The sequence below is a fragment of the Pseudomonas sp. GW821-FHT04D07 genome, assembly GCF_059420225.1.
In genome coordinates this window covers 15,056-130,398 of record NZ_JBWKTH010000013.1, presented here as the reverse complement: position 1 = coordinate 130,398, position 115,343 = coordinate 15,056, and the positions used below count along the sequence as shown (strand labels likewise).

At 61.0% G+C, this 115,343-nt stretch carries 103 protein-coding genes and 1 pseudogene (1 of these 104 cut by a window edge); 55 read left to right on the top strand and 49 right to left on the bottom strand.

The genetic code is table 11. The annotated features are described in order from the left end of the window. Positions 1–67, top strand: partial view of a LysR family transcriptional regulator gene (locus AC07T0_RS17300; protein WP_495002349.1) — the end only. 812 nt of this gene lie to the left of the window's left edge; the window shows 67 of its 879 coding nt (coding positions 813–879); the start codon falls outside the window, past its left edge; its stop codon occupies positions 65–67. 188 nt (positions 68–255) lie between these two features. Here the strand turns inward: AC07T0_RS17300 and AC07T0_RS17295 are convergent, their stop codons facing one another. Then, positions 256–1,068 carry a glycosyltransferase family 2 protein gene (locus AC07T0_RS17295; RefSeq protein WP_495002348.1) on the bottom strand — a complete coding sequence of 271 codons (813 nt, stop codon included), beginning with the start codon at positions 1,066–1,068 and terminating at the stop codon, positions 256–258. Positions 1,069–1,287: 219 nt separating this feature from the next. On the opposite strand from AC07T0_RS17295, the gene AC07T0_RS17290 reads away from it, so the two are divergent. Beyond that, the gene (locus AC07T0_RS17290; RefSeq protein WP_495002347.1) at positions 1,288–2,322 is read left to right on the top strand and encodes a hypothetical protein; all 1,035 of its coding nucleotides are present in this window, start codon (positions 1,288–1,290) and stop codon (positions 2,320–2,322) included. An 87-nt stretch (positions 2,323–2,409) separates the two neighbouring features. After that, on the top strand, positions 2,410–3,765 hold the full coding sequence (locus AC07T0_RS17285; protein WP_495002346.1) for an MATE family efflux transporter: 1,356 nt from the start codon (positions 2,410–2,412) through the stop codon (positions 3,763–3,765). A 70-nt stretch (positions 3,766–3,835) separates the two neighbouring features. On the opposite strand, the gene AC07T0_RS17280 is transcribed toward AC07T0_RS17285, so the two are convergent. After that, positions 3,836–5,344, bottom strand: a complete 1,509-nt coding sequence (locus tag AC07T0_RS17280; protein WP_495002345.1) for an amino acid permease — start codon at positions 5,342–5,344, stop codon at positions 3,836–3,838. Continuing rightward, a complete protein-coding gene (locus AC07T0_RS17275) occupies positions 5,341–6,636 on the bottom strand; it encodes a class-III pyridoxal-phosphate-dependent aminotransferase (RefSeq protein ID WP_495002344.1) in 1,296 nt (431 codons plus the stop codon). Before AC07T0_RS17275 ends, AC07T0_RS17280 begins: the two co-directional genes overlap by 4 nt. 198 nt (positions 6,637–6,834) lie before the next feature. Here AC07T0_RS17275 and AC07T0_RS17270 point away from each other — a divergent pair, with 198 nt between their 5' ends. Next, entirely contained in the window at positions 6,835–7,728 is an 894-nt protein-coding gene (locus tag AC07T0_RS17270; RefSeq protein ID WP_495002343.1) for a LysR family transcriptional regulator, read from the top strand. A gap of 231 nt (positions 7,729–7,959) precedes the next feature. Then, a complete protein-coding gene (ggt, locus tag AC07T0_RS17265; RefSeq protein WP_495002342.1) occupies positions 7,960–9,687 on the top strand; it encodes a gamma-glutamyltransferase in 1,728 nt (575 codons plus the stop codon). A 238-nt stretch (positions 9,688–9,925) separates the two neighbouring features. Here ggt and AC07T0_RS17260 read toward each other — a convergent pair whose 3' ends face one another. The 5 genes from AC07T0_RS17260 to AC07T0_RS17240 all read right to left on the bottom strand — a co-directional run bounded on the left by AC07T0_RS17260 (position 9,926) and on the right by AC07T0_RS17240 (position 15,897). Then, on the bottom strand, positions 9,926–11,467 hold the full coding sequence (locus tag AC07T0_RS17260; RefSeq protein WP_495002341.1) for an ArnT family glycosyltransferase: 1,542 nt from the start codon (positions 11,465–11,467) through the stop codon (positions 9,926–9,928). Further along, complete coding sequence (arnT, locus tag AC07T0_RS17255; RefSeq protein ID WP_495002340.1) at positions 11,464–13,155, bottom strand: lipid IV(A) 4-amino-4-deoxy-L-arabinosyltransferase; 1,692 nt, start codon at positions 13,153–13,155, stop codon at positions 11,464–11,466. Before arnT ends, AC07T0_RS17260 begins: the two co-directional genes overlap by 4 nt. Positions 13,156–13,476: 321 nt before the next feature. Further along, positions 13,477–13,917, bottom strand: a complete 441-nt coding sequence (locus AC07T0_RS17250; protein WP_495002339.1) for a CBS domain-containing protein — start codon at positions 13,915–13,917, stop codon at positions 13,477–13,479. Between the two features lie 173 nt (positions 13,918–14,090). After that, complete coding sequence (locus AC07T0_RS17245; RefSeq protein ID WP_495002379.1) at positions 14,091–14,846, bottom strand: YkgJ family cysteine cluster protein; 756 nt, start codon at positions 14,844–14,846, stop codon at positions 14,091–14,093. A gap of 136 nt (positions 14,847–14,982) precedes the next feature. Next, entirely contained in the window at positions 14,983–15,897 is a 915-nt protein-coding gene (locus tag AC07T0_RS17240) for a helix-turn-helix transcriptional regulator (RefSeq protein ID WP_495002338.1), read from the bottom strand. A 307-nt stretch (positions 15,898–16,204) separates the two neighbouring features. Between AC07T0_RS17240 and AC07T0_RS17235 the strand changes: the two genes are divergently transcribed. The 4 genes from AC07T0_RS17235 to AC07T0_RS17220 all read left to right on the top strand — a co-directional run bounded on the left by AC07T0_RS17235 (position 16,205) and on the right by AC07T0_RS17220 (position 27,997). Beyond that, positions 16,205–17,914 (top strand): ShlB/FhaC/HecB family hemolysin secretion/activation protein, encoded by a 1,710-nt coding sequence (locus AC07T0_RS17235; RefSeq protein ID WP_495002337.1) that lies wholly within the window; start codon positions 16,205–16,207, stop codon positions 17,912–17,914. An 11-nt stretch (positions 17,915–17,925) separates the two neighbouring features. Then, on the top strand, positions 17,926–18,435 hold the full coding sequence (locus AC07T0_RS17230) for a toxin-activating lysine-acyltransferase (protein WP_495002336.1): 510 nt from the start codon (positions 17,926–17,928) through the stop codon (positions 18,433–18,435). Between the two features lie 74 nt (positions 18,436–18,509). After that, on the top strand, positions 18,510–27,401 hold the full coding sequence (locus tag AC07T0_RS17225; protein ID WP_495002378.1) for a two-partner secretion domain-containing protein: 8,892 nt from the start codon (positions 18,510–18,512) through the stop codon (positions 27,399–27,401). After that, positions 27,401–27,997, top strand: coding sequence for a hypothetical protein (locus AC07T0_RS17220; protein WP_495002335.1), 597 nt, complete (start codon positions 27,401–27,403; stop codon positions 27,995–27,997). Before AC07T0_RS17225 ends, AC07T0_RS17220 begins: the two co-directional genes overlap by 1 nt. A 264-nt stretch (positions 27,998–28,261) precedes the next feature. Here the strand turns inward: AC07T0_RS17220 and AC07T0_RS17215 are convergent, their stop codons facing one another. Then, positions 28,262–28,852, bottom strand: a complete 591-nt coding sequence (locus AC07T0_RS17215; protein WP_495002334.1) for a DUF4291 domain-containing protein — start codon at positions 28,850–28,852, stop codon at positions 28,262–28,264. A 156-nt stretch (positions 28,853–29,008) separates the two neighbouring features. Next, positions 29,009–29,356, bottom strand: a complete 348-nt coding sequence (locus AC07T0_RS17210; protein ID WP_495002333.1) for a DUF6124 family protein — start codon at positions 29,354–29,356, stop codon at positions 29,009–29,011. Between the two features lie 391 nt (positions 29,357–29,747). On the opposite strand from AC07T0_RS17210, the gene AC07T0_RS17205 reads away from it, so the two are divergent. The 5 genes from AC07T0_RS17205 to AC07T0_RS17185 all read left to right on the top strand — a co-directional run bounded on the left by AC07T0_RS17205 (position 29,748) and on the right by AC07T0_RS17185 (position 33,017). Continuing rightward, positions 29,748–30,464, top strand: a complete 717-nt coding sequence (locus tag AC07T0_RS17205) for a hypothetical protein (protein WP_495002332.1) — start codon at positions 29,748–29,750, stop codon at positions 30,462–30,464. Beyond that, the gene (locus AC07T0_RS17200) at positions 30,409–30,834 is read left to right on the top strand and encodes a NucA/NucB deoxyribonuclease domain-containing protein (RefSeq protein ID WP_495002331.1); all 426 of its coding nucleotides are present in this window, start codon (positions 30,409–30,411) and stop codon (positions 30,832–30,834) included. Before AC07T0_RS17205 ends, AC07T0_RS17200 begins: the two co-directional genes overlap by 56 nt. A gap of 3 nt (positions 30,835–30,837) precedes the next feature. Then, entirely contained in the window at positions 30,838–31,473 is a 636-nt protein-coding gene (locus AC07T0_RS17195; RefSeq protein WP_495002330.1) for an SMI1/KNR4 family protein, read from the top strand. 248 nt (positions 31,474–31,721) lie between these two features. Further along, complete coding sequence (locus AC07T0_RS17190; RefSeq protein ID WP_495002329.1) at positions 31,722–32,378, top strand: hypothetical protein; 657 nt, start codon at positions 31,722–31,724, stop codon at positions 32,376–32,378. After that, positions 32,379–33,017, top strand: coding sequence for a T6SS immunity protein Tdi1 domain-containing protein (locus AC07T0_RS17185; RefSeq protein WP_495002328.1), 639 nt, complete (start codon positions 32,379–32,381; stop codon positions 33,015–33,017). It begins immediately after the preceding gene. A gap of 281 nt (positions 33,018–33,298) precedes the next feature. On the opposite strand, the gene AC07T0_RS17180 is transcribed toward AC07T0_RS17185, so the two are convergent. Next, positions 33,299–33,505, bottom strand: coding sequence for a DUF6124 family protein (locus AC07T0_RS17180; protein ID WP_495002377.1), 207 nt, complete (start codon positions 33,503–33,505; stop codon positions 33,299–33,301). A gap of 127 nt (positions 33,506–33,632) precedes the next feature. Between AC07T0_RS17180 and AC07T0_RS17175 the strand changes: the two genes are divergently transcribed. The 8 genes from AC07T0_RS17175 to AC07T0_RS17140 all read left to right on the top strand — a co-directional run bounded on the left by AC07T0_RS17175 (position 33,633) and on the right by AC07T0_RS17140 (position 39,515). Continuing rightward, entirely contained in the window at positions 33,633–34,040 is a 408-nt protein-coding gene (locus AC07T0_RS17175; RefSeq protein ID WP_495002327.1) for an RDD family protein, read from the top strand. A 151-nt stretch (positions 34,041–34,191) separates the two neighbouring features. Further along, positions 34,192–34,752 carry a hypothetical protein gene (locus tag AC07T0_RS17170; protein WP_495002326.1) on the top strand — a complete coding sequence of 187 codons (561 nt, stop codon included), beginning with the start codon at positions 34,192–34,194 and terminating at the stop codon, positions 34,750–34,752. A 65-nt stretch (positions 34,753–34,817) separates the two neighbouring features. Further along, positions 34,818–35,240: a hypothetical protein gene (locus AC07T0_RS17165; RefSeq protein WP_495002325.1), complete on the top strand. Its 423-nt coding sequence runs from the start codon at positions 34,818–34,820 to the stop codon at positions 35,238–35,240. Continuing rightward, on the top strand, positions 35,230–36,858 hold the full coding sequence (locus AC07T0_RS17160) for a hypothetical protein (RefSeq protein ID WP_495002324.1): 1,629 nt from the start codon (positions 35,230–35,232) through the stop codon (positions 36,856–36,858). Before AC07T0_RS17165 ends, AC07T0_RS17160 begins: the two co-directional genes overlap by 11 nt. Before the next feature lie 14 nt (positions 36,859–36,872). After that, positions 36,873–37,433: a hypothetical protein gene (locus tag AC07T0_RS17155; protein WP_495002323.1), complete on the top strand. Its 561-nt coding sequence runs from the start codon at positions 36,873–36,875 to the stop codon at positions 37,431–37,433. 213 nt (positions 37,434–37,646) lie between these two features. Further along, a complete protein-coding gene (locus AC07T0_RS17150) occupies positions 37,647–38,207 on the top strand; it encodes a hypothetical protein (RefSeq protein ID WP_495002322.1) in 561 nt (186 codons plus the stop codon). A gap of 65 nt (positions 38,208–38,272) precedes the next feature. Continuing rightward, positions 38,273–38,683: a hypothetical protein gene (locus tag AC07T0_RS17145; protein WP_495002321.1), complete on the top strand. Its 411-nt coding sequence runs from the start codon at positions 38,273–38,275 to the stop codon at positions 38,681–38,683. Between the two features lie 241 nt (positions 38,684–38,924). Beyond that, on the top strand, positions 38,925–39,515 hold the full coding sequence (locus AC07T0_RS17140; RefSeq protein ID WP_495002320.1) for a hypothetical protein: 591 nt from the start codon (positions 38,925–38,927) through the stop codon (positions 39,513–39,515). Here AC07T0_RS17140 and AC07T0_RS17135 read toward each other — a convergent pair. The 3 genes from AC07T0_RS17135 to AC07T0_RS17125 form a co-directional block, all read right to left on the bottom strand. Further along, positions 39,472–39,912 (bottom strand): DUF6124 family protein, encoded by a 441-nt coding sequence (locus tag AC07T0_RS17135; RefSeq protein ID WP_495002319.1) that lies wholly within the window; start codon positions 39,910–39,912, stop codon positions 39,472–39,474. The two genes, AC07T0_RS17140 and AC07T0_RS17135, sit on opposite strands and share 44 nt — an antisense overlap. A gap of 384 nt (positions 39,913–40,296) precedes the next feature. Next, positions 40,297–40,986 carry a fumarylacetoacetate hydrolase family protein gene (locus tag AC07T0_RS17130; RefSeq protein ID WP_495002318.1) on the bottom strand — a complete coding sequence of 230 codons (690 nt, stop codon included), beginning with the start codon at positions 40,984–40,986 and terminating at the stop codon, positions 40,297–40,299. Between the two features lie 247 nt (positions 40,987–41,233). After that, positions 41,234–41,545, bottom strand: a complete 312-nt coding sequence (locus AC07T0_RS17125; RefSeq protein WP_495002317.1) for a hypothetical protein — start codon at positions 41,543–41,545, stop codon at positions 41,234–41,236. A 681-nt stretch (positions 41,546–42,226) separates the two neighbouring features. Between AC07T0_RS17125 and hemB the strand changes: the two genes are divergently transcribed. Further along, positions 42,227–43,201 carry a porphobilinogen synthase gene (gene hemB / locus AC07T0_RS17120; RefSeq protein WP_495002316.1) on the top strand — a complete coding sequence of 325 codons (975 nt, stop codon included), beginning with the start codon at positions 42,227–42,229 and terminating at the stop codon, positions 43,199–43,201. Positions 43,202–43,274: 73 nt separating this feature from the next. Here hemB and AC07T0_RS17115 read toward each other — a convergent pair whose 3' ends face one another. The 4 genes from AC07T0_RS17115 to AC07T0_RS17100 all read right to left on the bottom strand — a co-directional run bounded on the left by AC07T0_RS17115 (position 43,275) and on the right by AC07T0_RS17100 (position 45,913). Further along, on the bottom strand, positions 43,275–43,811 hold the full coding sequence (locus tag AC07T0_RS17115; RefSeq protein ID WP_248747907.1) for a phage infection protein: 537 nt from the start codon (positions 43,809–43,811) through the stop codon (positions 43,275–43,277). Positions 43,812–44,125: 314 nt separating this feature from the next. Further along, positions 44,126–44,641 (bottom strand): NUDIX hydrolase, encoded by a 516-nt coding sequence (locus AC07T0_RS17110; RefSeq protein ID WP_495002315.1) that lies wholly within the window; start codon positions 44,639–44,641, stop codon positions 44,126–44,128. A gap of 8 nt (positions 44,642–44,649) precedes the next feature. Further along, positions 44,650–45,366 carry an NUDIX hydrolase gene (locus AC07T0_RS17105; RefSeq protein ID WP_495002314.1) on the bottom strand — a complete coding sequence of 239 codons (717 nt, stop codon included), beginning with the start codon at positions 45,364–45,366 and terminating at the stop codon, positions 44,650–44,652. Between the two features lies 1 nt (position 45,367). Then, positions 45,368–45,913, bottom strand: coding sequence for an adenylyltransferase/cytidyltransferase family protein (locus AC07T0_RS17100; protein ID WP_495002313.1), 546 nt, complete (start codon positions 45,911–45,913; stop codon positions 45,368–45,370). Between the two features lie 167 nt (positions 45,914–46,080). Here AC07T0_RS17100 and AC07T0_RS17095 point away from each other — a divergent pair, with 167 nt between their 5' ends. From AC07T0_RS17095 to nadE, 3 genes are read left to right on the top strand one after another with little or no spacing between them, the layout of a single operon-like run. Then, positions 46,081–46,734 (top strand): isochorismatase family protein, encoded by a 654-nt coding sequence (locus AC07T0_RS17095; RefSeq protein ID WP_495002312.1) that lies wholly within the window; start codon positions 46,081–46,083, stop codon positions 46,732–46,734. Between the two features lie 3 nt (positions 46,735–46,737). Continuing rightward, positions 46,738–47,967, top strand: a complete 1,230-nt coding sequence (gene pncB / locus AC07T0_RS17090) for a nicotinate phosphoribosyltransferase (RefSeq protein WP_495002311.1) — start codon at positions 46,738–46,740, stop codon at positions 47,965–47,967. A gap of 1 nt (position 47,968) precedes the next feature. Next, positions 47,969–48,796, top strand: a complete 828-nt coding sequence (nadE, locus tag AC07T0_RS17085) for an NAD(+) synthase (protein WP_495002310.1) — start codon at positions 47,969–47,971, stop codon at positions 48,794–48,796. Between the two features lie 7 nt (positions 48,797–48,803). Here the strand turns inward: nadE and AC07T0_RS17080 are convergent, their stop codons facing one another. The 5 genes from AC07T0_RS17080 to AC07T0_RS17060 form a co-directional block, all read right to left on the bottom strand. Further along, complete coding sequence (locus AC07T0_RS17080; RefSeq protein ID WP_495002309.1) at positions 48,804–49,400, bottom strand: NUDIX domain-containing protein; 597 nt, start codon at positions 49,398–49,400, stop codon at positions 48,804–48,806. A gap of 368 nt (positions 49,401–49,768) precedes the next feature. Continuing rightward, positions 49,769–50,971, bottom strand: coding sequence for an MFS transporter (locus AC07T0_RS17075; RefSeq protein ID WP_495002308.1), 1,203 nt, complete (start codon positions 50,969–50,971; stop codon positions 49,769–49,771). Between the two features lie 306 nt (positions 50,972–51,277). Beyond that, positions 51,278–56,908: a dermonecrotic toxin domain-containing protein gene (locus tag AC07T0_RS17070; RefSeq protein ID WP_495002307.1), complete on the bottom strand. Its 5,631-nt coding sequence runs from the start codon at positions 56,906–56,908 to the stop codon at positions 51,278–51,280. Between the two features lie 145 nt (positions 56,909–57,053). Further along, positions 57,054–58,202 (bottom strand): aKG-HExxH-type peptide beta-hydroxylase, encoded by a 1,149-nt coding sequence (locus AC07T0_RS17065; RefSeq protein WP_495002306.1) that lies wholly within the window; start codon positions 58,200–58,202, stop codon positions 57,054–57,056. A gap of 206 nt (positions 58,203–58,408) precedes the next feature. Beyond that, complete coding sequence (locus AC07T0_RS17060) at positions 58,409–58,666, bottom strand: Os1348 family NHLP clan protein (RefSeq protein ID WP_495002305.1); 258 nt, start codon at positions 58,664–58,666, stop codon at positions 58,409–58,411. A gap of 354 nt (positions 58,667–59,020) precedes the next feature. On the opposite strand from AC07T0_RS17060, the gene lexA reads away from it, so the two are divergent. From lexA to AC07T0_RS17040, 4 genes are read left to right on the top strand one after another with little or no spacing between them, the layout of a single operon-like run. Further along, entirely contained in the window at positions 59,021–59,641 is a 621-nt protein-coding gene (lexA, locus tag AC07T0_RS17055) for a transcriptional repressor LexA (protein ID WP_495002304.1), read from the top strand. Then, positions 59,638–60,270: a translesion DNA synthesis-associated protein ImuA gene (gene imuA / locus AC07T0_RS17050; protein ID WP_495002303.1), complete on the top strand. Its 633-nt coding sequence runs from the start codon at positions 59,638–59,640 to the stop codon at positions 60,268–60,270. Before lexA ends, imuA begins: the two co-directional genes overlap by 4 nt. 7 nt (positions 60,271–60,277) lie before the next feature. After that, a complete protein-coding gene (locus AC07T0_RS17045; protein ID WP_495002302.1) occupies positions 60,278–61,696 on the top strand; it encodes a Y-family DNA polymerase in 1,419 nt (472 codons plus the stop codon). Next, positions 61,693–64,773 (top strand): error-prone DNA polymerase, encoded by a 3,081-nt coding sequence (locus tag AC07T0_RS17040; RefSeq protein WP_495002301.1) that lies wholly within the window; start codon positions 61,693–61,695, stop codon positions 64,771–64,773. The genes AC07T0_RS17045 and AC07T0_RS17040 overlap by 4 nt, the downstream gene beginning before the upstream one ends. 189 nt (positions 64,774–64,962) lie before the next feature. On the opposite strand, the gene AC07T0_RS17035 is transcribed toward AC07T0_RS17040, so the two are convergent. After that, a complete protein-coding gene (locus tag AC07T0_RS17035) occupies positions 64,963–65,187 on the bottom strand; it encodes a YgdI/YgdR family lipoprotein (protein WP_495002300.1) in 225 nt (74 codons plus the stop codon). A 158-nt stretch (positions 65,188–65,345) separates the two neighbouring features. Here AC07T0_RS17035 and AC07T0_RS17030 point away from each other — a divergent pair, with 158 nt between their 5' ends. Then, positions 65,346–66,044, top strand: coding sequence for a glutathione S-transferase N-terminal domain-containing protein (locus AC07T0_RS17030; protein ID WP_495002299.1), 699 nt, complete (start codon positions 65,346–65,348; stop codon positions 66,042–66,044). A gap of 99 nt (positions 66,045–66,143) precedes the next feature. Here AC07T0_RS17030 and AC07T0_RS17025 read toward each other — a convergent pair whose 3' ends face one another. Further along, positions 66,144–66,488, bottom strand: coding sequence for an FKBP-type peptidyl-prolyl cis-trans isomerase (locus tag AC07T0_RS17025; protein ID WP_495002298.1), 345 nt, complete (start codon positions 66,486–66,488; stop codon positions 66,144–66,146). A 226-nt stretch (positions 66,489–66,714) separates the two neighbouring features. On the opposite strand from AC07T0_RS17025, the gene AC07T0_RS17020 reads away from it, so the two are divergent. From AC07T0_RS17020 to AC07T0_RS17010, 3 genes are all read left to right on the top strand, one after another. Continuing rightward, the gene (locus AC07T0_RS17020; protein WP_495002297.1) at positions 66,715–67,794 is read left to right on the top strand and encodes a diguanylate cyclase domain-containing protein; all 1,080 of its coding nucleotides are present in this window, start codon (positions 66,715–66,717) and stop codon (positions 67,792–67,794) included. A 171-nt stretch (positions 67,795–67,965) separates the two neighbouring features. After that, positions 67,966–68,985 (top strand): branched-chain amino acid aminotransferase, encoded by a 1,020-nt coding sequence (locus AC07T0_RS17015; RefSeq protein WP_495002376.1) that lies wholly within the window; start codon positions 67,966–67,968, stop codon positions 68,983–68,985. A gap of 147 nt (positions 68,986–69,132) precedes the next feature. After that, the gene (locus AC07T0_RS17010; RefSeq protein WP_495002296.1) at positions 69,133–70,047 is read left to right on the top strand and encodes a LysR family transcriptional regulator; all 915 of its coding nucleotides are present in this window, start codon (positions 69,133–69,135) and stop codon (positions 70,045–70,047) included. A 110-nt stretch (positions 70,048–70,157) separates the two neighbouring features. Here AC07T0_RS17010 and AC07T0_RS17005 read toward each other — a convergent pair whose 3' ends face one another. The 3 genes from AC07T0_RS17005 to AC07T0_RS16995 form a co-directional block, all read right to left on the bottom strand. Next, positions 70,158–70,931, bottom strand: a complete 774-nt coding sequence (locus AC07T0_RS17005) for a substrate-binding domain-containing protein (RefSeq protein WP_495002295.1) — start codon at positions 70,929–70,931, stop codon at positions 70,158–70,160. Between the two features lie 188 nt (positions 70,932–71,119). Then, entirely contained in the window at positions 71,120–72,418 is a 1,299-nt protein-coding gene (locus AC07T0_RS17000) for an MFS transporter (RefSeq protein WP_495002294.1), read from the bottom strand. A 279-nt stretch (positions 72,419–72,697) separates the two neighbouring features. Next, complete coding sequence (locus AC07T0_RS16995; RefSeq protein WP_495002293.1) at positions 72,698–73,576, bottom strand: LysR family transcriptional regulator; 879 nt, start codon at positions 73,574–73,576, stop codon at positions 72,698–72,700. 245 nt (positions 73,577–73,821) lie between these two features. Here AC07T0_RS16995 and AC07T0_RS16990 point away from each other — a divergent pair, with 245 nt between their 5' ends. The 3 genes from AC07T0_RS16990 (at position 73,822) to AC07T0_RS16980 (ending at position 76,832) form a co-directional block, all read left to right on the top strand. Next, positions 73,822–75,135, top strand: coding sequence for an MFS transporter (locus AC07T0_RS16990; protein WP_495002292.1), 1,314 nt, complete (start codon positions 73,822–73,824; stop codon positions 75,133–75,135). A 156-nt stretch (positions 75,136–75,291) separates the two neighbouring features. After that, positions 75,292–75,846 (top strand): phosphonate metabolism protein/1,5-bisphosphokinase (PRPP-forming) PhnN, encoded by a 555-nt coding sequence (gene phnN, locus AC07T0_RS16985; RefSeq protein ID WP_495002291.1) that lies wholly within the window; start codon positions 75,292–75,294, stop codon positions 75,844–75,846. A 218-nt stretch (positions 75,847–76,064) separates the two neighbouring features. Then, positions 76,065–76,832, top strand: coding sequence for a hypothetical protein (locus AC07T0_RS16980; protein ID WP_495002290.1), 768 nt, complete (start codon positions 76,065–76,067; stop codon positions 76,830–76,832). Here AC07T0_RS16980 and AC07T0_RS16975 read toward each other — a convergent pair. Further along, on the bottom strand, positions 76,829–77,746 hold the full coding sequence (locus AC07T0_RS16975) for a LysR substrate-binding domain-containing protein (protein ID WP_495002289.1): 918 nt from the start codon (positions 77,744–77,746) through the stop codon (positions 76,829–76,831). The genes AC07T0_RS16980 and AC07T0_RS16975 overlap by 4 nt on opposite strands. A 145-nt stretch (positions 77,747–77,891) precedes the next feature. Here AC07T0_RS16975 and AC07T0_RS16970 point away from each other — a divergent pair, with 145 nt between their 5' ends. After that, entirely contained in the window at positions 77,892–78,902 is a 1,011-nt protein-coding gene (locus tag AC07T0_RS16970; RefSeq protein ID WP_495002288.1) for an aldo/keto reductase, read from the top strand. 108 nt (positions 78,903–79,010) lie between these two features. Continuing rightward, positions 79,011–79,427 carry an SRPBCC family protein gene (locus tag AC07T0_RS16965; protein ID WP_495002287.1) on the top strand — a complete coding sequence of 139 codons (417 nt, stop codon included), beginning with the start codon at positions 79,011–79,013 and terminating at the stop codon, positions 79,425–79,427. A gap of 22 nt (positions 79,428–79,449) precedes the next feature. Here AC07T0_RS16965 and AC07T0_RS16960 read toward each other — a convergent pair whose 3' ends face one another. Next, complete coding sequence (locus AC07T0_RS16960) at positions 79,450–80,844, bottom strand: sensor histidine kinase (RefSeq protein WP_495002286.1); 1,395 nt, start codon at positions 80,842–80,844, stop codon at positions 79,450–79,452. Further along, complete coding sequence (locus AC07T0_RS16955) at positions 80,822–81,505, bottom strand: response regulator transcription factor (RefSeq protein ID WP_248806525.1); 684 nt, start codon at positions 81,503–81,505, stop codon at positions 80,822–80,824. The genes AC07T0_RS16960 and AC07T0_RS16955 overlap by 23 nt, the downstream gene beginning before the upstream one ends. A 316-nt stretch (positions 81,506–81,821) precedes the next feature. On the opposite strand from AC07T0_RS16955, the gene AC07T0_RS16950 reads away from it, so the two are divergent. Further along, a complete protein-coding gene (locus AC07T0_RS16950) occupies positions 81,822–83,441 on the top strand; it encodes a glucan biosynthesis protein D (protein WP_495002285.1) in 1,620 nt (539 codons plus the stop codon). A gap of 178 nt (positions 83,442–83,619) precedes the next feature. On the opposite strand, the gene msrA is transcribed toward AC07T0_RS16950, so the two are convergent. From msrA to msrB, 3 genes are read right to left on the bottom strand one after another with little or no spacing between them, the layout of a single operon-like run. Next, on the bottom strand, positions 83,620–84,348 hold the full coding sequence (gene msrA / locus AC07T0_RS16945; RefSeq protein WP_495002284.1) for a peptide-methionine (S)-S-oxide reductase MsrA: 729 nt from the start codon (positions 84,346–84,348) through the stop codon (positions 83,620–83,622). Between the two features lie 20 nt (positions 84,349–84,368). Continuing rightward, complete coding sequence (locus AC07T0_RS16940) at positions 84,369–86,174, bottom strand: cytochrome c biogenesis protein DipZ (RefSeq protein WP_495002283.1); 1,806 nt, start codon at positions 86,172–86,174, stop codon at positions 84,369–84,371. 27 nt (positions 86,175–86,201) lie between these two features. Further along, positions 86,202–86,720, bottom strand: a complete 519-nt coding sequence (gene msrB / locus AC07T0_RS16935; protein ID WP_495002282.1) for a peptide-methionine (R)-S-oxide reductase MsrB — start codon at positions 86,718–86,720, stop codon at positions 86,202–86,204. A gap of 159 nt (positions 86,721–86,879) precedes the next feature. On the opposite strand from msrB, the gene AC07T0_RS16930 reads away from it, so the two are divergent. After that, positions 86,880–87,596, top strand: coding sequence for a response regulator transcription factor (locus AC07T0_RS16930; RefSeq protein WP_495002281.1), 717 nt, complete (start codon positions 86,880–86,882; stop codon positions 87,594–87,596). Next, positions 87,593–89,053, top strand: a complete 1,461-nt coding sequence (locus AC07T0_RS16925; protein ID WP_495002280.1) for a sensor histidine kinase — start codon at positions 87,593–87,595, stop codon at positions 89,051–89,053. The genes AC07T0_RS16930 and AC07T0_RS16925 overlap by 4 nt, the downstream gene beginning before the upstream one ends. Before the next feature lie 2 nt (positions 89,054–89,055). On the opposite strand, the gene AC07T0_RS16920 is transcribed toward AC07T0_RS16925, so the two are convergent. Next, positions 89,056–89,961, bottom strand: a complete 906-nt coding sequence (locus tag AC07T0_RS16920) for a LysR substrate-binding domain-containing protein (protein WP_495002279.1) — start codon at positions 89,959–89,961, stop codon at positions 89,056–89,058. A 94-nt stretch (positions 89,962–90,055) separates the two neighbouring features. On the opposite strand from AC07T0_RS16920, the gene AC07T0_RS16915 reads away from it, so the two are divergent. Then, a complete protein-coding gene (locus AC07T0_RS16915; RefSeq protein WP_495002278.1) occupies positions 90,056–90,937 on the top strand; it encodes an EamA family transporter in 882 nt (293 codons plus the stop codon). 11 nt (positions 90,938–90,948) lie between these two features. On the opposite strand, the gene AC07T0_RS16910 is transcribed toward AC07T0_RS16915, so the two are convergent. Both AC07T0_RS16910 and AC07T0_RS16905 read right to left on the bottom strand, forming a co-directional pair. Then, the gene (locus tag AC07T0_RS16910; protein ID WP_495002277.1) at positions 90,949–92,076 is read right to left on the bottom strand and encodes a patatin-like phospholipase family protein; all 1,128 of its coding nucleotides are present in this window, start codon (positions 92,074–92,076) and stop codon (positions 90,949–90,951) included. A gap of 170 nt (positions 92,077–92,246) precedes the next feature. After that, entirely contained in the window at positions 92,247–93,002 is a 756-nt protein-coding gene (locus AC07T0_RS16905) for a DUF899 domain-containing protein (protein WP_495002276.1), read from the bottom strand. A 254-nt stretch (positions 93,003–93,256) separates the two neighbouring features. On the opposite strand from AC07T0_RS16905, the gene AC07T0_RS16900 reads away from it, so the two are divergent. The 3 genes from AC07T0_RS16900 (at position 93,257) to AC07T0_RS16890 (ending at position 94,966) form a co-directional block, all read left to right on the top strand. Continuing rightward, positions 93,257–93,682 carry a YciI family protein gene (locus AC07T0_RS16900; RefSeq protein WP_495002275.1) on the top strand — a complete coding sequence of 142 codons (426 nt, stop codon included), beginning with the start codon at positions 93,257–93,259 and terminating at the stop codon, positions 93,680–93,682. Positions 93,683–93,713: 31 nt separating this feature from the next. Continuing rightward, entirely contained in the window at positions 93,714–94,130 is a 417-nt protein-coding gene (locus AC07T0_RS16895) for a VOC family protein (protein WP_495002375.1), read from the top strand. A gap of 167 nt (positions 94,131–94,297) precedes the next feature. Then, positions 94,298–94,966 carry an HAD family hydrolase gene (locus AC07T0_RS16890; protein ID WP_495002274.1) on the top strand — a complete coding sequence of 223 codons (669 nt, stop codon included), beginning with the start codon at positions 94,298–94,300 and terminating at the stop codon, positions 94,964–94,966. On the opposite strand, the gene AC07T0_RS16885 is transcribed toward AC07T0_RS16890, so the two are convergent. From AC07T0_RS16885 to AC07T0_RS16865, 5 genes are all read right to left on the bottom strand, one after another. Continuing rightward, positions 94,928–95,122 carry a hypothetical protein gene (locus tag AC07T0_RS16885; RefSeq protein ID WP_495002273.1) on the bottom strand — a complete coding sequence of 65 codons (195 nt, stop codon included), beginning with the start codon at positions 95,120–95,122 and terminating at the stop codon, positions 94,928–94,930. The genes AC07T0_RS16890 and AC07T0_RS16885 overlap by 39 nt on opposite strands. A 142-nt stretch (positions 95,123–95,264) precedes the next feature. After that, on the bottom strand, positions 95,265–96,338 hold the full coding sequence (locus AC07T0_RS16880; protein WP_495002272.1) for an ABC transporter ATP-binding protein: 1,074 nt from the start codon (positions 96,336–96,338) through the stop codon (positions 95,265–95,267). Then, complete coding sequence (locus AC07T0_RS16875) at positions 96,335–97,933, bottom strand: ABC transporter permease (RefSeq protein WP_495002374.1); 1,599 nt, start codon at positions 97,931–97,933, stop codon at positions 96,335–96,337. The genes AC07T0_RS16880 and AC07T0_RS16875 overlap by 4 nt, the downstream gene beginning before the upstream one ends. Positions 97,934–97,948: 15 nt before the next feature. Beyond that, entirely contained in the window at positions 97,949–98,965 is a 1,017-nt protein-coding gene (locus tag AC07T0_RS16870; RefSeq protein ID WP_495002271.1) for an iron ABC transporter substrate-binding protein, read from the bottom strand. Positions 98,966–99,206: 241 nt separating this feature from the next. Then, positions 99,207–100,316, bottom strand: a complete 1,110-nt coding sequence (locus AC07T0_RS16865) for an AbrB family transcriptional regulator (RefSeq protein ID WP_495002270.1) — start codon at positions 100,314–100,316, stop codon at positions 99,207–99,209. A gap of 131 nt (positions 100,317–100,447) precedes the next feature. Between AC07T0_RS16865 and AC07T0_RS16860 the strand changes: the two genes are divergently transcribed. The 4 genes from AC07T0_RS16860 to AC07T0_RS16845 all read left to right on the top strand — a co-directional run bounded on the left by AC07T0_RS16860 (position 100,448) and on the right by AC07T0_RS16845 (position 103,507). After that, the gene (locus AC07T0_RS16860; protein ID WP_495002269.1) at positions 100,448–101,350 is read left to right on the top strand and encodes a LysR family transcriptional regulator; all 903 of its coding nucleotides are present in this window, start codon (positions 100,448–100,450) and stop codon (positions 101,348–101,350) included. Between the two features lie 383 nt (positions 101,351–101,733). Next, complete coding sequence (locus AC07T0_RS16855) at positions 101,734–102,933, top strand: colicin E3/pyocin S6 family cytotoxin (protein ID WP_495002268.1); 1,200 nt, start codon at positions 101,734–101,736, stop codon at positions 102,931–102,933. A gap of 8 nt (positions 102,934–102,941) precedes the next feature. Then, a complete protein-coding gene (locus AC07T0_RS16850; protein WP_495002267.1) occupies positions 102,942–103,181 on the top strand; it encodes a pyocin S6 family toxin immunity protein in 240 nt (79 codons plus the stop codon). Positions 103,182–103,264: 83 nt separating this feature from the next. Continuing rightward, positions 103,265–103,507 (top strand): pyocin S6 family toxin immunity protein, encoded by a 243-nt coding sequence (locus AC07T0_RS16845; protein ID WP_495002266.1) that lies wholly within the window; start codon positions 103,265–103,267, stop codon positions 103,505–103,507. A gap of 20 nt (positions 103,508–103,527) precedes the next feature. On the opposite strand, the gene AC07T0_RS16840 is transcribed toward AC07T0_RS16845, so the two are convergent. The 7 genes and pseudogenes from AC07T0_RS16840 to AC07T0_RS16810 form a co-directional block, all read right to left on the bottom strand. Then, a complete protein-coding gene (locus tag AC07T0_RS16840; protein ID WP_495002265.1) occupies positions 103,528–103,887 on the bottom strand; it encodes a Na+/H+ antiporter subunit G in 360 nt (119 codons plus the stop codon). Further along, on the bottom strand, positions 103,884–104,162 hold the full coding sequence (locus tag AC07T0_RS16835) for a K+/H+ antiporter subunit F (protein ID WP_100943305.1): 279 nt from the start codon (positions 104,160–104,162) through the stop codon (positions 103,884–103,886). The genes AC07T0_RS16840 and AC07T0_RS16835 overlap by 4 nt, the downstream gene beginning before the upstream one ends. Continuing rightward, positions 104,159–104,647, bottom strand: coding sequence for a Na+/H+ antiporter subunit E (locus AC07T0_RS16830; protein ID WP_495002264.1), 489 nt, complete (start codon positions 104,645–104,647; stop codon positions 104,159–104,161). Before AC07T0_RS16830 ends, AC07T0_RS16835 begins: the two co-directional genes overlap by 4 nt. Then, positions 104,644–106,311 (bottom strand): monovalent cation/H+ antiporter subunit D, encoded by a 1,668-nt coding sequence (locus AC07T0_RS16825; protein WP_495002263.1) that lies wholly within the window; start codon positions 106,309–106,311, stop codon positions 104,644–104,646. Before AC07T0_RS16825 ends, AC07T0_RS16830 begins: the two co-directional genes overlap by 4 nt. Beyond that, a complete protein-coding gene (locus tag AC07T0_RS16820; RefSeq protein ID WP_495002262.1) occupies positions 106,308–106,652 on the bottom strand; it encodes a Na+/H+ antiporter subunit C in 345 nt (114 codons plus the stop codon). The genes AC07T0_RS16825 and AC07T0_RS16820 overlap by 4 nt, the downstream gene beginning before the upstream one ends. Continuing rightward, positions 106,652–109,570: a monovalent cation/H+ antiporter subunit A gene (locus AC07T0_RS16815; RefSeq protein ID WP_495002261.1), complete on the bottom strand. Its 2,919-nt coding sequence runs from the start codon at positions 109,568–109,570 to the stop codon at positions 106,652–106,654. Before AC07T0_RS16815 ends, AC07T0_RS16820 begins: the two co-directional genes overlap by 1 nt. 279 nt (positions 109,571–109,849) lie before the next feature. Further along, positions 109,850–110,928, bottom strand: a pseudogene (locus tag AC07T0_RS16810) (DMT family transporter). Between AC07T0_RS16810 and AC07T0_RS16805 the strand changes: the two are divergent. The 5 genes from AC07T0_RS16805 to AC07T0_RS16785 all read left to right on the top strand — a co-directional run. Then, the gene (locus tag AC07T0_RS16805; RefSeq protein ID WP_495002260.1) at positions 110,887–111,450 is read left to right on the top strand and encodes a helix-turn-helix domain-containing protein; all 564 of its coding nucleotides are present in this window, start codon (positions 110,887–110,889) and stop codon (positions 111,448–111,450) included. The pseudogene AC07T0_RS16810 and the gene AC07T0_RS16805 sit on opposite strands and share 42 nt — an antisense overlap. A gap of 427 nt (positions 111,451–111,877) precedes the next feature. Continuing rightward, entirely contained in the window at positions 111,878–113,080 is a 1,203-nt protein-coding gene (locus AC07T0_RS16800) for an SfnB family sulfur acquisition oxidoreductase (protein WP_495002259.1), read from the top strand. 9 nt (positions 113,081–113,089) lie between these two features. Then, the gene (locus tag AC07T0_RS16795) at positions 113,090–113,545 is read left to right on the top strand and encodes a hypothetical protein (protein ID WP_495002258.1); all 456 of its coding nucleotides are present in this window, start codon (positions 113,090–113,092) and stop codon (positions 113,543–113,545) included. Beyond that, the gene (locus AC07T0_RS16790; RefSeq protein WP_495002257.1) at positions 113,535–114,932 is read left to right on the top strand and encodes an LLM class flavin-dependent oxidoreductase; all 1,398 of its coding nucleotides are present in this window, start codon (positions 113,535–113,537) and stop codon (positions 114,930–114,932) included. Before AC07T0_RS16795 ends, AC07T0_RS16790 begins: the two co-directional genes overlap by 11 nt. Before the next feature lie 88 nt (positions 114,933–115,020). Next, positions 115,021–115,343 (top strand): hypothetical protein (locus AC07T0_RS16785; protein ID WP_495002256.1); only part of this gene is annotated, 323 nt, incomplete at its 3' end.

Genomic DNA, 115,343 nt, shown 5'->3' with positions numbered 1-115,343 from the left:
GCGTCCTGAAACCTCGGCGATGGCGGCGTTCAGGCGTTGGTTGGTCGAGGCCGTGGCCAGGACTTGAGCGCGCTCAGGTGTGCAGCAAGGCAATGGCGAAGGACACGACAACGGCGCAGGCAATGGCAAAGTTGAGATTCATGGGAGTGCGTCCGGGACAGTAAGGGCGGGCCTATGGTGGACGGATCGCGGGGAAATAAAAAATTCTGTTTTACGATTTGAATGATCAATCGAAATGATGATTCAAACGTCGGGTTATAGGTACGGCGCAGCGGGCATGGCCGCAACGGGCTTCCGGCTCAGTTGGTGGTACATTTTGAGCCGCCGGTGGTTCTTGGCAAAGCCGCCGGTGGCCGCCACCGTCCCGCTTTGGATATGGTCCAGATAACGAAACAACTGACGCGGCGCAATACACTCGACCCGGTAGCCCAGTTCGGTCATCCGGTCTTGCAACTCGTAGCCGGGGTTGCCGCCGTTCATGTGAAAGTGCAGCCCGTGGTGCTTGATCAGGCGTGCATTCCACAGCGTGCAGAAGCTCTTCAGGTGCTTTTCCCGGAACGGCCTCGGCGCCCTGGCTTCCATACCCAGGGCGCGCAGGCCGCGTCGGGTGTAATGCTTGGCAAAGCGTGAGGTCAGGCGCCAGACCGAGCGGACTAAGCCCCGGTGCAACTGTTCCAGGCAGCCGACGGCGACGATGCCCTCCGGGGTCGAGCACTGTCGGATCATCAGGCTGAACACTTCCGGGTCATGGATAAAGGTATCGGTGTGCAGCAGAAACAGGTATTCGGTTTCGACTTCTGCCAGTGCCAGGTCCAGGGCCCGGCCATGCGCCGCGCTGCCAACTTCAGGTGCGACGCTTTGGCGTTCGATCAGCTTGATCCAGTCCAGGCTGCGCAAGTAGTCGAGGCTCGCGTCGTGCGAATCGTTATCCACCACGAACACCGGGGCATCGGTTCCGCGCAAGGCGGTTTGCAGCAATTCCAGGCAGGTCCGGGTCAGTTCATGGGTCTTATAGTTGACCAATACGATGCTGTAGTTCGCTTGCAGGGGAAGCGTGCGCGCCATCATGGAAAGCCTCGATCATGGGCTGATAGGAGTGCCTGGACGTTCAGGCGTGGGCGCATTCTGTAAGGGCTCAGGTTTCAGGCGTTTCTCCGTTGGGTAACTTTTTTGATACCGGGCGGTACTTGCGTGCCCGGTCAAGTCCGGTGGCGCGCAGGCCTATACTCAAAGCAGGTGATGCCGGCAGCACGCTCGTGCTGGAGCCGGTTTTAGGGAGTCGCGACCTTGAGCCTGCGTGTGCTGGTCCTTGCCTGGATGCTGCTGCTGGCCGGATGTGCCGGCTATGAGCGTGCCCACGAGGCCGCGGCAGCGACCGTGGTTTCGCCACAGGTTTGGCAGCAAGTCGATGTCGATCTCCTCCAGGCTTCCGAGCAGGCCACGCTGCAAGCTGACGCCTGGGCGCGTAGCGCCATGGAGTATTGGCGCACGCGGATCTATCAGCAGACTGACGAAAAATTCATCCCCTGGTTCAACGATTACTGGACCCAGGAGTGGTTGTCGATCAAGGTCGGTTGGTATCGGCTCAATGACCAGGGCGAGCAGGACCCGTCGGCCAAGCGCCTGGCCAGCTACCTGCAAGAGCAATATCGCGCGCGGGTGCTGGCGCCGGTGGCTTTGGAGATCGATCCCGACTCGATCATGGACCAGGCGGCGCAGTTTTATCTGGAACAGATGGGCAAGCAGTTGGCAGTGATCGCCCAGCGTTATGGCATACCGGCGGACTCACTCGACCGGCACATCAATCAGATTCCGGCGATCTCGCTGGCCCCGCCCGCCAACCACAGCGTGTCGCTTTATCAAGCGCTGCATGCCGTGCCGTTGAGCCAGTTACCGGCTTATGTCGCCTTGAACGCGCGTATTCACCTGGCTGGAGGCGCGAACGACGGAACATCGAGCACGGGGATCAATTCGGTCGCGCGGCAGACCAGCGCGAAGCTTGAGTCCGAGTTCACCAGTCGTGGGGTGGCCGGCGCGGTCGCGACGGCGGTCGGGCGGGTCGCCGGGGCGATGATCTCCCTGGGCGTGGCGGGGGTTCGCGCGATCGTCCATGAGCATGAGCAACCGGATACCCGGGTGCGGGTTCGCAAGAGCCTGGGGGAGGCGTTCGACAAGGCCTGGCTGAAGATGGTGTCGGACCCGAACGCTGGGGTGATGGCCACGACTCATTACCTGTCGGCCCAGATCGAAGGGTACCTGGCGACAGCCGTGGAGCAACGGGTGCTGGTCGAGCCGCCGGGGAAAGTGACACCGCGTCCTTGATCAAGGTGATGAATGCTCAACACGGGGGTCTCTATAAGGTAGAGTCGGCCAGTTAGCAGAGGCCATCATTCGGAATCCGACCCCTTCATGCAAAAAAATGCTCAGCGCCCGCTTTGGCAGCTCTATCTGGTTTTTCTGGCACCCATGGTGCTTTCCAATTTCCTCCAGTCGCTCTCCGGCACCCTCAACAGCATTTATATCGGCCAGATGCTCGGTACTCAGGCGTTGGCCTCGGTGTCGGGGATGTTTCCGATCGTCTTCTTCTTTATCGCCCTGATCATCGGGCTGGGAGCGGGGGCCTCGGTGTTGATCGGGCAAGCCTGGGGCGCTCGCGAGCCGGACTTGGTCAAGGCGGTTGCTGGCACAACATTGGCCCTGGGCGTCTTGATCGGCCTGGTCGCGGCGGTGCTGGGCAGCGTGTTTGCGCGTCCGGCGCTGATCGGCCTGGGCACGCCCGCCGATGTGCTCGACGAAGCGGTCGGTTATGCCCAGGTGATGATGTTGATCATGCCGCTGTTGCTGGTTTTCGTGCTCTTCACCCAGTTGTTGCGCGGCATCAGCGATACGCTGTCGCCCCTGCTGGCCTTGGCGGTCTCCACCACTACCGGCTTGCTCCTGACCCCGGCGTTGATTCGTGGCTGGCTCGGCTTGCCGCAGATGGGTATCAAGAGCGCGGCCGTGGCGGGGCTGGTTGGCACGGCGTTGGCGATGCTGTTGCTGGCTTTGCGCCTGCGCCATAAGGCCAGTGTCATGGCCCCGGATCGGATGTTGCTGATGGCGATGCGCCTGGATTGGCACATCTTGAGCAAAGTCCTGAAAATTGGCCTGCCCACGGGCTTGCAGATGGTGGTGTTGTCGCTGTCCGAACTGGTGATCCTGTCTCTGGTCAACCATCACGGCTCCCAGGCGACAGCGGCGTATGGCGCGGTGACCCAGATCGTCAACTATGTGCAGTTCCCGGCGCTGTCGATTGCCATTGCCGCCTCGATTCTCGGTGCCCAGGCTATTGGCGCCGGGCGTCTGGAGCGCATGGGGCCGATTCTGCGCACGGGCCTGATGATCAACGTCTGCCTGACCGGTGCCCTGATTGTCCTGGGGTATGGCTTGTCCCACTGGTTGCTGGGTCTGTTCATCACCGACCCGGTTACCCGCGCCCAGGCCGAGCGTCTGTTGCATATCATGCTCTGGAGTATCCTGGTGTTCGGTTTCCAGGCGGTAATTGGCGGCATCATGCGCGCCAGCGGCACGGTACTGGCCCCTGTGTTCATCTCGATCTTCTGCATCGTCGGTGTGGAGTTGTCGGTGGCTTACCTGCTCGATGCGCGTTTCGGGTTGGAAGGGGTGTGGATGGCCTTTCCGGTGGCCTACCTGTGCATGCTGCTGTTGCAGACCGCGTATTACCGGTTGGTGTGGCGACACAAGCGGATCGAGCGGTTGATCTGATAGCGCCGCCGAGCGTGTTCAACCCATGAAAAAGGCCCCTCGCGGGGCCTTCTCACGCATCGATCCGAGACTACTTGTCCAACCGCCTGGTACTCGGTCCGGCTGTTCCCGCATTCAATTTCCGGCGTAATGAAACCAACCACCACAGTGCGCCCACTCCCAGGGTAATCCCGGTGGTGATCGCCCCGGTATGGCTTTCCTCCGGCACGCTCAGGGTCAGGATCACCACCAGCGCCCACAATCCGCCCAGCACGATCATCGGCAGCAACCAGCGTCCGAGGCTGAACACCCCCAGCGGTGCAACCGGCATCCGGCCGTTCCGGTACGCCAGGTAGGCGGCGATCAAGGTCAGCAGGTAGGTGCAGTAGTAGGTCAGTCCGACCATCGAGTAGATCGCCGTGACAAACCCACCGCTGGCCAGGTTCAACAGCACGGCAATGGCGGTGATCAGCACGATGGACGCCACCGGGGTGCCGAAGTGCGGGTTGATCCGCGCCAACACCGTGGAACCCGGCAACATATTGTCTCGCGACAGGGCGAAGGTCATGCGCGTGGCCACCGCCATATTGGCAATCAGGCAGGCCAGGATCGAGGCGAAGGCAATCACGATCATCACGGTGCCGGCGGCGTTGCCCAGTTGCAGGCGCACGATGTTGATCACCGGGTTTTCCGACTGCTTGAGCAGGTCGCCCACCGAGCCGGGTATCGCGATGCTCAGCAGCGCAAAGACCGCGAAGCCCAGTACGCTGGACACCAGCACCGCGCGGATCATCGCCCGTGGCGCGGCCCGACGCGGGTCCTTGGTTTCTTCCGAGAGGTCCGCCGCGCCTTCCCAGCCCAGCAGCACCGAGACCGGCAACAAGGTGGCCAGAGCCAGGGTGGTAAAGCTGACCTCGCCACCGCTGACCGGCGCCGCCGACGTCAGGATCGCCACGCCCTGGGTGTGTTCGAAGAAGAAAAACACCCCGAGGAACAAGGCCACCGCCAGCAGCACCGTGCCGACAATCTCGATCATCGCGCCGATATCGTTGATCCGCGTTGCCAGGCGGATACCGCAGATATTCAGCAAACCCACCACCAGCGTTGCCCCGATGCTCAGGCCCTGGATCTGCCCTTGCGTTGGGTTGGCCCAGATCTCCGGCGCGAACACCGTACCGATGGCCGCCGCAGTGGCCGCCGTACCCGCGACAAAGGAGATGAACGCCACCCAGCCGGTAAACCAGCCGAAGTGATTGCCGGCCAGGCGGCTGGACCACTGGTACGCATAGCCGGTCAGCGGAATGCGCCCGGCCAGATGGCAGTAGACCATGACGATGCAGCACACCAGCGGAATCACCAGCAACCAGAGCAGGATGCCGATGCCGCCGACCCGGTTGAAGGGATCGGCGAACAACGTGACCACGCCGGTGTTGATCGAAACCATGGAAAAGGCCAGGGCAAAGGAGGTAAACGCACTCATGGTGCGGTGCATCTTCTGCTCGTAGCCGAGGTTGGCGAGGTCGGCGTCGTCGCTGGATAGCCCGCTCCCGGCGGGTTCGGCGCCGGCCAACGGACGCTTGCTTTCAAGGACTGTGCTCATGCCCGTTGCTCCTCAATGATGCCCAGGACTTCGTCCAGTACGTCGAGGGCTTTGGCCAGCAACGGGCGCTCGATGTCCAGCGGCGGCTTGACCTTGATCAGGTTGCCGAGCCCGGCGTAACGACTTTCCCCGAACAATACGCCACGCTCCACGCCCAGGCGATAGACCTCATGGGATTCGCGGCAGGCCGGCTCCTTGGTGGCGCGGTCCTTGACCAATTCGATCGAGGCCATCAGCCCCGGGCAACGGACGTCACCGATTAACGGGTGGCGCTGTTGCATCTCCAGCAAGCGAGCAGTGGTGTATTCACCGGCCAGTCGGGCCTTCTCGCACAGGCCGTCGGCGACAATCGCTTCCACCGCCGCGTAACCGGCGGCCAGCGATACCGGGAAGTGGCCGAAGGTCAGGGCTTCCTCGCCTTCGTCGAACCACTGCAACTGGTCGTTGGCCAGGATCCCCGCCAACGGGAAACCACCGCCCACGCCTTTGCCGAAGACGATGATGTCCGGCACCACATCGTAGTAATCCGCCGCCCACATAGTGCCCATGCGGCCGAAACCGGTCTGAACTTCATCGAAGATCAGCAGCACCCCCAGGCGGTCGCAGAGCTCACGCACGCCCTGGTAGTAGGACCGCGGGAATTCGATATGCCCGCCGTTGCCCTGGATCGGCTCCATCATCACCGCCGCCACGCCGCCGTCGACGCCCTTGAGGATCGTTTCTTCCAACAGCCCGAGGCACAGTTGCGACTCCATTTCCGGGTCCATGCCCAGGCGCGTGCGATAGGGGTTGGGATGCGGCACGCGGGTAAAGCGCGGCTGGATCGGCAGGAACGGGTTATTCGGGTGCGGCCAGCTGGCGCCGAGGGTGGCCAGGGAGCGGCCATGGTAGCCGTCCTGCAGGACGATCAGGTTCTGCGCGCCGGGACGGTTCTTGAACGCCAGTTTCATCGCCATCTCGCCGGCTAGGCTGCCATGCAGGGCAAAGCCCATCTGGTTCAGTTGGGCGGGGGAGACTTCGCGCAGCTTGGACACCAGCCGGGTATGGGCCAGCGAGCCGAAGTTGGGGCGGATATGGGTCATGTCGCGCAGTTGCGCAATCGCCGCTTCCACCACCCGCGGGTCATTGGCGCCCAGGTTGTTGGACCAGGCCTGGGCGGTGCAGTCGATGTATTCCCGGCCCTGGTCGTCCCATACCAGGGAGCCGCGCGCCTTGACCAGGTTGATCTTGTCGGCGGGATGCGCCGCGGCGGTCGGGGAAAGGTTTTCGGGGGATTTCATCACGTCATTCATCTGCTTATCTCTTTTGTTCGGGGCAGTGTTCGTGGTTTTGCAGTGACTGGTTTTGTGGCTCGCCTGCATCGAGCTGGATCGATACTAGCGCCGGGGCCGTGGGCTTTAGAAAGACCGATGGACCGTTGATTATTTGGCCTGGCTTATAAGTCGTGGCATGATCGACGCAGATTTCGTCGAAGAACGGGAGGGCGGCAGATGCTGATCAACGGGGTGGATATCCGCCAGTTACGGGCTTTTGTGATGGTCGGCGAGGAGCTGAGTTTTGTCCGCGCGGCGACCCGACTGCATGTGTCCCAGCCGGCGTTGTCGCAGACGATTCGGCAGTTCGAGGCCCTGCTGGATGTGCCGCTGTTCGAGCGCAACACCCGCAAGGTCGCCCTGACCGACGCCGGGTTGGCGCTGTTGCCGCAGGCGCTGGAGATTCTCGCGAAACTGGCGCAGCTGGCCCAGACGGCCAGCGATCATGCGGTGGGGCTGCGCGGCTCGCTCAAGGTCGGCTTCCTGATTGGTGCCGGGGTCGACCTGATGCCGCGCATTCTCAGCTCGTTCGCCAAGCGCTTTCCCCAGGTCAAGGTGCTGGTCAAGGAGTTCGATTTTTCCGAGCCCCATGCCGGCATTGCCGAGGGGATGGACGTGTCCATCCTGCGTCCGCCCCTGGGCTTGCCGGGTGTCGAGCTGATCACCCTGGTGGAAGAGGATTGCGTCGCCTGCCTGCCCAGCACCCATCGTTTGGCCGAACAGGCGACGGTCAGTATCTACGACATTCTCGATGATCCGATCGTGGCCGCGCCGGGCAGCAATGTCTGGCGCAGTTACTGGACCGCGGATGCGTATCGCGATGGCCGCAGCGCGCCGGTCATACATGAAGCTTCCACGGTGGAGAGCGAGTTGCAGGCGGTGGCTTCGGAGCGCGGGATCAGCATCACCGCCTCTTCGACGGCGCGGTTTTATGCGCGTCCCGGGTTATCGTTCCCGGTTATCCGCGATATGCCGCCGTGCACGGTGTGCGTGGCACTGCCGGCCCAGGCCAGTGTGGCGGCGCGCAATTTTGCCGAATTGGCGCTGGAGGTTGCCGGGCGATCGGGGTGAGTCCTGCGCCCCAAGCTGGAAGCATTCGTTGGTTTCGTCGCCCGATGGGGCCGTCAGGGCTGACGGTTCCCGGTTACATCAAGTGTTTGCCCTGTCCCCCTGGCTGAACGTGGCACCCATAAAAAGTTGCGCATTGGTACTAGGTAAATACCGCGGGAGCGCCTACCTTGGTAAAGGCCTGCGCAGGCAGGAGCCTGCGTTCCCAGCAAATAAAAACAAGAGAATCGGCTTATGAAGTTTGAACCCCTTGCGCGTTCGCTCCTGGCGACAGCGCTGATTCTGGCTATTTCCCCTGTTCATGCGGCTTCCCAGGCCCCGGTCGCGGGTGAGAATGGCATGGTGGTCACAGCGCAGCACCTGGCCACCCATGTCGGTGTCGATGTGCTCAAGTCCGGCGGCAACGCGGTGGATGCGGCGGTTGCTGTCGGATATGCGTTGGCGGTGGTTTATCCGGCCGCCGGCAATCTCGGTGGTGGCGGTTTCATGACCGTGCAGTTGGCCGACGGTCGCAAGACCTTCCTCGATTTCCGCGAAAAGGCCCCTATGGCCGCCACGGCCAACATGTACCTGGACAAGGACGGCAATGTCGTCCCCAACCTGAGTTCGAAAGGCCATCTGGCGGTCGGCGTACCGGGCACCGTCTCGGGCATGGAACTGGCGCTGGAAAAGTACGGCACGAAAAAACGCGCGCAGATCATGGCTCCGGCCATCAAGCTGGCTGACGAAGGCTTTGTGCTGGAGCAGGGCGATATCGACCTGTTGCACACCGCCACCGATGAGTTCAAGAAAGACCTTCACGACTCGGGCTCGATCTTCCTGAACAAGGGCGAGCCGATGCAGGTCGGCCAGAAGCTGGTCCAGAAAGACCTGGCCAAGACCCTCAAGGAAATCTCCGCCAAGGGCACCGACGGTTTCTACAAGGGCTGGGTCGGCAAGGCCATTGTCGATTCGAGCCAGGCCGGCAAGGGCATCATCACCCAGGCCGACCTCGACAAGTACAAGCCCCGCGAGCTGGCGCCTGTAGAGTGCGATTACCGTGGCTACCACGTCGTTTCGGCACCGCCGCCGAGCTCGGGTGGCGTGGTGATCTGCGAGATCATGAACATCCTCGAAGGTTATCCGATGGCGGACCTGGGCTATCACTCGGCCCAGGGACTGCACTATCAGATCGAAGCCATGCGCCACGCCTATGTCGATCGCAACAGCTACCTGGGTGACCCCGATTTCGTCAAGAACCCGGTGGCGCACCTGCTGGACAAGGGCTATGCCGAGAAACTGCGGGCAGCCATCGATCCGCAGAAAGCCGGGATCTCCCAGGACATCAAGCCCGGTGTAGCGCCCCATGAAGGCAACAACACCACCCATTACTCCATCGTCGACAAATGGGGCAACGCGGTATCGGTGACCTACACCCTCAACGACTGGTTCGGTGCCGGTGTCATGGCGAGCAAGACCGGGGTCATCCTCAATGACGAGATGGACGACTTCACCTCCAAGGTCGGCGTGCCGAACATGTACGGCTTGGTGCAGGGCGAAGCCAATGCCATCGCCCCGGGCAAGACGCCGCTGTCGTCGATGAGCCCGACCATCGTCACCAAGGATGGCAAGGCGGTCATGGTGGTGGGTACGCCCGGTGGCAGCCGGATTATCACCGCGACCTTGCTGACCATGCTCAACGTCATCGACTACGGGATGAACATCCAGGAAGCGGTGGACGCGCCACGTTTCCACCAGCAGTGGATGCCGGAGACCACTAACCTGGAGGATTTCGCGGTCAGTCCGGATACCCGCAAGATCCTCGAGGGCTGGGGCCACAAGTTTGCCGGTCCGCAGAGCGCCAACCACTTGGCGGCGATCCTGGTCGGTGCACCGTCCCTCGGTGGCAAGCCGGTAGGCAACAACCGCTTCTACGGTGCGAACGACCCGCGTCGTAATACCGGGTTGTCACTGGGATACTGAGGCTCACACGTAACTTGGTGGGCGCCGGCTTGCCGGCGATGGCGATGTCACATTCAGCGCCGCCATCGCTGGCAACTGGAGCCACCTGGCCACTCGTTCAGAGTCGGGAGATCGGCGTTGTTGCTGAGCGATTGAGCGTCAGGTAGACGTCCAGGTGCTTATCCTTGTCGGCGAGCACCACTTCATCGCCTCTCCTTGAAAGAAAAAAAGGGCACCTTGCGGTGCCCTTGTTCGTTGGCTAAAGCCCCTTGAGCTTGGGGATATAGGCCACGCTGCCACTTTCTTTCTTTTTGGCCAGCCGCGCACCGTTGGTGAGCTCGGTGGTGACCACCTCATGATCGGCCGACAGATAGCTCAACGGTACCTCGTCGTGCTTGCTGTAGCTGGTGACGATCAGGGTGCGTGACGGGTCCCAGTGCTGGCCACTGGTTTTCTCCAGCCAGGCCATGAACGCCGCGCTGTCGCCGCTGCGCGGGTAGTCCTGGGAGTCCTTGACGTAGTAGAACGGCGTGCCCTGGTTGTTCATGTACATCGGCAGTTTGTTGTCCACCTCGATCATGACCATTTTCCATTCGTCCCAAGGCATTTGCTGGCTGGCCTTGGCCCGTACGTCGTCGGCGAATTTGATCACGCCACCGCCGCTGTTGGTCCATGGGTAGAGCACGCCGATCACCAGCAGCAGAAGCAGCGCTGCCGCACCGAAGCCTTTCGACCAGCCCGGTCCCGCAACCTTGCCGGCCGCACGCTTCTCTTCAAGGCGCCGGGTCACCCACCAGGCCGCCAGCAACTGGGCGAACGGGACCAGAGGCAGTACGTAGTAGCTACGACGACTGCCGCTGAGGGTGAAGAACAGGAACAACAACCCCAGTCCCCAGACCAGCCAGCGGGTGTTGGGCTCGATCTTCTTCCATTGGCGCAAGGCGACCCACAGGCCGAGGATCCAGAACGGGGCCCAGGGCAGGGTGTAGGCCGGCAGGTAGATCAGATAGGTGTAGATCGGCCCCATGTGGTCGAAGGGGTTGAAGAAGCGGACCACGTTTTCCTTGAACACCAGCGCCAGGCCGCTTTCGCCATACGTCGGCGAGCCATAGAAATGCGACAGCACGAACGGAATGGAGTACAGCGCGCCGGCAATCACCAGGGCGACGAACAGACGTGGGTTGAGGTGCCGTTTCCAGCGCCCGTCAGCCAGCACGTGAGGCAGCAGGATCAGTCCCGGCAGGATGAAGCCGATCAACCCCTTGAGCAGCGACGTCAGCGCGAGGATCAGGAAAAACACTGTGTAGCGGCCCAGCCGGGTATCGTCCGGCCCGCGCCAGTACCACCAGATGGCCGCGACCACGCCAAACACCGTGAGGATGTCGGCGGTCGCCACCCGTGCCCAGAACACGAAATAGAAGGTGGTGGCCAGCATCCAGCCGGCGATCAGGCCGGTGCCCTTGCGCCACAGACGTTCGCCGATCAGGTAGACCAGCCAGACCGTCAACCAGGCGGCAATCACCGACGACAGGCGCAGCGACCAGTGGCCCAGGCCACCCATCAGACCGGCGCTGGCGGTGATCAGCCAGTAGGAGGGCAGTGGCTTGTCGTAATACGGCGAGCCCTTGAGGTAGGGGTCGAAGTAGTTGCCCGATTGCAGCATCTGCAGGGCGATGTTGGCCCAGCGCGTTTCCGCACCCCACAACTCCCGTTGGCCCAGGCCCACCAGTAGCAGGATGGCCGATACGATAAGCAGAAGCGTCAGGGCGCCTTTGTCTGTTTTCCAGAAACTCTGATTCATGGTTGGGTCTGCGGGAAGATCATGATGATGGTATTACCCTTTTGATAACGCTTGCCGTCCAGTGGAAGCTGCTCGACTTCGCGCATTTCGTCTACGCTTTTGACACGTAGCACTACACCGACCGAGCCCTGTTTACGGGCTTCAGTCATCCATTGTTCGACGTTGGCGGAGTTGACCTGCCGCTCGGCGGCATCAGGATAGTCGAGACCGTACTTCAATTCACCCGCTGTGTTGAACAAATCCACCCGCGGACGTTGCAGGCGCCAGGCCAGCGCGGACGCGGCGCCCAGTTCGTTGCTCAGCAGGCGGTTGGTCTGGCGCAATTCATTGACATGTTCTGCAATAAATTGGTCCGGCATCCGGTTGTCGACGATGCTGGCCGGCATGCCCGCCGGCAGCAGCGCCACCAGCAAGCCGATCCCCAGCGCGGGCATGGCCCAGAGGGTCAGTGGACGTAGTGCTTGCAGGGCGTTGGCGATGATCCAGCCCATCAGCATGATGAACACCAGCGAGAGATTGAAGACTTCCGCATGGCTGTTTTCGTAGATCGACCGGCTGGTTTGCAGGTAGATCAGGGCCACCATGGCCGCTACCCCAAGAACCAGGTTGAGCCAGCCATTGATCCGCAGCATCCGGCCTTCGGCGCGGGCCACCCGATCGATCAGCGCATTACCCATCATCAGCGCCAACGGCAACAGGCACGGCATGATGTAGGTCGGCAGCTTGCCGCGGCTCAGGCTGAAAAAGGCCAGGGGCAGCAAGAACCACAACCACAGGAAACCGCTGCCGGGCTGGCGCTTGTCCTGCCAGGCCTGCTTGAACGTCGGCAGCAGCAGTACCGACCACGGCAGGCAGGACACCACCAGCAGCGGCAGGTAGAACCACCAGGGCCGGGCGTGCTGGGCGTTGTCGCCGGCAAAGCGCTGGACATGTTCGTGCCAGAAGAAGAAATTCCAGTAGTCGGGCTCCTGGGCGTTGACCGCCAGCACCCAGGGCAGCGCGACGATCACCGCCACGACCACGGCCAGCGGGCCATAGCGCAACAGCTCACCGAGGCGGCGCTGCCAGATCATGTAGGGCAGGGCGATCAGTACCGGCAGCAGCAGGGCGAGGAAACCCTTGGTCAGGAAACCCATGCCGCAGGCCAGACCCAGGCCGGCCCAGGCATACAGGCGATGGCGTCGCGTGCTGCTGTCGACCGCGAACCAGAAGGCGAAGAGGCTCAGGTTCGACCACAGGGTGAATTGCGGATCGAGGTTGGCGTAGCCGGCTTGCCCGGCGATCAGGCCGAAACTCATGAACAGCAGGGCCGAGGCGAAGCTCTTGCGCGGGTCGTTCCACAAGCGCCGTGCGATCAGGTAGGTCAGCAGCACGCTGAGGCCGGTGGCCACGGCCGAAGCCACGCGCACCCCGAAAAGATTGTCACCAAATATTGCCTGACCGATGGCGATCATCCAGTAGCCGGCAATGGGCTTTTCGAAGTAGCGCAGGCCCATGAAGTGCGGGGCGGTCCAGTTGCCGGTCAACAGCATTTCCTGGCTGATCTGCGCGTAGCGCGGTTCGTCGGGAATCCACAGGCCGTGGCCCAGCATGGGCAGCAGGTAGAACACCACGAAGGCCAGGAGCAGTACCGGTACGGACCAGCGCCTGAGCGTCGCGGCGGAAAGTGGAAACACGTGAGGGTTCATGGGTCGACCTTAGCGGTAAGCGCCGCAGCTAGGGTTTGAGCGGGCCATGCACAATGCATGTACTTGATGGCCCGATCCAGAATTTCGATGTTTAAAACTGTAAAGGATAGACAAGGCCGTGTGAGGGCAGGGGGCGAATGTAGAGAGGCGCAGGTGGGAGTGAAGTGAAAGCGTTGTGAAAAAATCGGAAATAGCGCCAGGAGCCCCGTATTACCTGGGTTTCATAAACATTTTGACATACTTTATTGGGCGGTCATGGAGGCGACAGGAGCGAGCGGGTTTGCTCCTGTCGTGAGCCTGTCCATGGCCGGGGAGGGGGGCTTATTCGCCGCGAATATACTGTTCCAGTTGGCGGATCAGGTCGGCCTGTTCGGCAATGGCCTCTTTCACCAGGTCACCGATGGACAGCAGGCCGATCAGTTGCCCGTCTTCGACAACCGGAAGATGACGCAGGTGCTTGTCGGTCATAATACTCATGCAGGTTTCCACGCTCTGGTGTGAGTCCACGCTGATTACCGGCGCGTTCATGATTTCGTGGACCTTGGTGGTGACCGAGCTGAGCCCATGCAGGATCACTTTGCGGGCGTAATCGCGTTCGCTGATGATGCCCACGACCTGGCCGTTTTCGAGTACCGGAAGGGCGCCGACATTTTTCGAAGCCATCAGGATCAGGGCTTCGAACACGGTATGGTTGTGGGCGATCGTATGAACCCCCTGATGCTGGCTACCCTTGAGTTTCAACAGCTCTGCGACGGTTTTCATGGACGGCTCTCTCTTGCTGTTTTTGTTGGGCGGCCACATTCCATCGTAGCCGTTATTACAGAATCGTAGACGGATACTGTGAGGACGATGCAGAAAGCGGCCTGTAGACGCTGAAAAAACGTCATAGCCTGGTTTTTTGGCGTAGAACGCCGCCGTTCACTGAGCCCAACGCCTCAATCGGCTGGCCGTAAGGGGATAAACCGGTAGTGTCCGGCACCGGATTGAGTGACGGCAGCACCGTGAGCGAGCAGTGCCTGGGCGCTCTCTTCATCGGCCAGTTGAAAAGCCCACTGCTGTTCAGTGGCGCTGATTGCCCGATGCTCTTGAACCGCCTCGATCGCCGCCAGGAACGCCTGCATATCGGGCAGGTAAGTGGCGAAACCGTTGCCCTTGAGGGCGGTGGTGCTGATGTCGAGGCGGGCACAGATGGCTGCCTTGGCCCCGATATCCTCGCGGTCGGCCTGGCGCGAGCGCTCGATCAGCCCGGCCAGTTCCTGGTCGACCAACTGTCCGCCGACGATCAGGGCTGGGCCTTGCTCCCAGGACTCGGGTGGGCAGTCCTTGCGGTCCGTGCGCAGCGGGATATGCGGATTGATCTCCGCCGGATAGATACGGCAGACCAGCGGGCGCCGTTCATAGATGCCGCAACGATTGTCGGCATCGAGATTGCGGCACGGCCCGTTGTTGTAGGCGGCGAAAGTGACGGCCAGCCAGGCCTGGGTTGTCCCGCTGGCAACCAGGATCGAACGGCGACGGGCGTGTTCGAACTGTGCTGCGGCCACCCCGTGGCCGTTTTCCAGGAACGCTTCCACCAGGACGATCACCGTGCCGCCGTCCGCGGCCCATTGGCGGGACTCTTCGAGCGTCAGTGGAACGTAGTGGTCATTGCAGCATTTGCCGCAGCCCACGCAGGAAAATCGTGTGTTGATCAACTCGCCACCTCATCCAGCTCTTTTTGAACCGACGCACGAGCGCCGGCCCCCGTGGTTGCACGGAGTTTGAGCTGTGGAGGGGCGAGTAGCCTTTTTGTTACAGAGTTGGAGAAATAAACTCAGTGGCTGGGATTCAGTTGCTTCCATGTTCCGGCAGTCGGCGCCGAAACCGCCCCGGCGGCAGGCCCTGGGTGGCCTTGAAGCGGCGCGAGAAGTAAGCCTCGTCGGCAAAACCACACAACTGCGCAATCTGGCTCAGCGGCTTTTCGCTGTTGAGCAGGTGCGTGCGCGCCAGACGCATGCGGCGTTCCAGGACCAGCTCCGAGAAGGTGCTGCCGGTTTCCTTGCGCAGCAAGTGCGTCAGGTAGTTGGGCGACAGAAAGGCCGCCTCGGCGGTGTCCTTGAGGTTCAGTGCCGGGTCGGCGATATGCTCGCGCACATAACCCAATATCCGCGCCAACGCATCCCGCCGGCCGCGGCGTGCCGCCTTGTTCGCCGACAAGGCCTGCAACTCGCTCGCATACAGGCTGCAGACCTTGCCCGTCAGTTGCAGCAAGCAACCTTTGAGCGCCTGTCGGGTTCCGAGGTCGCGACCCTGATCCAGCTCACGCATCTTTTCCAGCAGGCCCAGGACCTCGGCGAAGTCGTGATCGGCGAGGATGAAATCCAGGTGCTCCTGGTGCTGGAAGGGTGAGAGTTCCGGCAGGTCATGAATGGACAGGTCCTCCAGGTCCAGCGGATCGCAGTGCAGGTGCGGCAGGAAAAATGCCTGGGAAAAATTGATCAGGACAAAATTGCCGTCTTCCGGGTGCGGGATCAGGTGCAGGCGATGGGGCAGGATAAACGCCAGGGCCTGGCGCGGATAAGGCCGGATGGCGCCGCCGATGTGCTGCACGGTGTCGCCGCCCAGGTTGATCTGGATCTGGAAGTAGTCATGCCGGTGTGGGGTGACGATGGCCGGGCGGGCCTGCTTGTCACGGATATAGAAGTCCGGGCGGTCGCTTCGTTGCTGCATGCCATAGGTGCGCACACGGGAGGAACTCGACATCGACACTGTCCTTAAGATTGAACCAGATGCCGACATTCTAAGAGGCGAGGGAGGTCTTTGCGACGCAATGCGGGGGTTTTCGCTAGTGCTGGTTTGTCATCGCCGGTGCTTTTGTTTTCTGCGGTTCGGAACTTTTCTGAGTGGATGTATCCAATTGTTTCGCTCTTGTCGGTTTTTTTATTACAATTGTTCGACAACGCGCTGACTCACGGCGCGTTGCAGGAAGTTTTATTCTCAGGGATGTGTCGTGTTTTTCAAGCCTTATTCGTGTGCCCGGCTGCGCGCTTCTGTGCGTGGCCGGTTCGTCGTGCAACGTTCGTTGTATCCCCTCGCAATCGTCAGTCTGTTTGCCAGCCTTGCTGCCACGGCGGCCGAGCCCGCGGAGCCGCTGGCGCCGCAACAGCCGTTGCAGCGCCAACAAGAGCGCGAACGGGTTTTGCGTGAGCAGCTCGAATCCTCTCCTGACGTACGCCTCAAGGCTTCCCCGGATGATGGCCAGGGCCGGCTGCCGGCCAATGAAACGCCGTGCTTCACCATTCGCCATATCGTGCTCGAAGGCGAGGCGTCAGCCGCCTTTCAATGGGCCCTGCGTGCTGCCAACCCGGCGTCCGATCCCGCGCTGGGCCGTTGCCTGGGGGCCGCGGGCATCAACCTGACCATGAAACGCATACAGAACCTGATCATCGCACGGGGTTTCATCACCACGCGGGTGCTGGCCGCACCTCAGGACCTGAGCCAGGGGACGCTTTCCCTGGTACTGATCCCGGGACGCATCAAACACATTCGGTTTGCCGAAGGCACCTCGTCGCGAGCGACGCTGTGGAACGCCATGCCCGCCCAACCCGGCGATCTGTTGAACCTGCGGGGCATTGAACAAGCCCTGGAGAACTTCAAGCGGGTGCCCACGGCCGAGGCTGACGTTCAGATCACTCCGGCAACCGACGCCAATGCCAAGCCCGGAGAAAGCGATGTAGTGATCCTCTGGAAACAAGCTTCGGTGGCGCGCCTGAGCCTGTCGGCGGACGACTCGGGGAGCAAGGACACGGGTAAATATCAGGGCAACGTCGCGCTGTCGCTGGATAATCCGCTGAGTCTCAATGACTTGTTCTATGCCAGCTTCAGCCACAACCTGGGTGGTGGCAAAAGTGGTGATCGCGGTTCTCAAGGGCACACCCTGCACTATTCGCTGCCGTACGATTACTGGCAGCTGGGCCTGACTTCCAGTGAGTACGACTATCACCAGACAGTGGCCGGGATCAATCAGAGTTATGACTATCGGGGCCGCAGCAACAACAACGAACTGAAGCTTTCACGACTGATCTACCGCGATGCGGTGCGCAAGACGTCGGCATGGGTCAGTGGCTGGACGCGCACTTCCAGCAACTACATCAATGACACTGAAATTGAAGTGCAACGCCGGCGCATGGCGGGGTGGCAACTGGGGCTTGATCACCGTGAGTTCATTGGCCGCAATACCCTGGATCTGGGCCTGGACTATCGACGTGGAACCGGGGCGGACCACGCCTTGCGCGCACCGGAAGAAGACCTCGGCGAGGGGACATCGCGGCCGAAGATCATCAACGCCAGTGCCCAATTGCAAACCCCGTTCCGTTTAGGGGCGCAGCAATTTCGCTACATCGGCGCCTGGCGTGGCCAATGGAATCGCTCGCCGTTGATTGCTCAGGATCGTTTCTCCATCGGTGGGCGCTACAGCGTCCGCGGCTTCGATGGCGAACAGATCCTGTCCGCCGAGCGCGGCTGGACCTTACGCAATGACCTGGGTTGGTTCGCCTTTCAAACCGGCCAGGAACTCTATCTCGGCGTCGACTATGGCGAGGTCGGCGGGCAGTCCAGCCAGTACCTGTCCGGCAAGCGACTGGCCGGTGCGGTGGTCGGTATGCGGGGGGGCTACAAGCAGGTTTCCTACGACCTGTTCATCGGCCAACCGCTCATGAAACCCAAGCATTTCGAGACTGCCGCCGTGACCAGTGGCTTCAACATCAACTGGTCATTTTGACGGAGACCGACATGCAGTTCGGCAATCTTGAAATCCTTGCACCCCAGCAGTTCGACGAACCCTGGAACGAAGCAACCGTGTTCGGTTCCGCCGTCTGGTTGTGGATGCAGTCGGCGGCCCATCGGGATGCGCCGTTGCATACCTTGTCGGCACTGCTGCTGCCGGCGATCAAGCAGCGCCAGTTCATGCTCGCCAGCGAGCAGGGCACGCCGGTGTTCTACATGGCATGGATGAACCTCAGCGCCGAGGCCGAACAGCGCTATCTGCACAACCCTGCGGTGTGCATGCCCGAGGCTGACTGGAACAGTGGCGAGCGTCTTTGGATCAGCGACTGGGTCGCGCCTTTCGGGCATACCAGGCAGCTATCGAAATTGCTGCACAGCCGTCTCTGGGCGCAACGCTTCGGCCGTAACCTGGGGCATCGGGGCGATGAGCGCGGCTTGAGTATCAAGACTTGGCAGGGCATCGGTGTCCTGCCTGCCGAAGCGCGTGCCTGGTTCGCCACGCACCCGCTGCCTTAGGTCTCACAACCCGCAGCTTTTTATCTTGATATCGGGCGCCTCTACGGATTGGCGCAGCTCAAAAGGAATTGAACATTAACAAGCATCTGTATCGGATCATTTTCAACAAGGCGCGTGGCCTGTTGATGGTGGTGGCCGAAAATGTGAGCTGCGGCTCGAAATCAACCGGCGGCGGAGTGACAGGCGCAGTCTCTGGCGTCGGCTGCGTGGTACGTCTGACACCCCTGCGTTTTGCCCTGATGGCGGCGCTGGGCCTGATCACGCTGGGCGCCGCGTCGGCCCAGGCGGCCGTGGTCGCCGACCCCGGCGCGCCTGCTGCGCAGCAGCCGGGCATCGGAGCGACCGGGAGCGGAGTCACTCAGGTCAATATCACCGCGCCCAGCGCCGGTGGTGTGTCGCGCAATACCTATCAACAGTTCGACGTCGATCGGCGTGGCGTGATCCTCAATAACTCGGCGACCAACAGTCAGACCCAACTGGGCGGCTGGGTGGACGGCAATCCGGCGTTGGGCGCAGGCACGGCGCGGGTGATCCTCAACGAGGTCAATTCGAGCAATCCGAGCCAGCTCAACGGTTTTGTCGAAGTGGCCGGCTCCCGGGCGCAGGTGGTGATCGCCAACCCATCCGGGATCAGCTGTGACGGCTGTGGTTTCATCAACGCCAATCGCGCGACCCTCACCACCGGCAAGGCGCAGTTCGAGAACGGCGCAATCAGCGGCTATCAAGTCAATGGCGGCAAGGTGTCCATCAACGGTGCCGGGATGGATACGCGCAACAGCGATTACACCGAAATCATCGCGCGCACCGTTGAGGTCAACGCGGGTGTCTGGGCCAAGGACCTGAGCATCCAGGCCGGCAAGACCAGCACCGACAACGGCGCTACGCCGGTGGTCGGCATCGATGTCGCGCAACTGGGCGGCATGTATGCGGGCAAGATCGTCCTGGTGGGCAATGGCGCCGGTGTCGGGGTGCGCAATGCCGGGCAGATCGGCGCCAGCGCCGGCGACGTGGTGATCCGCGCCGACGGGCGTTTGGAAAACAGTGGACAGATCAGCAGTGCCGGTTCGACGCAGGTCGGGACCGGCGCCGGCGTCCAGAACAGTGGCACGCTGTACGCCAAGGGCGACCTGACGGTCAACACCTCGGCCGATATCGACAACAGCGGTATCGTTGCCGCCCAGGGCAATACCCACCTGACAGCCGTGAACCTGAGCAGCATCAGTGGCTCGACCCTGGCCGCCGGGGTCGACAGCAGTGGCAAGCTGGGGCAGACCGGTTCGTTGACCCTGAATGCTTCGGGCCAGCTCAGTGCCAAGGGGCAGAATCTCGCCGCCGAAAGTCTGCAGGCCCAGGCAGCGGCCGTCGACCTGAGCGACAGCCAGACCTCCGCCGCCCAAGTGACGCTCACCAGCAGCCAGGGTGATGTCGACGTCAGCCGCGCGCGCGTGACCGCCAAAAACACCCTGACCGCCACGGCGCAGAAAGTCTTGCGCACCGATGGCGGCAACGTCAGTGCGGCCCAGGTACGGCTCAAGGCCCGTGACTTGTCCAACGTGAAGGGCGCAGTGCTGCAGAGCGGTTCTTCAGCCACGAGTATCGAACTGCAAGGGTCACTGGATAACAGCCAAGGCGTGATCGCCAGTCAGGGCGCACTGAATATCACCGCCGCCTCGCTGACCAACTACCAAGGTAGTATCGGCTCGGTAAAATCGAGCCTGACACTGACGGCCACGGGCGGCGTGCTGGACAACAGCGGCGGTCACATCGAGGCACTCCAGTCGATCGCGCTGGTCTCGGGCCAGTTGCTCAACATCGCAGGCTTCGTCGATGCCGGGCAGACCCTGAACATCACGACAGGGGCCATCAGCAATGGCAGCGGTGGGCAACTACAAAGCGGGACCAACACGACCATCGTGGGCGCCAGTCTCGACAATCACGGTGGGCGCATCGAAACACTGGGCGACCTCAGCTTCACGATCGGCGGCAAACTCGATAACAGCACCGGCCTGATTCGCAGCGGTGACGATCTGTTGATGACCGCGGCGCAGCTCGACAACTCCAGCACCCAAGGCCTGGATCAAGGCATCGAAGGGCGTACCCTCGGTTTCACCGTCGATCAACTGGGCAACCAGGGCGGCTCGATCATTGCCTCTCAGGCGTTGACCGTGACGGGCAGCGGTACGGTGAACAACCAGTCCGGAAAAATCTCGGCCGGCACCCGGTTTCTACTGACCGACCGTAACCTGGCGGCCAAAACCCAAATCGTCAGCAACCAGGGCGGCACGTTGATCGCGGGGAGCGCGTTGACGCTCAACAGCGCCAGCTATACCGGCAACGGTCGGGCCTTGAGCCTGGGCGATCTGTCTTTCACGCTTAATGGCGATTACGTCAATGCCGGCCTGCTGCAGGCCAACGGCAACCTGAGCCTGACAACCACGGGGCTACTGAGCAACCAGGCCGGCTTGCAGGCGGGCAACCTGCTGACACTCTCGGCCCGGCAAATCGATAACGCGGCCGCCGGTGAAATCAGTGCCCAGCAGGTACAACTGAATGCCAGCGAGTCGCTGGTCAACCGTGGTCTGATCAATGCTCAGTACACCCGGCTGAGCGCGCCCACCTTGAGCAACCTGGGTACCGGGCGAATCTACGGTGACCAGCTATCGCTGGCGGCGGGCACGCTGACCAATACCGTCGAAAACGGCACGGCGGCGGTGATCGCCGCGCGCGTGAGTCTGGATATCGGCGCGCAATACCTGAACAACAGCGAACACGGGTTGATCTTCAGTGCCGGTGACATGGCCATCGGTGGCGCGTTGGACAGCGACTACCACGCCACCGGTCAGGCGCTCGAACTCAATAACGCCAGCGCGACCATCGAGGCCCTCGGTGCCCTGAAGTTGAATGCGGCCTTAGTTCGCAACACCAACGAACACTTCTCGACACGCGAGGTCGAGCTTTTGCGCCAGGCGCTGCAACAGTATCAACTGACGGGCTCGGTCAATCGCTACGATCCGAATCAGATTTCGATCTACAACAACGAAGTCGACATTCTGGTGACCCCGGAAGGCAGCAACGACGATTGGAACCGCTACGACCTGACCCGCGTGGTGACCCAAACCCAGATTGCCAGTTCCGATCCCGGGCAAATACTCGCCGGCACTAACCTGACCATCAATGCCGACCAGGTCCTCAACGACAAGAGCCGGATCATTGCCGGTGGCGTGTTGCAAACCAACGCCAACAGCCTGACCAACACCGAAGTCGCGGGACAGCAGGTCACCACGGACAGCGGCACACTCACGAACTTCTATCGCATCCAGCAGAAAGGCCGTGACAAGCAGGGGGCCGACTCTGTCGCCTACAACCCGGCGGCCAGTGTGCAGGCGATCTCCTTGCAACCGACGGTCTATGCACAGAACACCGCCCCGCAAGGCAGTGGCACCCAGGTGGCGGGTCTGACCCTTGGCTCGGTGAGCGCTGGCGAGGTGTCCAGCGCAACCCAGGGGCCAAGCCTCACGCCGATCAGCGAGGTGCTGGCCAGTTCCACGAAAAACGTTGCCGGCGTGGCTGAGCGTATTCTCACCGGCGGAGTGAACAGTGCCTTGCCGGACAACGCGCTGTTTCGTCCGAACCCCGCCAGCACCACTGGCTATCTGATCGAAACCGATCCGCGCTTCACCAACTATGGCAAATGGTTGTCTTCGGATTACATGCTCGGCCGGCTGAACCTGGACCCGGCGGCGACCCAACAACGCATGGGTGATGGTTTTTATGAGCAGAAACTGATTCGCGAGCAGGTGGCACAGCTGACCGGCCGCCGTTTCGTCGATGGCTATGCCAATGACGAAACGCAGTACCGGGGCCTGATCGATAACGCCGTCACCTACGCCAATAGCTGGAAGCTGATTCCCGGTGTGGCTTTGACCGCGGCGCAAATGGCCCAGTTGACCAGCGATATCGTCTGGTTGGTGGCCAAGGATGTCACCTTGGCCAATGGCGAAGTACGCAGTGTGCTAGTGCCGCAGGTGTACGTGCGAGTCCGTGACGGTGACATCAACGGCGCGGGCGGGTTGATGGCCGGGCAGCAACTGAACCTGAACGTGACGGGCAATCTGGTCAACAGCGCGAGCCTGTCGGGGCGTCAGGTGGTCTCCATCAAGGCCGACACGCTGAATAACCTGGAAGGGCGCATTCAGGGCAGCGCCGTTAGCCTTGACGCGACGCAGGACCTGAACAACCTCGGTGGCCAGATCAAGGCTGACAAGAGCCTGATGGTCAGCGCCGGGCGTGATCTGAATGTGCAGTCCAGCACCATCAGCACCCAGAGTGCGCAGGGCAGCCAGACCAATCTGTCGCGGGTCGCCGGCCTGTTCGTTTCCGATCCGGCGGCCACCCTGTTGGCCAGCGCCGGACGGGATATCAACCTGCAGGGCGCACAGGTGGTCAATAGCGGCAGCTCGGGTGTTACCAGCCTGTCCGCCGGTCGTGACCTGAACCTGACGACGGTCATCGAGACACGTGACCAAAGCAACCACTGGGATGGGGACAACTGGCGTACCGAGGCGAGCCGCAGCGAAAGTGGCAGCAGCCTCCAGACCCAGGGCGACCTGAGCCTGCGCGCTGGCAACGATCTCAATGTGCGTGCCGCGAGTGTCAGCAGTACGGCGGGTGTTGTGATTGCCCAGGCGGTGCGGGACGTCAATCTGACGGCTGGGGAGAACGCCCGCAGCGCCGATGAAGCGCACAAGGTCAATGGCAGCAATGGCTTCCTTTCCAGCAAAACCACGACCACCCGCGACTCCACCAGCGACACCACCTCCCAAGGCTCGAACCTCGATGGACAGCAGGTGGCGGTTCAGGCCGGTCGTAATCTGCTGGTTCAAGGCAGCCAAGTGGTCGCACAAACGGGCGCAGCGCAGCTGGTGGCCGGCAACGATATCTCGATTGTCGAGGCGGTCGACAGCACACAGACGCGTCATGACAAAGACAGCAACAGCCACAGTTTTGGGGGATTCAAGGCCAGCAAGGTGACCGACAAGGTCAGCGAAAGCCGAACCACGGCGGTGGGTAGCCTGGTCTCCGGCAACAGCGTCGCGGTTCAGGCCGGACAGGATGCATTGGTCCGGGGATCATCGCTGGTGAGCACGGCGGATCTCACCGTGAGCGCGGGGCGCGATCTGAGCGTTGATGCGGCGCAAAACACCTTCACCCGCAACGAACTGCACAAGGAAAAGAACCACGACTTCACCGGCGTGCTGACGGGGAACAGCCTGGGCGTCGATGACATGACCGGCAACCAGCACCTGTCCATCAGCAGCCAGAACCATACCGGGCAGTCCTCGGAAACCACCTTGACCGGCAGCACTCTCGGTTCCAGTGCCGGCAATGTGTCGCTCAGCGCCGGTCGCGTGCTCGGGGTGACGGCCAGTGATTTGGTCAGCACCCAGAGCATGAGCCTGACCGGTGCCAATGTGACTATCGCCGCCGGTATGGAAAGCGCGAATCAGAGCAGCACCGACGAGACCCGCAGCCTGGCGGTGGGGCGCGTGCTGGGTGGTACGGTGATCGATAGCTACAACACCATGCGTAGCGCGATCAAAGCCGCGAACAGCGCCGACGATCCTCGACTCAAGGCGGTGAAGTGGGCGCAGGCTGCATTGGCCGGTTACAACCTGGGAGGGGCATCGTCGGATGCCTACGATGGTCGATCGGGCTATTCCAACAAGACGGGCAGTGCTAACAGCAATGGTTCGTTGATCAAGATCGGCACAGAGTTGGCGAGCACCCACACCACCAGCACCAGCGAGTACGACAGCCAGACGGCCAAGCAAAGCTCGCTCACGGCCGGTAAAACCTTGACGATCATCGCCGATGGCAGCGCGCCGGGGACGGCAGGCGATATTCATATCATCGGCAGTGGCATGAAAGCGGCCGATACGGTGTTGCTGGCGAAGAACAACATCACCCTGGAAAGCGCGCAGGACACCGCGAACTGGGCCAACGACAGCAATAACGACAAAACCGCGATCGGTGCCAGTTTCAATATCGGTGAGCAGAATGGTTTCACCCTCGACCTGGGGGCGTCCATCGCCAAGAGCATGGGCACTGGCGGTTCGGTAACCCAGGTCAACAGCACCCTGGATACCGGCTCGCTGGTCCTGCGCAGTGGACAGGACACCACCCTGGCTGGCGCGCAGGTCCGGGCGCAGAGCATCAAGGCGGATATCGGCGGCAATCTCAATATCACCTCGCGCCAGGACAGCGAGACCCAGAAGAGCGAGCAGGGCAGTGCTGGTTTCGGCGCGAGCATTTGTATTCCGCCGTTCTGCTACGGCTCGACGGTGACGGCTTCCGCCAGCTTGGCGGCGGGCAACATGAACAGTAACTACAAGGCCGTGACGGATCAGAGCGGTTTGTTCGCGGGGGCGGGTGGTTACAACATTCATGTGGGTGACAAGACCACGCTGCAAGGCGCAGTGATTGCCAGTGAGGCGTCTGCGGACAAGAACTTGCTCGATACGAATCGGTTGATCGTCAGCGACATTAAAAACACCAGCGATATCAAGAGTCAGTCGGTTGGCCTGTCGCTGTCCTATGGCAGTTACTCCGGGTCGACCGTGGGGGGTAGCGTTCCGCTGTCGCTCAGCGACTCGGATCACAGTAAAACCCGTAGTGCGGTCAGCGAAGGCACGATAGTCGTGCGTAGTGCTGAGGGTGCGAATGATCTGGTCGGACTTAACCGTGATACCGCGAACGCCAACCAGAAGCTGGACAAGCCTGACCAAAAGGCGATGCAGGAGCGCATCGACCTTATTCAAAGCACTGTGCAATTGGCCACCGGCATCGTAGATGCGGTTGCCAAAGCCAAGTCGGATGCCGCGAATAAACTGGCAAAAGAGGCGGAAGAGTCGAAAGGGGTCATGTCGGATGCGCAGCTAGCGGCCACGAATGCAGCTGCGAATGCGGCTGCGGCAGATGCGGCCAGTTGGAACATCGGTGGCGACAAGCGAATCATGGCCGATATCGCCACGGGCCTGCTCGCTGCGGGGTTGGGCGGCGCGGGCGGGGCGACGGCGGTGGGTATCGTGGCCAATACCACGGCGGCGGATACCTACAAGAAAATCGGCGACTATGCCGATCAGCAACTGGCGGACGCGACGCGCAGCAAGGACACAAGTCTGCAAGCGGTGTGGGCTGAAGGTGGCTCGGCGCGTATCTTGCTGCATAGCCTGGCCGGTGCATTGCAGGGCTTATCCAGCGGTACGGCGGCGAATGGCGCGCTGAGCGCCGGCGCATCGGCGGCTGTTATGCCGACCTTGGACCAGGTACTGAAAAATAACGGTATCGACCCGGAAAACCGCGATGCTCTCGGCACTTGGATCGCCGCGGGGGTGGGGGCTGCCGTGGCAGGTGGCAGTGGTTCGATCGCGCAGGCGAGCGGTGCCGTTATTGCCGGCAATATCGATAAATACAACCGTCAGGCTCACCCTACAGAAGCACGCTTGATCGAAGAGGAAGCCCCCAAAATGGCGGCCGAGCTGGGCATCAGTCCAGCCGAAGCCGAGCAGCGAATGGCGCGCGCGTTTGCTTTCTATACGGATGCTCAGTGGAAACAAACGATAGGGGGGGCGGACAGTCAGTTCAAAGCCACGACATTGGAGCATTTGGGAGCGGCTTTAGCACCTTTGGCGGACCGGTACGCTGTCAATCAAACAACCGGAGATGTTCCTAAACTGTCTGAGGGGCCAAGAACTTATACCCCGGCAGAAACCACGGCCTTGCTGCAAGGCTATCAAGTTAATCATGCTGTCTCATATAACGATCCTCTGATGTATGGGGAGTACTTGATAAGCGGGAATGTATTTAACTACCGAAGTTCTGAGGTGAATAGTCAAACCGATTACTATGATAGGAATCTAAAATATAACGTTCCTTCTTTAGCGTCTGTAGGTGCTTTGGGTTCTGGGCTGGTGGAGGGCGTGCAAGGGATAGGGAGCGGGTATTATGGGGTGGGGAAAGGTCTATATGAGCTCGGAAGCGGGCTTGTAAATGATTTTTCCGGGACCAGCTCTCAGATTTCAAATGGCCTCCTGGGTGTTGCTGCGGGAACCGGCTGGGATAGCTATAGAGCAAAAAGCAATGAGGGTGAGATACTTGACTACCTTGGCAGTTTGCAGGGATACTCTTCCGCGTATAATGAGCTGAAGGGTAAGAAAATTGCGGAGGACTCCCTTTACCTGATTGCCGCTGGCCGTGTCGGAGCGTTGGGTAAAGCAGCAGATCTTTCTGAGTTGGCCAATAGTGCAAAAAACGCGGAAGAGGCAGCAAAGCTTGGTGCCGGAACACCTTCGTGGTACAGCTCTGAAGGTCCCTATAGCGTAAAGCTTTCTGGGGGCTATACTTCGAGAGCGATGACCGTTGATGCTCAGGTTATAAATAGTGCTGGGGACTTTAGTAGCGGGCTAGGTACAAAGGCTGTAGAGGATGCGCTTTACCCCATTCCCACTGGCCACTTGGGGGCTGCCGCAGACTTTTCTGAATTGGGCAATGGGGCAATTACAACAGCCGCAGAGGCTGCTAGCGGTACTTTGACTGTGTATCGGGTGCAGGGTGGTGTGATACCTAATGCAAGCAAAACGCTTATTACGCTTGATGCTGATGGCAATCCAATAATTAAAAATGGAACGCTGAATATCAGTATTGGAGATGCATCGCATGCGCAATATTTTCAGGCACTACGTCCTGGCAGTACGGTGACTTCATTTGATATACCGAAATGGATGGATGATTTCATTCGAGAAAATGCAATTTCTCAGGATTTCTATCGAAGCAATCCTTTGAATCAGGGTGGATTGGCTCCGAAGATCGTTGATACAACAACGCCGGGCCGGTCTTACGAGCTACCCCCTCCTTGGGGAGAGTGGTTGCAGGAAAATGCAATTCCAGGGTCTGGTAAGGTGAAATAATGAAAAAGCTCGAAGAGATTTTAGGGGCGGCTACTCCTGAATTGCTTGATCCGCAATATGTGGTGGCTGTTGCTCGCCATAGAGGAGTTGTTCACTGGCTATTATTAGAACCTGAAAATTTGGTGCTTGATTGGAGAAAACGGCGCGATGAATTTGTCTCGGCAGGCCATCAGTTCCCCGATTTGAACGTGGTAGCTGCCCAAAGGGCCGGCATCGTGGTGCTTGATCAAGATACAGCTGACGATTTTTTACGTGCACCGGAGGCTCATAAGTTGAGTCCTGAATTTTTACAGCTGGCACTCTTGGAGCGCTTCCAAAATGCGCAATCGTGGTGGGATGTGAGCTTTTTGTTTCCAATTGCGTTCATTGATTTTGATAGCCGACGTTTTGCTGGTTTTTATCAGAGTGGCCCGAGACTAGAGCGCTATGTTCCTGACGGGTGGGAAGGTGAGTTTGTGGACTTTGCCAATACGTATCCGGAAGATGTGTTTCCAGAATCAGATAAATTCTGGATTGTGGATGGCCACGACTTGTTGCATGAGTTGAACGAGCGAGGTCGTGCCCTCGAAGCCAGTCGTATCAAGGCGGATGACTAAAACCAAGTTCCTTATGAGTCTCATCCGGTTCTACGGGTAGCAGCGCCGTGCCGATAAAAATTATCCTGACATCGGGGGAGGGTGTAATTAGTTTTGTGTAAACGGTCATTTGGCTGGGGGCTGCCTACCCCAAGGAAATTCAATGACCGAGCCCCCTCCCACAGCGTGTCAAATGAGTCAAGTCTGATATTGAACTGGTGAAGTCAAAACCGTTTGCGGAAAGGTCATGCACGACGGAAAATCGAATCCTGCGGCTCAGCAATATCACTTGTAGTGCTCTGAGCTGTATTCTATTTCCTGTGGGAGTTTACTTTGTGCGGTAGCGAACTCGCCGTCTTGAATTAGTTTGTAGATTGAGTGAGCCAAGGGGGTTACATCAGTAATGCGTTGTATCCATTGGTTTACATATAGTTGTACGGCTTCTTTGCTAAGGCCGATCTGAATAGCTCTATATTTCAGCGGGCGCAAGAGCAAGTCTCTTTCCGGGTCCCACTGAACACGTACAGGTGATGCATTTTTTTTGGCTTCCCATTCTGCCATATCGATAGATTCATCAGCATGACTCAAACAGCTGTGCGCTAATGCCCATTCAAAGCCTTCCCTTGTGATATCTATTGCCAGGATACGCTTCTGTCCGGCATCTTTAAAACCCCATCCAGCGCGATACATCATCCACAAAAAGGAAGGTTTAATCCAAGTCATTCGGTCCATCTTGAACGGCGGGGATGCGAGTTTTCCCTGTGCCAGTGCAGCGTCTGCAATGGCATCGGAATAGGCTTGATAGACGCGAATGGTTGTCGCATCGTAGACCGCCCTGATTTGACGATGAGGTATTTCAGAAAATTGCTTGTTCATATTTTTATTTTGTACTCGTCGGAGAAAAACTGAAAGGGGGTGGATTTGAATGGCACTTACTTAAGCGATGTGCCGTCGAAGGTCATGCGTTGCCAGCGGGCATGATCTTCGACGGAGCGGGAAGCACAGAGGTTCCCGTTCAATGACCAAGTCCTGTCAGGCGACAGTGTTGACGGTCTGCCCATCCAGCACCGAGTCCATTTTCAGCTGTGCCAGCTCAATCAGGTGCACCACACCCATCGCCACCTTGCGATTCGAGCCGGTTTGGTTGTCGGCATGCTCATAGGCCGTGGCCGCGGCGGATTGCAGGATCGAGTAGACGTTGACCAGGGCGTCTTCCTGATGCCTGGGGGCCGGTAGATGATCACGTAGCACTGTGTTTGGGGCGGGTTTCGAACCAGCGTCCGGACCGAGGTTGTAGTGAGACAAAGCCCGGTCGGCGATACGTGGATCGATGGTTTCAACGTTGAGTGTTGCGGGCGGATTGGGGGTGATCTTGAACATAGAATGGGTACTCCCGATCTGTTGAAGGAGCCGCCACATTCGCGACTAAACGAAGGGGTGGCAGCCGTACGCAGGTTAGTCGACCGGTGATCAGGAAACCCGGCGCACCGAAGTGCCCTGCGCACGACCACCATGAAACGGAGGCTGAAAAATGCGCCTCGTAGAAGGTGGTGCTGTGCGCCTGATCAAACTGGCGGGCGACTAAACCCGGTCACTGAATTGGCAGTGACGGAATGAAGCCTAGCTGCGAGATCCGACGCAAACAAGCGGTTGGGATTTTCTAGGAAATTTCACTCAAGGGAAAGAGAGTTCTCTTGCAGGTCGCGAAAGAGCCGGACAGCATCGCCGCAAACGTTAAGCGTGTGTTGAAGGTGAAAAGGGATCTTCGCTGGTGAGCACGGCGGACCTCTCGGTGAGCGCGGGGCGTGACCTGCAGATCGATGCGGCGCAGAACACCTTCACCCGCAACGAACTGCACAAGGAAAAGAACCACGACTTCACCGGCGTGCTGACGGGGAACAAGCTGGGCCTCGATGACATGACCGGCAACCAGCACCTGTCCATCAGCAGCCAGAACCATACCGGGCAGTCCTCGGAAACCACCTTGACCGGCAGCACCCTCGGTTCCAGTGCAGGCAATGTGTCGCTTAGCGCCGGTCGCCTGCTCAGCGTGACCGCCAGCGATCTGGTCAGCACCCAGAGCATGAGCCTGACCGGTGCCAACGTGACTATCGCCGCCGGTATGGAAAGCGCGAATCAGAGCAGCACCGACGAGACCCGCAGCCTGGCGGTGGGGCGCGTGCTGGGTGGTACGGTGATCGATAGCTACAACACCATGCGTAGCGCGATCAAAGCCGCGAACAGCGCCGACGATCCTCGACTCAAGGCGGTGAAGTTGGCGCAGGCGGCCTTGGCGGGTTACAACCTGGGGGGCACGGCGTCAGACGTCTACGATGCTCTGTCGGGCTATGCCAACAAGGCAGGTGGTTCTGCCAGCAAGGGTTCGTTGATCAAGATCGGCACTGAACTGGCGAACACCCACAACACCAGTATTGGGCGTTGCGGCGAAAGAGGTAGGTGGTGTAAAAGGGGCGGCAGATGTAGCTGAGATTGGTGCGGGTGCAAAAGGCGCAGGTGCCGCTGGGAGTGATGTTGAAAAGGTTGTAACAGTCAGCAAAAACCGCTTTCCTGAGTCAGCACAACACATCGAAGACGCTATTGACGCGGGTAAGCCTGACACTCTGACCATAGATCGCGCGAATACGGCATCAAATAGGCGTGATTCTTTGCGCGGTATTGAAACCAAACCAGGTCTTGATCGTGATGAGTATCCACCTGCAATGTTCCAAGAAGGTGGTCAAGGGGCCTCTGTAAGACATATCAACCCTAGCGATAACCGTGGGGCTGGTGCTTGTATTGGTGCTCAATGTAGAGGGTTGCCAAACGGAGCAAAGGTTCGAACAGACGTGGTGGATTAGAATATGACTAGTTTGGATAAATTGTTATCGAACGCAAGTTCATATTTGAGCGAACATGAGCCTGAAATGTTAGGGCAATCGCGTAGATTGGCAGGCACTTTAGCTGATAAACTTTTGGGAATGCTGTGTCAGCGTAATGGTTTTTATGCTCTAGAAAGTGCTTTGCATGTATTTCCAACACACTCTAGTCAGAACGAAATTGGTATTTGTGATTGGAACGAGAGTGCTCTGTGGCGCAGTGGCTACAAAGGCCTGGCCGATGGTTGCCTTTTTTTTGCTGAAGATGTTTTTGGTGGGCAGTTCTGCATTAAAGATAGCAAGGTCTATACCTTTGACCCAGAAACAGGCTCGTTAGAGTACTTGGCTGATGATATTGAAGGCTGGGTGCAAATGCTCCTCAGTGATTATGAGGTACTTACGGGCTATCCGTTAGCGCATCAATGGCAAAAGCAGAACGGTCAGCTTCCTACCGGGAAGCGTTTGTTACCTAAGGTGCCGTTCGTACTGGGTGGTGAATTTGTGCTGGATAATTTGTACTTGGCTGATGCTGTAGAGGGGATGAGATTTAGAGCTGATATAGCCAGTCAAATTAAAGAGCTACCGGACGGCGCCCGGATTAGATTGAATATTGATAGCTAATTTTTGATAACGGATAACAGATTTATATAGAATCATACTCGATCTGACACCGGCCTCGCGCCGGTGCTGTTTTATCTGTTTACTGCAAAATCTCCCTTCCTTCGCTGCTCGCTTTGGTCGTGGCCTGAGCGATCAAAGCATCAAGCATCTGCGCAACAAATTTCTGCTGGCTCTTAGGTGAGGAATGGGCTTTCCAGCCGGCTACGCATGAGCAGTCGGTTGTAGGGCAGGCTCGATACGACGCGGAGGTGGCAGGCACAAAAGCTCGTCTTGATGGTATAGCTGCTGATGCTTTTGCGGCGGGTTGTGGAGGGATGGGGCCAATCGTGATTGGCTGTCAGACCTACATGGCTTCGGGTGGAACGAATCCGGTGACGGGGGCTGTGGCTACCACTGACGAACGGATTCTGTGGGGCCTGGACGCGGTGCTTAATTTTGCGGGGGTTCGGGGGGCACTGGGCGTTGCGGCAAAAGAGGTAGGTGGTGTAAAAGGACCTGCGACTGATTTACTGTCTGGTGAAACAAGAGTAGTAGGTGACGGAGCACCGGTGGCAGGCGATGGCGTCGATCTCTCTCTATCTTACAAATCAGGATGGACGGACGCGCAACGTGCAGCGGCAGATGCAAAAGTTAAAATTCTGAACGACGCAGATACCGTCCTAACGACGCCAGTACGCTCTGGGACATCGGCTGCGAGTCGTTATAGGCAGGCTGGCAATACAGTGCCAACGGGCTCTGATGTCGATCACATGGTTGACTTACAGCTCGGCGGTACTGACACTATTTCTAACATGAGTCCGTTAGATAGGAGTGTTAACCGTAGCCTTGGTGCTCAAATTTATCAGCAAACAAAGGGCTTGCAGCCTGGAACGAAAGTTAATAATGTGAAAATTGGAGATCGGTAAATGTATGATATTTTTCGCGGCTCTTTCCCAGTCGACTACCGTGTGGCCAATGAAAATCTGACTGTTTTGGATGTTAAAGGTGATGATTATGGACTGGCTGAACTGATGTTGGAGTTTGGAGGGTGTTCATTTGATAAGGCGTTATATCGGGTGATGACGCCTGGTTCGATTAAGGAGTGGAACCAAGTTGTCGAATATGCGTTTCCAAATTTTAATGGGCGTGTGCAATGTTTTGGCTGCGATTGGCTAGGGCGCATATTTGCACTTGACTCAGGCAGATTGGAAGATGGGCATTCTGGCGTTGTTATGTTTGAGCCGGGAACCGGACAGGCTTTAGAAATTCCTTGCAATATCGTAACTTTTCATAACAAAGAATTGATTGAGTACCGGGAAGAGGCTTTAGCCGTTAGCTTCCGTCTTCAGTGGCTAGTTCGAGGCGCTGCACCTAACTACGAGGAATGTATCGGATACAGGATACCATTATTTCTCGGTGGTGAAGATATCGTGGATAATTTGGAGGTTTCGAATCTTGATGTCTACTGGACATTAGCAGGTCAAATGATTAGGAAGGCTAGGGGGCTTCCCCTAGGTACGTTGCTTGGGGAAATTACTTCTGCTGATGAATTTGTACCAAAATAATTCAGTACAAAAGAAGTAAGCGTTTCAACTGGCAAGGCGGTTTCTGTTCCAACTATTTTTATGGGAGCTGCCGATTGATTTTTTAAAAAATCGTCTAATAGAGCGGGTATTGATGCATAGGGCTTTTTTGATGTGGTAACCCCTGAAAGCATAGCCCAAAAAGGGGACGGATTTGAATGGCACTTACTTAAGCGATGTGCCGTCGAAGATCGTGTGTTGTCAGCAAGCATGATCTTCGACGGAGCGGGAAGCACAGCTTCCCATTCAATGACTGAGTCCTGTCAGTTGATGGCCTGTCCATCCAGTACTGAGTTCATTTTCAGCTGTGTCAGCTCAATCAAGTGCACCACATCCATCGCTACCTTGCGGTTCGAACCGGTTTGGTTGTCGGCGTTTTCATAGGCGGTTGCCGCAGCGGATTGCAGAATCGAGTAGACGTTGAGTAGGGCGTTTTTCTGATGCCTGGGGTCAGAAGAGAGCGGATTTATTTTTTGGGGGAGAGTAAAGCAGTGGTCCTGTCAGGCGTATCGAAAATAAATTCGTACCCTTTTCAAGTCACCTTGTTATTGATTTCTTACAATGATCCGGCAGTTAAGAGATAATATGGAGTTCAGTATGGATGGACGCACACAGCAACATTCTCCCAATTTGGCCAGCCCAATTCGTCGATTAGCTGCTCAGATCATTGACTCAGTCATCGTGCTTTTTCTGATGTCTGTCATCATCACGGTTTTGAACTTTGTAGGGCCGTATAGTATTGCCTCTCTCGTGGGGATGGTCGTCGGCGGCGGATATTTTTTATTTTCTGACGCTATTTGGGATGGCCAAAGCATTGGCAAAAAAATGATGAAGATTTCAACTGTTGATGAATCCAGCCTTTTAGGCTGCAGCTATCTTCAGTCATTTGTTCGGAATTTTTTGAAGTTTAATCTGCTATTTATAGATTGGGTGTTCGTGTTTTTTGGGGGGCGGAAAAGATTGGGGGACATGCTCGCGTCGACAGTAGTGATCAACGCAGAATAGGTGTTATATCTTTCGATATTGCAGAGTATTGAAAACGGTCGACTCCTCTCACAGCTGCTGATGAGGTGCAAAAGGAAAGGGCAACGTTGTCTGCTCCTGAAATACCTCAGTCGGGCGGCAAGTAATTTTTAATAATGTACATGGAGTGTTCATGAAAAAAACGTCACTGCTAATGTTGAGCCTGATTCTGATATTGCCTGGGTGTAAATCCAACGTCAGAGACTCTTCCCCCAGTTTGCTCAAGGACGGTATCCAACTGCGCCAGAACAAAGTGACTGTCGATGCGCAGCACGCAAAGGTCATCATGAAAGCGTCGGGAGCTACCTTCCCAGTAGAGTTTTCGATCAGGCGCGCGATGGACCCTGACCAGCGCATGGATGTGCAGGGAACGGTAGTGGATACCGGCCGGGGCAAGTTGTTCGGCTGGATTGCCACGCTTAATGAAGCGGCCAACAGCGCAACATTGAAGCACTTCCCGCAGTTGGAAGTACAGGCCGACGCCGATCAATCGTTCGAGGTTTCGGGTTACGCCAGTGGCGAGAGTATTGGGCGTGCCTATCGATGTGGCCCGCTCAGAAGCACGTTCACACCGGAGCGAAGCAAGGTCTATCTGGTGGAGTTTCAGTTTGTGGGTGACCGCTGTGAACAGCATGTCTACGATGTTACTCAGTCAGAAGTGCGTATTCCTATCGCTAGCGTACCAGGCCTTTGAGGCCGATTTGAGTCAACGCTGAGCCGTCGCAACACACAGAATCCATTTGAAGAAGGAAGCACTATGTGAAACGGAATTTCTCCCTGGCCCTTATCGTCCTGGCTGCAACTCTAGGTGGCTGTGCCGCCAACAAACCGGCCAACGATCCATCCTTGATGGGTTCATGGAAAGGCCTGCGGGCAGAAAACGGCAAATGCCAGTTCCTATCCTGGAAGAATGACTTCAAGCCCGACGGCAGCTTCACCATCACCTTTTTCCGGGATGCCCAGCAGACCCAGCCGATTCAAACCGAACATGGCAGCTGGTCTGCTGCCAATGGCAGGAATGAATTGAGAACCAATGGAGTGCGTTTGCCAGATGTCTACACCTACAAGTTGATTGACGCCGACACGGTGCATTACGTGAATGTGGCGTCGGACCCTTCTGGCGATTGCCAGGAAGATTACGAGTTCACTGAGCACCGCGTTCGCGGTTATCTTGCTGCATAGCCTGGCGGGTGCATTGCAGGGCTTATCCAGCGGTACGGCGGCGAATGGCGCGCTGAGCGCCGGCGCATCGGCGGCTGTTATGCCGACCTTGGACCAGGTACTGAAAAATAACGGTATCGGCCCGGAAAACCGCGATGCTCTCGGCACTTGGATCGCCGCGGGGGTGGGGGCTGCCGTGGCAGGTGGCAATGGTTCGATCGCGCAGGCGAGCGGTGCCGTTATTGCCGGCAATATCGATAAATACAACCGTCAGGCTCACCCTACAGAAGCACGCTTGATCGAAGAGGAAGCCCCCAAAATGGCGGCCGAGCTGGGCATCAGTCCAGCCGAAGCCGAGCAGCGAATGGCGCGCGCGTTTGCTTTCTATACGGATGCTCAGTGGAAACAAACGATAGGGGGGGCGGACAGTCAGTTTGATGCGAAAACGTTGGAGCATTTGGGAAGTGCGCTTTCACCACTGGCAGCTCGGTATGACAGTGTTGCTGCAACGCTTGAAAGCGGGGGGAAGGCCTATACCTCCGATGAAACGTTGAGTCTGATAAAAAACTACAACGTTGCTCACTCGGCTGAGTTCAAGGACTACAACGTCAATATTAGATATTTGGGCGATTCCGACAGATTCAATACGGCCAATCTGGTTGACTATTACAAGCTGAATCTTGATTACAGTGACAGCAAGCACGGGGCGATTGATCCGTACTTGGGTGGGCTGGTAGGTGGGGGATTAAGTGCCTGGTCTGGCGTCCGATCAATCGCATCTTTGGGGAATGAGCTTTTATCCGGTCATCCATTAGACGCCGCGAATAGCCTTCTCGATCCTTTTGTCGAACCTAGCTCGGACATGGTTACCAACTGGCTGACCACGAAAAGTGGTCAAGATTTTGTTTTCGGGCTGCAGAACAATAGCTACGAGAAGGGGCTGCAAACGGGGAAAACCACCGTTGATCTGGCGACGCTGCTGATTCCGGGGCCGGGTGAGGTTGCTGGGGTTGGAAAGGTAACCAAGGTTACGGAGCTCAGTAACCTTGCTAAGCTGGGCGACGAGTTGGTTCAGGCTGAGCGGGGGATAGGTGGTACAAAAAGTACTGATGCCATTGCAGGCTCGAACATTGGTCGTTCTGACCTTGGAGACTTGCTAGGTCGTGGCGGTAATAAGGATGTTTATGCCTATGGAGACAACCAAGCCGTTGGCGTCTTGCGTAATGGAACGAATTCGCAGGCGATTTCCGACGAGATCGACATGCTCGGTAAGTTGCATGATGCGGGAATTCCCACAGTGAATCCTCAAGCCGTGAGTGTTGACGGTACACCTGGTATGCTGATGGACCAGTTTGCTCAAGGGTCGAAAGATGTCGTGAGGCTTGTGGAGGGGAAGGTGCGCATTGTCGGCGATTCGCCACTCCTCAATCAACAAAGCATTTCAGATCTACAAGGTATTCGAGATACAATAGTAAATAACAATATTCAGATCAACGACCTGCAGTTTCTGATTAGCAACAAGGGGCGCGTTGTGGTTGCTGATCCGCTTGCTGTTAACTTTAACGCTGCGCCGTCAAGAAATAATCTTCGAATGATCGATTTGTTGATTCAGGCAGCACGGAAAAATGGACCGTTTTAATGGAGGCTAAGTATATGACTTCAATGGTGCCGTCTGTGGCAATTGAGTTTCTTCGGGGGCTCACTGGCAAGCAGGTCACCAAGCTTGTTAGGTATAGCTGGTGGCCTGGGTCGGAAATTGCCGCTCAATGTGGTATTGAGGACGAATTGGCCTTCTCGTTGACGGCCGGACCTTTAGCCGTCTATTTCGAGGATGGTGTAATCCTTGGATTTTCGAGTGACCCCTCTCTGAATAGCGTCATCGTCTGGGATGAGGCTGCGAGGGTCGCGAGTCAAGATCAGACCTCATTGGAAGGCGACGAGGAACTGTTCGCTATTTCTGAGTCTGGAGGGTTTGCTACTGTTTTTTGGAAGCAGCTTATCGGCTGTTGTGTAAGTAACGTAACAATACTTAAACGTGGGCAGATGAATGCGAAGGAGCGCCAACGCCCCAGCGAAGTCGGCTTGCGTTTTAGTTTTTCAGGAGGCAAGAGCTTTGTCGTATCCCATGGTTTGCATGATAATTCTGATGATTTTTCAGTGCTAGAGGAGTCTCAATTGAGTGCGGTTGAGCTGGAGGAGATTCAGATAAACTAACACCTTGCAGTTTTCGGTTAAAAAGGATGGCGATGGCTGAGTCTCTTATGGATCAAAAAGGGACGGATTTATTTGTTTTGCTCGCTTCATAAATAAATCTGTGGCGGGCTCACTGCTGCCGGTTAGGTGCAAAGGGAAACGGGTGATTTGGTCTGCTCCTGAGGTATCCTTGTCTGGCGGCAAGTAATTTTTAATGATGTACATGGAGTGTTCATGAAAAAGACGTCACTGCTAATCTTGAGCCTAATTCTGATATTGCCTGGGTGTAAATCCAATGTCAGAGACTCTTCCCCCAGTTTGCTCAAGGACGGTATCCAACTGCGCCAGAACAAAGTGACTGTCGATGCGCAGCACGCAAAGGTCATCATGAAAGCGTCGGGAGCTACCTTCCCAGTAGAGTTTTCGATCAGGCGCGCGATGGACCCTGACCAGCGCATGGATGTGCAGGGAACGGTAGTGGATACCGGCCGGGGCAAGTTGTTCGGCTGGATTGCCACGCTTAATGAAGCGGCCAACAGCGCAACATTGAAGCACTTCCCGCAGTTGGAAGTACAGGCCGACGCCGATCAATCGTTCGAGGTTTCGGGTTACGCCAGTGGCGAGAGTATTGGGCGTGCCTATCGATGTGGCCCGCTCAGAAGCACGTTCACACCGGAGCGAAGCAAGGTCTATCTGGTGGAGTTTCAGTTTGTGGATGATCGCTGTGAACAGCATGTCTACGATGTCACCCAGTCGGAGGCGCGTATTCCCGTGGCCAACGTATCGGGCCTTTGAGGCCGATTTGAGTCACCGCTGAGCGTTCGCAACACACAGAATCCATTTGAAGAAGGAAGCACTACGTGAAACGGAATTTCTCCCTGGCCCTTATCGTCCTGGCTGCAACTCTAGGTGGCTGTGCCGCCAACAAGCCGGCCAACGATCCATCCTTGATGGGTTCATGGAAAGGCCTGCGGGCAGAAAACGGCAAATGCCAGTTCCTATCCTGGAAGAATGACTTCAAGCCCGACGGCAGCTTCACCATCACCTTTTTCCGGGATGCCCAGCAGACTCAGCCGATTCAAACCGAACATGGCAGCTGGTCTGCTGCCAATGGCAGGAATGAATTGAGAACCAATGGAGTGCGTTTGCCAGATGTCTACACCTACAAGTTGATTGATGCCGACACGGTGCATTACGTGAATGTGGCGTCAGACCCTTCCGGCGATTGCCAGGAAGATTATGAGTTCACTGAGCACCGCATTCGCGGTTAATCCAATCAGGTGTTTGGCCGCGCATTGTATGTGCTGAGCCAGCCTGTACGGGCGTAAAGAGGGGGATTTTTTTTCATATGCGGTTGACCAGCACAGCCTGCAAAAAATAAATTCATCCTCTTTTAGCCAAATAACAGTCTAAAAGGGAACGGATTTATTTTTTATGCGTGAGTAAGGTAGTAGTTCTATCGGCTGCATGTGAAAATAAATCCGGCTCCTTTTCACATGTCCAAGGGAAATCATGCAGAGATTTTTTACCTGGGTCATAAACTTCTTCTCCGGTATTCGTTCGCTTGTCCTCATCGTGTTCGGGATCGTCTTCCTCGTTTGTGCTGGCATGGGGCTTTACGATGCCGCCACGCTTTGGCAAGCGCGTGACTGGCCGTCGGTTGCGGCTCGCGTCGATCAATGCTCGATGAACATGCGCTACAGCAAACAGGACTCGTGGTGGGACGTCTCGGCTACGTTCAGCTACGGGGACGACTTCGCTCGTCACTATCAGGAAACCTGGACGCCGCCAGATACGCCGAGGTATAGCCGTCACCCCGATCCCGTTATCAGCCAGAGTGAGCAGAACGCGCTGACGAAACGATTCTGCGACAAGGCGGCAGCCGAGGGGCTGAGGGTGTCGCCAGACCATCCATGGATGGCTTGGAGAAGCGAAGCTGTCGCAACGGGAGAGTGGAAGGCGAATGTTGTGATGATCTCGGTGTGTGGCCTGGGTGCAGTGATTCTTATTGCCCTGGGCGTGTCGCTATGGCCGGGAAGGGAGGCTGCGGTGAAGCCGGCTACTCGGAAAAAACGGCCTCAGGCGGCGAGGAAGAAGGTGTAAAAGGGGGCGGAACGGGAAGTACGGCTTCCCGTTCAACTACCCAGTCCTGTCTGCCGCCGACGCTGATGCTCTGTCCATCAAGCACCGAGTCCATCTTCAACTGTGCCAGCTCAATCAGGTGCACCACACCCATCGCCACTTTGCGGTTCGAGCCGGTTTGGTTATCGGCGTGCTCATAGGCCGTGGCCGCAGCGGATTGCAGAATCGAATAGACGTTGACCAAGGCATCTTCCTGGTGTCTTGGGGCAGGTAGATGATCATACAGCGCAGCGTTTGGTGCGGGTTTCGAACCAGCGTCCGGCCCGAGGTTGTAGTGAGACAAAGCCCGGTCGGCGGCACGAGGGTCGATGGTTTCAACGTTGGGTGTTACAGGCCGATTGGGGGTGACCTTGAACATGGCAAAACTCCTTGGTAAGTGGAGTCTCCAGACATCGCTGCTAAACAATGGGTGGCGACTGTACGCGGGTTAGCAGACCGGTTACCAAGGGACCCGGCGCACTCGAAAGTGCCCCACGCACAGCCACCATAAAGAACAGCAGGCGCAAAAAAAACGCCGCTTGAACGGAAGGCGGCACTTGCGTGCCTCGGTAAAAACGAGCTGCTAAACCCGGCCACTGATTTGGCAGTGACGGAGTGAAGACTAGCCATGAGATCAGGCGCAAACAAGCGATCAGGATTTTCTAGGAAATTTCACTCAAGGGAAAGAGAGTTCTCTCGCTCGGCACAAAAGAGCCGGACAGTATCGCCACAAAGGTTAAGCCTGTCCGGCCACCGGTCAGCGTTAGCCAATCGTCAACTCGAACGTCGCAATCCCCTCGATCCCCGCGCTGACCCGATCACCCGCGACCAGGGCACCGACGCCTGCCGGTGTACCAGTGAAAATCAGGTCGCCGGCCTTGAGTTCGACCGAGCGCGACACATGACTGATCACATCCGGCACCGACCAGATCTGGTCCGCCAGATCGCCGCGCTGGCGTTCGACATCGTTGACCTTCAGCCAGATCGCCCCACTTTGCGGATGCCCCACCACGCTGGCCCGACGCAAGGCCGTGCAAGGCGCCGACTCGTCGAAACCCTTGGCCCAATCCCATGGGCGGCCGAGCTTCTTGGCCTGGGCCTGGATATCCCGGCGGGTCAGGTCGAGGCCGACACCGTAGCCCCAGACGTGGGCAAGGGCGTTGGCTGGGTCGATATCCGTACCGCCTTCACCAATGGCCACCACCAGTTCGATTTCGTGATGCAGGTCCTGGGTCAGTGGCGGGTAGGCGATCACACCGCTGGCTGGTACCACCGCATCGGCGGGTTTCATGAAAAAGAACGGTGGTTCACGGTCCGGGTCGTGGCCCATTTCCCGGGCATGTTCGGAGTAGTTGCGGCCGACGCAGAACACCCGGCGAATCGGAAAGCGTGCCGACTCGCCTTCAACGGCCAGGGATGGGGTGGCGTGGGGGGCGAACACATAGTCGCTCATGGTATTTCTCCTCGTTGGAATCGGGCCGTGGTCTGTGGCCATGGCTCAAGTGTGGAGGAGTGGAGCGGCGGGAAATTGGACAAATCCAGCAGGCTTCTGGATTTTGCACGGCAGTGACAGCCAAGCGCATACCCTAATGTGGGAGCGGTGCTTGCCCGCGAAGAAGGCGCTGCGGTTTTTCAGATAGACCGCATCATCGTTCTTCGCGGGCAAGCACCGCTCCCACGGACTTAGTTACAGCGAGTCGTTAAGCACTTTTCGGCAGGGCGTGGTGAGCGGCCCATTCCGACTTCAGGGTTTGCAGCACACGAGCCATGAAGTCTTTGTCGGCTGCGGCTTTTTTGCCGACATAGCCCTGGCCCCGGCGGTACATCTTGATGCAGGCGAACAGCGCGGGCTGGGCCTGGCTGAAGGCGCGCTCGTCGGCGTAAGGCGAGCGAGGGTCGAGTTTCACGTCTCCGGTCTGGCTGACCCAGAGAATATGGTCGTCAAGGCTGTCCTTGCGCGCTGCGAACAGGCCAGCCAGTTGATCGATAGTCGTTTGATTGTTCAGATTCATGTTAAAGCCCCTTTGACCACTCGTTAATCTGTCTGGTTTACGCGTGTATCGATGCCAAGACGGCGAATCGCTGTGGTGCCGCACGCGGACAATGGTGTCCGTCGAGTGTGGCGCCGGCCCTGGGCGTGATTCGTGTAGCGAGAGTGAAAGCCTGCTACACACAACGTTTCAACGAGAAGAAACAACAGCGCGATCCTTGAACGGCGCTGACGACAGTAACGAAGTCAGCCACAAGCATTTTGAGGACGTTAGGCCAGTGCTTCTCGCCCGTTGGGACGATCACGACAGGTCAGCTTCATCAATCTGCCTTGTGGGCAGTACAGATCCGGAACAGCTCGACGGCTTGTCGAGCCTGTTGTAACAACAGCTTTTGCGGCGCTCCCGATCGGGGAGGCAGGTCCATCATGCAAGCGTCGAAAGCAGGCGTCAACTATTTTGTAGTGAATATTTTTAAGCACTACATATTGCGTAATCGTGATTTCCTACAACATTGAAAAAAGGCTGGATGGCCGAAATGTGACCGATAAGTCCTGGTTTAAAGCGCTTGACGATCCTCGCCTCTGAATTCACGGGGCTTGCACTGTTGCAGTCCTCGCAACAGACCTTTCTGGATCTACCGGTGTAAAGCGGGGCAATACTGGCCTAAGCTCGGCAGCTTCTGAATCCGCCTCGGGAAACACGATGTCACAGATATTTCCGACGACGCGCCTGCGTCGCCTGCGCAGAAATGAAAGCCTGCGCGGCCTGTTCCAGGAAACCGAGTTCAGCCTCAACGACCTGGTGTTGCCGATCTTTGTCGAGGAAGGCATCGACGATTTCGTGCCCATCACCAGCATGCCCGGGGTGATGCGGATCCCGGAAAAGAAGCTGGCGAGCGAGATCGAGCGTTACGCCCGCGCCGGCATCAAGTCGGTGATGACCTTCGGTGTGTCCCATCACCTGGACGCGACGGGCAGCGACACCTGGAACGAGCAGGGCCTGGTCGCACGCATGGTGCGGATCTGCAAGGACACGGCGCCGGAAATGGTGGTGATGTCCGACACCTGTTTCTGCGAGTACACCTCCCATGGTCACTGCGGTGTGCTGCATGGCGACGCGGTCGACAATGATGCCACCCTGAAAAACCTCGGGCGCCAGGCCGTGGTGGCGGCACAGGCGGGGGCTGACTTTATCTCACCGTCCGCGGCCATGGACGGTCAGGTCCAGGCCATTCGCAGCGCCCTGGACACCGCCGGCTTTCTCGACACCTCGATCATGGCCTACTCGACCAAGTTTGCCTCGGCACTCTACGGCCCGTTCCGCGAGGCCGGCGGCACGGCGCTCAAGGGCGACCGCAAGGCTTACCAGATGAACCCGATGAACCGGCGCGAAGCGGTGCGTGAGTCGCTGCTGGACGAACAGGAAGGGGCTGATGCGCTGATGGTCAAGCCTGCCGGTGCCTATCTGGATATCATCCGCGATATCCGCGAAGCGTCGCGCCTGCCGCTGGCGGCGTATCAGGTCAGTGGCGAGTACGCGATGATCAAGTTCGGTGCCCAGGCCGGGGCCATCGACGAGCACCGCATCGTTCGCGAAAGCCTGGGGGCGATCAAGCGTGCCGGGGCGGATATCATCCTGAGTTACTTCGCGATGGACATTGCCCGCGACGGAGTCTGACGACCAACGATTCGGACAAAAAAAGCCCGGCTGATAAGGCCGGGCTCTTGGCTGGATGCTGCGGTAAAGCGACTCATGCACGATTCTGGATCAAGCGATCGGAACCACCTTCAGCTACGCGGCGATCGATCAGACGATCAGAGCCACCTTCAGCTACGCGGCGATCGATCAGACGATCGGAACCACCTTCGGCTACGCGGCGGTCGATCAGACGATCCGATCCACCTTCAGCTACGCGGCGATCGATCAGACGATCAGAGCCACCTTCGGCTACGCGGCGGTCGATCAGACGATCGGAACCACCTTCAGCAACGCGGCGGTCGATCAAACGATCAGAACCACCTTCAGCTACGCGGCGATCGATCAGACGATCAGAGCCACCTTCGGCTACGCGGCGGTCGATCAGACGATCCGATCCACCTTCAGCAACGCGGCGGTCGATCAAACGATCAGAACCACCTTCGGCAACGCGACGGTCGATCAGACGATCAGAGCCGCCTTCAGCCACTGCTTGTTGAGTGTGGGCGACCACGGGTTGAGCCGAGGAGGCGGCGAAAGCGTTGACTGCCAGTACCGAGAAAGCGAGGCCGAGAAAGAGTTGGCGTTTCATGGTGGTGTGCTCCGGGTGTTATGCGTTGGGTATGGAGCAAAGGTTACGCGCTTGGATTTTTAAGAGAACTTCATTGGGTCGATGGTGACCATCGACGGCAATGATGGAGTCCTGGCAGGGGAGGATGCCGCAATGCCTGTAGGAGCGAGCTTGCTCGCGATGGACTCAAGAGCACCGCGTTTACCTGCTAAACGCGTGTCATCGTTAACGACCATCGCGAGCAAGCTCGCTCCTACAGTGGCCAATGTTCGCTTTACTGAGCGGAATTGGACCATGCCGGGTGGATCGGGAGGTGGACGGCGAGGAGCATTGGCCTACAAGGCTGCAACTTCTGCATGGGCGATCAGCATCATCGCCGCCGACAAGGTATGCCCGTCGGTAATCTTGCCCGCGGCAATCATCGCCTTGAGCTGTGCCAGGCTGACGAACAGCACCTTGTCGACCTCGCCGTCGGTGCCTTCCACCGCTTCGCCGTCAATGTCCACCCGGCAGACAGCAACCGCGCTGGCGATCAGTGAGGTATTGCTGTGCAGCAGGCCCAGTTCCGTGATCTTCAGGGCCGGCCAGCCGGTCTCTTCCAGGAGCTCGCGAGCGGCGGCATCGCTGGCGGTCTCACCGCTGTCGATGGCACCACGGGGGAACTCGATCGATTGGGCACCGATGGCCCGGCGTTGCAGCACCGCCAGCATCAGGCGTCCATCCGGCAGGACGGGCACCGCGACCACGCCATTGATTACCTGGGCTTCCTTGATGATGAAATAACCCCGCTCCTTGACCACATCGAAGTAGGGCGTGTGCAGCAGGCATTGGGATTCAGTGTCGGGCTTCATGCGTGGCGTTACTCCAGAAAGCAGCGGTCGAACAGATAAAGTGCGTCAGGTTTGAGATTTTCCAGGGTGGCTTGCGGTCGGCCGCCGTCGCCTTGCTTCTTGCGCCCGGTTTCCCGCAGGTAGCCGGCTTCGGTCATCTTCATCAGGCGTTGCCGGGTGCTGGTCTTGAGCACCGGGCGCGCCAACACCCGGGAGAAGATCGCGGTGGCTTCCGGCGCACTGAACTCGGCGCCGAGAAACATCAGCGGCAGGCTGCTGTACAGCGATTTGGACAACAGTCGCTCCTGTGCCGCCGCCACCAGCGCGTTGTGATCGAAGGGCAGGCGCACCGAAGCGTCGGCGACGCTATCGAGGGCGAACCAGGCCTGTTGCTCATTCAGGGTTGGCTCTTCACTGACAATGGCCAGGTAGAAGGTCGAGGATGACCAGCAGCGTGGGTCGCGAAAGGCATCGCCCACGGTGCCCACCTGTTCGATCCAGGCCAGCGGCAGGTTGACCTTGTTGCTGGCACGCAGGCGTTCCACCGCGTCGTCCAGCGTCAGGTCGGCCACCGCGCCATTGACCACCACACCCGGCAAGGCCCAATGGCCCTGGAAGGGATCGGCTTCACGTTTGTGCAGCAGGATCTGCAGGGCCTGGCTGTCACGGCAGTAGAAAAGCACGCACAAGTCGACGGTGTGCAGGTAGTCGCTTTTCCTCGGCGCGCTGGGGGTACGGTCCGGCATATCAATTCCTGTGTGCGGCATAGACGCCGTAGTCTACCGGATCCATCCCGGGTGCCATCCAGTGGGCGGGCAATGTTTCGCCCTGCGCCAATCGCTCGCGCAGCAATGTACTGCGTACGCCGGCCTGTTCTTCCACGCAAAGTACCGAGAAACGCTCAAGCAATTGCGTGCCCAGATGAAAGTCCGGCAGCTGCGCGGCGACGTCATGCCCGACCACCAGGGCGATCTGCCGGGTGGGCAGACCAGTCATTTCGGCCAGGGCACAGAGCAGCTCATAACTGTAGACCGGGGTCTCGTTGTCCCGGGCCAGCTGCTGCTCGATCCGGCACACCGAAATCGTCGACGAGCAGGTCGGACGCACCTGTTCGACGATCGCTTGCAACCAGCCCAGGCGCTGTTCGTACTCGGCCATGCGCTTGCCATGGGGATGCCTGAAGGACGGCACCACCCACACCGAGCGTGCGTGACGGGACGCTTCGATCATCACCTGGGCATGACCGGCGTGAGGGGGATTGAAGGCGCCGCCGTAGATTGCGAGCTCGTACATGGATGGGTCTCCTTTGCTTTTAAAGTACGCGTCATGTACTTATGTATCAAGTGGCTTTCTCATGATGTGTCTATATTTTATTTGATTTGATTGCAGTGAATGAAATCATGCTTGCCTTGAAAGTACATGACATGTACCTTTGTTTCATCGCAAAGGGAGAACCCGCCATGAACGCTCAAATGATCAAGACCGCCGCTTTCGATGTCGACGCCCAGAAGGGCTTTACGCCACTCTGTCCGGATGAGCTGCCGGTGGTGGGCGGCCATCTGATCGGTGCCGAGCTGAACTTCATGGCTTCGCTGGCCGATATCCGCGTCGGCAGCAAGGATGCCCACAGCCCCCAGGCTCCCTGGGTGGTGGAATCCCACGAGCAGATGCTCAAGCCCACGGGTCTTGAGCACGCCGACCTGACCTGGGTCAGCCACTGCGTACCCGGCACCGAAGGTTTCACGCTGCTCGATGAGCTGCCGGCGCCCCAGGACTACGACTATTTCGTCTGGAAGGGCGTGGAGCCGGCACTGCACCCTTATGGCGCCTGCTTCCACGACCTCCAGCACAAACTCTCCACGGGGGTGATCGAGTACCTGAATGCCCAGCACGTCCGGCAGGTGATCGTCGGTGGCCTGGCCCTGGATTTCTGCGTCAAGACCACCGCGCTGCAACTGGCGGGGGCGGGGTTCAAGGTCATCGTCTACCTGCCGGCTTGCCGCACCATCAGCGCCGCCGGCGCGCAGCAGGCGGTCCACGACCTGCAACAGGCGCGTATCGAAGTCGTCAACAGTCGCGAACAGCTGGCCCGCGCGGCGAGCCACAAGGAGTAAGTCATGGAAAGTGCATTCAACCGCGAAGGCGGCATCATCCAGGGACTGCTGGATACCGACTACTACACCTTCACCATGATGCAGGCGGTGCTGCACCAGTACCCCAACGTTGAGGTGGAGTATCAGTTCATCGTGCGTTCCCGGGAAAAACTCACGCACCTGATCCCCGAACTGCGCCTCGAGCTGGAAAAACTCGCCGGCCTGCAAATGCGCGAAGGCGAGCTGCGCTTCTTGTTCAACCGGCGTTTTCGCGAATACCTGACAGCGGATTTCGAGCAGTTCCTCGGACTGTTCCGGTTCAACCTGCGCTACCTCCAGGTCGGTGAAATCGACGGCCAACTGAGCATCCGCGTTCGCGGGCCGATGTTGCACTGCATCATGTTCGAACAGCCGGTATTGGCCCTGGTCAGCGAGTTGCGCAACCGCGACAAATATCCCGACGTGGCGCTGGAAGACGTCAGCCGCAAGCTCTACCAGAAGTTCGAGTGGCTGGAGAAGCACCTCAGCCGCGACGAACTGGCCGACCTGCGGGTCTCGGACTTCTCAACCCGCCGGCGCCTGTCGTTCCGCGCCCAGCGTGAGGTGGTGGATATCATGCGGCGTGATTTTCCCGGGGTGTTCGTCGGCACCAGCAATGCGCACCTGGCCTACGAGTTCGATCTGCCGCTGATCGGCACCATGGCCCACCAATGGCTGATGGTCCACCAGCAACTCGGCCGCCTGCGCGAAAGCCAGAATGCGGCGCTGGAGAACTGGGTGCGCGAATACCGCGGGCGTCTCGGGATCGCCCTGACCGATTGCATCAGCACCGACTTTTTCCTCAAGGACTTCGACCTGTATTTCGCCAAGCTCTACGACGGCCTGCGCCAGGACTCGGGCGATCCGATTGTCTGGGCCGACAAGGTGCTGGCGCGTTATGCGCAGCTGGGAATCGATCCGATGACCAAGGACCTGATGTTTTCCGATGGCCTGAACTTCGAGACGTGCCTGCCGATCCTGCGGCATATCCGTGGCAAGGCGCGGTTCGGTTTCGGCATGGGCACCAGCCTGGCCTGCGATGTCGACGGGGTCGAACCGCTGAGTATCGTCATGAAGCTGGTGCGAGTCCATGGCGAACCGGTGGTGAAGTTTTCCGATGACCCGGTGAAGAACGTTTGTGAAGACCCGTCGTTCCTGCGCTATGCGGCGCAGGTGTTCAACGTGACTGAGTTCAACCAGAAGCTGGAGGTGTGAGATGGGAACCGAAAATCAGGATCGTATTGCCACAGCGCTTGGGGTGAACCGGCAACTGGCACCGGGCGATGAGACGGCGGAATTGGCTCGCCGCATCGATTTCATCAAGACGCTGTTGCAGCGCTCCGGTTGCCGGGCGTTGGTGCTCGGGATCAGCGGCGGCGTCGACTCATTGACGGCCGGTCGGTTGTGTCAGTTGGCGGTGCAGCAGTTGCGCGAGGAGGGGGGCACGGCGCGCTTTATCGCCATGCGCTTGCCGTACCGGACCCAGGCTGACGAAAGCGACGCTCAGGCGTCCCTGGCGTTTATCCGGCCGGACCAGATCAGCAGCGCGAATATCTCGGCTTGCGTGGACGGCTTGATGGGCAGCCTCGACGTCGAAGGTCTGGAGGCAACCCCGGCACAAGTGGATTTCGTCAAAGGCAATGTCAAGGCCCGGGCGCGGATGATGACCCAGTACGCGCTTGCCAACTTCGTCAACGGGCTGGTGGTCGGCACCGATCACGCGGCGGAGGCGCTGATGGGTTTTTTCACCAAGTTCGGCGACGGGGCCTGCGACCTGGCGCCCTTGTCCGGCTTGACCAAGGGCCAGGTACGGCGGCTGGCCTTGGCCCTGGGCGCGCCGGAGCCACTGGTGCACAAGGCGCCGACGGCGGATCTGGAAGAGCTGCTGCCGGGCAAGCCGGACGAGGTCGCCTATGGCTGCACCTATGCCGAGATCGACGCCTACCTGTTGGGGCAGCCGGTGTCGGCGCAGGTCAGCGCGATCGTCGAAGCCGCCTATGCCAGGACCGCGCACAAGCGGGCTTTGCCGTACTCGCCGGTGTGAAGCGGGATCAGCGCGGGGCGTCGAGGGTGTTGTTCAAGGCCACATACTGCAAGAGCATGATGGTCTTGGCATCGACGATTTCCCCGCGGCGGACGGCTTGCAGGGCATCGTCCAGGGACAGCTCCAGTACTTCCAGATCCTCGCCCTCGGCTTCCAGGCCGCCACCGTGGCCGACCTTGCTGTCGCCGTCGTATTCGCCGAGGAAGAAATGCAGTTTCTCGGTCACCGAGCCGGGGCTCATGAAGGCTTCGAAGATCTTTTGCACGTTCTGCACGCGGTAGCCGGTTTCCTCCTCGGCTTCGGCGCGGATGCGGTCCTCGGGCGAGGCGTTTTCCAGCAAGCCGGCGGCGGCTTCCACCAGCATGCCGTCGTGGCCGTTGATGAACACCGGAAAGCGGAATTGGCGGGTCAGCACCACGCTGCGTTTTTCCCGATTGAACAGCAGGATGGTCGCGCCATTGCCGCGGTCGTAGGTCTCGCGGCTTTGCCGTTGCCAGGTACCGTCGCTGCGCAGGAAGTCGAAGGTGGTTTTCTTCAGCAGGTACCAGTCGTCCGAGAGGACGGTGCTGTCGATGATGCGAACCCGGTCTTTCGTTGCGGTCATGATCCACGCCCTGTGGTGTGCAAAGCGCAGATCATACAAGGGCGAGTTGTCTTTGTCGGGATTCTGCGCTGCCTGTCAGGTCCTCTTCGCGGGCAAGCTCCGCTCCCACAGGTTTTGCAGTGCACACAGAACTTGTGGTTGCCGCGGATCTAATCACAGGTTTTGCAGCGCACACAGAACTTGTGGTTGCCGCGGATCTAATCACAGGGTTTGCAGTGCACACAGAACTTGTGGTTGCCGCGGATCTAATCACAGGTTTTGCAGTGCACACAGAACTTGTGGTTGCCCTGGATCTAATGTGGGAGCGGAGCTTGCCCGCGAAGAGGCCGTTGAGGTCGCTAGAGAGACTTGCAGACCTCAATCACCCGTTATGCCAGCGCCATCGGCCGCTTCTGGCGATTAGCGACCCTCAGGAAACTCAACAGTGCCACCAACGGCAAGGCACTGCCCAGCGCCATGATCGCCAGCCAGCCACCTTGCTCATACAGCACGCTGGCCAGGGCCGAGCCGCTGGCGCCGCCGATAAAGATGCTGGTCATGTACAAGGCATTCAGGCGACCGCGGCTGGCGGCGTCGAGGGCATAGACCGAGCGCTGCCCGAGGACCATGTTCATCTGCACCGCGAAGTCCAGCAACACACCGGTCACGGCCAGGCCGATCACGCTATAGGCCGGATGAATCAGCGCCGGGGCAAAGCTCAGCGTCGCCAGCAACATCGCCAGCCAGGACGCCCGGTGCGTATGCCCGGCATCCGCCAGTCGACCGGCCAGCGGAGCGGCGAGGGCACCCATCGCCCCGACCAGGGCGAACAAGGCGATCTCCGACTGCGACAGACCGTGGACCCGCGACAGCTCCAGCGGCACGGCGGTCCAGAACAGGCTGAAGGTGGCAAACATCAGGCCCTGGTACCAGGCGCGCTGGCGCAGTACCGGCTGGTCACGAAACAACTTCCCCAACGACCCGAGCAGTTGCCCGTAGGTAGCGCTGTGATTGGGCTGGCGCTTGGGCATGGTGGTAAGGATCACCAGCATGATGAACAGCATCAGCACGGCGGCGGCGATAAACACCGTGCGCCAGCCGAAGTGGTCGGCGACCACGCTGGACAGCGGCCGCGCCAGCAGGATGCCCAGCAGCAGGCCGCCCATGATCCCGCCGACCACGCGCCCACGTGATTCTTCAGGGGCCAGGTGCGCGGCCAGGGGGATGAGGATTTGCACCGATACCGAACTGAAACCGATCAGCAGCGACACCACCAGGAACACCCCGGGCTGCCGGGCCAGGCCGGCCGCCACCAGGCTGAGCACCGCGATCAGCGCGGTGCCGATCATCAGCTTGCGGTTTTCCAGCAGGTCACCCAGCGGCACCAGGAAGAACAGGCCCAGGGCGTAGCCGATCTGGGTCAGGGACACGATCAGGCTGGCGCTGTGGGCGGAAATACCGAGGTCCGGAGCGATCAGCTCGATGATTGGCTGGGCGTAGTAGATATTGGCCACGATGGCGCCGCAGCAGAAGGCGAACAACATCACCAGGGCGCGGGTCATCACGGGGGCAGCATGAGGGTGGGTTGGCATGGCTTCAAGGCTCTGGAACAGGTGAGGTAAGCGAGTCTAGACATTGAGCCGCGGCGGTGTAAGACGGCCGCGGGCATAGTCGATATCAGCTTGGTTGATTGTCCAAAGGCTCCTGTGGTGGCTGTTCGGCCGCCCCGAGAGTCGGCCGCTCGTGGCACGACGATCAGCCAGGTAATGAAGGTGATGCCGAGCGTGCTGATCGTCGAGAATGATCGACCGCGCCGGAACGGGTCATGACCGTCCATGGCGCGGGCTATCTGTTCACCGCCCTGACCTCAAGGGCGGCTTGAAGCAAAAGTGGGTGGATCAGAGATTGGTGGATTCGACCAGGCGCACCAGCCCGACCTCTTTGACCACCGCCTGGCTCAGCTCGTCGAAGCTGGCGAACAGCCGCGCTTGGTTGAATCCCCAACGCTCATGAACGATATAGAACTTGCCGGTATTCCTGTCGGTTCGAATGATCGTCGTGACCAGGGATCGATCCCGGGAGCGATTGATCAGCACGGGCCCTTGCGGGGCATTTTCTATAGTGAACATGCCCGCGCGACTGAGTTTCGGATGGGTGTCAAGCCTGGGCTGGCGCAGGTAGGTGACATTGCTGAGTTCGACCACTTGCCTCATGTTGGCTTGCTTGAGTACCCAGATCAGGTCGTCGATGCTTCTGTATTTGATTCCAGCGATATTGAGGTTCATGGGGCCCTCGATATGAAACACATCGTAGGAACGCCCTGCACCGTCGACAAGCTGGCTCCGTGTCACCGGCTGCTGCGCCGTGACCAACGAAAGGCCAGGGTTCTGGGGATCGACCGGCCGGTAGACGATGGTGTACTGCTCGCCGCTTTGTTCGATCAGGAAATCCCCTGGCCGGATCAGCAGCCCCCTGTGCGGCTTCGGTACATGTGGCAGGGCCTGGGGCGCCACGTTCACTTCCACTTTCGCATCGGCCCGCACGAGTTGAATATCCTGTGCATATTTGCCTTGGGTGAACTCTCCCGGGTCCCGCAGGACGCGCAGCGGCGAGGGGTGCCCACCGACATCGACGGTCCGCAGGTTGACGGCCTCCAACAGGTCGGCGAGGCCCGGCTCGCCAAGCACGGCGCTGGCATGTGAATCCTGGGTCAGGGCAATCCAGCGATGCGGGCCTTGTTGCAGTTGGTCTGCCTTGATGACTTGCCGGGCGTAGTATTTCAGGGCTCTGATCCGACTCGGGTTGTAGTGGCGCACGCCCTGGCGGTAGCTCGTGGCACAGTCGAGCGCCTGGACGCGAATGCCATTGCGTTGTGCGCTGCCAATCACCTCATACAATGAATGGGGGCCGTGCGGGTCGATGCCCTGAGCGATATCTTGCTCTGTCAGTACGTTCCTCAGACGCTGGGGCATGACACCGGTACGATGGAAGTCATTGAGGTGAACCTGATCGAAGTCCGTCAGGAGGTTTTCCATGTACAGGGTCTTGGCCTGGTGTTCCACGGCGAGCGAACGCATGTTGTCGATCAGGAACTTGCGACCGCCCTTGGCGTGGTAGGGCGCACCGAGGACGATACCGTTTCCGGTCTGGTAGCCACGTTCGATCAGTTGTGTCGCCAGCCCGGCGTCCAGCAGGTCGGGCGCCAGTGTTCTGGCCACGGGGGCCGGGTTTTCGGCGAAGAAATTTTGGCTGTCTTCAAGCAACCGTTGTGAGTGTGAGAACACTTTAGAGGCGGCCTGGCGCTCCAGTGCTGTAGCATTCGGGGTATACCAGTGGGGGTCAAGCCTTCTGCTGGTCGTGCGAATCAGCTCTTCGATCGCGCCCCGTTGGGCGGCGGGGATCTCATAGCGCGCGGTGCCGACCGGTTCGGGCGCGCCGCCCAGCCCGCGAATCCTGGGCAGGGGCCGCCAACCTTTGCCCTCGCGCACGAGCTCAATGTCTTCCGCCCAGTTGTTCTCCCTGAGTATGTAGCGCTTGCCGGCCCGGGAGCCGGTGCGGTACCACTTGCCTTCCAGTTTCACGTACTGCTCCATGCGCGGCGTGCGGTCGATGAACAGGCCGTCGCGCAGATAGTTCAGTTCCGGCGGTGTTTTGATTTCAAACTCACGCAGATCCGCGGCCATGGACCTGAGTGATGTCGCCGACGAAGGCTCGGCGCTCAGCAGCGGTTGCCGGCTGCCGTCGTGGCGCAGCCGGTAGGTTTTGATCAGGCGGGAAGTCTTCCCGCTGGGCAAGGGGCGGATCTGGCGCAACAGAGGCTTGAACGCCTGCAACGGCAAGATGCCCGCGGCGTCGAGGAGCGTCTGGAGCAGCGCGTCCGTGGCCTCTTGATAATGGCCATGGATAAGGGCCTGGTTGAAGTTGGCCAGGCCGTACAGACCACGCAACAGGTAGGCCGGCAGGCTGAGCGGCAAGGGGGCGATGCCGAGGATGAGCTCGATGGCGATGCGCAAACTCACGTTGATCCAGTACCAGACCGTTTCACTGTCCACCCGTTGGTTGCTGGCCCCGAAGTATTCCACGCTGGCGATCAGGTGCTTGACCCTGGCCTCGTACAGTGTGCTGAACAGGTCGCCTTCGATAGGAAAGTAACGTACCAGCGGGGCTTGGCGCGCGAACAACTGGGCCGGGTCCCACTGTTCGTTCCGGGCCGCTCGTGTGATGCAGTAGCTCTTCCAGTCTGGTTCGAGCAGCAACGCTTCGATGGCCGCTTTGTTCGCCAGCTCGCGCCAGGTTTTACCATCGGGGCCCTGCGGCGTGTAGAACAGCAGCGTGCCGGATGGATCGTCGGTGCTGATGACCAGCACCTCGTCGATACTCACACCGTTGCGTGCCTGCCCCGTGCCGCCGAGCATCAGGTAGTTGGCGTTTACCTTGTAACCGTCCAGCAGCGGACGACCGTGTACCGCCGAGTGCTTGAGCAGATGTTCGATGCGCCTGTAGCCTCGTTCCGGGGCGCTGTCCCTGGCGTCGAGAAAGTCCCCGCTCAGGCGTGCGACATAGGCATGCAGCTTCATCCGCGCCCGTTCGCCTTCGATCCAGGCCGTGCGCAGCGCCGCCTGGTCCGGGCCCAGCAATTTTTGCTTGAGCAGCGTCTGGTACTGGCCTGGTGCGTCCACGTCCTTGACGATAGCCCGCACGTCGGCGTCCGACAGGCGCAGCGCGGTCCCTGTCGGCGTGCTGATTTCGGCCTTGAAGTTGACTGTTTCGCCGAGGCGCACGCCCTTGATGTTCTCCAGCGCCAGGGCCGTCAACGACAGGCTGCGGCGGTGTTCCTTGGTGGTCGGCGGTTGGCTTTGCCAGGCCGGGCTCGGGTAGATGTTGGTTTGGGTGACATGCACCTCGATGCTGTCAGGGTCGAGCGGGACCTGGGGATAGCGCTGTTGCAGATGGGACTTGAGCAGACTGGTTGCGTAAGCCTTGAGGGCTGGCAGCTCACTGAGCGACGCGGGGATCGGATCGGTTTTCAGGGTGGGTCGCCACAAGGTGACGAGTCGGGTCTGTTCGTCCAGGCTGATATTCCTGATTCGGTTCAACAGGTCACTGAACATCAGGTCGCGATTGCGCCGACTGAGGACGGGGAGGATATCCAGCAGCCTGGCCAGGCTGACGGCACCGTCCAGTTGTCGGGCGAATTCGCCGACGTCGTTGTACAGGCCCGGAGCGCCTCTGGCGAAGCGCCAGGCATCGGCGAAGTCCTCTTTTTGCTTGGCGAACAAGCCGTCCACCAGCCGTTGGAAGGGATCGCCCGGTTCGAGCCGGTAGCTGAACGGTGCCGTGCGGTCGGGGGCGTTCGCGGGGTTCCAGGTGCGCTGCCGCTGCGGCAGCAGGTCGAGCAGCGATCCGCGCTCGACCTCGTCATCGAGGCGCTCGGTCAGATTCCTCTTCAGAGCCTGCAATGAAGCGAACGGCTCCAGGCCACGGCCGATCTGATAGAACAACACCGGTAGTTTGTAGGTGTCTTCATCGGGACTGCGGGTGATGACCAGGCAGCCTTCGAGGAACAGGTCGGACGGTTGCAGGGCGATCCGGTAGACGTGGATCGGTCCTTGCGCGGGGAATTTTTCCTGGCGCCGGGCATGAGTGGGGTGTTCCAGAACTCGCTCCAGATCCTCCCGATGGCTTTTATCCAGGCTCAGGTCCAGCTCGCGCAATTGCGCTTCCAGGCGGATCTGCGTGCGCAGGTTTTCCCGCAGCAGTGGTGCGGCGCTGGCCCAGAAACTCTCCAGTTGTTCGGTAAAGCGCGTGTCGAAGCCAAGGCCGGCATCCTCCAGGGTTTTGCTGAAGCGCCCGAGATCCAGGCCGCTCAGTTGCTGTTCGTTATAGGCGGCGGTGGCGCTGGCGTAGAAGCCGCTGGTGGCCGGGTCGAACGTTTGGGTATTGCCGGCCAGATGCTCGGCAAAGACCTCCGTCAGCGTCTGCGACTGCCTGACACCGCGATAGCGCACCTGCTCTGCGCGTTCACCGCTGTCCGACAGGGGCCAGTAGCGGGTCTCCTCGTAAGTATTGAGGAAGATCGCATCGGGATTTTTCGAGGCGGCCTGGGGAAAGTCACGGGCCAGTTGCCGGCTCAAGAGCAGGCCGGCGAACCAATGGAAGTTGGGCTGCTGGCGCACCAGCAACAGCGTGCGTTCATTGGTGGCAGCCAGATCATCGAAGGCGTCCCGCTGGCTCTGGGCGAGTGGGTCGGGGGCGGCGAAGCTGGTGGGTGGATTCTGTTGGTAGCCGTTGCCATCGGAAAGACGTTGTGAGGGTTCCAAGGGTGAGAGTCCTAGCAAGGCGCCCAGGTGGGCGCGTGAAAGAGGAGGGTGTTGGCGTAGCAGGTGCTGGATGGCCTGGCGGTCCGTCAGGCCGAGGCGGTTGCGCAGGGTGCCGGGCAGGGTTGCGAGGACCGCGGGTAGATCGGCTTCTGGCTTCTGCTCCGGCCCTGCGGCGGCATGCAGGGTGAAGCTGCCGTTGCGGCGCAGGATGAGGTGGGTCTGTTCTGCGTGCTGCTCGCCGGCGCCAGCCAGCAACGGGCCGTCCGGCGCGTGGTCGCGCAGTTCCAGGCGCACGCCGCTCGATGGCCAGCCCGGCAAGGTGGCAAGGCTGTGCAGCAGCAGCCGGCAGGTATCGTCGTTGCGCTGCCGGCTCTCCAGGAACAGGCCCTCATAGGCCAGGCTGAGACGCTCCTCCTGCAGATACCAGTGGGCATCGCGCTCCTGGCCCTCGCTCGGTTCGCCCTCGGACAATGCCAGTGACTGCCGGTCATGCTCGCTCGAGTTGGCGAGCAGTTCTTCGGCCGCCGCCCGGGACAGCCGGGGGATTCGGCTACGCAGCAGATTCACCAGCGGATCGTGGGATTGCTGCCGGAAGGCATGGAGGTTATCGAACAGGTCCTCGCGGTGAGAGGACAGTACAAGAGCGGCCTTGTGCTTGAGCGCCGATAACTGGCTATCGAGGGTGGGGTACCGCCCGCCCAGCAGTGACGCGCTCTGTGTCGGATTCAGGTGTTGCAGGACGCTGCGCCACAGGTTGCCATCGAGCACCCGGGCCCGGTTGACACGCACCCTTGGCAGGCTGGGCGAGAGGTCAGGACCGTACTCGGCCGCCGCCGAATTATCGGGCGGATCGTACACGTGCAACACACTCGTCGCCGGCCAGAGCAGTTCCAGGCCGAGCAGTTGCAACTGCCAGGACAGGGTTGTCACCTCGGATACGGAAGGGGACTCAAGGCGCAGCGCGTCGATGAAGTCCTGTATCTCCTGCTCCAGGTCGAAGCGCAGGCGGGTGTCCAGCAGCAGCGCTGGCACCTGCCGGGATTCGCTGTAGAGGGCGCGCAAGGCGGGAGTGTCGATACCGCTGGCCAGACGAATGCGTCGGGCGGTCTCGGCGGGCAGGTCGCCGAGAAAATGCTCGATGGCGTGTTCCAGTGACACCGACGTGGCGGCGCTGGCGGGGGGATCGCTCGAGAAGATCGGGGGGCTCATGCTGGAGGTCCTTGTCGTGGCGTGAGGACCGTCATTCAACGCGCCAGCCGAAGACCGAGTGCGGTAATTAATGCTGTGGCAGCCGGGTATCGCACAACTGGGCGGGCGGCTCGATCCCAACCAGGCCACCCGCCAACGCCGGCTTCTACACGGACATGCCCATGGCTGGCGTACTGTCCGCCGGCGCAATCGGCCGGCTCAGCAGGCCGGTATGGCGATTGTGCAGGGCATGCACCTCTTGGGCGAGATTGTCCATGAAGGTCCGGCCACGGGGAGTGAACGCGTCGCAGGCTTCAAGCTCCGGCAGGGCCTTGAACAGACCGCGCAGGATACTCAGCATCCGCTCTTCGGCCCGTTGCATTTCCACGGCCGGGCGCTGACGCACGCGCTCAAGGTATTTGACCTGGGCGAGCGCGGCGAAGAACGCATGGACATAACCATGGAGATCGCGCGGCAGGCCGGACCCGGGCAGGTTGAACAGGCGTTCCTCGGCGCGTTGTTCATCGATGAGCGGGCAGACTTCGACCAGGCTGTACAGCAGTTGATGAGTGGTCTCATGGATCAGTGACTCTTCGATATCGAGGATCGAGTGGTCCTTGGCCGAGAGCAGGATGGCACCGGTGTAGCGCGCCGCCGAGCAGCTGCGGAAGGTGCCGTCGGGCAGGTAGCAGATCAGCTTGACCAGGTGCCGGAACTGCTCGTAGCAGGCCGGCCAGGTATTGGCGATACGCGACAAGGCGACGCTGACCACGTCGCGGAAGAAGTGGATGGAGTAACCGTTGCGCTCCAGGTGCTTGCGGGTGCTTTCGTCTTCAGGGAACTCATAGCTGGGCGGTGTCGCGGCGGCGATCAGCGGATCGACATTGAAGCGCCGGATCGGCGGATGGTTCGAGTACTGGTGATCGACCGCTGTCTGGGTGATGCGTTGCAGTACCGCCGGCAACCCCAGGAGCATGTCCTGCAGGGCGGTGCTGTCGTCCACCGGTTTGCTCAGTACCGCGTTGGCATGCTGAAACGCCAGGCTCATCCAGATCTGGAACACCGGGTCGTTGATGATCAGGCGCCGCTGGGCGACCGGCAGCAGGATCAGGTGCGTCGCACTGGAGAAAAACGGATTGAGCCTGGCGCTGCCCTCGAAACGCTGGAAGCATTCGGCATAGAGCGCGGCGAAGGTGCTGTAGCGCTGTTGGCTGAGCCGATCGAGTAAACGGTGAAAGCGGTCCGGAGTGGCATCGGGTAAAAATGTGTTGCACTGGAAAAGTTCGTCGAGCGGGGATTGCAGTCGGGTGGTCATGTCGGTGTCCTTGGGATATAACTTGATGAATAACGAGCGCGCAATAACCCGCCTTCAAGAAAAAGCGATGTTGGAATTTAAAGTGTTGGCAACATTCGGGCAGCGACAAGCGTCAGTGGCCGCTCGTTGGAAGTTTTATTCAATGGGGTGTAACAAGCACTTCATGATCGTCATCCTGGCGATATATCTCGGAGGTTCCCGCCGGCTTAATCGGTTCGAACCTGTTGTGGGTCGAAGTTGGCGCGAGCCGTCAGAGGGCTATGCAGGGCTTTCGCGGCCAGCACCAACTGGGCCAGGTCCAGACTCTTGAGCGCCACCACCTCGTCGATCCGCAGGGTCATGTCCAGGTTCTTGCCAGCGTGGCTTGGATTCATCTGCAACTGTGCGGCAAATGATGGGTCCCTTATTGCTCGGTTCAGAATAGCGGCGAGACGTTGCTGATGGCAGGTATGGAAAGGGGGCATGGCGATCTCCAGATAACGGTTGAAGATTTTAATAACGCAGGGCAAAGCAGGCCAAGGGGCTGTTTTCAATGGGGTGGGTGCCCGAGTGAATATAGCAAGATGATTGCATTTTTCAATATGCAGTTATTGATTTTCTGAAGGTTTAAATAAGGCGGGCCGAGAGTGATATTAGTGATCGCTGTAGGAAAAGTTTGCAATAATTTATGAGTGAGATAGTTCTGTGGTTTTGTTCGTACATATAAGCAGTGTGTCTATTCTGCTGTTTGGGCCTGTTCATGCGTTTTCACAGGACTGTGTTGTGCAAGCCGTGTCTCGACTGGCGGCTCTTGTCAGGAAAATCCGACAGGAGTACAAATGTACTCCATGACGACTTTAACCCCCCGCCGTTCCGCCATCCTGACCTTTATCCGCGAGCGTATCGTGCGTAAGGGCCAGCCCCCGAGCCTTGCCGAGATCGCCGAGGCCTTTGGTTTCGCCTCCCGCAGCGTGGCGCGCAAGCACGTGGTGGCCTTGGCCGAGGGCGGTTTTATCGAAGTCAACGCCCATCAGGCGCGGGGCATTCGCCTGCTCGATCAAGCCCCGCGGGCCGAGTTGCTGGATATCCCGCTGTTGGGTCGGGTGGCGGCGGGCCGGCCGATCGATGTCGATGCCCAGGAGCATCGCCGCTTGTTGCTCGACCCGGCGCTGTTTTCCCGCGCCCCGGATTACCTGCTGCAGGTGCAGGGCGACTCGATGATCGGCGATGGCATTCTCGACGGTGACCTGGTGGCGGTACGCCGCACGGGCGAGGTGCGCAACGGTCAGATCGTCGTGGCCCGGCTGGAGGGTGAGGTCACCATCAAGCGCTTCGAACGTACGACCACGGGCATCCGCCTATTGCCGCGCAACCCGGCCTATGAGCCTATCGTTGTCGATCCCGAGCATCAGGAGTTGACCATCGAAGGTGTGTTCTGCGGCCTGGTGCGGCCGGCATGAGGGGCGCCGTCGTCGCCTTGGACTCGCTGCTTGACGAGCGCCGGGTGTGGAAAGGTCGCGCGGTCGCGTCGCTGGCCGAGTCGCAGTCCGATCGCCAGCCCAGCGGCCATGCGAGCCTCGACGCCGCCTTGCCCGGTGGTGGCTGGCCGCCGGCAGCGCTGACGGAAATCCTCATCGCCGGGGAGGGGGGCGGCGAGTTGCAACTGGTCTGGCCGACCCTGGCGCGGTTGTCGGCCCGGGGTGAGCGGATCGTCCTGGTGGCGCCGCCCCATGTGCCTTATCCCCAGGCGTGGTTGCGCGCGGGGGTGGACCTGCGGCAGTTGGCGGTGATCCAGGCGCCGCCGCGCGATGCCTTGTGGGCGGCCGAACAATGCCTGCGCTCCGGCAGTTGCGGCGCGGTCCTGTGCTGGCCGCAGCAGGCCGATGACCGGGCCTTGCGGCGCTTGCAGGTGGCGGCGGAAAGCGGCCAGACCCTGGCCTTCGCCTACCGCTCGTTGGCGGAGGCGATCAATCCGTCGCCGGCGGCCCTGCGGATTGCCGTCGAGGGTCGGCCCGCGCAGCTGCGAGTGCTCAAGTGCCGCGGCGGGTTGGCTCATTCGGCACCGATTGCCTTCAGCAGCGGGCATTGAGGCGGGTATGCGTTGGGTCTGTATTGTTTTTCCGCAATTGGCACTGGATGGGGTGCTGCGTCGAACCCCTGAACCTGAAGCACCGCTGGCGCTGCTGACGGGCTCGCCGCAACGTCGGATGGTGCAGGCGGTGAACGCTGCGGCCCGGGCCTTGGGCCTGCGTCCCGGGCAATCGCTGACCGCCGCCCATGCCTTGACCAAGGCCTTTGCCAGCGCCGAATACGATCCCGCCGAAATCGAGCAATGGCAGCAGTTTCTCGCCGCCTGGGCCTACCGCTTCAGCTCCCAGGTCAGCCTGCGTTATCCGCGGGCCTTGCTGTTCGAGATCGAGTCCAGCCTGGGCCTGTTCGGACCCTGGGCGCAATTGGAAGCGCGCTTGCGCGAAGAACTGACCGGTCTGGGCTTTCGTCACCGGATCGTTGTCGCGCCCAATCCGGCGGCGGCGCGGGTCCTGGCCAATGCCTATGATGGCCTGGCCCTGGCGGACAACGGGGCCTTGCGCCAGGCCCTGGGGCAGATGCCGATCGACCGGGTCGGGTTGGAAAAAGACGCGGCCACGGCCTTGTCGCGCATGGGCCTGCGGACCCTGGAGCCAGTGCTGGCCTTGCCTCGGCATAGCCTGGCGCGGCGCTTCGAGGCGTCGTTGCTCAAGCACCTCGACAGCCTGCTCGGCGAGCGGCCGTTGGCCCTGGCGTTCTATCTGCCGCCGGATCGCTTCGCGGCGCGGATCGAGCTGAATTTCGACGTGACCTCGAATCAGGCCTTGCTGTTTCCCTTGCGGCGTCTGACCGGGGACTTGTCGGCGTTTCTCTGTGGGCGTGACAGCGGTGTGCAGCGTTTCGAGCTGATTCTGGAACATGCCGGGGTCGCGGAGACGCGGATCCAGGTCGGCCTGTTGAGTGCCGAGCGTGATCCGGCGATGCTTTTCGAACTGGCCCGTGGGCGACTGGAGCAGGTCCAGGTCGAGGCGGCGGTGCGCGGCTTTCGCCTGGAAGCCGAGGACCTGCCAGCCTTTGTCCCGCAGCACCGTGAATTGTTCGACGAACGTCCGCAACAGTCCTTGCCCTGGGAGCAATTGCGCGAACGCTTGCGTGCCCGGTTGGGGGATGACGCGGTGCAGGGCTTGCGCTTCCAGGCCGATCACCGCCCCGAATGCGCCTGGCAGCCGCTTCCGGCGAGCACACCCGAGCCGCTGGCCGCCGCCGGTCCGTTGCGTCCCGGTTGGCTGCTCAAGGTGCCGTTGCCACTGCCCGAACAGGCGGCGCGGGTCCTGCTGGGGCCGGAGCGGATCGAGTCGGGTTGGTGGGACGGCGCGGACGTGCGTCGCGACTATTACCTGGTCGAGACCCGCGCCGGCCGACAGGCCTGGGCTTATCGCACGGTGGGGGAAAGCGGCCCGTTGCTGCTGCAGGGCTGGTTCGCATGAGTGGCGAATACGCCGAGCTGCATTGCCTGTCGAACTTCAGTTTCCAGCGCGGGGCTTCCAGCGCCCAGGAATTGTTCGAGCGGGCCAGGGAACAGGGCTATCAAGCCCTGGCGATTACCGACGAGTGCACCCTGGCAGGGATTGTCCGGGCCTGGCAGGCCGCGCAGGAGAGTGGCCTGGCGCTGATCATCGGCAGTGAAATGCAGATCGAGAGTGGGCCCAGGTTGGTACTGCTGGTGGAAAACCTGGCGGGCTACCAGGCCCTTTGCCGATTGATCACCCAGGCCCGGCGTCGTGCGGAAAAAGGCTGTTATCAAGTGCTGCGGGCGGACTTCGAGCAGGCGCTGCCAGGGTTGCTGGCGTTGTGGCTACCTGAGCAGAACATTGCCGATGCCGATGGCCGCTGGTTGCGCGAGCGTTTTCCCGAGTGCCTGTGGCTGGCGGTGGAGCTGCATTGTGGCCAGGATGATAAGCGGCGTTTGGCGCGTTTGCTGGCCCTGGCCGCCGAACTGGCGATTCCCGCCGTGGCCTGCGGCGATGTGCATATGCATGTGCGGGCCCGGCGTGCCTTGCAAGACACCATGACCGCCATTCGCCTGCACACCCGGGTGGCCGATGCCGGGCAGCAGCTGCATGCCAATGGCGAGCGGCATCTGCGCAGCCTCGAGGCCTTGCGCGGGATTTATCCGGAGGCCTTGCTGGCCGAGACCCAGGTCATTGCCCGGCGCTGTACCTTCGACCTCGGCCAGTTGCGTTACCAGTATCCCCGTGAGCTGGTGCCGCAAGGGCAGACCCCGACGTCCTGGCTACGCCACCTGACGGAAGAGGGGATTCGTCGACGTTGGCCGGAAGGGATCAACATCCGGGTTCGGGACCTTATCGAAAAAGAACTGAAACTGATCGCCGAGCTGGACTACGACAGTTATTTCCTGACAGTGCAGGATATCGTTCGCTTCGCCCGCGAGCAGGGTATTCTCTGTCAGGGTCGCGGTTCGGCGGCGAATTCGGTGGTGTGTTATGCCCTGGGCGTCACCGAGCTGAACCCGGATCGCACCAACATGCTGTTCGAGCGCTTCCTCTCCCGCGAGCGCAACGAACCGCCCGATATCGATGTCGACTTCGAACACGATCGTCGCGAAGAGGTGCTGCAATACGTATTCCAGCGGTACGGCCGGAACCGGGCGGCGTTGACGGCGGTGGTCAGCACCTATCATGGCGCGGGGGCGGTGCGGGATGTGGCCAAGGCGTTGGGCCTGCCGCCGGATCAGATCAATGCCCTGGCCGACGCCTGTGGCCACTGGAGCGATGAGCCGCCGGCGCCGGAGCGCCTGCGCGAAAGCGGCTTCGATCCCGACAGCCCGGTGCTGCGCCGGGTGCTCGGCCTGACCCGGCAACTGATCGGTTTTCCCCGGCACCTGTCCCAGCATCCGGGCGGTTTCGTGATTTCCGAGCAGCCGCTGGACAGCCTGGTCCCGGTGGAGAACGCCGCCATGGCCGAGCGCACCATCATCCAGTGGGACAAGGACGACCTGGACAAGGTCGGCTTGCTCAAGGTCGATGTCCTGGCCCTGGGCATGCTCAGCGCGCTGCGCCGTTGTTTCGACCTGGTGCAGCACTATCGCGGCGGGCCGCGCTGGACCCTGGCGAGCCTGCCGCCGGACGATCAAGCGACTTACGCGATGATCGGCCGGGCCGACACCATTGGTGTGTTCCAGATTGAATCGCGGGCGCAGATGTCGATGCTGCCACGGCTCAAACCGAAGAATTTCTATGACCTGGTGATCGAAGTGGCGATTGTCCGGCCGGGGCCGATCCAGGGTGGCATGGTGCATCCGTATCTGCGCCGGAGGAACAAGGAGGAGCCCGAGACCTATCCGTCGGCGGAACTGGAAGCGGTCCTGAAACGCACCCTCGGAGTGCCGCTGTTTCAGGAGCAGGTCATGCAGATTGCGGTGGTGGCGGCGGACTACACCCCGGGCGAAGCCGATCAGTTGCGCCGCTCCATGGCTGCCTGGAAGCGCCATGGCGGGCTTGAGCCGCACCGCCTGCGGCTGGCCGAGGGCATGGCGAAAAACGGCTATGCGCCAGAGTTCGCCGCGCAGATCTTCGAGCAGATCAAGGGCTTCGGCAGTTATGGTTTTCCCGAATCCCATGCCGCCAGCTTTGCCTTGCTGACCTACGCCAGTTGCTGGTTGAAGTGCCATGAGCCGGCGGCGTTCGCCTGTGCGCTGATCAACAGCTGGCCGATGGGCTTCTACAGCCCGGACCAGATCCTCCAGGATGCTCGGCGTCATCACTTGCAGATCCGCCCGGTGGATGTGCGGGCCAGTGCTTGGGATTGCAGCCTGGAGCCGACCGATGAGCCGCAGCCGGCGCTGCGCCTGGGTTTGCGGATGATTCGTGGGTTGCATGAGGAGGATGCGCGGCGGATCGAAGCGGCACGCCGGGCCGGGGCCTTCGAGGATATCGCCGACCTCGGCGAGCGGGCCCGGCTGGATACCCGGGCCCAGGAGCTGCTGGCCGATGCCGGTGCCTTGCAGGGCCTGGCGGGTGACCGTTATCAGGCGCGTTGGGAAGTGGCCGGGGTCGAGGCACAGCTTGGGCTGTTCGCCGGGTTATCGAGGGCAGCCGAAGCTCCGGTGACCTTGCCACGCCCGAGTGTCGGCGAGGACCTGCAAGCGGACTACGCCAGCCTCGGCACGACCTTGGGGCCGCACCCGTTGGCGTTGTTGCGCGAGCAATTGAAGGCTTTACGCTGTCGCAGTTCGCGGGAGCTGCTGGAGGTCGAACACGGGCGGCCGGTGAGTATTGTCGGCTTGGTCACCGGGCGCCAGAGGCCGGGCACGGCCAGCGGGGTGACCTTTGTCACCCTTGAGGACGAGTTCGGCAACGTCAATGTGGTGGTCTGGCGCGACCTGGCCGAGCGGCAACGGCAGGTGCTGGTGGGCGCGCAGTTGCTGAAAGTGGACGGACGCCTGGAAACCGAAGGCGACGTACGGCATGTGATTGCCGGACGCCTGAGCGACCTGGGCTCGATGTTGGCGGAGATCACCGTACGCAGTCGGGATTTTCGCTGAGGTCTGGATAATGGGGTGCCTGGGCCGGCCTCTTCGCGGGCAAGCTCCGCTCCCACAATGTCCGCGTCGGACCTGAATCTTGTGCCCGGCGCAAATCTAATGTGGGAGCGGAGCTTGTCGGGTCGCCGCATCGCCGCGAAGAGGCCCTCAAGGCCACCCGATATCTACGAACAAACCCAGTGCTCGAGGTCAATCCTTCGGCTTCACCGTCGCCACATCGGACGCCTTGACCCGCACCTCTTTGCCGGAAATATCCTTGAACTCATAAAAACCATCGGCGGAGTGGGTTTTGGGTGTGTCCCTGGTCAGGTACTGGGTACCGTTCTGCAAGGTCACCACGGTGGGCGTGGCGCAACCCACCACAGTCAAGAACGCTGCTGCCAGCAATGGCCGACTGAGGATTTTCAGATTCATGACGCCCTCTCTATTTCAGTGATTAACGGCTGATGCCGCAAAAAATGTCATGGTCGACGCTACAGGCACGGCCACCGGCTGTGCCTATAATCAGCGCCCGGACGGGTGGAAGGTCGTGACCCGTTGCCGCATTCCCTACCGCTTGTTGGAAGCTTTCCATGACTGATCTTTCCGAGTTCACCATCACGCATAAATGGCCTGCACAACATCCTGACCGTCTCCAGCTCTATTCGTTGCCTACGCCCAACGGCGTCAAGGTCTCGATCCTGCTTGAAGAGCTGGGCCTGCCGTATGAAGCGCACCTGGTCAGTTTCTCTACCAACGATCAACTGACACCGGAATTCATGGCGTTGAACCCCAACAACAAGATTCCAGCCATCATTGATCCCAATGGTCCCGACGGCCAGCCGCTGCCGTTGTTCGAGTCCGGGGCGATCCTGATCTACCTCGCCGAGAAGACTGGGCGCTTCATGTCCAAGGACCTGGCGCGGCGCTATGAAACCATCCAGTGGGTGATGTTCCAGATGGGCGGTATCGGGCCGATGTTCGGCCAGCTCGGCTTCTTCAATAAATTCGCCGGCAAGGACTACGAGGACAAGCGCCCGCGTGACCGTTACGTCGCCGAGAGCAAGCGTCTGCTGGGGGTATTGGACCAACGTCTGGAAAGCCGCCGCTGGATCATGGGCGACGACTACAGCATCGCCGATATCGCCACCTTCCCGTGGATCCGCAATCTGATCGGTTTCTACGAAGCTGGCGACCTGGTGGGGATCAAAGACTTCCCCCATGTGCTCCGCGCTCTGGAGCAGTTCGTGGCGCGCCCGGCGGTGATCAAGGGCCTGACCATTCCGGGTTGAACCCGAGTAGGTCGGGGGGGGCTGAGGGACACGGCGATGATGGGCGTTTGCCCCAGTACGAATCGCCGTGATCGAAGCCAAGGATAGTCGCAGGCGTGCTCAATCGTCCCGCGTCAGTACTTCCAGTAGTTCGATTTCAAAACTCAGGTCGGCGCCAGCGGCCACGCGCGAGCCCATGCCGCGCTCACCGTAGGCCAGGTGCGCTGGCACGAACAGCCGACGTTTGCCGCCGACCTTCATGCCCATCAGGCCGATATCCCAGCCCTTGATTACTCGTCCCGTGCCAATCACGCACTGGAACGGCTTGCCACGGCTGTAAGACGAGTCGAACTCGCTGCCATCCTCAAGGGTGCCACGGTAGTGCGTGGTGATCAGGGCGCCCTTGACCACGGTCTTGCCGTCGCCTTCCAGCAGGTCTGTCATCTGTAATTCAGTGTTGCTCATGACTTCTCCAGGGTTGGTACCCCATCTGACTATTCAGGCGGCAGGTATAGCAAAACCGACTCTCCGTAACCAGAGGCCGGGGTCATGGCCGGCCTCGCGATTCATCAGTCGTTGATGAGCGAAGCCACAGCCCACTAAAAAACCATGGGCGCACGTTCCGTGTGGACTAAGATAGCCACTGGCCATTTATTCGTCGTGTGTCCATGTTCAAATCCCTTGGTTTTCAATGCTGACCTCATGGCTTGAGGCCGCTGTCGCAGTACCCGTGATCGCTTTGATCGGGGTGCTGCTTTGTCGTGAGCGCAGGGCTCGCCGGGAACTGGCCGAGTGCCGGGCGCTTTTGCACCAATTGAGCGAACGCCACCGGCGGGTCGAAGCCGCCGACGATGTCGAACGCTTCAAGCGCAGCCAGTACTTTGCCCGCATCGGCACCTGGGACTGGGATGTCGATACCGAGAAGCTCTACTGGTCGGAGGCCATCTACGGCATGTTCGGCTACAAGGTGGGCGAGGTGATCCCGTCCTACGAACTGTTCTGCGCCAGCGTGCACCCCGAAGACCGGGACCGGGTGCGGGCCGGGGAGGCGCGTTGCATTGCGACTGGCGAGAACCACGACGAGGAATACCGGGTGATCTGGCCGGACGGCAGCGTCCACTGGCTGCGCGAGACCGGCAATGTGGTGAAGAACGTTCATGACTCGGCGATCAAGATGATGGGAGTGGTGCGTGATATCACCGAGGAAAAGGCCTGGGCCAGCCAGTTGCATACCCTGGCCCACCACGACGCGCTGACCGGGCTGCCCAATCGACTGGTGCTGGAGGAACGTCTGTCCCGGGCGCTGGAGCGTGCCCGCCTGGAAACCACACGGGTGATCCTGGTGTTTCTCGACCTCAACGGCTTCAAGGACATCAATGATGCCCACGGGCATGCGGCCGGCGACCGGATCCTGGTCGCCACGGCAACCCGTCTGAAAAACCTGATGCGCAGCTCGGACACGGTGGCGCGCATCGGTGGTGATGAGTTCGTGTTGGTCCTCGAAGGGCTGACCCAGCAGAGCAATGGCTTGTTGGAGGAGGTGCATCTTCTGTGCAAGAAAATGCTCGTCGAGTTGTCGATGCCGATCAGTCTCGGTGATCAACTGGCGCAGATCGGTTGCAGCCTGGGTGTGGCGGTATTCCCGGACCATGCGCCGAGCATGGATACGCTGATCCATACCGCCGACCTGGCGATGTACGAAGCCAAGCGCAGCGGGAACAACCAATATCGCTTTGGCCGCCAGGCCGCCTTACAAGCCCATGCAGACTGAGATTCGCCCGCTGGCATCGGGGGCTACGGACCCTGTATGGCATAAACGCATGTAGGACATGCACGTCGTCCAGGCTGCGATTTCCTGTCTGAATAGAGTATTGTGGTTGCCTGCTAAAAAAATGTCATAAGCCTGAGCGATTCAGGCGGTTATCAGATGATTGAGGGTGCCATGGGTCAGGAAAGCATTAACTGGGACAAGCTGGGTTTCGATTACGTCAAGACCGACAAGCGCTACCTGTCGTACTACCGTAACGGTGAGTGGGACAACGGTGCGCTGACCGAAGACAACGTCCTGCATATCAGTGAAGGTTCGACCGCGCTGCACTACGGTCAACAGTGCTTCGAAGGCATGAAGGCCTACCGTTGCAAGGACGGTTCGATCAACCTGTTCCGTCCTGACCAGAACGCCGCGCGCATGCAGCGCAGTTGCTCGCGTCTGCTGATGCCGCACGTACCGACCGATGTGTTTATCGAAGCCTGCAAGCAGGTGGTCCGCGCCAACGAACGTTTCATTCCGCCTTACGGCACCGGCGGCGCGCTGTACCTGCGGCCGTTCGTGATCGGCGTGGGTGACAACATCGGCGTGCGTACCGCTCCCGAGTTTATCTTCTCGATCTTCTGCATCCCGGTCGGCGCTTACTTCAAGGGCGGCATGAAGCCGCACAACTTCGTGATCTCCAGCTATGACCGTGCGGCCCCGCAAGGCACCGGTGCGGCCAAGGTCGGTGGCAACTACGCCGCCAGCCTGATGCCGGGTGCCGAAGCCAAGAAGCGTGGCTTTGCCGATGCCATCTACCTGGACCCGCTGACCCACTCGAAGATCGAGGAAGTCGGTTCGGCCAACTTCTTCGGCATCACTCACAACAACGAATTCGTGACGCCGCAGTCGCCTTCGGTCTTGCCGGGTATCACCCGTCTGTCGCTGATCGAACTGGCCAAATCGCGCCTGGGCCTGAAGGTCATCGAAGGCGATGTGCTGATCGACAAGATCGCCGACTTCAAGGAAGCCGGTGCCTGTGGAACTGCCGCGGTGATCACGCCGATTGGCGGCATAGAGTACAATGGCAAGCTGCACGTGTTCCACAGCGAGACCGAAGTCGGTCCGGTGACCCAGCGTCTGTACAACGAACTGACCGGCGTCCAGACCGGCGACGTTGAAGCACCAGCGGGTTGGATCGTCAAGGTCTGATCCGGGGGGTCTGAAGAGCCCGGCCTGAGCAATCAGGTCGGGCTTTTTTTATTGTCGGATGAATGACGCGCATTCAAGTCGGCTCATGCATCGAGTCGACTGATTCATGCGTTAAACTGATCAATCAGTTTCCGACGAGTAAGCCCGGTGGCCATCAACTTCGATTTGAACGACTTGCAGGCCTTCCGCGCAGTGGTCGAGCAGGGCAGTTTCCGCAAGGCGGCGCAGGCTATCAACCTCTCCCAACCGGCCTTGAGCCGGCGCGTGGAAAAGCTTGAGGACGCCCTGGGGGTCCGGTTGTTCGAGCGTACCACCCGGCGGGTCAGCCTGACCCAGGTGGGTCGGGTGTTCGCGCCGACCGTGGAGCGGCTGCTGGACGACCTCGACCTCGCGTTGCTGGGCATCACCGACGTGGCCTCGACCCGGCTGGGGCATGTCACGGTGGCGTGTGTGCCGTCGGCGGCCTATTACTTCATGCCGAAGGTGGTGGCCCACTATCACCGGCAATACCCGAAGATCAAGGTCAAGGTGCTCGACTCCAGCGCCAACGACGTACATGCCGCCGTGCTCAGTGGCGAAGCGGATTTCGGCCTGAGTTTCACCGGCAACCTGCAGGCGGAAATCGAATTCGAGTTGTTGGTCGAGGAGCGCTACGTTGTCGCCTGTCGCCGTGATCATCCGCTGGCCGGTCGGGCCAGCGTGACCTGGACCGAGTTGTACCAGCAGGACTACATCAGCCTCGACAAGACCTCGGGCAATCGCTTCCTGCTCGACCAGGCGCTGGTGGGCATCGAGGCGCAGAACCCCGGGGTCTGTGAAACCCGGCATGTCACCACCATGATCGGTCTGGTGGAGGCTGGATTGGGGATTGCGGCGGTGCCGACCATGGCGATGCCGGTGGCCGGCGAGCATCCGATTCTCACCAGTGTGCCGCTGATCGAACCGGAGGTAATGCGCAAGGTCGGCTTGCTCAAGCGCCGGGGGCGGGTGTTGACCCCGGCGGCGCGGGAGCTGGAGCGGCTGATTGTTGAAATGAAACTGCCGCACACCAGCGGATCCTGAGGGGGGCACGAAACCTGTAGGAGCCGGCTTGCTGGCAATAGCGGCCGTTCAGGCGCTGCAAGGCCTACTGGCCATCGCCAGCAAGCCGGCGCCTACAAGGGAACGTGTAATCAATGAGGAATGGAATCCAGCCCGGTGGCTTTCACGGTGGCCTGGGCTGCCGGGGAGGCGAGGTAATCCAGCAAGGCCTTGGCCTGTGCGGGATGTTCGGCCCCCACTGGAATCCCGGCGGCAAACCGCGTCACCGACTGCACCGATTCCGGGATCTTGCCGACATAGGTCACCCCTGGCACCGGCAGCAGTTCGCTGACCTGCTGGAAGCCCAGTTGATAGTCACCGGTCGCCACCACCGAGGCCACCGGGATCTTCGGCACCATGGTTGCCTTGGGCTTGAGTTGCGCTTCAATGCCCAGGCGCTTGAACAGTTGGTCCTGGATATACACGCCACTGGCACTGTCGGAGTAGGCCACGGACTTGGCCTTGAGCAAGGTGTCTTTCAACTCTTGCTCGGTACCGATGGGCGGTTGGGCGCTGCCGGCGCGAACCACCAGGCCGATCCGCGAATCCGCCAGCTCGACCCGTGAGCCGGGCAGGACCTTGCCCTGCTTGATCAACTCGTCGAGGGCGTAACCGACCATGATCAGTACATCGGCCTTTTCACCGCGCTCCAGCCGGTTGGGAATAGCCTCCGGCGCCTTGCCCATGGATGGACCGAGAATGGTGTCGAGGGTGTTGCCGCTATCAGCGGCGAATTTCGGGCCGAGCAGCTTGTAGGCGGCGGTGAAGCCGCCGGAGGTCATCACGCGGATTTCTTCGGCCTGGGTCGCCAGACTCGCCAAGGTCAGGCTGCCGAGCAGGGCGATCTTGAAAAACAATGCTTTCATCGGGGTTCTCTCAAGGATCATCGGTTTGTGGTGCCTGATCCGCCGTCTTCGCGGGCAAGCTCCGCTCCCACAGTGTCCAAGTCGTACGCATGATCTGTGTATAACCGAGCACTAATGTGGGAGCAGAGCTTGTCGGGTCGCTGTATCGCCGCGAAGAGGCCTTTCAGGTCACCCTGAAAACACCGGGCTTACACCGCCGGCTGGAGCTGCATCCTGGCCTTGCGATAGAGAAACAGCGTCGCGCACAGGGCGCAGAGCGCGGCGAAGCTCATCCAGTAACCCGGTGCGGCCTTGTCCCCGCTGTACTGGATCAGGAAGGTCGAGATCGCCGGAGTGAAACCGCCGAACACCGCCGTCGCCAGGCTGTAGGCCAGGGAGAAACCGGCCACCCGGACTTCCGCCGGCATGATCTCGGTGAGGGCCGCGACCATCGCGCCGTTGTACATCCCGTAGAGAAACGACAACCACAGCAGCACCAGCAGCATGCTGGTGAACGTCGGCGCCTGGACCAGCAGCGACAAGGCCGGATAAGCCGTGGCCAGGGTCAGACCGGACATGGTCAGCAGCACCGGACGGCGGCCGATACGGTCGGAGAGGGCGCCGCCCAGGGGCAGCCAGAAAAAGTTCGACACACCCACCAACAGGGTCACCAACAGGCTGTCAGCGGTGCTCAGGTGCAGCACGGTCTTGCCGAAGGTCGGCGCATACACGGTGATCAGGTAGAAGGCAGTAGTGGTCATCGCCACCATCAACATGCCGGCGACCACAATCACCCAGTTCTGCGCCAGGGTGTTGAACACCTCGCGCATGCCCGGACGGTGACGGCGCTTGGCGAATTCCTCGGTTTCCGCCAGGTTGCGGCGCAGCAGGAAGATAAACGGCACGATCATGCAGCCGACCAGAAACGGAATGCGCCAGCCCCAATCAGCGACAGTGCTGGCCGACATCCACTGGTTCAGTGCGTAGCCCAGGGCGGCGGCGATCACCACGGCCACTTGCTGGCTGCAGGACTGCCAGGCGGTGAAGAAGCCCTTGCGACCCGGCGTGGCGATTTCCGACAGATAGACTGAAACGCCGCCCAGTTCGGCACCGGCGGAGAAGCCCTGCAGCAGGCGGCCGATCAAGACCAGGGCCGGGGCCAGCAGGCCAATGCTTTCGTAACCAGGTACCAGCACGATCAGGATGGTGCCGCTGGCCATGATCGACAGGGTGACGATCAGGCCTTTGCGTCGACCGACGTCATCGATATAGGCACCGAGGATCACCGCACCCAGCGGACGCATCAGGAAGCCGGCGCCGAACACGGCAAAGGTCATCATCAGCGAGGCGAACTCACTGCTGGCGGGGAAGAAGGCGGCGGCGATGTAGGTGGCGTAGAAGCCGAACAGGAAGAAGTCGAACTGTTCGAGGAAGTTGCCCGAGGTAACGCGAAATACCGCGCCCGCCTTGGCACGGGCGGAACTGGCGGTCGGTGTTGTGGCGTGCATCGTGAAGGTCTCCGGCGTTTTTATGGCCTGCATCGCAGTGCAGATTTTATTGGCCGGGATACTGGCGCAGCGCTATAGATTTGATAAGTGCATTTTTAGAATGGATTGATGCGTCAAGCGGATCAATGTCTGGCGCGGAACTTGTGGGAGCCGGCTTGCTGGCGATGAGCTCCGTGAGCCTTGCATCGCCTGATCGACCGCCATCGCCGGCAAGCCAGCTACACAGATGGTGGCGTTTTCAAGATAACTGACTGACGCTCACAGCGTTACGGCATCCTGCTACGCAAAGCGCTTGACCATGAACTCGATAAAGCTGCTCAGCTTGGGCGTCATCTGTTTGTCCGGCAGGTAGACCAGGTGCAGCGGCCGATCCAGGGTCTCATGATCGGGCAGCAAGTGGACCAGGCGCCCGTCCTTCAGGGCGTCTTCCACCAACGTCTGCGGTAACAGGACGATACCGATTCCCTCCAGCGCCGCGTTCATCAACGCCGTGCCGTTGTTGGCCGACAGTTGCCCGTTTACCCGGATGCTTTCGCTGCTCACACCGTGGAACAACCAGTCGCGCTGCGGCGTGGCCCGCAGGAATACCAGGCAGTTATGTTGCAGCAGATCCTCTGGCACCCGCGGCGTGCCGTGGGCTTCCAGATAGGCCGGTGACGCGCAGGCGATGCGCCGGTTCTTGCTCAGCAGGCGTCCCACCAGTCCGCTGCTGGGCAACTCGCCGTAGCGAAACACCAGGTCGAAACCATCCTCCACCAGGTCCACCACCCGATCATTGAACTTCAGTTCGATATCCACTTCCGGGTAGGTCTTGAGGTAGGCGGCGATCGCCGGGATCAGCCGGTCCGAGGCCAGGGTCGGCGAGGCACTGACCCGCAACCGGCCCCGCGGATGGGCGCGCTGTTCCCGGGCAATCAATTCGGCGTGTTCGATCTGCCCGAGGATCGCCAGGCACTGAGTGTGATAACCCTGGCCGATCTCGGTCAGGCTCTGGCGCCGGGTGGTGCGATGCAGCAGGCGCGTGCCCAGGTGTTTCTCCAGGCCCTGGACATGGTTGCCGACCATGGTCGAGGAAATCCCGATGGACTGCGCCGCGGCGCTGAAGCTGCCGTGTTCAACCACCTTGACGAAGACCTTCATGCTTGCCAGAACGTCCATTGCCAACCTTTTATTGGGAGTGATCCAAGAAGGCGCTAGTTTATCAAGTGAGGGTAGGGGATCACCATGCGCGTAGATACTGGCTGAACCCGCGCTCGATGTCGTACAGCCGCAGTTCAGCAAGACGTCGTCAGCGATATTGGGCAAAACGCTATGATCCGCTCTGTACAGCGGGTTTCGGGGGGTGTGCAATCAGCGGGTCATCGGGAATTTTCAGGCCGGGTTTATCGCGTCAGGCCAGTGGCATGTTGGCGATTCTGATCTCCATCGCGCTGGCCTCACTGGACACCGCCATCGCCAACACCGCGTTGCCGGCGATCGCCACCAGCCTGCACACCACGCCGGCGGCCTCGGTGTGGATCATCAACGCCTACCAACTGTCGGCGGTGGCGACCATCCTGGCCTTCGCTTCCTTTGGTGGGACAGTCGGGCACCGCAAGGTCTACCTGTTCGGGTTGGTGCTGTTCACCGTGTCGTCGGCCCTGTGTGCGATGTCGACCACCCTGACCCAGCTGACCCTCGCCCGGGTCCTGCAAGGGGTTGGCGCCAGTGCGATCATGAGCGTCAACGGCGCGCTGATCTTCAGCCTGTTTCCGCCGGAGAAACTCGGCAAAGGGATGGGCCTCAATGCATTGGTGGTCGGCATGTCATTTGCCGCCGGACCGACGGTGGCCTCCTTGATCCTGTCGGTGGCCAACTGGCCCTGGCTGTTCGGCGTCAATATCCCCATCGGCCTGGTCGCCCTGGCCATGGCGGTGCCCTCGCTGCCCCATACGCCGCCCAACGGCCAGCGCTTTGCCTGGGGCACGGCGCTGCTGAGCATGGTGACGTTCGGCGCTCTCATCTATGCCCTGGGCGAGGGCGCGCAGTTTGCCGGCGCCTTGCCGATCTGTCTGGCGCTGCTGCTGTGCGTGATAGCGGGTACGCTGATGATCCGCCGCGAAACCGGTCATCCGGCCCCACTGTTCCCCACTGACTTGCTCAAGCGGCCGATGTTCGCGCTGTCCGTGCTGACCGCCATCTGCTCCTTCGCCACCCAGGGCCTGGCCTTCGTCTCGCTGCCGTTTTTCTTCGAGACGGTCCTGGGCCGCGACCCGGTGCAGACCGGCTACCTGATGACCCCCTGGTCGGTGGTGGTGGCCCTGATCGCGCCCTTTGCCGGACGCCTGTCGGATCGTTACCCACCGGGCTTGCTCGGCGGCATCGGCCTGGGGGTGTTGTCGCTGGGCATGTTGTCCCTGGCGATGCTGCCGGCGGACCCGAGCGCCCTGGCGATCTGTGTGCGCATGGTGATCTGTGGCCTGGGTTTCGGTTTCTTCCAGTCGCCAAACCAGAAGGCCCTGATGACCAGCGCCCCGCGTGAGCGCAGCAGCGGCGCCAGCGGGATGATCGCCACCGCGCGCTTGCTTGGCCAGTCCACGGGGGCTGCGCTGGTGGCCTTGAGTTTCGGCTTGTCGAGCCATTCCGGACCGATCCTGGCACTGTATATCGGTGCCGGTTTTGCCGCCGTGGCTTGCCTGGCGAGCTTTTCCCGGCTGGCGGCGCGCAACCCGGCTTGAGTCCTGAGTCCGGCGCGACCGCCCCGGTCGCGCCGGGTGTGGCTGCTGGTCGGGCGCCGGCCTTGCCCTCCTTCTATCCTCGAACACGCTTGCGATGAGTGCCATGATCGCCGCGAGTGTTGTACTGTGCGCGCGACAACGTGTGAGGGATTGTGGATGGCTGGCCGCTTGATCTATCTCATCGGGCCTTCGGGCTCGGGCAAAGACAGTTTGCTCGATGCCGCCCGCGAACCCCTGGCCGAGCGTGGCTGCCGGATTGCCCGGCGGGTCATCACCCGCTCGGCCGAGGCGGCCGGCGAGGCGGCGCAGTCGGTCAGTGCCGAGCAATTCGCGACGCTGCAGGCTCAGGGGGCCTTCGCCATGAGCTGGCAGGCCAACGGCCTGTGTTATGGCATTCCCCGTCGGATCGACGACTGGTTGGCTGCCGGAGAGGATGTGCTGGTCAACGGCTCACGGGCCTATCTGCCCCAGGCCCGCGCACGTTATCCGGATTTGCAAGTGATCCTGCTCTCCGTCGACCAGGCGGTCTTGCGTGAGCGGCTGCTGGCGCGGGGACGGGAGAGTGTCCCGCAGATCGAGGCGCGCCTGGCGCGCAATGCCGAGTTCACCGCCTCGTTGTTGGCGGCGGAGGATCCATCGCTAAGCCTGTTGGATAACTCCGGGGCCCTTCGGCAAAGCCTGGAAGCATTGTTCAAACTGATCGGAAAATAGCGATTTCTATAAGTAAGCCCCTGCTGTTTGGGCGCTTTATTGTTGCACTTTGCATTTTTGAATAAATGGCAAATTGAAGTAATAAATTGGCTTTTTTTTACCTCGTTTAGTTGAGCTCGGGACTGATACTTTAATGAAAAATTCCCCAGCTTTATAAACGCGAGAGGTAGGCCAATATGGGTGTGGAGCAGGAAGATTTTGCCGCCAGATTGAAAGAAATGTCGAAATACAGTTTCAATATAAACAGCCTGGTCCTCGACACGGCCCTGGCGGTGTCCGGGTTGATCCCGCACGGCCTGGGGACGGCCCTGACACCGCTGGTGGGCGTCTACAAGGTGGGCCAGGCGGCTTCGACCCTGGTGGATAATCCTTATTTCACGGTGCAGGGTGTTGAGCGGCCGTCGCCGAAGACCAAGCACCTGTTGCAGCATCGTAAAGTGCGCAATTACGTGCAGACCTGTGTCGGCACGGCGGCGTCGATCGGCAGCATGGCTTTGCCGGTCAATCCTTATGCGTTGCTGCGCGAGGGGAGTTCCGCCGGCGTTTCAGCCGTGCACTTGCATCGCTTTGCTGAAATGGCCAGGCACTGTCAGCAGAGTAAAACCTTATGCCAGTGGCTTGATGTGTTGAAACTGATGAAAACCCATAAGTTGTTCAACAAGGGCGTTGGCTTTGGTTTGGCCGCTGTTCCCGGCGGGGTATCGCTGGCTGTCAGCGTACCGGTCAAACTCTGCTTGCTGGTCAAGAATACCGGCGTGGCGGCCCAGGAGTCGGCACTGTGCAAGATCATCGCGATGGAATTGCACTGGCGCGCCTATCAGGAGCAGAGCCTGTTGAAAGGCAGTGGCAGCGGCCCGGCGACCGCCATCGTTCGTGAACTCATGACCCGACGTGGTGTGATGTACGGCTTTTCGCACAACTACCCGGCATTGATCCAGGAGCCGGCCGGCTGGAATGCCTTTGCCGCCAAGATTATGGACATCTAGGGGCCCACCGGCAGGTCGATCCGGAGCGCGTCCTGCACCAGCACTTCCCTGAAGGTCGCCACCAGCGGTCGCAAGTTGATCCGATGCCAGGCCGCCCACAAGGGAGTGGTATAGATCAGCCAGGGTAATTCCCGCAGCACCACGCCCTGGGGCGTGTTGTGCCGCAGGCTCTGCTGGATCATGGTCAGACCCAGTCCTGCCGCCACCAGCCCCAGTGCGGTCAGCGGTTCATTGGCCTGCAGTCGGACATTGGGGTTGAACCCGGCCCTGATACAGGCCTGGACGAAATCATCCTGTTTGCCGCTGCGCTGGGGGTGCTGCACGGCAATCCATTCCTGCTCCAGAAAGTCCGCTGGACTCAACTCGCCCAGTTGCGCCAATGGATGCCGCTCGGGCAGGGCCAGCAGCATGGGGTCGTTGAGCACGCGGGCGCTGTTCAGGTCCGGGTCATCCGCCGTGGGTGGTTCGCTGACCAGGGCGATGTCGAGGCTGCGCTGGCGCAAGCCTTCCAGCTGTTGCGCCGAATTCAGGCTGTAGAGCGCGATATGCACATCCGGCCGCTCCACGCGCAAGCTGCGCAGGGCCTGGGGCAACACCCCCGAGTGCATGGCGTTCTCGATATAGCCGATGCACAGGCCGCCTTCTTCACCACGCCCCAGCCGCCGGCCGAGGGACTCCAGCCGATTGGCATGGGTCAGGAACGCCCGGGTCTCGGCGAGAAAGGTCTGGCCGTCGGCGGTCAGGCGGATGCGTTGCAGGCTGCGTTCGAACAGGCTCAGGCCCAGGCGCTCCTCCAGCTGGGCGATCTGCCGGCTCAGGGGCGACTGGGAAATGTGCAGTCGCTCGGCGGCCCGCCCGACGTGCTCTTCTTCGGCGACCGCCACGAAATAGCGCAGTTGGCGTAAATCAATCATGTCAGACCTTCCGGGACTCAAGTCGTGCAAATTATGTCTTGGACGGTCAAAAGTCCGCAACCTAGTATTGATCCCGACAGCGAGATCCGCGTCACCCCGGAGCGGGTGGGCCGGACTCATCACGTGTATTCAAAGGATCATCACTATGAGCATCAGAGACAAACTGCCGGGCACCCTGGGTTTCGGCACCGCCCCCTTGGGCAACATGTTCCGCGCCATTCCCGAGGAGGAGGCCATGGCCACTGTCGATGCGGTCTGGGACCAGGGCGTGCGCTACTTCGACACGGCGCCGTTCTACGGTTCGGGGCTTGCGGAAATTCGCCTGGGTGCGGCCCTGGCCAAGCATCCACGGGACCAGTACGTGCTCAGCAGCAAGGTCGGCCGGTTGGTCCTGGATGAAGTGGAAGACGTCGCCGCCCGCGACCTGGGCGAAAAGGCCGGGGTCTTCGCGCATGGCCGTCCCAACAAGATGGTCAACGACTACTCCGCCGACGCCACCCTGCGTTCCATCGAGGGCAGCCTCGAGCGTTTGCAGACCGACCGCCTGGACATCGTCTGGGTGCACGACATTGCCCAGGATTTCTACGGTGATGAATGGCTGGAGTATTTCAACCAGGCGCGCACCGGGGCATTCCGCGTGCTCACCCGCCTGCGCGAGGAGGGCGTGATCAAGGCCTGGGGCCTTGGGGTGAACAAGGTCGAGCCGTGCGAACTGACCCTGCAACTGGACGCAGCGCAGCCCGACGGGTTCCTGCTGGCCGGGCGTTATACCCTGCTCGATCACGAGCGGGCCCTGCAACGGCTGATGCCGGAGGCGCTGGCCCAGCAAGTCGATATCGTTGTCGGTGGCCCCTACAGTTCCGGTGTGCTGGCTGGCGGGACCCATTTCGAATATCAACCGGCATCGTCACAAATCATGGCTAAAGTTGAACGGATAAAGACCCTCGCGCAACGCTTCGGGGTGAGCATCAAGGCGGCGGCCTTGCAGTTCTCCCTGGCCAACCCGGCCGTGGCGGCGGTGATCCCCGGCGCCAGCCGGCCAGGGCGGATCGCCGAGGACGTGGCGGCCTTGCAGGAGACGATTCCGCTGGCGTTCTGGCAGGCGTTGCGGGAAGAGGGGCTGGTGGCGGCTCATGCGCCGTTGCCGCTGGTCTGAAACCTCACGGGTGTCTATGCCGAGCCTGCCGGCCGCTGACGTTGCCGTCGTCAGTGGTCCAGCCGGCGGGATCGGTCGGGCTTTCCAACTTGTTCCTGGAGATTATTCATGGCTGCAACATCGGTAACCGTTGAAATCGCGGCGTCCCCCGAAGAGGTCTGGCAACTGATGGGCGGGTTCGATTCCCTGCCTGACTGGCTGCCGCTCGTGCCCCGCAGCAGTCTCAGCGAAGGTGGCCGTGTGCGCACCTTGCACACGGCGGACAATGTGCTCATCGTCGAACGCCTGGAAGCCTTCGACAACCGGGCTCGGCGCTACAGTTATTCGTTTATCCAGCAGCCATTCCCGGTGGCCGACTACCTGGCCACCCTGCAGGTTCGCGAAGGCAATGATCCGCACACCTCGATTGTCGAGTGGGCGGGGATCTTCACCCCGACGGGGGTCAGTGAAGAGGAAGCGGTGGATTTGTTCCATGGCATCTATGCCGAAGGCCTTGCGGCCTTGAAGGCCAATTTCCGCGGCTGAATCCAAGGCCCGGGCCCTGGATTCAGTCCACGGTCATCAGGTTGTTCCGGCAACTGAGGATCAAGCGCGCCCCGGCCTGCTCGCTGCTGCCGATGTCGAGGCTGAAACCGTGCAGGTTGACGATGGCGGCGACAATCGACAGGCCGAGGCCGAAGCCACCGTGCTGGGCGCCTTCGTCGCAGCGATAGAAGCGCTGGAACACCGCTTCGCGCTCGGACGGCGGGATGCCGGGGCCGGAGTCGTGGACCTCGATGCGGGTACTGCCGGCATCAAAGGCCGCCCTCAAGACCACCTCACCGCCTGGCGGGGTGAACTTGATGGAATTGCTCAGCAGGTTGGCCAGGGCTTCGAACAGCAAGGCCCGGTCGCCAGTGATCGTCGGCAATGTCTCGGGCGTCTCCAGGCGCAGGCTGATCTCGGCCTCTTCAGCCAGTGGCAGGTAGAAATCATACAGCTCGTGCAGCAGCGGCAACGGGTCCAGTACCAGGAAGCCAGAGCGCCGCTGATGGTCTTCCAGTTCGGAGATACGCAATAAACCGCGAAAGCGCGCCATCAACGTATCGGTCTCGGCGATCACCCCATCCAGTTGCAAGGACTCGGGCGAGCCGTCGACGGTCTGTTGCTGGATCCGGTACAACTGGGCCCGCAAGCGGGTCAGCGGCGTGCGCAGGTCATGGGCGATGTTGTCGCAGACCCCCTTGACCTCGTGCATCAGCTTCTCGATCCGGTCGAGCATGGCGTTGACGATCGCCGCCAGCATGTCCAACTCGTCGCGACGGTTCGACAGCGGCAGGCGATGGCCCAGGTCGCCGGCGATGATCGACTCGGCGCTGGCCTGGATCGCCCGTATCCGCCGGATCGGCCGGCGCCGCAACAGGTGCCAGCCGGCCACGCCGGGCAGGATGGTCAGGGATACCGCCCAGAACAGGGCGTGGAGAATGATCCGGGTGACGCCGAACAGCGAGCCGTTGTCGCGTACCAGCAGCAGCCAGCGCCCGTCGTGGGTCTGGGTGGCCACCGCGTCGCAGCTGTCCTGGGGCAGGTTCGGGTCGTCGGAGTCGATGCAGTTGGCCAACTCATGGATCCTGCCGTCCATCGGCAGGTCGGCCGGGATTTCCTGGATCGGCCCGCTCAGGTGCAGTTTCTGCTCGTTGAACAGGCCATAGGCATCCACGCCGCGCATGTCGAAGGTCATGCTGGTGGTCAGCGCTTCCATCAGCGGTTGGCCCTGGAAGCGCGAAAACAGGTGCTGGCGTTGCATCAACGAATGCCGGGCGAGGGTGCTCAGGTACCCGGAAACCTCGTAATACAGCACCCCCATCAGGCTGCAGCTCCAGGCCACGAACAGGAAACTGTAGAGTGCCAGCAGCCGGCTGGTGGAGGAGCGCCAGCCTTTAGAGGGGTTCGGCAATGACATAACCCGAGCCTCGCACGGTGCGGATCAGCGGCGCCAGGCCCGGGCCGTCGATCTTCTTGCGCAGGCGACCGATATGCACGTCGATCAGGTTGGTGCCGGGGTCGAAGTGATAACCCCAGACTTCTTCAAAAATCATCATCCGCGAGAGGATCTGCCCGGTGTTGCGCATCAGGAATTCCAGCAGCTTGTATTCAGTGGGCAGCAAGCTGAGCAACTGATCGGCCCGGGAGGCTTCGCGGGTCATCAGATTGAGCTCCAGGTCGGCCACCCGTAGCGAGGTTTCGAATTCCCGTGCCGGGCTCTTGCGCCGCAACAGCACTTCGACCCGCGCGGCCATTTCGTCGGAGGCGAAGGGCTTGGTCAGGTAATCGTCGCCGCCAGCGCGCAGACCACGTACGCGTTCGTCGACATCGGAGAGGGCGCTGATCATCAGGATCGGCGTGGCCACCCCGATGGTTCGCAGCGTGGTGACGATGGCCAGGCCATCGAGTTCCGGCAGCATGCGGTCCAGGGTAATCAGGTCGTAATCGCCACTCACGGCACGGACCAGGCCTTCACGGCCGTTGTCGACCCAGTCAACTTCAAGCCCGTGGCTGCTCAGTTCAGCCACGATTTCCTTGGCGGTTACAGCATCGTCTTCGATGGTCAGGATGCGGGTCATGGGTTGCCTCGACGGACCTTCAAAACAAGTGGGCAAGTGTGCCAAGAACCGCGTGAAAACATTCTGAAAAAATCTTCACGGGGCCTGGGCCGCTGTTCACAGGGCGCCTCGAGTCTCTAGAGAGGCTGGAAACATATAGCCACACCTTGGCTGAATAAAGGCTGTCAGTAAGTTTTCTGTAGGATATTGCGAACCGTCATGGGGATTTGTTATCTGTTACCTGTAGCCGCATTCGTTTGCCGTCTTGAACGAGCGCTTCTTTTGATCCGGAACCCAAGGGTTCCGGATGTCCGGTAGTTCCTGTACAGGTCTTTTTATGCACCGCCGCAATCTTCTGAAAGCTTCCATGGCCCTGGCGGCCTATACCGGCCTGTCGGCCAGCGGTCTGTTCGCGGCGCGGGCGCTTGCCGCCACCGCGGATGGCGATATCGAACACTTCGACTTCGAGACATTGCAGACCCACGCGAAAAAACTCGCCGCGAAGGACTATGCCAGCACCCGCCAGGTGTTGCCGCGGTCCCTGGCGGACATGACCCCACAGCAATTCAACGCCATTCAATACGATGCCCGGCACTCGCTGTGGAATGAGCTCAAGGGCCAGTTGGACATGCAGTTCTTCCATGTTGGCATGGGTTTCAAGCAACCGGTGCGCATGTACAGCGTCGACGCGCAGACGCGCCAGGCGCGCGAGGTGCATTTCCGTCCGGCGTTGTTCAACTACGCCCGCAGCGGCATCGACCCATCGCGGCTCAAGGGTGACCTGGGGTTCTCCGGCTTCAAGCTGTTCAAGGCCCCGGAAATCGACCAGCACGACATTGTCTCGTTCCTCGGCGCCAGTTACTTCCGCGCGGTGGACAAGACCGGGCAATACGGTCTGTCGGCGCGCGGGCTGGCGATCGATACTTATGCGAAAAAACGCGAGGAGTTTCCCGACTTCACCCATTTCTGGTTTGAAACCCCGGACAAGGACAGCACCCGCTTCGTGGTCTATGCCTTGCTCGATTCGCCGAGTGCCACCGGGGCCTATCGTTTCGACATCGATTGCCAGGCCGAGCAGGTGGTGATGGCGGTCGATGCCCATATCAATGCGCGCACCGCCATCGAGCAGTTGGGCATCGCACCGATGACCAGCATGTTCAGTTGTGGCACCCATGAACGGCGGATGTGCGACACCCTTCACCCGCAGATCCACGACTCCGATCGCCTGGCCATGTGGCGCGGCAATGGCGAGTGGATCTGTCGGCCGCTGAACAACCCGGCGACCTTGCAGTTCAATGCCTTCGCCGACAAGGACCCCAAGGGGTTTGGCCTGGTGCAGACCGACCATGAGTTCGCCAGCTACCAGGACACCGTGGACTGGTACAGCCGCCGTCCGAGCCTGTGGGTCGAGCCGACCACGGCCTGGGGCGAGGGCTCCGTCGATTTGCTGGAGATTCCCACCACGGGCGAGACCCTGGACAATATCGTCGCGTTCTGGACGCCCAAGGAGCCGGTGGCGGCGGGGGCCTCGCTGAACTACGGCTACAAGCTCTACTGGAGCGCCATGCCGCCGGTGGGTACGCCGTTGGCACGGGTGCACGCGACCCGTTCGGGCATGGGTGGGTTTGTCGAAGGCTGGGCGCCTGGCGAGCATTACCCCGAGGTCTGGGCCCGGCGCTTTACCGTGGATTTTACCGGTGGAGGGTTGGCGCGTCTGTCCCTGGGCGCCGAGATCGAGCCGGTGGTGACGACGTCCCGTGGTCAGGTAAAGGATATCGATGTCCTCAAGCTGGACGAAATCAACGGCTATCGGGTGACGTTCGACTGGTACCCGAGCGACGACCGGGTCGATCCGCTGGAGCTGCGCCTGTTTATTCGCACCCATGACCGGACCTTGAGCGAAACCTGGTTGTACCAGTACTTCCCGCCGGCTGCGGACAAGCGGCGCTATACCTGAGTCGCGTTCCCACTGCCAATACTGTCTCGCGCCTTCACGCGCAACCTGTAGGAGCCAGCTTGCTGGCGATGAGGCCAGCAAGTCATGCATCGCTCTTGCGGAAGCCATCGCCAGCAAGCTGGCTCCTACAGGTATCGTGGTGTTTTCAATATCCCATTATTGAGATCCTGCGCAGCTGTCAGTTGGCGTCCGGCACCAGTACCGGGTCGGCCCGGTACAGCTCTGGCTCCATACGCTTGAGGTTTTCCACCTTCGGTAAATCATTGATGACGATATACGGCGCGTACGGGTGCAACGTCAGGTAGTTCTGGTGATAACCCTCGGCCGGATAGAAGACCTTGCCGTCCTCGATCCGGGTAACGATTGCCGAGGGAAACGCCTTGGCGGCATTCAACTGGGCGATATAGGCCTTGGCGATGGTTGCCTGTTCGGCGGTCACCGGGAAAATCGCCGAACGGTACTGCGTGCCGCTGTCCGGCCCCTGACGGTTAAGCTCCGTCGGGTTGTGGGCCACCGAGAAGAACACCTGCAACAGTTGCCCATAGCTGACCTTGTTCGGGTCATAAGTCACCTGCACCGACTCGGCGTGTCCGGTCGAACCTCCGCCCACCGATTCGTATTGGGCGGTATTCGCCGCGCCGCCGGTATAACCCGATACCGCGTTCTCGACCCCACGGACATGCTGGAACACCCCCTGGACGCCCCAGAAGCAGCCGCCGGCAAACACCGCCGTGGCCTTGCCGCTGGCGCCAGCCGCTTGATCCAGCGCGGGTGGGGCGATCTGCACTGCATCCTCGGCCGACCAGGCCAGGCGCTGGAACATCAACACCGACAGGCACAGGCTGGCGATCCCGGCGACGATCAGCCGCGGTGACCTGGTTTTTCGTTGCATCACAGGCGTGTTCATGGTGTTCATCCTCGTGGCGATCAACCGAAGGTAAAGGCGTAGGCTTGTACGCCGGGATCGAGAAATTCGATGGAGAAGGTGTGCTCGCTGACGTCCCCAGCCTGGCGGACCAGCTGGTACAGACGCTGCTCAGTCACCGTGCCTTCGCCGTTGGCGTCGGTATCGGTGCCATGGTTGGCGCCGGGCAGCGCACCGTCGATACGCACCTTGAAGCGCACCGGCTTGCCGTCCGCGCCCGGGCCGAGCACCAGGTGCAGGTCACGGGCGTGGAAGCGGTAGACCACCTGGCCCGGGGCCTGGTTGAGCGTCACCTGCTCGGCATGGGCGGTCCATTGGCCGTCCAGGCCCCACTGGTTCAAGGCCGGCTGTTTTGGCGCCGCATAGTTTTTCGATTGGTCCGCCACCTGGTCGCCCGGCGAGGCGAAGTTCTCGGCGCGGTCATAACCCAGGTAGGTTTCCGGCGATTTCACTTCGGCTTCGTCGGCGGCCTGCATCACGCCCTGGGCCTGGGTGCTGACCATGCCGCCGGAGACGTTCTGCTGCCCGGCCTCTTTCAGCAGTTGCTGGATCACCTGCTCGGAACCTTCATAGTCGCCTTCACCGAAGTGGTGGTAGCGCACGCGGCCCTGGGCATCGATAAAGTAATGCGCCGGCCAGTACTGGTTATTGAAGCCGCGCCAGATTGCATAGTTGTTGTCGATGGCCACCGGGTACTGGATGCCCAGTTTGCTCACGGCCTGACGGACGTTGTCGATATCGCGTTCGAAGGCGAATTCCGGCGCATGCACGCCGATCACCACCAGCCCCTGGTCGTGGTACTTCTGCGCCCAGGCGTTGACGTAGGGCAGGCTGCGCAGGCAGTTGATGCAGGAGTAGGTCCAGAAGTCGATCAGCACCACCTTGCCCTTGAGTTCGGCGGCGCTCAGCGGTGCCGAATTGAGCCACTGCACGGCGCCCGACAGATCCGGCAGACTGCCTTCCACCGGCAACGCCCGTTCCGCGCCACCGGTCTTGGCCGCCATCGCCATCATGCTGCCGCTCGCTTGGCCGGCCTCGCTGTTGACCGTCGCCATCATGGCGCCGCCCTGATCCGCGGCTTTCTTCGGCGTCAGGTTGTCGAGCAGCTTCTGTTCGAGGCCCGAGGTGGCGACCGTGGACACCCGGGTCAGGATACCGGTGTCCAGGCCCAGGGCGATGGCGACCACGCCGACCAGCATCGCCGCACCCAAACCGCGGCGCAGCCATTGGCCGGTGCCGAGGTTGCGCTTCATCGCGCTGAACAGCTTGCCACCGATCAGCAGCGCGCCGGCCAGGGAGGTGGCGGCACCGGCGGCGTAGGCCAGCAGCAACAGCGTGGTGCCAATGTTCGCGCCTTGCAGGGCGGCACCGGTGAGGATCAGGCCGAGGATCGGTCCGGCGCAGGGCGCCCACAACAGGCCGGTGGCGATCCCGAGCACAAAGGACGAGCGCGCGCTGGGCGAGCCATCGTGGCTTTGCGCCGAGCGCGACAGCCGGTCACCGGCCGCTACCAGCGGCTGGGTCAGGCGCTCGGCGAGGTGCGGGAACAGCAGGGTAATGGCAAAAAACGCCATCAGCGCCATGGCCAGCCAACGGCCGTACTGGTTGGCCTGCACCACCCAGCCACCACCGACCGCCGCCAGGGTGGCGACCAGGGCGAAGGTCAGGGCCATGCCGCAGAGCAACGGCAGGCCGCTGCGCCGAAACGGCTCGCCCGAGCGGGCAAAGACGAACGGCAGTACCGGCAGAATGCAGGGGCTGAGGATGGTCAGAAGACCGCCGAGGTAGGCCAGGATAAGCAGGAACATGATGGAATCCTTGTTGAAACGCGGGGATCAGGCCGCGCCGGGGGTGAAGGTCATGGCGACACCGTTCATACAGTAGCGCAGGCCGGTGGGCGGCGGTCCGTCGGGGAACACATGGCCCAGGTGGCCGCCGCAACGGTGGCAATGCACTTCGGTTCGGGAGACTCCGAAGGAGGTGTCGCGGCGGGTCGCCACGGCGCTTTCCAGCGGTGCGGTGAAACTTGGCCAGCCGGTACGGCTGTCGTACTTGGCGGCCGATGAAAACAGCGCCAGGCTGCAGCCGGCACAGGCGAACACGCCGGCGCGGTGCTCTTCGTTGAGAGGGCTGGTGTAGGGGCGCTCGGTGCCTTCATGGCGCAGCACTTCGTATTGCTCGTCGCTGAGCATGGCTTTCCACTCGGCGTCGGTATGGCTGACTTCGAACGTTTCGCCGGTATCGGCCGAGCGGCTGCCGCTGCCGAAGGTGGCACCCACGGCGCGCCAGTCGAACAAACCGGCGGCGAGCAGGGTGGCGGCACTGGAAACAAGAAAGCGTCTTCTGGAGGACATGGCGTCGCGTCCACGGTGATTGAACAGGCTTTCATTGTTGAGCGGCGGGGGTCGCCAAATCCTCCCGTAAAGTTAACTTATTTGTGAACATTGCCCAGCAACGATCCGGCACAATGAACCAGGCGTCGTTTGCGCCGCTTACCCGCACGAAGGCCGACCATGGATTCACCCAAACGTATTCTGATCGTCGAAGATGACTTGCACCTGGCGGGCCTGTTGAGCCTGCACCTGCGGGACGAGGGGTATGACGTCACCCACTGCGCCGATGGCAACCTGGGCCTGGCGCAATTGAGCAAGGGCTCCTGGGATGCGCTGATCCTCGACCTGATGCTGCCGGGCGTCGATGGCCTGGAGATCTGCCGGCAGGCGCGGGCCATGGCGCGCTACACGCCGATCATTATCACCAGCGCCCGCTCCAGCGAGATGCACCGGGTGCTCGGGCTGGAACTGGGCGCTGACGATTACCTGGCCAAGCCGTTCTCGATGCTGGAACTGGCCGCGCGGGTCAAGGCCCTGCTGCGGCGGGTCGATGCTCTGGCCAAGAGCCTGAAAATCGAGGCGGGGACTCTGGAGCAGGGCGGCCTCAGCCTTGATCCGCTGACCCGTGAGGCCCAGGTCGACGGCAAGTCCCTGGACCTGACGCCACGGGAATTCGACCTGCTGCATTTCTTTATGAAAAACCCCGGCACCGTGTATTCGCGCATGGACCTGTTGAACCAGGTCTGGGGTTACCAGCACGACGGTTATGAACATACGGTCAACACCCATATCAATCGCCTGCGGGCCAAGATCGAAGTCGACCCGGCGCAACCCGAGCGGATTCTCACGGTCTGGGGGCGCGGCTATCGCTTCTCGCCGGTGAGTCGCCCGTCATGAACCTGACCCTTTCCCAGCGCCTGTCCCTGGCCTTTTCCATCCTGCTGCTGGCCTGTTGCGGGGCCTCGGTGTGGTTGCAGGTGCGGGCCAGCGACATGCATGAAAAGGAAGTGGTCCAGGGCCTGTCCCGGGACCTGGCCCAGAGCATTGCCCTGGATAACCGGCTGGTGGGCACCGAAGGCTTGACCATGGAGGGCGTGCGTGCGCTGTTCGGCCAGTTGATGAACGTCAACCCGAGCGTGGAAGTCTATCTGCTCTCACCCAGCGGCAAGATCACCGGCGATGCCGCGCCGCAAGGCCACCTGCACCGCGATCACGTCGATCTGGCGCCGATCCGTCGCCTGCTCGACGGCCAGCCGCTGCCGATCCTCGGTGACGACCCGCGCAGCGATGACGGGCGCAAGGTGTTCAGCGCCGCGGCCTTGCGCGGTGGCGGCAAGGAGCTGGGCTATCTGTACGTGGTCCTCCAGGGCGAAGAGCATGATCGCCTGGCGGCCCAGGTGTCGGCCAGTTCGGTGCTGCGCACCACCTTGTGGGCCATGAGCCTGGTGGCTCTGTTGGGGCTGATCGCCGGCCTGATCGCCTTCCGCCTGATCACCCGTCCGTTGCGTCGCTTGACCGAGACCATGCGCGATTTTGATACCGATGCTCCGCCAGCACAGTTGCCGGTGTTATCCCGGGCCGGGGCCGGGCGTCGCGATGAAATCGAGGTGCTGGAAGCCAGCTTTGCCCAGATGGCCACGCGCATCGGCGAACAGTGGCGCAGCCTGACCCAGCTCGACCAGGATCGTCGCGAGCTGGTGGCGAATATTTCCCATGACTTGCGCACGCCCCTGGCGTCGTTGCACGGTTACCTGGAAACCCTCTCCCTCAAGGACGCGGTGCTGGCGCCGGATGAGCGTCGACGTTACCTGGGGATCGCCCTGGCCCAGAGCAGCAAGGTCGGGCAACTGGCCCAGGCACTGTTCGAGCTGGCGCGCCTGGAGCATGGCGCGGTGCGCTTGCAGGTCGAGGATTTCTCCCTTAGCGACCTGATCCAGGACGTGTTCCAGAAGTTCGAACTGATGGCCGAGACCCGCCAATCGAAATTGCTCGCGGTGTTGCCGCGTGGGGCTTCGATGGTCAGTGCGGACCTGGGGATGATCGAGCGGGTCCTGACCAACCTGATCGACAATGCCCTGCGTCATACCCCCGAAGGCGGCACCATCGAGGTGGCGCTGGCCCATGGGCGTGGCAAAGTCCAGGTCACGGTCAGTGACACCGGCCCGGGGATTGCCCCGAGCTTGCTGGAAAACCTGTTTCGCCGGCCATTCAATCAGGACGGCGACCGGCGTTCCGGCGGCCTGGGATTGCTGATTGTGCGACGCATCCTGCAATTGCATGACAGTCAGATTCGCCTGTTGTCGATTCCCGGCAAAGGCGCGGTGTTCTCTTTCGAACTGACGGCGGTTGGCTGATCTCAGGTGCGCTGATCCGCGCTGAGCGCACGTGGCAGGATGATATTCAACTCTTCCCCGAGAAAGCTTTGCAGCGCCTGGACCGCGGCGGCCTGGACCGCCGGTACTCGGCGGACATAGAGGGCGAAATCGACGATCGGCGGTGGCGGCAGGCCATCGGCCGGACCCAGCATGCGCATGCTTTCGCTGCGGATATTGCCTTCCAGCAACACCGTGATGCCCAGGCCGGCCTCGACCGCCGACTGCACCGCCGGCAGGCTGGTGCTGCTGCAGACCACGCGCCAGGGGATGTTCGCCCGTTGAAGAATTTTCACCACCTGGCCATGCCACAGGCAGCCACCGCCAAAGGTCACCAGCGGCAGGCTGTGCTGGGTCAGGTCGGCGGGCAGGCTCAGGCCGCGGGCACCGACCCAGAACAGCGACTGGGTCCAGCAGGCCTGGGGCTGGGCGCTGATGGCCGAGGCGTCGCCGATGATCACATCCAGGGTGCCGTCGGCCAACCGGGCGGACATGGCCGCGCTGCTATCGACGGCGATTTCCAGGGAAATATGCGGATAGGCCGCGGAAAAGCGGCGCAGCGCCCGGGGCAGGCTGCCCACGGCAATGTCCTCGAGCAAGCCCAGGCGTACCGTGCCGGCGATCTGGCTGGCGGACAAGGCGCGCCGGGCATCGGTCCCGGCACCGAGAATGCTGTGGGCGTAAGGCAGTAGCAGGTGACCGGCTTCGGTCAGGCGCAGACCCCGGGGCGAGCGATCGAACAGGCGACGTTCGAGGTCGTCTTCCAGTCGTCGCAACTGCATGCTCACCGCAGCCTGGGTGCGTGCCAGGCGCAGGGCGGCAGTGCCCACGGCACCGGTTTCGGCGACGGTGACGAAGGTTCGCAACAGACTGCTGTCGAGATCGCGCATTATCAATATTCGTGAAGTCGGGATAAGAAATATCAGCTTATTTGAAGTCCGCCTGGCTGGCTAGGATGGCCCGACATTCACAGGAGATTTCAGCATGCAGGAAAATGCCCCCGGCCTACCGCTCTCCGCCACCCACGGGGCGCCGCGTAGCGCGCTGTTGTGGGCGGCGCTGTTGTGCATGCTGTCGATGGTCAGCGTCCAGTTCGGCGCGGCGCTGTCGTCGCCGACCATGGACACTTATGGTTCGCTCAGTACCACTTGGCTGCGCTTGTGCTGGGCGGCGGCGGTACTCGCGCTGCTGGTGCGGCCGCGCCTGCATACGTTTTCGCTGTCACGTTGGCTGGCGGCCGGAAGTCTTGGCCTGGCAATGGCCGTGATGACCACCTGCTTTTTCGCGGCGATCCAGCGCATTCCATTGGGGCTGGCGATTGCCATCGAGTTTCTCGGCCCGTTGCTGGTGGCCAGCCTCGGCGTGCGTAGCGGGCGGGGGTTGATCTGGCCGCTGCTGGCGGTGACCGGGGTGTTGCTGTTGGCCCGCAACGAGGGCGGCTGGGTCGGTGAACCGCTGGGTTTGCTGCTGGCGTTCGGTTCGGCGGCGGGTTGGGCGGCTTATATTCTGATGATGAAAAAGGTCGGCCGGCTGTTCCAGGGTTTTGAGGGCCTGTCGGTGTCGCTGTTGGCCGCCGCGCTGATTGCCACGCCCCTGGGACTTTGGCAAAGCGGCGGCCATCCGCCGTTGTTGCAGATATTCAGTTGCGCGGGACTGGCCTTGTTCGTGCCGTTGCTGCCCTATGGCCTGGAAATGGTCGCCTTGCGGCGGATGCCGGCGTCTTCGTTCGGCATCCTGATGAGCGCCGAACCGGCGGTAGGCGCCCTGGCCGGTTACCTGGTGCTGGCCCAGCCGATGATCCCGATGCAGTTTGCCGGCACCGCGCTGGTGGTCAGTGCCAGCCTGGGCGTGCTGGCACTGCCCTGAGGAGCGCGGGCCTAGAGCCCAAGGGGCTCGGGCGTTTCCGCGGCCACGGGCAGCAGCGGATAGTGCCGGTCGGTCGCTTGGGCCACTGCATAGCCATGTCGGGCGATCCGCTCGAAGACCTCGGGCTCGAGGCGATTCAGGGTGGTGGGAAAGTGCGCGGCAAAGGCCGCGTCGCTGCCTTTGACCGGGTCGATCAGAGTGCTGGCGATACTCAGGTAACCGCCACGTCCCGGGGCTCTCTTCAGGTATTCGACAAAGGTCCGGCCGCGTAGCGCCCGGGTCTGGTCGGACATGATGTCGGCCAGGCGCTTGAGCCGCCAGGGACTCAGCACCCCGGCTTGAAACCCCGGCTGCAACGGCGCGCCGGCGTCCGAGACGATGATCGGGTACTCGTAGCGCTTGGTCTGTCCGGTCGCCGCGTCGAAAAAGGGTTCCAGGCCGAGGTTGTCGTAGACGCCACCGTCATAGAGTCGCAGCTTCTTGAACGGCAGGCGCACCTCGACGGCACTGTTCAACGGGGCGTCCCACTCGCGCTGCAGCCACTTGAAGCGGCGGGTCTTGAGCGACAGCGGCCCGATACCGCCGGGGAACGCCGCGGAAACCGCCAGGGCCTGGGCCAGGGGGAAGCCGTCGGTGCTGGCATAGCCGATGGAGTAGTCGCCCATATTGCTGCGTTTGAAGCGAAAGCGTTTGCCATTTTCCGCCGTGGTGCCGTTGATCGACCAATCGGGTCTGGCGGCAATCTCCGGTAGCAGGGCGGTTACACCCCAGTCCTTTTGCAGGGCCAGGGCCAGCAGGTTGGCCCGGGACAGCAGGAAGCGCCAATTCAACGGGTTGCGCAGTTGACGCAAGGCACTCCAGAGCAGGCTGCGTGAGCACAGCTTGGTTTGCAGGGCCGGGTAGATGCGCTGCAGGAAAGTCGCGGAGTCGGGCCATTGCCCATGATTTTCGTTGAGCATCAGGCCCACCAGCAGGCTGCCGCCAGACACCGTGGAAATCTGCGAGAGCCGTTCCAGGGCCTGTTGTTCGGCGAGGTATTTAAGCACGCCGAGGTGAAACGCCATGGCTCGAACGCCGCCGCCGGAGAGGGCAAGGGCATAGTCCGAACGCGGGCCAATCGAGACGGCAGGAGACTCCATGTTTCCTCTCTGGTGAGAATTGTCGTGCACAGGGGCATTTCGATGCGGGTGCTGTGTGCAGGCGCGGCATAGCCCTTATGCGCTTCTCTGGAGACGCGCATAAGGGCTCAGGTTTGCCACGTTAGCGTTGACGTCCATCGCGAGCAAGCTCGCTTTGGGAAGAGAGCGATTTAGGTTTTATCTGGGTGGGATTCGCAGCAACTGTGTGTCGCTGGCGTAGCATAACGATCGTGGTGCCGGACCCAATCCATGGTCCCGCTTTCATTGCGACCCTTGGGCATCAGGTCGAGGAAGTGATAGGTGCCCAGCAGCATGTCCAGGCCCCGGGCATAGGTGGAGTAAGTGTGGAAGATCTCTCCCTCGGCGTTGCGATAGAACACGCTGAGCCCCGGCAGTTCTTCTTCGGCACTCTCGAGCGGTTGGTAGTTGTACTCGGCCTTGCCGGCGAGTCGCTCTTCGGGCGAGGCACTGACATGAAAGTCCGCGTTGAAATCGCTACCGGCCGATGAGAACCAGGGGAAATGCCAGCCCATGCGCTGCTTGAACGCCTGGAACTGTGCCCACGGCGCGTGGGAAACCGCGACGAACGACACATCGTGGTGCGCCAGATGCAGGTTCGCGCCGTCGAAGTGGTCGGCGAGGAAGGAGCAGCCGGGACAGCCTTCCTGCCAGCCGTCGCCGAACATGAAGTGATAGACGATCAACTGACTGTTGTCGCCGAACAGGTCGGCCAGCTGCTTGTGCCCATGGGGTCCCTCGAAGCGGTAGTTCTTGTCGACCTTGACCCAGGGCAGGGCACGCCGCTCGGCGCTGAGCTGGTCGCGTTGATGGGTAAAGGCCTTTTCATGGACCAGGTGTTGTCGGCGCGCGGCCAGCCACTCTTCGCGCGAGACCACGGGATGCTGTTCAATCGCGTGTTCGTTCATGTCGATGACTCCTCCGGTTCAGGGCCGCCGGGCGGGTTTTCCGGGGCGCGAAAGATCTACTTCTATGCTTAGGCTTAGTCGAATGTGGGGCGGCGATATCGACCGCCGATCTTCTGCGTGTCGGCAAACGGACCAACGGCGATCAGGAAAAAAAGATTTCGTGGGTTGTCGATTCCGCGGGCGCCCGTTCGATTAGTCGACAGAGCCGCCAGCCGGCTTGTCGAATTTATCCACCACCATCAGGAGATACGACCATGCGATTTATGGTGATCGTCAAAGCCAGCCCGGAATCGGAAGCCGGCGAAATGCCCAGTCAGGAATTGCTGGCCGCCATGGGCGCCTACAATGAGGAACTGGCCAAGGCCGGGGTGATCCTCGCCGCCGAGGGGCTGCATCCGAGTGCCAAGGGTGCCCGCGTGCAGTTCAGTGGCAAACAGCGGACCGTGGTCGACGGGCCCTTTATGGAGACCAAGGAACTGATCGCCGGTTTCTGGATCTTCAAGGTGCAATCGCTGCAAGAAGCCATCGATTGGGTCAAACGTTGCCCGAACCCGATGGTCAGTGACTCTGAAATCGAAATCCGCCAGGTCTTCGAGGCCGAGGACTTTGGCGAATGTTTTACCCCCGAGTTGCGCGAACAGGAGGAACACCTGCGCGCGAAGATGTCCGGTCAATCCTGAAACCCTGCCAGAACGGAGTTTGATCATGAGCCTGAAAATCATTCCTTACCTGACCTTCAACGGCAACTGCAAGGAGGCCTTTGCCCTGTACAAACAGGTGCTCGGTGGCGAACTGTTTTCCCTGTCGTTCGCCGATGCGCCGCCAGAGGCCGGCGTGCCCAAGGATGCTCCCAATAAAGACAAGATCCTGCACACCTGCCTGACGGTGGGCAACTTCAGCCTGATGGCGTCCGATTGCCCGCCGAATCAGCCGTTCAGCAAGGCCCAGGGTGTTTCGGTGTCGCTCAATGTCGACAGCGTGGACGAGGCCAAGCGACTGTTCGATGGTCTGAGCGGCGGCGGCAGCGTCTATATGAAACCGGCCAAGACCTTCTGGGCCGAGTATTTCGCAATGTTCGAAGACCGCTTTGGCGTCGCCTGGATGGTCAATTGCGAGCGCGCGAAGTAAGCGTCTGGCGTGAGATCGATCGCGAGCAAGCTCGCTCCTACAAGATGCGATACGGCCTGACCGATGCACTGTAGGAGCGAGCTTGCTCGCGATCAAATGGCATGAACGACACCGCCCGTCCCGGAGTGAGACACTAGGTCCATTCGGTTCATGGGCGTGAAACAGCAATGACGATTTCAAACAGCGCCGCGCGGGAGCTTGGAACCTGCGTGGCTTTCGACTTCGACGGGACCATTACCACCACCGACAGCCTGCGGGATTTCGTGCGCTATTTGGTCGGCCACCGGCGCTTCCTGATCGGCGGCCTGCTGGTCTTGCCCTGGCTGGTGGGCATGTATACGGGCCTTTGCAAGCGGGCCGAGGCCAAGGCGCGGTTCCTGGCGCTCACCCTGCGCGGCAGGAGCCAGGTCGAGCTTGAAGAGGCAGCGGCGCGTTATGTCGCCGAGCGCCTGCCGACGCTGATCCGTCCGGAAATGCTCGAACGGATCGAGGAGCACAAGCGCCTGGGGCACCGTCTGGTGCTGGTCAGTGCATCGCCCACGCTCTATCTCGAGCACTGGGCCCCGGCCGCCGGTTTTGATGCGGTACTGGCCACCCAACTGGAGTTTCGCGACGGGCGTTTTACCGGGCGCCTGGCGTCGCCCAACTGCTGGGGGCCGGAAAAGGTCCGGCAGTTGCAGCAATGGTTGGGCGATACGGGTGGCAGGGTGTTGTTTGCCTATGGCGACAGTCGCGGCGACCAGGAGATGCTGGCATTTGCCGAGCACGGCTGGTTACGCGGACTGGGCGCCTTGCCGTCACTCGATGCCTGGCCTGATGGGTTGCACCACGGCTGATGGTCTGTCGCTGTCGAGCAGGCGGCGTTCTTGCAACACATTGATGAGGGCTACTCGAGAGGACGGATCCAACTGGTGTTCCCGTTCCTTGAGTTCCAGCAGGATGGGGTTGGACCAACTGCGATAGGCGCGCTCTGCAAGACGAACTGCGGTCATTTCTCTCTCCTTGTACAAAAGCCCGCTGAAATAGGCGGGCGACTCCATGAGCAGAAAATCCTAGTCGAGAAGTCACGGGGCCGCTACTGCTCCCGCCGTACGGTTGTCTGTTGACCTCGGTCAAGGTGTCGGTGGTGAACGGCTAGCGGGCGACCTGCCGGCCCAGCACATGGGCGTGGCCGAGGGCCGAGACCAGCACCTCGCTGCCGACCCTCGGCGCGTGCATGCCAGTGCTGCGCACCAGCAACGAACGCTTCTGGCCGTCGGCGGCCCGGGCCTTCAACTCCACCGTCAAGGTGCAGGTATTGCCACCGAAATCGCATTCGGTGACTACGGCCGGGCAGCCGTTGTCGTCCGCTTGTCCCGACACCCGGGTTGCAAGTTGCAACTGTTCGGGGCGCAACATGATTTGTGCCTGGCCGTGGCGGCCCTCGTCGTTGACCGCCAACCGGCCCAGCTCACACTGGGCCCAGCCGTTTTCGATCAGGGCGGGGAGGATCACCGCATCGCCGAGGAACAGCGCGGTGTCTTCATCGTCCGGACGCAGGTACAGGTCCATCGGCGGCCCGGCCTGCACCAGCCGACCCTTGCGCATCACCGCCAACTGATCGGCGAAGGACAGGGCTTCGGCCTGGTCATGGGTGACCAGGATGGTGGTTACCCCGGCCTCGGACAGCAACCGCGCGACCATCTTGCGCATCGACGCTCGCAGCCCGGTGTCGAGGGCGGAAAACGGTTCGTCCAGCAGCATCAACCGTGGGCGTTGCGCCAGAGCGCGGGCCAGTGCCACCCGCTGTTGCTGACCGCCGGAGAGTTCATGGGGCCAGCGTTTGCCCATCTGTGCTTCCAGGGCCACGCTGTCCATCAACTCGGCGACCCGCTGTGGCCGGGAGGCCTTGTCGACAATGCCGAAGGCGATGTTATCGGCCACCGTCATATGCGGAAACAGCGCGCCGTCCTGTGGCACATAGCCGATCAGGCGCTGGTGGGCCGGGACCTGGGTCTGGGCGTCCACCAGCGGCTGGCCGTCGAGGGTGATACGACCGGCATCGGGAAACTCGAAGCCGGCGATCATCCGCAGCAGGGTGGTCTTGCCCGAGCCGGAAGGACCGACGATGGCGGTGCGGCTACCCGTGGAGATCGACAGGTTGATGTCTTCCAGGGCCGCTTGCGAACCGAAGGACTTGTACAGCGCGTTGAGTTCAAGAGCGTTCATCGGCCAGCCGTGCGTTTGGATTGATGATAGAGAAGCCCGGTCAGCGGCAGTGACAGCAGGATCATGAGCAGCGCGTAGGGCGCCGCGCCGGCATAGTCGATTTCACTGGTCATGGCCCAGAAACCGGTGGCCAGGGTGCGCGTGCCGTTAGGCGCGAGCAGCAGAGTGGCGGTCAGTTCGTTGGTAATGGCCAGGAACACCAGCGCGGCCCCGGCGGCGGCCCCGGGCGCGGCGAGGCGCAGGGTGATCGACCAGAGGGCGCGGACCGGTGAGCGACCGAGGCTGCGGGCGATGTTTTCCAGCTCCACCGGCGCCTGGGCGATACCGGCGCGCAAGCTGACCAGGGCGCGAGGCATGAACATCAACAGGTAGGCCAGCAGCACGGTGATCGAGGTTTGGTAGATCGGCCGGGCGAAGTTGATGGTGACCGTGACGAGGGCCAGGGCGACGACAATGCCGGGCAGGGAACTGGTGATGTAGTTGCAGCTTTCCAACAGGCGATGCAGGCGTCCGGGCGAGCGGATCGACAACCAGGCCACGGGCACCGCCGCGCAGGTGGTCAGCAGGGCACCGGCGGCGCCCAGCAGCAACGTCTGTTCCAGGGCCGGGAGCAAGTCGTCCAGTTGCCAGACCTCGCGGCCACCGGCGATCAGCCAGTTGCCCAGGGTAACCAATGGCACGCCGAGGGCGAGCACGCTGCTGATGATCGGAATGCTCAGTGCCAGCAGCGTGGTGCTGCGGTTGAGGCGTACCGTGCGTTGCTGCCGCGCGCTGCCGGAACCGACCCGGGCATAACGGGCCTTGCCCCGGGCGGCCGACTCGACGGTCAACAGGGCCAGGCAGCACAGTGCCAGGATCCCGGCCAGGGTATGCGCCGCCGGGCCGCTGAAGGTCGACTTGAACTGGTCGAAGATCGCCGTGGTGAAGGTGTCGAAGCGGATCATCGCGTAGAGGCCGTATTCGGCCAGCAGGTGCAGGCCCACCAGCAGGGCGCCGCCACAGATCGCCAGGCGCAGTTGCGGCAGGACAATCCGGAAAAACACGGCCCAGGGCTTGAGGCCCAGGGACTCGCCGACATCCTCAATGGCCGGGTCAAGGCGGCGCAGGGTCGCGGCAATCGGCAGGTAGAGAAACGGGAAATAGGCGATTACCGACACCAGCACCCCGGCGAACAGCCCGTGGATCGGTGGTACCAGACTGACCCAGGCGTAGCTGTGGACGAACGCCGGCACCGCCAGCGGCGCGGTGGCCAGCAATGACCAGGCGCGGCGGCCGGGCAGGTCGGTGCGCTCGGTCAGCCAGGCCAGGGCCAATCCCAGCGCCACGCACAGGGGAATGGTGATGACCATCAGCAACAGGGTGTTGGCCAGCAGTTCGGCCACCCGTGGGCGCCAGACCAGCGCTTCAAGGCTGGCCCAGCCGGTTTGCCAGGCAGACAGAACCACGAAGGCGATTGGCAACAAGGCCAGCAGGGACACCAGCACGGACAGCCCGATGATCCAGGCATTGCCCTGGCGCCCGAAGAAGTTTCTGGATCGCTTGCGCGAAAGCGCCGCAGGCGCGTGAGCGACTGCGGCGGGGTCCAGGGGAGAAATGGACTCTGGGATCAATTACAGGATTCCGGCTTGGGTCATCAACTCCACCGCTTTCTTGCTGTCGAGTTTCGAGGCATCAACCTTGGGCGCGTCGAGGTCCTTGAGCGGCACCAGCTTGGCATTGGACTCGGCGCCCACGCCGACGGCGTATTCAAACGAGTTGCCGTTCTTGAGCACGGCCTGGCCGCCTTTGCCGGTGACCCATTTGAGGAAGGCCTGGGCTTCTTCCTGGTGTTTGCTGGACTTGAGCACGCCACCGCCGGAGGTGCTGACAAAGGCGCCCGGGTCCTGGTGCTTGAAGTAGTGCAAGGAGGTGTTCTTGCTGTTTTCGCCAGTCTTGGCCTGGTCGCCGAAGCTGTAGTAGTGGTAGATCACGCCGCTTTCGACTTGCCCGGCATTGACCGCCTTGAGCACCGCGCTGTTGCCGCGATAGATCGAGGCATTGGTTTTCATAGCCTTGAGCCAGTCCAGGGTCGCGGCTTCGCCCTTGAGTTCCAGCACGGCGGCGACGATGGCCTGGAAATCGGCACCGGCCGGCGACACGGCCCAACGGCCTTTCCACTCAGGCGACGCGAGGTCGAGCAGGGACTTGGGCAGTTGCGCTTCGGTCAGTTTGCTCTTGTTGTAGACGAACACGGTGGAGCGGGCGGCGATGCCGACCCAGTTGCCGTGGGCCGGACGGTAGGCCGCACCGACCTGTTCCAGGGTGGTCGGTGCCACCGGGGCGAACAGCTTGGCATTGTCCACCAGGACCATGGCCGGGGAGTTCTCGGTCAGGAACACGTCCGCTGGCGACTTGTCGCCTTCCTGGACAATCTGGTTGCCCATCTCGGTGTCGTCGCCATTGCGCAGGGTCACCTTGATCCCGGTTTCCTTGGTGAAGCCATCGACCCAGGCCTTGGTCAGGCTTTCATGCTGGGCGTTGTAGACCACGATACCGTCGGCGCTCGGGGCGGCGTAGGCGTGGCCGGCGCTGAGCATGGCGGTGGCCAGCAAGGCGGTTTTCAGAAACGAAGGCAGACGGGAAATCATTGTGTGGGAAGCTCCTGCGGTCTTTTGGTAGTCAAGATGGCTGGCGATTTTCGGCGCATTTTCACCCGGTTCGCCGGTCCAGTTAAACAATGGGAATCATTCGCATGTTTGTCTGGGCGGCAATTTAGAGGGTGAAATGAGAAAAAAACGTCAAAACCAGCATGACTCTCAAACAAATCTTAATCAATGTCGTTCGTATTTTGACTAAGGTAACGCCGGAGATTGTGTCACGAATGCTTCGTCATCGGTGAGTCTTGTCGAGCCTGGTGTTTTGTTTGATGGGCACGGAGAAGCGAATCACCAGGCGGACAAAGAACGCCCCGCTAAAGATCACCGCCAGCAGGCGCAAGGTCTGCATCGCCAGGACCAGGCCGACATCCGAGTGGGTATCGACCGCAATGATCGCCATGGTGTCGAGCCCGCCGGGGCTGGTGGCCAGGTAGACCGAGAGGAAGTCCAGGCCCAGCAGCCGCGCCATGACCCAGGCCGAGGCCGCGCACAGGGCGATCAGGCTGACGGCGCCAAGGATCATCGCCGGCAGGCGCTTCCAGACGTACAACACGGTCGGGCGGTCGAAACGCAGGCCGACGTAGCAGCCGATGGCGCCGTAGGCGATCGCCAGCAGCCAGGCGGGCAGGGTGATATGCAGCAGTCCTGAGAGTTGCAAGCTGCCACCGAGCAGCAACGGTACCAGCAAGGCGCCGGCCGGTATCCGCATGCCGAGCACCACGCCAACCACCGCGGTGGCCAGGGTCAGCCCCAGGTTGAACAGGCTGAAGCCGTGCTGTGCCACGTCAGTGGCGTGCAGATCGCTGCCGTTGGCCGGGGCTTCGAGCAGATGGCTGACCAGTGCGCCGATCAGTACCACGCACACCACCCGTACATACTGCATGGTCGCCACGACCCGGGCGTCGGCGCCGAAATCATCGGCCATCGAGACCATGGCCGACGCCGCTCCCGGCGAGGTGCCCCAGGCCGCCGTGCTCGGATGGATGCCGCCGAAGCGCACCATCGCCAGGCCCACCAGGGTACTCAGGCACACGGTCAGGACCGTGGCGACCAGCATCAGGTGCCAGGACTCGCTCATCGCGGTCAGCACCGCCAGGGTCATCGAGTGCGCGGCCAGCAGACCGATGCAGCCCTGGCTCAGGCGGAAGGCTTCCTTGTGCAGGCGGATATGCGCGCCGCTGACCCCGAAGGCGATCGCCACCAGCATCGGGCCGATAAATTGTCCGGCGGGCAGTTCGAGGTACTTGAGCAACTGTCCGCTGCCTCCAGCCAGTAACAGCAGCGCCAGCCATTGGCGCAAGCGCGACCAGGTGGACAGGGAAAACCATGATGATGCCGACAAGAACACTCTCCAAAGCGCTGGGCGCTCCTGTTGCAGGGCGTTGAAAGCGGCGCAGTGGGCAAATTATTGATAGCCTGATTGATCAAGTCTAGTTTCTAATTGTGATGAAACGATAACTTTGGTTGATCAATATGGACCTGCGCGATCTCACCTATTTCGAAACCATCGCCGAGTTGGGCCATCTGGGCCGCGCGGCGCAGAAGCTCAACCGTAGCCAGCCGGCGTTGACCAAGAGTATTCAGCGCTTGGAGGAGTCGTTCGGCACCAAGCTGTTCGAACGCGAGGGCCGGCGGATCAAGCTGACCCCGGTCGGCGAGTTGTTGCAGCAGCGTGGTCGGCAGTTGCAGCAGAGCATTGCCGAGACCCACCGTGAAATCCGCGACTTCGCCAGCGGCGTGTTGGGCAATATCCGCCTGGGCTGTGCGGCGAGCATGGCCGAGTACCTGCTGCCGCAATTGACCACCGCCTTGCTGGAACGGGCGCCGGAGATCACCTTGAGCCTGGCGATCGGCCAGGACGATATGTTGCGCGAGTCCCTGCGTTCCGGGCGGTTGGACATGGTGATCTGCCCGCTGTTCGACGATGATCCGCAGCTGTTGTCGCATCCGTTGTTCGATGATGAGGCGGTGGTGGTTGCCAGCCGCAATCACCCGATCTTCGACGCGCCGATTCGCCTGAGCGAGCTGGGGCGCTTTCGCTGGGTGCTACCGGCCCCTGGGGTGTCGTCGCGGCGCTGGATCGACAATGTGTTTCTCGCCCATGACCTGCCGCTGCCCTCGGTGCAGATCGAGACCAATACGATTTCCCTGCTGCCACGTCTGATCGGCCAGACTCGCTTGCTGAGCTTCCTGGCGCGGGAAACCCTGGAGGATGTGAAGGGCGCGACGCATCTGCGGGAAGTGCGGCTCAAGGAAACCACCATGAAGCGTACCCTGGTGGTTTCCGTGCGGGCCGGCAGTTACTTGTCGCCGGCGGCCCAGACCATGCTTGACCTGCTCAAGCGTGATGGTCGGGTATTTTTCACTGCACGTTGAACGTGTAGGAGCCGGCTTGCTGGCGATAGCGGCGGTGAATGTGACATCGCCATCGCCAGCAAGCAGGCTCCTACAGGTTTCGTGGGCGTTCTTGAGACCCCATTTCCTTAACTGATTGGCGTTGGCGACTAGTCCGATTGTCCCTTGTCCAGTCTGGTCCGAGGGGGTGTTCAGCCTCGACTGACAGAATCTGAAAATAACTTTATCGATATAAGCGGAAAATTTTAAATAAAGCAGGTGATATCCGCACTGTAGGCGGTCTGAAGTAGGACCAATCTGTAAACACTGAAGGGCATTTTGTAAACACTCTTCAGGGGCTTTATCGCCGTGAGAACCTCCTGCATGTTCCTTCGTACTGCAAACCAGTACGAAGGAACATGGGTTTGAAATGGAGCAATGATTTTTTCGAGAAAGGCGAAAAAAAAGACTGCCTCTTCTGTCGGCCCGGCCAGCCATGCTCCTGGTGCAAGGAGCCTGGCTGGCGGACAGAAAGCTGGGGCTGCTTTGGTGGTGTCGAACAGAGAGCCCCCGCCCCGGCACCTCCAGAGATCCCCCTTCAAAAGGAGTCCTGGCCCCAGTCAAAACCACCACAAGGCGTGATCTTTGCCAAGTCCTGTGACCCCGCAAACTGGCGCTGCACGGAGGCGGGCACAGTCACCGAACCTGCCTCCCATTTTGGCAAGGTTATGGTGTCGAAAACCAAGGCGATTCCGGCGGGGGCCGCCGTGCTTGGCGCCACGCTGGGAGCCGATGCGGCGCTGGGTCGAATCGCCGGAGGCGGCATCGTCCAGCAGGGCTTCCGCTGGATGTTGCGCAGCGCCATGGTGGCCGGTGGCGGTGCCACGGTCTTTATCGCCGGCATGCTCCCCGCTCGCATGGGGGACGGCACCCTGTACAGCGACGACGAACTGCGGCAGATGGCGGCTGCGGCTTCCCGTGTACGTTTCCAGTTTCGTCACGACACCGAAGGGGCGTTGCAGCTCTACGGTATTCACACCGGGGCTTCCGGGGATGACAGCGTCCGTATTGTCAAAGCCCAATGGCGGGCCGACGGCCGCACGCTGGAAGCCCATCTGGGCGACGGCATCACCCTGCTCTGGACGCCCAACGGTGGCCCGCTGCTCACCCCCGAACTGACTTTCCCGGAACACACGGATGAGCCGATGGGCAGCATCCTTGTGCATCCCATTGAGGAAGGGGTGGATTCGCAGATCGACGGTTATCCCGTCGCTGACGACGTTACCCTTGGCGACCGGATCATTACGTTCCCGCTCGATTCCGGGTTGAAGTCGATTTATGTGGTGTATTCGAAGCCGTTTGGAGGGGATCATTCTTATCATTTGCCGCCTAAGGGGCTCATCGCATTTCCAGATGCGATTAAAGTAGGTATCAAAACAAAGGTTCAGGGTGGGGGAGCGGCTCGTCGTCGCTGGAAAGATAGTAAGGGCCGAATCTACGAGTGGGACAGCAAGCATGGAGCAGTTGAAATGTATGACAAGCAGGGAAAGCACCTGGGAGAGTTTGATCCTGCTACAGGTGAGCAAACCAAACCAGCCAAACCTGGCCGAAGAGTCGAAAAGTAGGAGTATTTATGTATCTGTGTATTAGTGGTTTTTTACCTGATAGTGCCGATGATGATTCGCTAAAGTTTGAACTTGATCTGGATAGCAGCTTTAACGAGAGAATCATGCGGCTACTTGGTCATGAAAGCCTGAATGCAATGGCAGTGGGTGAATGGCTGCTGTCTAGGGAGCAGCTGGAGCAGATATCCGAACTTACTGGGCAACCGCTTCCGACTCACTTAAAGATGTTCATTGGGCTTGAGCAGTGACGGTTGGAGCGGTACGGGCCCGCACTAGGGTGGTTGCCGGCACGATGATCATCTGACCGGAAAGTGGAAAAGTAGGAGAACTGATGCATCTGAATATAACTGGTTTCTTAACAGATGAGCATGAGGATGATTCGTTGAAATATGATCTCGATGTCGTCCCTGAGTTTGAACAGGCGGTCATGGACGTGTTGGGCTGGAAAAGCCTTGTGGAGGAAAGTGATGGGGAGTTGCCACTTACCCGCCACCAGATCCAACAAATTGCTTCAGTTATCAAGGAGCAGCTCCCCAGCGACCTGGACCTATTTATTGGCGTGGTGAGAGATTAGGCACGCACCCTTCAATTCACTCAGCCCTTGCCCTCGGTACGCCCGCTACTGACTTCCGCGGGCACATCGGCGCCGGCCATGCGCTTGCGGAACAACCCGGTGCGGGCCAGCAGCAGGGTGGTCACCGGTACGGTGATCGACAGCAGGATCGGGATCAGCCAGGCATGGATCACCGGCTCTGATTTGAGCGCCGAAAAGTACAGGATCGAGGCCAGTGCCACGCACCAGGCACCAAGGGTCGAAGCCAGCGCCGGCGGGTGCATGCGCTGGAAGAAGTCCTTCATGCGCAACAAACCGATGGCGCCGCACAGGGCGAGCAGGCTGGCGGCCAGCAGCAGCAGGGCCACCGGAATTTCGATCCAGAGCGATACCGCGTTCATTCGATCACCTCGCCGCGCAGAAGGAATTTGGCCAGGGCAAACGAACCGACAAAGCCGAACAGGGCAATCAGCAGCGCCGCTTCGAAGTAGGTGTCACTGGCGTAGCGAATGCCCAGCACCAACATCATCAGCATGGCAATCAGGTAAAGGTAATCCAAGGCCAGGACCCGGTCCTGGGCCGACGGGCCCTTGAACAGCCGGACCACGGTCAGGACCAGGGCCACGCTGAAGATAAACAGGCTCAGCAGGATCGCATTGGCGAGCAGTGCGCTCATTCGAAGATCTCCATCAGAGGACGTTCGTAAGTCGCCTTGAAGTGCTGGATAAAAGCGCTTTCGTCATCCAGGTCGAAGACGTGCAGCAGCAGGACGCTGCGGTCCAGGGCCAGCTCCGACCAGACGGTGCCGGGAACCACCGTGCAGATCATCGACAGCACCGCCAGGCCGTTGGCATCGCGCAGGTCCAGGGGCACCTTGACGAAGGCCGAACGCGGTGCGCGGCGTCCAGCATTGAGCACGCCCCAGGCGACGGCGAGGTTGGACAGCACCACGTCCGCCCCGACCCGCAGCAACAGGCGCAGCATGACCCCGGGGCGACGGATACGGATCGGCCGCGGGCGCAACGGCGCCATCATCACCGGGGCGAAAACCGCGAGGGCCGCACCCAGCAGCAGGTTGCCCGGGCTGATCGACAGGTTCAGCACCAGCCACAGCAACCACAGCGCCAGGGACAGCCAGGGCGCGGGGAACAGGCGCTTCATGGCTGCACCTCCACGGCGGCACTCGGGTTCGGCACCGGACGGGTGGCCTGCACGGCGCTGATGTATTGCCCTGGATTGTCGAGGGACTCAGCCGCAGCCCGGGTGTAGCGCAGCAGCGGCTCGGCCTTGACCGTCAGCAGGATGCACAGGCCCAGCAAGGCGACGATGGGCAGGTATTCGAAACGCCGCAGTGCCGGTGACGGACGCTCCTGGGGTGTCCAGAAACGCGCGATACCCATCCGCGAGAAAGCCAGCAGCGAAGCGAGTCCGGACAGCACCAGCAAGGCCAGCAGGGCCCAGGCCGCCGGGGAGATCGGCGCATCGATGCCCAGCCCTAGCGGATTGAGCAGGGCGCTGAGCAAGCTCAGCTTGCCGATAAAGCCGGACAGCGGCGGCATGCCGATAATCAGCAGGGCGCAGGCGATAAAACTCAAACCGAGGAAGGCCATGGTCCAGGGGATGACCTGGCCGACCACGGCTTTCTGTTCATCGTCCAGGTTGGTGCCGGGCCGTGGGTGCAAAGACTCCAGCGAGCGTGGCAGCGGGTCGATGTCCTCGTCCAGCGGCAGTTCGTTGGCCGAGCGCGAGCGTTCGATCAGTTCGGCCAGGAGGAACAGCGCACTCAAGGCCAGGGTCGAGCTGACCAGGTAGAACAGCGCGCCGGCCGTGAGGTTCGGCTGGGCGAAACCGATGGCCGAAAGCAGGATGCCCGCCGACACCAGGATGCTCAGGCTGGCCATGCGCTCCAGGCGTTGGGCGGCGAGGATGGCCACGGCGGCGCAGGCGATGGTCGCCATGCCGCCGTAGATCAGCCAGTCGCCACCGAAATGCGCCGAGGCGCCGGCCTCGCCGGAGAACAGCAGGGTCCACAAGCGCAGCAGGGTATAGACCCCGACCTTGGTCATGATCGCGAACATCGCCGCCACCGGGGCGCTGGCCGAGGAGTAGGCGGGCACCAGCCAGAAGTTCAGCGGCCACATCCCGGCCTTGGCCAGGAAGGCCACGGCGAGAATCGCCGCGCCGGCATGCAGCAGGCCGCGATCGGCTTCCGGTACCAGCGGGATCTTCAGGGCCAGGTCGGCCATGTTCAGGGTCCCGGCAACGCCATAGATCAGCGCCGCGCCGATCAGGAACAGCGACGAGGCCAACAGGTTGATCGCGATGTAATGCAAGCCCGCCGACACCCGCGAGCGCCCCGAGCCGTGCAGGACCAGGCCGTAGGACGCCGCCAGCAACACCTCGAAGAACACGAACAGGTTGAACAGGTCGGCGGTCAGGAAGGCACCGTACAGGCCCATCAACTGGATCTGGAACAAGGCGTGGAAGCTGGCGCCGGCACGGTCCCAGCGGGCCATGGCGAACAGCAGCGCGCTGACGCCGATGATCCCGGTCAGGACCAGCATCAACGCCGAGAGACGGTCGACCACCAGCACGATGCCGAACGGCACCTGCCAGTTGCTTGGCAGGTAGACGCCGATGGAGCCGGTTTCGCCGGCCTGGGTGCCGATCAGCAAGAGCACCGAGATACCCAGGCCGATCAGGCTCGAGACCAGATTGAGTCGGGCCTTGAGCGGTCGGTGTTTCTCGCCGAGCATCAGCATCAGCGCTGCCGTGAGCAGCGGCAACAGGATCGGGGCGATGATCAGGTGTGACATCGGGTTCATTCCTTGGGCTCCCGACCATCGACATGGTCGGTGCCGGTCAGGCCGCGCGAGGCCAGCAGCACCACCAGGAACAGCGCGGTCATGGCGAAGCTGATGACAATGGCGGTGAGCACCAGGGCCTGGGGCAGCGGATCGGTGTAGTGGAGCAAGTCCTGGGGCACGCCGTCCTTGACCATCGGCTCCTTGCCGATAAACAGGCTGCCCATGCTGAAGATAAACAGGTTGACCCCGTAGGACAGCAGGCACAGGCCCATTACCACCTGAAAGGTCCGCGGGCGCAGCACCAACCAGACCCCGGAAGCAACGAGCACGCCGATGGCAATTGCAATGACTTCTTCCATCAGGCGGCTCCTGGCTTGGCTTGGGCGCCGAGTTGCTGGCTCGGCCGATGGGCGCGGACCGATTGGTGCGCCAGGGCGGTGAGGATCAGCAGGGTCGAACCGACCACCACCGCGTACACGCCGATATCGAAGAACAACGCGCTGGCGATATGGACGTCGCCCAGCAGCGGCAGATGCAGGTGCGCGGTGTGGGTGGTCAGGAATGGATAGCCGAAGGCCATCGCCGCAAGGCCGGTGACCGTGGCGAACAGCAGGCCGGTGCCCATCCAGCGTAACGGCCGCAGGCTCATCTGCGCCTCGACCCATTGGGTGCCGGCAACCATGTATTGCAGGATAAACGCCACCGACATCACCAGCCCGGCGACAAAACCACCGCCTGGTTGGTTGTGCCCGCGCATGAACAGGTACATCGAGACCACGAAGGCGATCGGCAGCAGCAGGCGCACCAGCACCGCCGGCACCATCATGAAACCGAGGGCGGTGTCGCTGGCGCTGCGCGGGTTGACCAGGTCGGTGACCACGTCCGGGGCCAGTTGGCGCTGCTGGTTAGGCAGCTCCAGGCTTTCCTTCGGTGGACGGAAACGCCGCAGCAGAGCGAACACCGTCAGGGCGGTGGCCACCAGCACGGTGATTTCACCGAGGGTATCGAAGCCGCGGAAGTCCACCAGCATCACGTTCACCACGTTGCTGCCACCGCCTTCGGGCAGGGCGCGGCTGAGGTAGAACGAGGAGATATCGTTGGGCGTCTGGCGGGTCAGCATGGCGTAGGACAACAGCGCCATGCCGCCGCCGACAGCGACCGACAGCAGCAGGTCGCGCAGGCGGCGAATCCGCGCCTTGCGCAGGCTGCTCGGCAAGGGCGAGACCTCTTCGATACGCCGCGGCAGCCAGCGCAGGCCCAGCAGGATCAGTACCGTGGTCACCACTTCCACCACCAACTGGGTCAGGGCCAGGTCCGGCGCGGAGAACCAGACAAAGGTGATGCAGGTCATCAGGCCGCAGACGCTGACCATGATCATGGCCGCCAGCCGGTGGTACTTGGCTTGCCAGGCAGCGCCCAGGGCGCAGGCGATGGCCAGCAGCCAGAGGGTGACGAAGACGATGGAACCGGCGATCTTCGGCCGTTCGCCCCAGGACAGGCTGCTGTGCCACATCGGAATCAGGCCGCCGACCACCGCCGCCAGCACCAGCAGAAACAACTGGGTTTGCAGGCGCTGGGTGCTGACCCGGCGTTCGATGCGCCGGGCATAGCGCATGATCAGCACCAGGCTGCGTTCGAACAGGCGCTTGCCGTTGAGGCGACCGATCAGTGGCGGACGACTGAAACGGCCACGCTTGAGTTGTTTGCGTAACAACAGGTAGAGCAGCACGCCGCCGGACATGGCGATCAGGCTCATGATCATCGGCGCGTTGAGGCCGTGCCAGATCGCCAGGCTGTACTCGGGCAGGGTCCCGCCGACCACCGGCAGGGCCGCGGTGGCGAGGATCGAGCCGACCACCTGGGCCGGGAAGATCCCCACCAGCAGGCAGGTGAACACCAGCAGCTCCACCGGCGCGCGCATCCAGCGCGGTGGTTCATGGGGTGCGTGGGGCAGGTCGGTGGCCTTGGGGCCGAAGAACACATCGACAGTAAAGCGCAGCGAATAGGCGACGCTGAAGGTGCCGGCAAGGGTGGCGATGACCGGCAGGGCCATTTCGACCCAGGCGCTGGAATTGATGAACACCGTTTCGGCGAAGAACATTTCCTTGGACAGGAAGCCGTTGAGCAGCGGCACCCCGGCCATGGAGGCGCTGGCGACCATCGCCAGGGTCGCGGTGAACGGGATCAGCTTGATCAGGCCGCTGAGCTTGCGGATATCGCGGGTGCCGCTTTCGTGGTCGATGATGCCAGCGGCCATGAACAGCGAGGCCTTGAAGGTGGCGTGGTTGAGGATGTGGAACACCGCGGCCACGGCGGCCAGCGGGCTGTTCAGGCCCAGCAGCAGGGTGATCAGGCCCAGGTGGCTGATGGTGGAGTAGGCCAGCAGGCCCTTGAGGTCGTTCTGGAACATGGCGCAGTAGGCGCCGAGCAGCAGGGTCGCGGCGCCGGCGCCGCCGACGATCCAGAACCACTCATCGCTGCCGGAGAGCGACGGCCACAGTCGCGCCAGGAGAAACACCCCGGCCTTGACCATGGTCGCCGAGTGCAGGTAGGCCGAGACCGGGGTCGGCGCGGCCATGGCGTGGGGCAGCCAGAAGTGGAAGGGGAACTGTGCGCTCTTGCTCAGGGCGCCGATCAGGATCAGCGGCAGCAGGATCGGATACAGGGCGTGGGCGCGGATTTTATCGCCAGCCGCCAGCACGGTGTCCAGGTCATAGCCGCCGACCACATGGCCGAGAATCAAGACCCCCGCCAGCAGGCACAGGCCGCCGGCGCCGGTCACCGTCAGCGCCATATAGGCGCCACGGCGGGCGTCGCTGCGGTGATGCCAGTAGCCGATCAGCAGGAAGGAGAACAGGCTGGTCAGTTCCCAGAAGAACACGATCTGGATCAGGTTGCCGGACAGCACCAGGCCGAGCATGGCGCCCATAAAGGCCAGGAAAAACGCGAAGAAGCGCGGCACCGGGTCTTCCGGCGACATGTAGTAGCGGGCGTACAACGACACCAGGGTGCCGATGCCCAGCACCAGCATCGAGAACAGCCAGGCAAAGCCGTCCAGGCGCAGGACGAAGTTCAGGCCGAGGCTGGGCAACCAGTCGATGGTCTGGTGAATCACGCCGCCATGGGCGATCTGCGGGTAGAGCAGTGCCATCTGCAGGGTGCCAACCAGGGCGATAACACCGGCGAGGATGGATTCGCTGTTGCGTGCGTTATGCGGCAGCACGGCCGCCAGGCAACTGCCGATAAAAGGCAAAAGCAGTAGAACTATCAAGGACATAGGCTTCTAATCTGCAGGAGTTTGCCAAAGATCATACGTGGCGCACCGGGGATCACCAACCCAGAACCTGTGGCAGAATCCTACAAGGTAGGTGGTAAATGGCTGATATGCCTGTTTGTAGGGGGCAGTGAGGGGATGTGTTGTTTGAGCGGACGCTTTCGCGGGCAAGCTCCGCTCCCACAGGTTTTGTGTCGTTCACAAAAATCGAGCGCACCCCCATCCTTTGTGGGCGCGGAGCTTGTCGGGACGCCGCATCGCCGCGAAGAACGATAGCGCGGTCTAAGGGTTGTTCGGATCCAGGCCTTCGGCTTCTGTGGTTTCTTCGATCGCCTCGGCCCGCTGCTTGCCCTTGGTCTTCAACTCGCTGACGATCACCGCCGCCACGATCAACGCCGCCCCCAACAACGCAATCCCCGGCAGGCGCTCACCCGCCACACGCCCGGCAATTCCCGCCCAGACCGGCTCTCCGGCATAGATCAAGGTGGCGCGGGTCGGCGACACACTCTTCTGCGCCCAGTTCATCGCCACCTGGATCGCCGCGCTGGCGGCGCCGAGGCCGACCGCGCTGGCCAGCAGCAGCCAGGAAAACTCCGGCAGTGCTTCCTGGGTCGGCACGATCATCAGAAATGCCAGGATCGACGCCGTGCCCAACTGCACCACGGTCACCCGCCGCACATCGACCTTGCCGGCATAGTTGCTGATCAGAATGATCTCGGCGGCAATCGCGATGGCGCTGATCACCGTGGCGATTTCCCCGGAGCTGAAGTTCAGCTTCGCGCCGTTGGGCCCGGACAACAGCATCAAACCGGTAAAGGCCAGCATGATCCCGATACTCGGCATCAGCCCCGGACGCTTGCCCAGCACCAACCATTGCAGCAGCGGCACGAAGGGCACGTACAACGCGGTGATAAACGCCGACTGGCTGCTGGGAATACTTTGCAGACCCACGGTTTGCAGGCCGTAGCCGAGCATGATCGCGGTGCCGATAAGGAACCCCGCCTTCAGTTCGAAAGCGGTGATGCCGCGCAGGCTGCGGGCCGAGAACAGTGCGACGATGCTCGCCGCCGCGGCAAAGCGCAGGCCGACGAAGAACATCGGGCCGCTGACGGTCATGGCGTTCTGCACCAGCAGGAAGGTGCCGCCCCAGACCATGGTGATCAGGATCAGCACGCACTCGGCCTTGCTGAACCGCAGGGTCGAGGCAAACGAGGTGTTGGAGTTCGCCGCAGTCATGGCCTTGCACACTCTCCGGGTGAGACGCACAATGCGCCGAAGCTGGGCAGTATACTGCGCAAACCAACCAAGTGAGCAATATAGTGCACAAAGAAACTTCGCAACGGGCTTCGGTGCTGCAGCATGTCAGTTTGAACGTGCGTCGCCTGCGCCATGAGGCTCAGTTGAGTCAGACCGCGTTGTCGGAAAAGTCCGGGGTCAGCCGCCGTATGCTGGTGGCGATCGAGGCGGGGGAAAAGAATGTCAGCCTGACCACGTTGGACCGAGTGGCCGAGGCGTTGGGTGTGGCTTTCAGCGACCTGATTCAGGCACCGGATGTCCGCGACCCGAGTCGGATCAACGAGGTGGCCTGGGCCGGGGTGATTCCGGGGAGCAAGGCGGTGTTGCTGGCCAAGGCCATGGCGAACCGCGAAGTGGAGCTCTGGGAGTGGCGCCTGGAACCGGGCGAGCGGTACGACTCGGAGCCGGACTACGACGGCTGGAGCGAGCAGATCTACGTCTTCGAAGGTTGCCTGACGGTGATGCTTGGGGAACAGCCCCGACTGGTAGCCGCAGGGGAGTTCTTCATGTTTCCCAGCAACCAGCCCCATGGTTATCGCAACGATGGCGAAGTGGCGACGCGCTTTATCCGTAATGTGGTGTTGTAGGGGGAAGCTTGCTTGTGATGAGATCCGGAAGTCTTGCTTCGACTGGTCGGGCGCTATCGCCAGCAAGCCGGTTCCCACAGAAAATCGGTGTTCCAACACATGGGTATCGTCGTGCCCAGATCCCTTGTAGGAACCTGGCTTGCCAGCGAATAGGTCCTTGAGACCGCCAAAAGCTTCGCGGGTAAGCCCTGCTCCTACAGGTTCGCGGTGTTACCAGGTTTCCATTTCCATCTCTGGCGGGCATGGGAAAAGCCCCTTCCGAGTGTTGCCAGGGCAACAGTGTCTGGACAATTTGCTGTTTTATAGCTGTGATCTATTCTAGGTTTTTTAATTAACTATCTGAAAAATATAGTTTTTATTTTTAGGCACGACTCCTGCTATGTCCTTGTCATGCGTTTTGCATTTTCAAGGACTCGGGAGTCGGTCTATGACAACTGTCGCCAAACCTGCCTACACCGCCCATATCATTCGCTCGGATGAAGAGGCCATTGCCACCGCCAGAACCCTCGCCGCGCATTTTGCCGTCGAAGCCGGTGTACGTGACCGCGAGCGGCGCCTGCCCGCCGCCGAACTCGACGAATTCGCCGCCAGTGGCCTGTGGGGTATCACCGTTCCCAAAGCCTACGGCGGTGCCGGGGTTTCCTATGTGACGGTGGCGCAAGTCATCAAGATCATTTCCGCCGCCGACTCGTCCCTCGGCCAGATCCCGCAGAACCATCTGGGTGTGCTGGATATCCTCTTGCAAACCGCCAGCGAGGAACAAAAGCAGCACTATTTCGCCAAGGTGCTGCAAGGCTATCGCTTCGGCAATGCGTTTTCCGAAGCCAAGAGCAAGAACGCCGGCACCTTCGACACCCGCATCCGTTTCGACGGCGACACGGCCCATATCGACGGTGAAAAGTTCTACTGCACCGGCGCCTTGTTCGCCCATCTCATCCCGGTGGTCGGCCTTGATGAGACCGGTAATGCGCAGATCGCTTTTGTCGAGCAGGGCGCCCCGGGCCTGACCATCGTCGACAACTGGGATGGCTTCGGCCAGCGCACCACCGCCAGCGGCAATGCCTTGTTCAACGATGTGAAGGTGCCGCGCAGCAGCGTGATTCCGGCCCACAAGGCCTTCGACCTGGCCACCGCCAACGGCCCGATCTCCCAGATTATCCAGGCAGCCGTCGACACCGGCATTGCCGTCGGCGCCCTTGAAGACGCCAAGCGTCATGCCCGTCAAGCGCGGCCGTGGATCGACAGTCAGCAGGAATATGGCTGGCAGGATCCCTTCACCCAGGCGGCTATCGGCGATCTGGAATGGCGGGTGCATGGCACCGAAGCGATCCTGGAAAAAGCCGGTCTGGCGGTTGACCACGCTCTGGCGCAACCCAGCGAAGACAGCGTCGCCCTGGCCTCCGTGGTGGTGGCCGAGGCCAAGGTGCTGTCCGCCGAAATCGCGCTGCTGGTCAGCAGCAAGCTCTTCGAACTGGCCGGTACCCGTTCGGTGCTGGCCAGGCACAACCTCGATCGCCATTGGCGCAACGCCCGCACCCACACCCTGCATGACCCGGCGCGCTGGAAATATCACCTGATCGGCAACTACCTGCTCAACGGCATCAAGCCGGCCCGGCATGCCTGGAACTAGGAGCCCACGATGAACGCATTGACTCATCCCGCCAGCCACCAGCCCGCCCTGGCACGAGTGGCAAGCGACCTGCACAAGGCCCACCAATCCCTGCAACGGACCCTTGGCGTCGTACGCGCCCATGCCCAACTGGTCGCCGATCACCAGGTCATCGGCAAGTTCGGCGACCTGCAGATTCGCATCGACGTGGCGGCGGCGCTGCTGGAGCGTGCTGAACGTATTGCCGTCGGCACCCAGGACGAGGTCGAAAAGACCATCGCGGTCGCCGAAGCCAGTATCGCCATTGCTGAAGCCCTGGCCCAGGTCGGCCAGGTCGAACTGGAGCTGACCGGCCAACGCCCCAAGTGGCCGCCCAGCCATGATCCGCTTGAGGATCCGCTGCATCTCAAATACCGATTGATCGGTGACTTGCGCCTCAACGGCGTGGTTCCGCCGAGTGCCAGGAGTGCTGTCGATGTCCCGTGAAATCCGCCTCAATGCCTTCGACATGAACTGCGTCGGCCACCAGTCGCCCGGGCTGTGGGCCCATCCACGGGACCGTTCCTGGCAGTACAAGGACCTGGAGTACTGGACCGACCTGGCGAAGACTCTTGAGCGGGGCAAGTTCGACGGCCTGTTTATCGCCGATGTGTTGGGGATCTATGACGTCTACAACGGCAATGGCGACGCGGCCATTCGCCAGGCGGCCCAGGTGCCGGTGAACGATCCGTTGCAGTTGATCCCGCCCATGGCGCTGGTGACCGAGCACCTGGGCTTCGGCCTCACGGCTTCGCTGTCCTTCGAGCACCCGTATCCCTTTGCCCGGCGTCTTTCCACCCTGGACCACCTGACCAAGGGCCGCGCCGGTTGGAACATCGTCACTTCGTACCTGGAAAGCGGTGCGAAGAATCTTGGCCAACGCGCCCAAACCGAACATGACGCCCGTTACGACTATGCCGAGGAGTATCTGGAGGTCTGCTACAAACTCTGGGAAGGCAGCTGGGAAGACGGCGCGATCCTGCGTGACCGGGCGCGCAAGGTGTTCAGCGACCCGAGCAAGATTCACCAGATCCAGCATGTCGGCAAACACTTCCAGGTGCCGGGCATCCACCTGTGTGAACCGTCGCCGCAACGCACGCCGGTTCTGTATCAGGCCGGTGCGTCCAGCCGTGGCAAGCAGTTCGCCGCCGAGCATGCCGAGTGCGTGTTTGTTGCCGTGCCGTCCAAGGTGTTGCTGAAAAAGGTCGTGGCCGATATCCGCCGGCGCGCGGCGGAGGCAGGTCGGGACCCGCGGAGCATCCTGATCTTCAACCTCCAGACCGTGATCCTCGGCGAGACCGACGCCAAGGCCAAGGCCAAGTTCGAGGAATACAAATCCTACGTCAGCTACGAGGGCGCCATGGCGCTGATCTCGGGCTGGACCGGGATCGACTTCAGCCAGTTCAAACCCGATGAGCCGTTGCAGCATGTGCACACCAACGCCATCCAGTCGGCGGTGGAGACCTTTTCCACGGCGGATCCGAACCGGATCTGGACACCCAATGAGCTGGCTGACTGGGTCGGGATCGGTGGGTTTGGACCGTTGTTTGTCGGCAGCCCGGAAACCGTGGCGGATCTGTTGCAGGAGTGGGTCGAGGAGACTGATGTCGACGGTTTCAACCTGGCCTATGCGCTGACCCACGAGACCTTTGTCGACGCGGTGGAGCTGTTGGTGCCGGAGCTGCAGAAGCGCGGCGTGTACAAGACCGAATACGCCCCGGGGACCTTGCGCGAGAAGCTGTTCGGCGCGGGGCCGAAGCTGGCGGATATCCATCCGGGGGCGGGGTATCGGGATCTGGTGGGGTTGCGGGAGAAGAGCCTGCGTTCGGCCTGATACCGAGTGGGGCAGGGGCTCATGTGGCGATCTTCGGGCCCCTTCGCGGGCAAGCTCCGCTCCCACAAGGTTCGAGTTGCCCCGGCCAGTGCGCACGACACAAAACCTGTGGGAAAGGTTTGAGTTGCCCTGGCCAAAGCGCACGACACAAAACCTGTGGGAAAGGTTTGAGTTGCCCCGGCCAGTGTGCACGACACAAAACCTGTGGGAAATGTTTGAGTTGCCCTGGCCAGTGCGCACGACACAAAACCTGTGGGAAAGGTTTGAGTTGCCCTGGCCAGTGCGCACGACACAAAACCTGTGGGAAATGTTCGAGTTGCCCTGGCCAGTGCGCACGACACAAAACCTGTGGGAAATGTTTGAGTTGCCCTGGCCAGTGCGCACGACACAAAACCTGTGGGAAAGGTTTGA

Coding starts and splice junctions, on each gene's coding strand:
- AC07T0_RS17295 (WP_495002348.1), bottom strand. CDS start 1,068: ATGATGGCGCGCACGCTTCCCCTGCAAGCGAACTACAGCATCGTATTG.
- AC07T0_RS17285 (WP_495002346.1), top strand. CDS start 2,410: ATGCAAAAAAATGCTCAGCGCCCGCTTTGGCAGCTCTATCTGGTTTTT.
- AC07T0_RS17280 (WP_495002345.1), bottom strand. CDS start 5,344: ATGAGCACAGTCCTTGAAAGCAAGCGTCCGTTGGCCGGCGCCGAACCC.
- AC07T0_RS17275 (WP_495002344.1), bottom strand. CDS start 6,636: ATGAATGACGTGATGAAATCCCCCGAAAACCTTTCCCCGACCGCCGCG.
- AC07T0_RS17270 (WP_495002343.1), top strand. CDS start 6,835: ATGCTGATCAACGGGGTGGATATCCGCCAGTTACGGGCTTTTGTGATG.
- ggt (WP_495002342.1), top strand. CDS start 7,960: ATGAAGTTTGAACCCCTTGCGCGTTCGCTCCTGGCGACAGCGCTGATT.
- AC07T0_RS17260 (WP_495002341.1), bottom strand. CDS start 11,467: ATGAATCAGAGTTTCTGGAAAACAGACAAAGGCGCCCTGACGCTTCTG.
- arnT (WP_495002340.1), bottom strand. CDS start 13,155: ATGAACCCTCACGTGTTTCCACTTTCCGCCGCGACGCTCAGGCGCTGG.
- AC07T0_RS17250 (WP_495002339.1), bottom strand. CDS start 13,917: ATGAAAACCGTCGCAGAGCTGTTGAAACTCAAGGGTAGCCAGCATCAG.
- AC07T0_RS17240 (WP_495002338.1), bottom strand. CDS start 15,897: ATGTCGAGTTCCTCCCGTGTGCGCACCTATGGCATGCAGCAACGAAGC.
- AC07T0_RS17230 (WP_495002336.1), top strand. CDS start 17,926: ATGCAGTTCGGCAATCTTGAAATCCTTGCACCCCAGCAGTTCGACGAA.
- AC07T0_RS17220 (WP_495002335.1), top strand. CDS start 27,401: ATGAAAAAGCTCGAAGAGATTTTAGGGGCGGCTACTCCTGAATTGCTT.
- AC07T0_RS17215 (WP_495002334.1), bottom strand. CDS start 28,852: ATGAACAAGCAATTTTCTGAAATACCTCATCGTCAAATCAGGGCGGTC.
- AC07T0_RS17210 (WP_495002333.1), bottom strand. CDS start 29,356: ATGTTCAAGATCACCCCCAATCCGCCCGCAACACTCAACGTTGAAACC.
- AC07T0_RS17195 (WP_495002330.1), top strand. CDS start 30,838: ATGACTAGTTTGGATAAATTGTTATCGAACGCAAGTTCATATTTGAGC.
- AC07T0_RS17185 (WP_495002328.1), top strand. CDS start 32,379: ATGTATGATATTTTTCGCGGCTCTTTCCCAGTCGACTACCGTGTGGCC.
- AC07T0_RS17175 (WP_495002327.1), top strand. CDS start 33,633: ATGGATGGACGCACACAGCAACATTCTCCCAATTTGGCCAGCCCAATT.
- AC07T0_RS17170 (WP_495002326.1), top strand. CDS start 34,192: ATGAAAAAAACGTCACTGCTAATGTTGAGCCTGATTCTGATATTGCCT.
- AC07T0_RS17155 (WP_495002323.1), top strand. CDS start 36,873: ATGACTTCAATGGTGCCGTCTGTGGCAATTGAGTTTCTTCGGGGGCTC.
- AC07T0_RS17150 (WP_495002322.1), top strand. CDS start 37,647: ATGAAAAAGACGTCACTGCTAATCTTGAGCCTAATTCTGATATTGCCT.
- AC07T0_RS17140 (WP_495002320.1), top strand. CDS start 38,925: ATGCAGAGATTTTTTACCTGGGTCATAAACTTCTTCTCCGGTATTCGT.
- AC07T0_RS17135 (WP_495002319.1), bottom strand. CDS start 39,912: ATGTTCAAGGTCACCCCCAATCGGCCTGTAACACCCAACGTTGAAACC.
- AC07T0_RS17130 (WP_495002318.1), bottom strand. CDS start 40,986: ATGAGCGACTATGTGTTCGCCCCCCACGCCACCCCATCCCTGGCCGTT.
- AC07T0_RS17125 (WP_495002317.1), bottom strand. CDS start 41,545: ATGAATCTGAACAATCAAACGACTATCGATCAACTGGCTGGCCTGTTC.
- hemB (WP_495002316.1), top strand. CDS start 42,227: ATGTCACAGATATTTCCGACGACGCGCCTGCGTCGCCTGCGCAGAAAT.
- AC07T0_RS17115 (WP_248747907.1), bottom strand. CDS start 43,811: ATGAAACGCCAACTCTTTCTCGGCCTCGCTTTCTCGGTACTGGCAGTC.
- AC07T0_RS17110 (WP_495002315.1), bottom strand. CDS start 44,641: ATGAAGCCCGACACTGAATCCCAATGCCTGCTGCACACGCCCTACTTC.
- AC07T0_RS17105 (WP_495002314.1), bottom strand. CDS start 45,366: ATGCCGGACCGTACCCCCAGCGCGCCGAGGAAAAGCGACTACCTGCAC.
- AC07T0_RS17100 (WP_495002313.1), bottom strand. CDS start 45,913: ATGTACGAGCTCGCAATCTACGGCGGCGCCTTCAATCCCCCTCACGCC.
- AC07T0_RS17095 (WP_495002312.1), top strand. CDS start 46,081: ATGAACGCTCAAATGATCAAGACCGCCGCTTTCGATGTCGACGCCCAG.
- pncB (WP_495002311.1), top strand. CDS start 46,738: ATGGAAAGTGCATTCAACCGCGAAGGCGGCATCATCCAGGGACTGCTG.
- nadE (WP_495002310.1), top strand. CDS start 47,969: ATGGGAACCGAAAATCAGGATCGTATTGCCACAGCGCTTGGGGTGAAC.
- AC07T0_RS17080 (WP_495002309.1), bottom strand. CDS start 49,400: ATGACCGCAACGAAAGACCGGGTTCGCATCATCGACAGCACCGTCCTC.
- AC07T0_RS17075 (WP_495002308.1), bottom strand. CDS start 50,971: ATGCCAACCCACCCTCATGCTGCCCCCGTGATGACCCGCGCCCTGGTG.
- AC07T0_RS17070 (WP_495002307.1), bottom strand. CDS start 56,908: ATGAGCCCCCCGATCTTCTCGAGCGATCCCCCCGCCAGCGCCGCCACG.
- AC07T0_RS17065 (WP_495002306.1), bottom strand. CDS start 58,202: ATGACCACCCGACTGCAATCCCCGCTCGACGAACTTTTCCAGTGCAAC.
- AC07T0_RS17060 (WP_495002305.1), bottom strand. CDS start 58,666: ATGCCCCCTTTCCATACCTGCCATCAGCAACGTCTCGCCGCTATTCTG.
- lexA (WP_495002304.1), top strand. CDS start 59,021: ATGTACTCCATGACGACTTTAACCCCCCGCCGTTCCGCCATCCTGACC.
- imuA (WP_495002303.1), top strand. CDS start 59,638: ATGAGGGGCGCCGTCGTCGCCTTGGACTCGCTGCTTGACGAGCGCCGG.
- AC07T0_RS17045 (WP_495002302.1), top strand. CDS start 60,278: ATGCGTTGGGTCTGTATTGTTTTTCCGCAATTGGCACTGGATGGGGTG.
- AC07T0_RS17040 (WP_495002301.1), top strand. CDS start 61,693: ATGAGTGGCGAATACGCCGAGCTGCATTGCCTGTCGAACTTCAGTTTC.
- AC07T0_RS17035 (WP_495002300.1), bottom strand. CDS start 65,187: ATGAATCTGAAAATCCTCAGTCGGCCATTGCTGGCAGCAGCGTTCTTG.
- AC07T0_RS17030 (WP_495002299.1), top strand. CDS start 65,346: ATGACTGATCTTTCCGAGTTCACCATCACGCATAAATGGCCTGCACAA.
- AC07T0_RS17025 (WP_495002298.1), bottom strand. CDS start 66,488: ATGAGCAACACTGAATTACAGATGACAGACCTGCTGGAAGGCGACGGC.
- AC07T0_RS17020 (WP_495002297.1), top strand. CDS start 66,715: ATGCTGACCTCATGGCTTGAGGCCGCTGTCGCAGTACCCGTGATCGCT.
- AC07T0_RS17015 (WP_495002376.1), top strand. CDS start 67,966: ATGGGTCAGGAAAGCATTAACTGGGACAAGCTGGGTTTCGATTACGTC.
- AC07T0_RS17005 (WP_495002295.1), bottom strand. CDS start 70,931: ATGAAAGCATTGTTTTTCAAGATCGCCCTGCTCGGCAGCCTGACCTTG.
- AC07T0_RS17000 (WP_495002294.1), bottom strand. CDS start 72,418: ATGCACGCCACAACACCGACCGCCAGTTCCGCCCGTGCCAAGGCGGGC.
- AC07T0_RS16995 (WP_495002293.1), bottom strand. CDS start 73,576: ATGGACGTTCTGGCAAGCATGAAGGTCTTCGTCAAGGTGGTTGAACAC.
- AC07T0_RS16990 (WP_495002292.1), top strand. CDS start 73,822: ATGTTGGCGATTCTGATCTCCATCGCGCTGGCCTCACTGGACACCGCC.
- phnN (WP_495002291.1), top strand. CDS start 75,292: ATGGCTGGCCGCTTGATCTATCTCATCGGGCCTTCGGGCTCGGGCAAA.
- AC07T0_RS16980 (WP_495002290.1), top strand. CDS start 76,065: ATGTCGAAATACAGTTTCAATATAAACAGCCTGGTCCTCGACACGGCC.
- AC07T0_RS16975 (WP_495002289.1), bottom strand. CDS start 77,746: ATGATTGATTTACGCCAACTGCGCTATTTCGTGGCGGTCGCCGAAGAA.
- AC07T0_RS16970 (WP_495002288.1), top strand. CDS start 77,892: ATGAGCATCAGAGACAAACTGCCGGGCACCCTGGGTTTCGGCACCGCC.
- AC07T0_RS16965 (WP_495002287.1), top strand. CDS start 79,011: ATGGCTGCAACATCGGTAACCGTTGAAATCGCGGCGTCCCCCGAAGAG.
- AC07T0_RS16960 (WP_495002286.1), bottom strand. CDS start 80,844: ATGTCATTGCCGAACCCCTCTAAAGGCTGGCGCTCCTCCACCAGCCGG.
- AC07T0_RS16955 (WP_248806525.1), bottom strand. CDS start 81,505: ATGACCCGCATCCTGACCATCGAAGACGATGCTGTAACCGCCAAGGAA.
- AC07T0_RS16950 (WP_495002285.1), top strand. CDS start 81,822: ATGCACCGCCGCAATCTTCTGAAAGCTTCCATGGCCCTGGCGGCCTAT.
- msrA (WP_495002284.1), bottom strand. CDS start 84,348: ATGAACACGCCTGTGATGCAACGAAAAACCAGGTCACCGCGGCTGATC.
- AC07T0_RS16940 (WP_495002283.1), bottom strand. CDS start 86,174: ATGTTCCTGCTTATCCTGGCCTACCTCGGCGGTCTTCTGACCATCCTC.
- msrB (WP_495002282.1), bottom strand. CDS start 86,720: ATGTCCTCCAGAAGACGCTTTCTTGTTTCCAGTGCCGCCACCCTGCTC.
- AC07T0_RS16930 (WP_495002281.1), top strand. CDS start 86,880: ATGGATTCACCCAAACGTATTCTGATCGTCGAAGATGACTTGCACCTG.
- AC07T0_RS16925 (WP_495002280.1), top strand. CDS start 87,593: ATGAACCTGACCCTTTCCCAGCGCCTGTCCCTGGCCTTTTCCATCCTG.
- AC07T0_RS16920 (WP_495002279.1), bottom strand. CDS start 89,961: ATGCGCGATCTCGACAGCAGTCTGTTGCGAACCTTCGTCACCGTCGCC.
- AC07T0_RS16915 (WP_495002278.1), top strand. CDS start 90,056: ATGCAGGAAAATGCCCCCGGCCTACCGCTCTCCGCCACCCACGGGGCG.
- AC07T0_RS16910 (WP_495002277.1), bottom strand. CDS start 92,076: ATGGAGTCTCCTGCCGTCTCGATTGGCCCGCGTTCGGACTATGCCCTT.
- AC07T0_RS16905 (WP_495002276.1), bottom strand. CDS start 93,002: ATGAACGAACACGCGATTGAACAGCATCCCGTGGTCTCGCGCGAAGAG.
- AC07T0_RS16900 (WP_495002275.1), top strand. CDS start 93,257: ATGCGATTTATGGTGATCGTCAAAGCCAGCCCGGAATCGGAAGCCGGC.
- AC07T0_RS16890 (WP_495002274.1), top strand. CDS start 94,298: ATGACGATTTCAAACAGCGCCGCGCGGGAGCTTGGAACCTGCGTGGCT.
- AC07T0_RS16885 (WP_495002273.1), bottom strand. CDS start 95,122: ATGACCGCAGTTCGTCTTGCAGAGCGCGCCTATCGCAGTTGGTCCAAC.
- AC07T0_RS16880 (WP_495002272.1), bottom strand. CDS start 96,338: ATGAACGCTCTTGAACTCAACGCGCTGTACAAGTCCTTCGGTTCGCAA.
- AC07T0_RS16870 (WP_495002271.1), bottom strand. CDS start 98,965: ATGATTTCCCGTCTGCCTTCGTTTCTGAAAACCGCCTTGCTGGCCACC.
- AC07T0_RS16860 (WP_495002269.1), top strand. CDS start 100,448: ATGGACCTGCGCGATCTCACCTATTTCGAAACCATCGCCGAGTTGGGC.
- AC07T0_RS16850 (WP_495002267.1), top strand. CDS start 102,942: ATGTATCTGTGTATTAGTGGTTTTTTACCTGATAGTGCCGATGATGAT.
- AC07T0_RS16845 (WP_495002266.1), top strand. CDS start 103,265: ATGCATCTGAATATAACTGGTTTCTTAACAGATGAGCATGAGGATGAT.
- AC07T0_RS16840 (WP_495002265.1), bottom strand. CDS start 103,887: ATGAACGCGGTATCGCTCTGGATCGAAATTCCGGTGGCCCTGCTGCTG.
- AC07T0_RS16835 (WP_100943305.1), bottom strand. CDS start 104,162: ATGAGCGCACTGCTCGCCAATGCGATCCTGCTGAGCCTGTTTATCTTC.
- AC07T0_RS16830 (WP_495002264.1), bottom strand. CDS start 104,647: ATGAAGCGCCTGTTCCCCGCGCCCTGGCTGTCCCTGGCGCTGTGGTTG.
- AC07T0_RS16825 (WP_495002263.1), bottom strand. CDS start 106,311: ATGAACCCGATGTCACACCTGATCATCGCCCCGATCCTGTTGCCGCTG.
- AC07T0_RS16820 (WP_495002262.1), bottom strand. CDS start 106,652: ATGGAAGAAGTCATTGCAATTGCCATCGGCGTGCTCGTTGCTTCCGGG.
- AC07T0_RS16815 (WP_495002261.1), bottom strand. CDS start 109,570: ATGTCCTTGATAGTTCTACTGCTTTTGCCTTTTATCGGCAGTTGCCTG.
- AC07T0_RS16800 (WP_495002259.1), top strand. CDS start 111,878: ATGACAACTGTCGCCAAACCTGCCTACACCGCCCATATCATTCGCTCG.
- AC07T0_RS16795 (WP_495002258.1), top strand. CDS start 113,090: ATGAACGCATTGACTCATCCCGCCAGCCACCAGCCCGCCCTGGCACGA.
- AC07T0_RS16790 (WP_495002257.1), top strand. CDS start 113,535: ATGTCCCGTGAAATCCGCCTCAATGCCTTCGACATGAACTGCGTCGGC.